Origin of the sequence: Klebsiella sp. Shm-1, assembly GCF_040804525.1 — a bacterium.
GTDB classification, from domain to species: domain Bacteria; phylum Pseudomonadota; class Gammaproteobacteria; order Enterobacterales; family Enterobacteriaceae; genus Klebsiella; species Klebsiella pneumoniae.
The window spans coordinates 3,295,049-3,410,391 of the sequence record NZ_CP161823.1 but is presented as its reverse complement, the minus strand read 5'-3'; the positions used below and the strand labels follow the sequence as shown (position 1 = coordinate 3,410,391).

The 115,343-nt window shown below is 57.4% G+C and carries 95 protein-coding genes and 1 pseudogene (2 of these 96 running past the window's edge); 64 read left to right on the top strand and 32 right to left on the bottom strand.

Annotated elements, in window-relative coordinates; genetic code table 11:
- The 9 genes and pseudogenes from AB1E37_RS16785 to AB1E37_RS16745 all read left to right on the top strand — a co-directional run.
- Positions 1 to 867, top strand: the 3' portion of a protein-coding gene (locus AB1E37_RS16785; protein ID WP_004223947.1) for a phage tail sheath protein. The gene continues 306 nt to the left of window position 1, outside the view; 867 of the gene's 1,173 nt are visible here — the last part of the coding sequence; the start codon falls outside the window, past its left edge; its stop codon occupies positions 865 to 867.
- A 9-nt stretch (positions 868 to 876) separates the two neighbouring features.
- Positions 877 to 1,392, top strand: a complete 516-nt coding sequence (locus AB1E37_RS16780) for a phage major tail tube protein (RefSeq protein ID WP_004150986.1) — start codon at positions 877 to 879, stop codon at positions 1,390 to 1,392.
- Between the two features lie 52 nt (positions 1,393 to 1,444).
- On the top strand, positions 1,445 to 1,744 hold the full coding sequence (locus AB1E37_RS16775) for a phage tail assembly protein (RefSeq protein ID WP_004223950.1): 300 nt from the start codon (positions 1,445 to 1,447) through the stop codon (positions 1,742 to 1,744).
- A gap of 14 nt (positions 1,745 to 1,758) precedes the next feature.
- On the top strand, positions 1,759 to 1,878 hold the full coding sequence (locus AB1E37_RS16770) for a GpE family phage tail protein (RefSeq protein WP_002896220.1): 120 nt from the start codon (positions 1,759 to 1,761) through the stop codon (positions 1,876 to 1,878).
- Positions 1,871 to 1,956: pseudogene (locus AB1E37_RS16765) on the top strand (hypothetical protein); the annotation flags it as partial. The gene AB1E37_RS16770 and the pseudogene AB1E37_RS16765, both read left to right, overlap by 8 nt.
- Positions 1,957 to 2,104: 148 nt before the next feature.
- On the top strand, positions 2,105 to 4,501 hold the full coding sequence (locus AB1E37_RS16760) for a phage tail tape measure protein (protein WP_162784317.1): 2,397 nt from the start codon (positions 2,105 to 2,107) through the stop codon (positions 4,499 to 4,501).
- Positions 4,498 to 4,983, top strand: coding sequence for a phage tail protein (locus AB1E37_RS16755; RefSeq protein ID WP_004223957.1), 486 nt, complete (start codon positions 4,498 to 4,500; stop codon positions 4,981 to 4,983). The genes AB1E37_RS16760 and AB1E37_RS16755 overlap by 4 nt, the downstream gene beginning before the upstream one ends.
- The gene (locus AB1E37_RS16750; protein WP_085855784.1) at positions 4,980 to 6,077 is read left to right on the top strand and encodes a phage late control D family protein; all 1,098 of its coding nucleotides are present in this window, start codon (positions 4,980 to 4,982) and stop codon (positions 6,075 to 6,077) included. Before AB1E37_RS16755 ends, AB1E37_RS16750 begins: the two co-directional genes overlap by 4 nt.
- Before the next feature lie 86 nt (positions 6,078 to 6,163).
- Positions 6,164 to 6,382 carry an ogr/Delta-like zinc finger family protein gene (locus AB1E37_RS16745; protein ID WP_004223962.1) on the top strand — a complete coding sequence of 73 codons (219 nt, stop codon included), beginning with the start codon at positions 6,164 to 6,166 and terminating at the stop codon, positions 6,380 to 6,382.
- Positions 6,383 to 6,603: 221 nt separating this feature from the next.
- Here AB1E37_RS16745 and AB1E37_RS16740 read toward each other — a convergent pair whose 3' ends face one another.
- Positions 6,604 to 8,289, bottom strand: coding sequence for an aspartate:alanine antiporter (locus tag AB1E37_RS16740; protein ID WP_004179131.1), 1,686 nt, complete (start codon positions 8,287 to 8,289; stop codon positions 6,604 to 6,606).
- 266 nt (positions 8,290 to 8,555) lie between these two features.
- On the opposite strand from AB1E37_RS16740, the gene ybjM reads away from it, so the two are divergent.
- Complete coding sequence (gene ybjM, locus AB1E37_RS16735) at positions 8,556 to 8,939, top strand: inner membrane protein YbjM (RefSeq protein ID WP_002896351.1); 384 nt, start codon at positions 8,556 to 8,558, stop codon at positions 8,937 to 8,939.
- A gap of 6 nt (positions 8,940 to 8,945) precedes the next feature.
- Here ybjM and AB1E37_RS16730 read toward each other — a convergent pair whose 3' ends face one another.
- Positions 8,946 to 9,209, bottom strand: coding sequence for a GrxA family glutaredoxin (locus tag AB1E37_RS16730; protein WP_002896352.1), 264 nt, complete (start codon positions 9,207 to 9,209; stop codon positions 8,946 to 8,948).
- Between the two features lie 202 nt (positions 9,210 to 9,411).
- Here AB1E37_RS16730 and AB1E37_RS16725 point away from each other — a divergent pair, with 202 nt between their 5' ends.
- The 12 genes from AB1E37_RS16725 (at position 9,412) to AB1E37_RS16670 (ending at position 20,533) form a co-directional block, all read left to right on the top strand.
- Positions 9,412 to 9,699, top strand: coding sequence for a YbjC family protein (locus tag AB1E37_RS16725; RefSeq protein ID WP_008805812.1), 288 nt, complete (start codon positions 9,412 to 9,414; stop codon positions 9,697 to 9,699).
- Positions 9,683 to 10,405 (top strand): nitroreductase NfsA, encoded by a 723-nt coding sequence (gene nfsA / locus AB1E37_RS16720; RefSeq protein ID WP_004141950.1) that lies wholly within the window; start codon positions 9,683 to 9,685, stop codon positions 10,403 to 10,405. The genes AB1E37_RS16725 and nfsA overlap by 17 nt, the downstream gene beginning before the upstream one ends.
- A 114-nt stretch (positions 10,406 to 10,519) precedes the next feature.
- Positions 10,520 to 11,422: a 30S ribosomal protein S6--L-glutamate ligase gene (gene rimK, locus AB1E37_RS16715; protein ID WP_009484278.1), complete on the top strand. Its 903-nt coding sequence runs from the start codon at positions 10,520 to 10,522 to the stop codon at positions 11,420 to 11,422.
- A gap of 88 nt (positions 11,423 to 11,510) precedes the next feature.
- Entirely contained in the window at positions 11,511 to 11,990 is a 480-nt protein-coding gene (locus AB1E37_RS16710) for a YbjN domain-containing protein (RefSeq protein ID WP_002896365.1), read from the top strand.
- 348 nt (positions 11,991 to 12,338) lie between these two features.
- The gene (gene potF / locus AB1E37_RS16705; protein WP_002896368.1) at positions 12,339 to 13,451 is read left to right on the top strand and encodes a spermidine/putrescine ABC transporter substrate-binding protein PotF; all 1,113 of its coding nucleotides are present in this window, start codon (positions 12,339 to 12,341) and stop codon (positions 13,449 to 13,451) included.
- Between the two features lie 163 nt (positions 13,452 to 13,614).
- Positions 13,615 to 14,748 carry a putrescine ABC transporter ATP-binding subunit PotG gene (gene potG / locus AB1E37_RS16700; protein WP_002896370.1) on the top strand — a complete coding sequence of 378 codons (1,134 nt, stop codon included), beginning with the start codon at positions 13,615 to 13,617 and terminating at the stop codon, positions 14,746 to 14,748.
- 10 nt (positions 14,749 to 14,758) lie between these two features.
- A complete protein-coding gene (potH, locus tag AB1E37_RS16695; protein WP_002896371.1) occupies positions 14,759 to 15,712 on the top strand; it encodes a putrescine ABC transporter permease PotH in 954 nt (317 codons plus the stop codon).
- Positions 15,709 to 16,554, top strand: a complete 846-nt coding sequence (potI, locus tag AB1E37_RS16690) for a putrescine ABC transporter permease PotI (RefSeq protein WP_002896372.1) — start codon at positions 15,709 to 15,711, stop codon at positions 16,552 to 16,554. Before potH ends, potI begins: the two co-directional genes overlap by 4 nt.
- Before the next feature lie 57 nt (positions 16,555 to 16,611).
- On the top strand, positions 16,612 to 17,100 hold the full coding sequence (locus tag AB1E37_RS16685) for a YbjO family protein (protein ID WP_002896376.1): 489 nt from the start codon (positions 16,612 to 16,614) through the stop codon (positions 17,098 to 17,100).
- Between the two features lie 41 nt (positions 17,101 to 17,141).
- The gene (rlmC, locus tag AB1E37_RS16680; protein ID WP_002896378.1) at positions 17,142 to 18,269 is read left to right on the top strand and encodes a 23S rRNA (uracil(747)-C(5))-methyltransferase RlmC; all 1,128 of its coding nucleotides are present in this window, start codon (positions 17,142 to 17,144) and stop codon (positions 18,267 to 18,269) included.
- Between the two features lie 78 nt (positions 18,270 to 18,347).
- Entirely contained in the window at positions 18,348 to 19,064 is a 717-nt protein-coding gene (locus tag AB1E37_RS16675; RefSeq protein ID WP_032447452.1) for a response regulator transcription factor, read from the top strand.
- Positions 19,061 to 20,533 carry an ATP-binding protein gene (locus tag AB1E37_RS16670; protein ID WP_002896382.1) on the top strand — a complete coding sequence of 491 codons (1,473 nt, stop codon included), beginning with the start codon at positions 19,061 to 19,063 and terminating at the stop codon, positions 20,531 to 20,533. Before AB1E37_RS16675 ends, AB1E37_RS16670 begins: the two co-directional genes overlap by 4 nt.
- 86 nt (positions 20,534 to 20,619) lie before the next feature.
- On the opposite strand, the gene artJ is transcribed toward AB1E37_RS16670, so the two are convergent.
- From artJ to AB1E37_RS16640, 6 genes are all read right to left on the bottom strand, one after another.
- The gene (artJ, locus tag AB1E37_RS16665) at positions 20,620 to 21,351 is read right to left on the bottom strand and encodes an arginine ABC transporter substrate-binding protein ArtJ (protein WP_002896384.1); all 732 of its coding nucleotides are present in this window, start codon (positions 21,349 to 21,351) and stop codon (positions 20,620 to 20,622) included.
- A gap of 183 nt (positions 21,352 to 21,534) precedes the next feature.
- Positions 21,535 to 22,203 (bottom strand): arginine ABC transporter permease ArtM, encoded by a 669-nt coding sequence (gene artM, locus AB1E37_RS16660; RefSeq protein ID WP_004141917.1) that lies wholly within the window; start codon positions 22,201 to 22,203, stop codon positions 21,535 to 21,537.
- On the bottom strand, positions 22,203 to 22,919 hold the full coding sequence (gene artQ / locus AB1E37_RS16655) for an arginine ABC transporter permease ArtQ (RefSeq protein WP_002896386.1): 717 nt from the start codon (positions 22,917 to 22,919) through the stop codon (positions 22,203 to 22,205). The genes artM and artQ overlap by 1 nt, the downstream gene beginning before the upstream one ends.
- Positions 22,920 to 22,925: 6 nt before the next feature.
- Positions 22,926 to 23,657: an arginine ABC transporter substrate-binding protein ArtI gene (gene artI, locus AB1E37_RS16650; protein WP_002896390.1), complete on the bottom strand. Its 732-nt coding sequence runs from the start codon at positions 23,655 to 23,657 to the stop codon at positions 22,926 to 22,928.
- Between the two features lie 20 nt (positions 23,658 to 23,677).
- Complete coding sequence (artP, locus tag AB1E37_RS16645) at positions 23,678 to 24,406, bottom strand: arginine ABC transporter ATP-binding protein ArtP (RefSeq protein ID WP_002896392.1); 729 nt, start codon at positions 24,404 to 24,406, stop codon at positions 23,678 to 23,680.
- 226 nt (positions 24,407 to 24,632) lie between these two features.
- The gene (locus tag AB1E37_RS16640; protein ID WP_002896394.1) at positions 24,633 to 25,148 is read right to left on the bottom strand and encodes a lipoprotein; all 516 of its coding nucleotides are present in this window, start codon (positions 25,146 to 25,148) and stop codon (positions 24,633 to 24,635) included.
- Positions 25,149 to 26,025: 877 nt separating this feature from the next.
- Here AB1E37_RS16640 and AB1E37_RS16635 point away from each other — a divergent pair.
- Together AB1E37_RS16635 and AB1E37_RS16630 are read left to right on the top strand one after the other, a co-directional pair.
- A complete protein-coding gene (locus AB1E37_RS16635) occupies positions 26,026 to 27,165 on the top strand; it encodes a GGDEF domain-containing protein (RefSeq protein WP_004176708.1) in 1,140 nt (379 codons plus the stop codon).
- 31 nt (positions 27,166 to 27,196) lie between these two features.
- Positions 27,197 to 28,027, top strand: a complete 831-nt coding sequence (locus AB1E37_RS16630) for an N-acetylmuramoyl-L-alanine amidase (RefSeq protein ID WP_032447453.1) — start codon at positions 27,197 to 27,199, stop codon at positions 28,025 to 28,027.
- On the opposite strand, the gene AB1E37_RS16625 is transcribed toward AB1E37_RS16630, so the two are convergent.
- The 4 genes from AB1E37_RS16625 to poxB all read right to left on the bottom strand — a co-directional run bounded on the left by AB1E37_RS16625 (position 28,024) and on the right by poxB (position 33,336).
- Entirely contained in the window at positions 28,024 to 29,037 is a 1,014-nt protein-coding gene (locus AB1E37_RS16625; protein WP_002896399.1) for an NAD(P)-dependent oxidoreductase, read from the bottom strand. The two genes, AB1E37_RS16630 and AB1E37_RS16625, sit on opposite strands and share 4 nt — an antisense overlap.
- An 87-nt stretch (positions 29,038 to 29,124) precedes the next feature.
- Entirely contained in the window at positions 29,125 to 30,567 is a 1,443-nt protein-coding gene (locus AB1E37_RS16620; protein ID WP_021313342.1) for an SDR family oxidoreductase, read from the bottom strand.
- 10 nt (positions 30,568 to 30,577) lie between these two features.
- Positions 30,578 to 31,579 (bottom strand): low-specificity L-threonine aldolase, encoded by a 1,002-nt coding sequence (gene ltaE / locus AB1E37_RS16615; protein ID WP_004209683.1) that lies wholly within the window; start codon positions 31,577 to 31,579, stop codon positions 30,578 to 30,580.
- A gap of 38 nt (positions 31,580 to 31,617) precedes the next feature.
- Entirely contained in the window at positions 31,618 to 33,336 is a 1,719-nt protein-coding gene (gene poxB, locus AB1E37_RS16610) for a ubiquinone-dependent pyruvate dehydrogenase (protein WP_004176700.1), read from the bottom strand.
- A gap of 151 nt (positions 33,337 to 33,487) precedes the next feature.
- Between poxB and AB1E37_RS16605 the strand changes: the two genes are divergently transcribed.
- Complete coding sequence (locus tag AB1E37_RS16605) at positions 33,488 to 33,922, top strand: DoxX family protein (protein WP_002896408.1); 435 nt, start codon at positions 33,488 to 33,490, stop codon at positions 33,920 to 33,922.
- A gap of 211 nt (positions 33,923 to 34,133) precedes the next feature.
- On the opposite strand, the gene hcr is transcribed toward AB1E37_RS16605, so the two are convergent.
- The 4 genes from hcr to aqpZ all read right to left on the bottom strand — a co-directional run bounded on the left by hcr (position 34,134) and on the right by aqpZ (position 38,619).
- Entirely contained in the window at positions 34,134 to 35,102 is a 969-nt protein-coding gene (gene hcr / locus AB1E37_RS16600) for an NADH oxidoreductase (RefSeq protein WP_032447455.1), read from the bottom strand.
- A 10-nt stretch (positions 35,103 to 35,112) separates the two neighbouring features.
- Positions 35,113 to 36,765, bottom strand: coding sequence for a hydroxylamine reductase (gene hcp / locus AB1E37_RS16595; protein ID WP_004183528.1), 1,653 nt, complete (start codon positions 36,763 to 36,765; stop codon positions 35,113 to 35,115).
- A gap of 143 nt (positions 36,766 to 36,908) precedes the next feature.
- Positions 36,909 to 37,808, bottom strand: coding sequence for a lysine exporter LysO family protein (locus AB1E37_RS16590; protein WP_004183530.1), 900 nt, complete (start codon positions 37,806 to 37,808; stop codon positions 36,909 to 36,911).
- A gap of 115 nt (positions 37,809 to 37,923) precedes the next feature.
- A complete protein-coding gene (gene aqpZ / locus AB1E37_RS16585; RefSeq protein WP_002896434.1) occupies positions 37,924 to 38,619 on the bottom strand; it encodes an aquaporin Z in 696 nt (231 codons plus the stop codon).
- A 419-nt stretch (positions 38,620 to 39,038) separates the two neighbouring features.
- Between aqpZ and AB1E37_RS16580 the strand changes: the two genes are divergently transcribed.
- The 3 genes from AB1E37_RS16580 to macB all read left to right on the top strand — a co-directional run bounded on the left by AB1E37_RS16580 (position 39,039) and on the right by macB (position 43,896).
- Positions 39,039 to 40,697, top strand: coding sequence for an ATP-dependent endonuclease (locus AB1E37_RS16580; RefSeq protein ID WP_004176693.1), 1,659 nt, complete (start codon positions 39,039 to 39,041; stop codon positions 40,695 to 40,697).
- Between the two features lie 146 nt (positions 40,698 to 40,843).
- Entirely contained in the window at positions 40,844 to 41,959 is a 1,116-nt protein-coding gene (gene macA, locus AB1E37_RS16575; RefSeq protein WP_004191152.1) for a macrolide transporter subunit MacA, read from the top strand.
- Entirely contained in the window at positions 41,956 to 43,896 is a 1,941-nt protein-coding gene (gene macB / locus AB1E37_RS16570; protein ID WP_004150848.1) for a macrolide ABC transporter ATP-binding protein/permease MacB, read from the top strand. The genes macA and macB overlap by 4 nt, the downstream gene beginning before the upstream one ends.
- Before the next feature lie 76 nt (positions 43,897 to 43,972).
- Here the strand turns inward: macB and cspD are convergent, their stop codons facing one another.
- Positions 43,973 to 44,194 (bottom strand): cold shock-like protein CspD, encoded by a 222-nt coding sequence (cspD, locus tag AB1E37_RS16565; protein ID WP_002896516.1) that lies wholly within the window; start codon positions 44,192 to 44,194, stop codon positions 43,973 to 43,975.
- Positions 44,195 to 44,519: 325 nt separating this feature from the next.
- Between cspD and clpS the strand changes: the two genes are divergently transcribed.
- Both clpS and clpA read left to right on the top strand, forming a co-directional pair.
- Positions 44,520 to 44,837: an ATP-dependent Clp protease adapter ClpS gene (gene clpS, locus AB1E37_RS16560; RefSeq protein WP_002896520.1), complete on the top strand. Its 318-nt coding sequence runs from the start codon at positions 44,520 to 44,522 to the stop codon at positions 44,835 to 44,837.
- A 30-nt stretch (positions 44,838 to 44,867) separates the two neighbouring features.
- Complete coding sequence (gene clpA / locus AB1E37_RS16555; RefSeq protein ID WP_002896522.1) at positions 44,868 to 47,147, top strand: ATP-dependent Clp protease ATP-binding subunit ClpA; 2,280 nt, start codon at positions 44,868 to 44,870, stop codon at positions 47,145 to 47,147.
- A gap of 118 nt (positions 47,148 to 47,265) precedes the next feature.
- On the opposite strand, the gene infA is transcribed toward clpA, so the two are convergent.
- The 5 genes from infA to trxB all read right to left on the bottom strand — a co-directional run bounded on the left by infA (position 47,266) and on the right by trxB (position 53,155).
- Positions 47,266 to 47,484, bottom strand: a complete 219-nt coding sequence (gene infA, locus AB1E37_RS16550; protein WP_001040187.1) for a translation initiation factor IF-1 — start codon at positions 47,482 to 47,484, stop codon at positions 47,266 to 47,268.
- A gap of 353 nt (positions 47,485 to 47,837) precedes the next feature.
- Positions 47,838 to 48,539 (bottom strand): leucyl/phenylalanyl-tRNA--protein transferase, encoded by a 702-nt coding sequence (gene aat / locus AB1E37_RS16545; protein WP_002898014.1) that lies wholly within the window; start codon positions 48,537 to 48,539, stop codon positions 47,838 to 47,840.
- A 44-nt stretch (positions 48,540 to 48,583) separates the two neighbouring features.
- Positions 48,584 to 50,305, bottom strand: a complete 1,722-nt coding sequence (gene cydC / locus AB1E37_RS16540) for a cysteine/glutathione ABC transporter ATP-binding protein/permease CydC (RefSeq protein ID WP_032447456.1) — start codon at positions 50,303 to 50,305, stop codon at positions 48,584 to 48,586.
- Positions 50,306 to 52,072, bottom strand: coding sequence for a cysteine/glutathione ABC transporter permease/ATP-binding protein CydD (gene cydD, locus AB1E37_RS16535; RefSeq protein WP_002898017.1), 1,767 nt, complete (start codon positions 52,070 to 52,072; stop codon positions 50,306 to 50,308).
- 114 nt (positions 52,073 to 52,186) lie between these two features.
- Complete coding sequence (gene trxB / locus AB1E37_RS16530; RefSeq protein WP_002898019.1) at positions 52,187 to 53,155, bottom strand: thioredoxin-disulfide reductase; 969 nt, start codon at positions 53,153 to 53,155, stop codon at positions 52,187 to 52,189.
- A 532-nt stretch (positions 53,156 to 53,687) separates the two neighbouring features.
- On the opposite strand from trxB, the gene lrp reads away from it, so the two are divergent.
- The 9 genes from lrp (at position 53,688) to AB1E37_RS16485 (ending at position 67,595) form a co-directional block, all read left to right on the top strand.
- Positions 53,688 to 54,182: a leucine-responsive transcriptional regulator Lrp gene (gene lrp, locus AB1E37_RS16525; RefSeq protein ID WP_000228469.1), complete on the top strand. Its 495-nt coding sequence runs from the start codon at positions 53,688 to 53,690 to the stop codon at positions 54,180 to 54,182.
- 135 nt (positions 54,183 to 54,317) lie between these two features.
- Positions 54,318 to 58,571, top strand: a complete 4,254-nt coding sequence (gene ftsK / locus AB1E37_RS16520) for a DNA translocase FtsK (protein WP_058343169.1) — start codon at positions 54,318 to 54,320, stop codon at positions 58,569 to 58,571.
- 122 nt (positions 58,572 to 58,693) lie between these two features.
- The gene (gene lolA, locus AB1E37_RS16515; protein ID WP_002898132.1) at positions 58,694 to 59,305 is read left to right on the top strand and encodes an outer membrane lipoprotein chaperone LolA; all 612 of its coding nucleotides are present in this window, start codon (positions 58,694 to 58,696) and stop codon (positions 59,303 to 59,305) included.
- A gap of 8 nt (positions 59,306 to 59,313) precedes the next feature.
- Positions 59,314 to 60,657 (top strand): replication-associated recombination protein RarA, encoded by a 1,344-nt coding sequence (gene rarA / locus AB1E37_RS16510; RefSeq protein WP_004224013.1) that lies wholly within the window; start codon positions 59,314 to 59,316, stop codon positions 60,655 to 60,657.
- A 90-nt stretch (positions 60,658 to 60,747) separates the two neighbouring features.
- On the top strand, positions 60,748 to 62,040 hold the full coding sequence (serS, locus tag AB1E37_RS16505; protein WP_002898139.1) for a serine--tRNA ligase: 1,293 nt from the start codon (positions 60,748 to 60,750) through the stop codon (positions 62,038 to 62,040).
- Positions 62,041 to 62,240: 200 nt separating this feature from the next.
- Positions 62,241 to 64,679: a dimethylsulfoxide reductase subunit A gene (dmsA, locus tag AB1E37_RS16500; RefSeq protein ID WP_004147794.1), complete on the top strand. Its 2,439-nt coding sequence runs from the start codon at positions 62,241 to 62,243 to the stop codon at positions 64,677 to 64,679.
- Positions 64,680 to 64,689: 10 nt separating this feature from the next.
- Entirely contained in the window at positions 64,690 to 65,307 is a 618-nt protein-coding gene (locus tag AB1E37_RS16495) for a DMSO/selenate family reductase complex B subunit (protein WP_004150845.1), read from the top strand.
- Between the two features lies 1 nt (position 65,308).
- Positions 65,309 to 66,172, top strand: coding sequence for a dimethyl sulfoxide reductase anchor subunit family protein (locus AB1E37_RS16490; protein ID WP_004150844.1), 864 nt, complete (start codon positions 65,309 to 65,311; stop codon positions 66,170 to 66,172).
- A 274-nt stretch (positions 66,173 to 66,446) separates the two neighbouring features.
- Positions 66,447 to 67,595, top strand: coding sequence for an MFS transporter (locus AB1E37_RS16485; protein WP_004150843.1), 1,149 nt, complete (start codon positions 66,447 to 66,449; stop codon positions 67,593 to 67,595).
- A 162-nt stretch (positions 67,596 to 67,757) separates the two neighbouring features.
- Here the strand turns inward: AB1E37_RS16485 and pflA are convergent, their stop codons facing one another.
- From pflA to ycaO, 4 genes are all read right to left on the bottom strand, one after another.
- Positions 67,758 to 68,498 carry a pyruvate formate lyase 1-activating protein gene (gene pflA / locus AB1E37_RS16480; RefSeq protein ID WP_002898145.1) on the bottom strand — a complete coding sequence of 247 codons (741 nt, stop codon included), beginning with the start codon at positions 68,496 to 68,498 and terminating at the stop codon, positions 67,758 to 67,760.
- Between the two features lie 191 nt (positions 68,499 to 68,689).
- Positions 68,690 to 70,972 carry a formate C-acetyltransferase gene (gene pflB, locus AB1E37_RS16475; RefSeq protein ID WP_002898148.1) on the bottom strand — a complete coding sequence of 761 codons (2,283 nt, stop codon included), beginning with the start codon at positions 70,970 to 70,972 and terminating at the stop codon, positions 68,690 to 68,692.
- A 51-nt stretch (positions 70,973 to 71,023) separates the two neighbouring features.
- The gene (focA, locus tag AB1E37_RS16470) at positions 71,024 to 71,881 is read right to left on the bottom strand and encodes a formate transporter FocA (RefSeq protein WP_002898150.1); all 858 of its coding nucleotides are present in this window, start codon (positions 71,879 to 71,881) and stop codon (positions 71,024 to 71,026) included.
- 385 nt (positions 71,882 to 72,266) lie between these two features.
- A complete protein-coding gene (ycaO, locus tag AB1E37_RS16465) occupies positions 72,267 to 74,027 on the bottom strand; it encodes a 30S ribosomal protein S12 methylthiotransferase accessory factor YcaO (RefSeq protein WP_032447968.1) in 1,761 nt (586 codons plus the stop codon).
- A gap of 115 nt (positions 74,028 to 74,142) precedes the next feature.
- On the opposite strand from ycaO, the gene AB1E37_RS16460 reads away from it, so the two are divergent.
- The 13 genes from AB1E37_RS16460 to AB1E37_RS16400 all read left to right on the top strand — a co-directional run bounded on the left by AB1E37_RS16460 (position 74,143) and on the right by AB1E37_RS16400 (position 89,109).
- Positions 74,143 to 74,835 (top strand): DUF421 domain-containing protein, encoded by a 693-nt coding sequence (locus AB1E37_RS16460; RefSeq protein WP_002898152.1) that lies wholly within the window; start codon positions 74,143 to 74,145, stop codon positions 74,833 to 74,835.
- 188 nt (positions 74,836 to 75,023) lie between these two features.
- Entirely contained in the window at positions 75,024 to 76,112 is a 1,089-nt protein-coding gene (gene serC, locus AB1E37_RS16455; protein ID WP_002898155.1) for a 3-phosphoserine/phosphohydroxythreonine transaminase, read from the top strand.
- A 73-nt stretch (positions 76,113 to 76,185) separates the two neighbouring features.
- On the top strand, positions 76,186 to 77,469 hold the full coding sequence (gene aroA, locus AB1E37_RS16450; RefSeq protein ID WP_002898157.1) for a 3-phosphoshikimate 1-carboxyvinyltransferase: 1,284 nt from the start codon (positions 76,186 to 76,188) through the stop codon (positions 77,467 to 77,469).
- Between the two features lie 174 nt (positions 77,470 to 77,643).
- On the top strand, positions 77,644 to 78,327 hold the full coding sequence (cmk, locus tag AB1E37_RS16445; protein WP_002898160.1) for a (d)CMP kinase: 684 nt from the start codon (positions 77,644 to 77,646) through the stop codon (positions 78,325 to 78,327).
- Positions 78,328 to 78,460: 133 nt separating this feature from the next.
- Entirely contained in the window at positions 78,461 to 80,134 is a 1,674-nt protein-coding gene (gene rpsA / locus AB1E37_RS16440; protein ID WP_002898162.1) for a 30S ribosomal protein S1, read from the top strand.
- A 151-nt stretch (positions 80,135 to 80,285) separates the two neighbouring features.
- Positions 80,286 to 80,573, top strand: a complete 288-nt coding sequence (gene ihfB, locus AB1E37_RS16435; protein WP_002898165.1) for an integration host factor subunit beta — start codon at positions 80,286 to 80,288, stop codon at positions 80,571 to 80,573.
- A 205-nt stretch (positions 80,574 to 80,778) separates the two neighbouring features.
- The gene (locus tag AB1E37_RS16430; RefSeq protein WP_023328690.1) at positions 80,779 to 83,043 is read left to right on the top strand and encodes a ComEC family protein; all 2,265 of its coding nucleotides are present in this window, start codon (positions 80,779 to 80,781) and stop codon (positions 83,041 to 83,043) included.
- Between the two features lie 36 nt (positions 83,044 to 83,079).
- On the top strand, positions 83,080 to 84,828 hold the full coding sequence (msbA, locus tag AB1E37_RS16425; protein ID WP_002898170.1) for a lipid A ABC transporter ATP-binding protein/permease MsbA: 1,749 nt from the start codon (positions 83,080 to 83,082) through the stop codon (positions 84,826 to 84,828).
- The gene (gene lpxK / locus AB1E37_RS16420) at positions 84,825 to 85,805 is read left to right on the top strand and encodes a tetraacyldisaccharide 4'-kinase (protein ID WP_002898174.1); all 981 of its coding nucleotides are present in this window, start codon (positions 84,825 to 84,827) and stop codon (positions 85,803 to 85,805) included. The genes msbA and lpxK overlap by 4 nt, the downstream gene beginning before the upstream one ends.
- A 54-nt stretch (positions 85,806 to 85,859) precedes the next feature.
- Complete coding sequence (locus AB1E37_RS16415; RefSeq protein ID WP_002898176.1) at positions 85,860 to 87,089, top strand: winged helix-turn-helix domain-containing protein; 1,230 nt, start codon at positions 85,860 to 85,862, stop codon at positions 87,087 to 87,089.
- A gap of 63 nt (positions 87,090 to 87,152) precedes the next feature.
- Positions 87,153 to 87,335, top strand: coding sequence for a protein YcaR (gene ycaR / locus AB1E37_RS16410; RefSeq protein WP_002898177.1), 183 nt, complete (start codon positions 87,153 to 87,155; stop codon positions 87,333 to 87,335).
- On the top strand, positions 87,332 to 88,078 hold the full coding sequence (gene kdsB / locus AB1E37_RS16405; RefSeq protein ID WP_004191127.1) for a 3-deoxy-manno-octulosonate cytidylyltransferase: 747 nt from the start codon (positions 87,332 to 87,334) through the stop codon (positions 88,076 to 88,078). Before ycaR ends, kdsB begins: the two co-directional genes overlap by 4 nt.
- Before the next feature lie 137 nt (positions 88,079 to 88,215).
- Entirely contained in the window at positions 88,216 to 89,109 is an 894-nt protein-coding gene (locus AB1E37_RS16400; RefSeq protein WP_004176684.1) for a YcbJ family phosphotransferase, read from the top strand.
- Here AB1E37_RS16400 and elyC read toward each other — a convergent pair.
- Entirely contained in the window at positions 89,086 to 89,865 is a 780-nt protein-coding gene (elyC, locus tag AB1E37_RS16395) for an envelope biogenesis factor ElyC (protein WP_004141786.1), read from the bottom strand. The two genes, AB1E37_RS16400 and elyC, sit on opposite strands and share 24 nt — an antisense overlap.
- A 121-nt stretch (positions 89,866 to 89,986) precedes the next feature.
- On the opposite strand from elyC, the gene cmoM reads away from it, so the two are divergent.
- The 7 genes from cmoM (at position 89,987) to AB1E37_RS16360 (ending at position 100,745) form a co-directional block, all read left to right on the top strand.
- Entirely contained in the window at positions 89,987 to 90,787 is an 801-nt protein-coding gene (gene cmoM / locus AB1E37_RS16390) for a tRNA uridine 5-oxyacetic acid(34) methyltransferase CmoM (RefSeq protein ID WP_002898187.1), read from the top strand.
- The gene (gene mukF, locus AB1E37_RS16385; RefSeq protein WP_002898189.1) at positions 90,784 to 92,106 is read left to right on the top strand and encodes a chromosome partition protein MukF; all 1,323 of its coding nucleotides are present in this window, start codon (positions 90,784 to 90,786) and stop codon (positions 92,104 to 92,106) included. The genes cmoM and mukF overlap by 4 nt, the downstream gene beginning before the upstream one ends.
- Complete coding sequence (gene mukE, locus AB1E37_RS16380; RefSeq protein WP_004150840.1) at positions 92,087 to 92,791, top strand: chromosome partition protein MukE; 705 nt, start codon at positions 92,087 to 92,089, stop codon at positions 92,789 to 92,791. The genes mukF and mukE overlap by 20 nt, the downstream gene beginning before the upstream one ends.
- Complete coding sequence (gene mukB / locus AB1E37_RS16375; protein ID WP_004176682.1) at positions 92,791 to 97,239, top strand: chromosome partition protein MukB; 4,449 nt, start codon at positions 92,791 to 92,793, stop codon at positions 97,237 to 97,239. Before mukE ends, mukB begins: the two co-directional genes overlap by 1 nt.
- Before the next feature lie 200 nt (positions 97,240 to 97,439).
- A complete protein-coding gene (gene ldtD / locus AB1E37_RS16370; protein ID WP_002898195.1) occupies positions 97,440 to 99,230 on the top strand; it encodes a L,D-transpeptidase in 1,791 nt (596 codons plus the stop codon).
- A 302-nt stretch (positions 99,231 to 99,532) separates the two neighbouring features.
- Positions 99,533 to 100,084 (top strand): YcbK family protein, encoded by a 552-nt coding sequence (locus AB1E37_RS16365; protein ID WP_002898198.1) that lies wholly within the window; start codon positions 99,533 to 99,535, stop codon positions 100,082 to 100,084.
- A gap of 13 nt (positions 100,085 to 100,097) precedes the next feature.
- Positions 100,098 to 100,745, top strand: coding sequence for an MBL fold metallo-hydrolase (locus AB1E37_RS16360; protein ID WP_002898200.1), 648 nt, complete (start codon positions 100,098 to 100,100; stop codon positions 100,743 to 100,745).
- Between the two features lie 68 nt (positions 100,746 to 100,813).
- Here the strand turns inward: AB1E37_RS16360 and AB1E37_RS16355 are convergent, their stop codons facing one another.
- From AB1E37_RS16355 to AB1E37_RS16340, 4 genes are all read right to left on the bottom strand, one after another.
- Positions 100,814 to 102,004, bottom strand: coding sequence for an amino acid aminotransferase (locus tag AB1E37_RS16355; protein WP_002898202.1), 1,191 nt, complete (start codon positions 102,002 to 102,004; stop codon positions 100,814 to 100,816).
- A 187-nt stretch (positions 102,005 to 102,191) separates the two neighbouring features.
- Positions 102,192 to 103,271, bottom strand: a complete 1,080-nt coding sequence (ompK35, locus tag AB1E37_RS16350) for a porin OmpK35 (protein ID WP_004141771.1) — start codon at positions 103,269 to 103,271, stop codon at positions 102,192 to 102,194.
- Positions 103,272 to 103,862: 591 nt separating this feature from the next.
- Entirely contained in the window at positions 103,863 to 105,263 is a 1,401-nt protein-coding gene (asnS, locus tag AB1E37_RS16345) for an asparagine--tRNA ligase (RefSeq protein ID WP_002898206.1), read from the bottom strand.
- Between the two features lie 175 nt (positions 105,264 to 105,438).
- Entirely contained in the window at positions 105,439 to 105,900 is a 462-nt protein-coding gene (locus AB1E37_RS16340; RefSeq protein WP_002898209.1) for an Lrp/AsnC family transcriptional regulator, read from the bottom strand.
- 371 nt (positions 105,901 to 106,271) lie between these two features.
- Here AB1E37_RS16340 and dpaL point away from each other — a divergent pair, with 371 nt between their 5' ends.
- The 4 genes from dpaL (at position 106,272) to AB1E37_RS16320 (ending at position 111,283) form a co-directional block, all read left to right on the top strand.
- Positions 106,272 to 107,423, top strand: coding sequence for a diaminopropionate ammonia-lyase (dpaL, locus tag AB1E37_RS16335; RefSeq protein ID WP_002898211.1), 1,152 nt, complete (start codon positions 106,272 to 106,274; stop codon positions 107,421 to 107,423).
- A gap of 122 nt (positions 107,424 to 107,545) precedes the next feature.
- Positions 107,546 to 108,835: an aromatic amino acid transport family protein gene (locus tag AB1E37_RS16330; protein WP_004176676.1), complete on the top strand. Its 1,290-nt coding sequence runs from the start codon at positions 107,546 to 107,548 to the stop codon at positions 108,833 to 108,835.
- Positions 108,836 to 108,859: 24 nt separating this feature from the next.
- Positions 108,860 to 110,098, top strand: a complete 1,239-nt coding sequence (locus tag AB1E37_RS16325; protein ID WP_020317004.1) for a Zn-dependent hydrolase — start codon at positions 108,860 to 108,862, stop codon at positions 110,096 to 110,098.
- Between the two features lie 18 nt (positions 110,099 to 110,116).
- Positions 110,117 to 111,283 (top strand): M20 aminoacylase family protein, encoded by a 1,167-nt coding sequence (locus tag AB1E37_RS16320; protein ID WP_004179190.1) that lies wholly within the window; start codon positions 110,117 to 110,119, stop codon positions 111,281 to 111,283.
- Positions 111,284 to 111,325: 42 nt separating this feature from the next.
- Here the strand turns inward: AB1E37_RS16320 and pncB are convergent, their stop codons facing one another.
- A complete protein-coding gene (gene pncB / locus AB1E37_RS16315; RefSeq protein ID WP_002898217.1) occupies positions 111,326 to 112,528 on the bottom strand; it encodes a nicotinate phosphoribosyltransferase in 1,203 nt (400 codons plus the stop codon).
- A 326-nt stretch (positions 112,529 to 112,854) separates the two neighbouring features.
- On the opposite strand from pncB, the gene pepN reads away from it, so the two are divergent.
- Positions 112,855 to 115,343, top strand: partial view of an aminopeptidase N gene (gene pepN, locus AB1E37_RS16310; RefSeq protein WP_002898220.1) — the 5' portion only. Its footprint extends 127 nt past the window's final position; only the first 2,489 of its 2,616 coding nucleotides appear in the window; it begins with the start codon at positions 112,855 to 112,857; its stop codon lies beyond the right edge, outside the window.

Below are 115,343 nucleotides of genomic sequence, written 5' to 3'. Positions count from 1 at the left end.
GGCGTGACCGCTGAGGGTAAGAAAACCGGCATGAAGGCGTTACTTTCGGCGCAGTCGCAGCTGGGTGTGAAACCGCGCATTCTCGGCGTACCGGGGCATGATACGCAGGCCGTATCCACTGAGCTGCTGAGCGTGGCGCAGAGCCTGCGGGCCTTTGCGTATATGTCAGCTTACGGCTGTAAGACGGTGGAGGATGCGATCGCCTACCGCGACAACTTCAGCCAGCGTGAAGGGATGCTTATCTGGCCTGACTTCATCAACTTTGACACGGTGCTGCAGGCGGATGCGACCGCCTACGCCACCGCCCGCGCCCTGGGATTGCGCGCCAAAATCGACGAGCAGACCGGCTGGCACAAAACCCTGTCTAACGTGGGCGTCAACGGCGTAACAGGCTTCTCTGCGGATGTGTTCTGGGACCTGCAGAACCCGGCAACCGATGCCGGGCTGCTGAACCAAAACGACGTCACCACGTTGATCCGCAAGGATGGTTTCCGCTTCTGGGGTTCCCGCTGCCTCAGTGATGATCCGCTGTTCCAGTTTGAAAACTACACCCGCACCGCGCAGGTGCTGGCTGACACCATGGCGGAGGGCCATATGTGGGCGGTGGACATGCCGCTTAACCCGTCGCTGGCCCGCGACATTATCGAAGGCATCCGCGCCAAAATGCGCAGCCTGGTGAATCAGGGCTACCTCATCGGCGGTGATTGCTGGATTGATGACAGCGTTAACGACAAAGACACCCTGAAGGCCGGGAAGCTCTGGATCGATTACGACTACACGCCAGTGCCGCCACTGGAAAACCTGATGCTGCGCCAGCGCATCACTGACCGTTACCTGGTGGATTTCACCACCCGCGTAAGCGCATAAGGGGGACCCATGGCCTTACCACGCAAACTAAAACACCTGAACATCTTCAACGCCGGTAACAGCTGGATGGGCATTGCTGAATCCGTCACCCTGCCGAAATTTTCCCGCAAGCTGGAGAACTATCGCGGCGGCGGCATGCCCGGTTCAGTCGGTATCGATCTGGGGCTGGATGATGGCGCACTGGATACGGAAATGACCATCGGCGGCACTGAAGCGCTGCTGTTCAAACAGATGGGCAAGGCCACGGTGGATGGGGTGCAGATGCGCTTCACCGGCTCTATCCAGCGCGATGATACCGGCGAGGTGCAGGCCGTTGAGCTGGTTGTGCGCGGACGCCACAAAGAGGTGGATTCCGGCGAGTGGAAAACCGGCGAGAGCAATACCACCAAAGTCAGCAGCGTTAACAGTTACGCGAAGCTGACCATTAACGGCGAAGTGCTCTATGAGGTTGATGTGATCAACATGATTGAAATTGTTGACGGCGTTGACCTGATGGAAGAGCACCGAAACGCCATCGGCCTTTAATGCAGCACTGGCGCGGGATGCCGCGCCAGCCACCCAATAACAGGAAAAGAACATGAGTGAGAAAAAAGAAGCAACGGTGAAGCTGGATAGCCCGATCACGCGCGGTGATACCACGATTACGGAAATTGTGCTGCGTAAGCCGCAATCCGGCGCGCTGCGCGGTACGCGACTGCAGGCGGTGATGGAGATGGACGTGGCCTCTATGATGACCGTGATCCCCCGCATCTCCACACCAACGCTGACCCCGCAGGAAATGGCGGACCTTGACCCTGCTGACCTTGCCGCAATGTCGATCGAGGTGGTCCTTTTTTTGTTGCCGAAGTCGGCGTTTGCCGATTTGCCGACAGCCTGACGGTAGATGACCTGGTGGCGGATATCGCCACGATCTTTCACTGGCCGCCGTCCGTCACTGACGTTATGCCGCTTACAGAAGTGCTGGAGTGGCGGCACAGAGCGATAATGCGAAGCGGGGCCAGCGATGAGTGATAAAAACCTGCGTCTGCAGGTGGTTCTGAATGCGGTTGATAAACTCACCCGCCCTTTAAAAGTTGCGCAGGCTGGCTCTAAGGAGCTGGCCTCCGCCGTTCGGCAGACCCGCGAACAGCTTAAACGGCTGAACGATGCGGGGGGCCAGTTAAAATCCTTCGATCAGCTGTCACAGAGCCTGAGCCGGACCAGTAACGAACTGGACCAGGCGCGGCTGCGTGCGCAGATGATGACCCGCGAAATGTCAGCCCTTGAATCCCCCACGAAAAAGCAGACGGCGGCGCTTGAAACGCAATGGCGGGCCGTGTCACGTCTGGAGCAAAAGCAGCAGCAGGAAACGCGACAGATGGCGGCAGCCAGGGCGGAGCTGTACCGCCTTGGCATCTCTGCGGGCGGCGGTGCCCGTGAAACGGCACGCATTACCCGCGAAACGGATCGCTATAACAAACAGCTGGCAGAGCAGGAAAGGCGCTTGCGGGATGTGGGCGAGCGCCAGCGCAAGCTGAATGCGGTCAGGGCCAAAGCTGACAAGATGCGTGACGTGCGTAACAGCCTGGCGGGGAACGGTGCCGGGATGATGGCGGCCGGGGTGACAACGGGCGCGACTCTGCTGGCGCCTATTCGCGCCTACTCGGAATCAGAGAACGCGGCTAACCAGCTGGCTGGCTCCATGATGGGGCCGGGTGGAAAGGTTGCGGCGGAGTTCCTGCAGTTGAATAAGCTGGCGATCGCCCTGGGTGACCGGCTTCCCGGCACCACGGCAGACTTTCAGAACATGATGACCATGTTACGCCGTCAGGGTATGTCTGCGCAGGTCATCCTGGGCGGGCTGGGTGAGTCGGCGGCGTATCTCGGCGTACAGCTGCAGATGGCCCCGACGGATGCCGCCGAGTTCGCTGCGAAACTGCAGGACGCCACGCAGACCACCGAAAAAGACATGATGAGCCTGATGGACGTGATCCAGCGGGGTTATTACGCGGGCGTTGACCCTGGCAATATGCTGCAGGGATTTTCAAAAATCAGCGCCGCGATGGACATTATCAAGCTCCAAGGCCTGGACGCTGCAAAAACCTTCGCGCCGCTGCTGGTCATGGCTGATCAGGCGTCGATGGCAGGGGAGTCTGCTGGTAATGCCTACCGAAAGATTTTTCAGGCCACACTGAACAATAAAAAGATTGATAAAGCAAATGATGTACTTGCAGGGACAGGTATAAAGCTGAGTTTTCAGAACAGTAAAGGCCAGTTTGCAGGGCTGGAAAACCTTTATAAGCAACTGGATAAGCTGAATAAAATTACCGACGATGGGAAAAAGCAGGCTGTCAAAGCAACCCTTTTTGGTGATGACGCGGAAACCCTGCAGGCACTAAACATCATGATCACAAAAGGGATAGCGGGCTATCGTGAAACCGCCGCCAAACTGGAGAACCAGGCGACCCTGCGTGAGCGTGTAGAGGCGTCACTTAATACCCTGGGGAATAAATGGGAAGCCGCTGGCGGCTCGTTTACTAACGCCATGGCGAGTATCGGTGAAACCGTCGCGCCGGTACTGAAAAATATTGCTGACTGGTTAGGCGATCTGGCGTCAGCTCTCGACGGGTTTGTTAAGCGTCATCCGCAATTGACAGCCGCACTTTTCAAGATTGCGGCCGTATTTGCCATCGTTGCTACTGCTGCGGGTGTGTTGTCGCTGGCGCTGGCGTCCATCCTGGGACCTATGGCAATTGTACGTGTAAGCGCCGGGGTTTTGGGCCTTAAATTTACCTCTGTGTTTGTCCTTATCACGAAAGTGATTAGCGGTACGGGCCAGGCGATCCTGTGGCTGGGCAGGTTGATGATGGCTAACCCCATACTGGCAATAATTGGCCTCATTGCGATGGGGGCCATTTACATCTGGCAGAACTGGGAAACGCTGGGGCCGAAGTTTAAAGCTCTGTGGGATGCCATCTCATCCGGCGTATCAGGGGCATGGGCTGTGATTAAGCAGACTATCAGCAATAAATGGGATGAAATTCTGAATGATGTTGCCGCGCTGCCCGCGAAGTTTAAAGCAGTGGGCGGGGCAATCATTGACGGCATCCTGAGCGGTATCAATGAGAAATGGGAGACGCTCAAGAGCAAGCTGGCATCGGTAAAAAGCTACCTGCCGGACTGGATGACCGGCGGCGACAAATCACCTGGTGCCACCCAGCAAAAAGGCGCCGGAGGATTCTTTGCGGGGATGTATGACAGTGGCGGTTATATTCCGCGCGGGCAAGTGGGCATCGCGGGAGAAAATGGCCCGGAACTGATTAACGGTCCGGCCTATGTGACCAGCCGCCGGAGGACCGCAGCGCTGGCCTCCATTGTCGCCGGAATGATGGGGGGAGCAATGCCTGCAGAGGCTGCACCGCTTCATCCAATGAGCCTGCCGGCAGCATCATACCGCCCTGCAGCAGAGAAACCGGCAGGTACGCAGCCGGTATTCCAGTTTGAAACCCAGGCACAAATTATTATCCAGGCGCAACCAGGGCAGAGTCCGCAGGATATTGCGCGGGAGGTCGCGCGACAACTCGATGAGCGCGAGCGCCGCATGAGGGCTAAGGCCCGCAGCAGTTTCAGCGATCAAGGGGGGTACGATTCATGATGATGGTTCTGGGCTTGTTTGTGTTTCAGCTGCGCACGGTGCCCTATCAGCAACTGCAGTATCAGCGGAACTGGCGGCATGTGACCAACAACCGCGTTAATCGCCGTCCGACCACGCAGTTTCTGGGGCCAGATAACGATCAACTGACGCTCTCCGGCGTCCTCATGCCGGAAGTTACTGGCGGCCGGTTGTCGCTGCTGGCGCTGGAGCTGATGGCGGAGCAGGGCAAGGCCTGGCCTCTGATCGAGGGCGGCGGGACCATCTACGGTATGTACGTGATTGAAAGTCTGAGCCAGACGAAAACGGAATTTTTCGCCAGCGGTGAAGCGAGAAAAATAGAGTTTTCGCTGGGACTTAAACGGGTGGATGAGTCGCTGTCTGAAATGTTCGGCAGCCTGAACGACCAGCTTAGCAGTCTGCAGGACTCCGCTGCGGCAGCGGTAGGAAATATCAGAAACACGGTGGGAGGATTACTGCAGTGAGTGAGATGACTGATTTACTCAATCAGGGCAGTAAGACACCGGCCTTTCGCATCGTGATCGAAGGCAAAGACGCAACGCAGACCCTGGATAAACGTCTGCTGGGTATGACGCTGACCGACAACCGCGGATTTGAGGCTGACCAGCTCGATCTGGAGCTGGAGGACGCCGACGGCCTGGTGATGATGCCGCGTCGTGGCGCGGTGATTTCTCTGGCGCTGGGGTGGAAAGGCGAGCCGCTGTTTTCGAAAGGAAAGTTTACTGTTGACGAGATAGAGCATAGCGGCAGCCCGGACAGGCTGACAATCCGTGCCCGTAGCGCGGATTTCAGGGAGACGCTAAATGTCAGGCGTGAAAAGTCATGGCACAAAACGACGGTGGGCGAGGTGGTGAAGGAAATTGCCACGCGGCACAGCCTGAAGGTTGCCATCGGCAAAGATGTTGCTGCGCAGGCACTGGACCACCTTGATCAGACCAACGAAAGCGATGCGAGTTTTTTGATGAAGCTGGCGCGGCAGTACGGTGCGATTGCCTCGGTGAAGGACAGTAATCTGCTGTTTATCCGGCAGGGGCAGGGAAAAACGGCAAGTGGTAAATCGCTGCCGGTCATCACTATTACCCGTAAGGACGGTGACAGCCACCGGTTCAGCCTGGCTGACAGGGGAGCGTATACCGGGGTGATTGCTCACTGGTTGCATACACGGGAACCGGCAAAGAAAGAAACGGCTAAGGTGAAGCGCCGCCGGAAGACGACAAAACCAAAAGAGCCAGAAGCAAAGCAGGGGGATTACCTGATCGGGACGGATGAGAACGTGCTGGTACTGAACAGGACCTATGCGAACCGCAGTAATGCGGAACGCGCAGCAAAAATGAACTGGGAGCGGCTGCAGCGTGGTGTGGCGTCATTTTCCCTGCAGCTGGCAGAAGGCCGCGCGGATCTCTATACGGAAATGCCCGTGAAGGTCACCGGCTTTAAACAACCCATTGATGACGCCAGTTGGACCATCACCACGTTAACGCACACGGTCAACCCGGATAGCGGATTTACGACCAGCATCGAGATGGAAGTGAAAATTGATGATTTAGTAATGGACTGAGGTTTTCAAAAGAGAACTTAAAGTTCACAAAGTGAAGTAATGTTGTATCATTATTGCGATTTAAGCAAAAATGGTAGGGACGTAAAATGATGATTTGCCCATTATGTGGAAGTGCAGCCCATACTCGCAGCAGTTTCCAGGTCTCTTCAATGACCAAAGAACGTTACAACCAGTGCCAGAATATCAACTGCAGCCATACGTTCGTAACGCATGAGACTTTTGTTCGCTCAATTTCTACACCTAAAGAGGCCCATCCTGTGCAGCCTCACCCCACAAATTCAGGCCAGGCTGCGCTGGCTCTTTGAGGCTGTCGCCACTTTGTCGCCATGTCTTAAAAATAGGGGTTGTAACTCAATGATTTTAAAGGCTGTAAAATTCAGGCAACAAAAAACCCATCAACCTTGAACCGAAGTGGCGGGGTTGATGGGCTCCACAAAATGGGGACATCAAAGAAAAGCAGTGGCATTACTTATGACTGATGCCCTGAGAAAAAGTTCTGCCTGTGACGGTTTTTTTCGCAAAAAATTTATTGTAGCCCTGGCCAGATGATCACGATGAGCGTCCCGGCGAGGGTGAGCAGCACGTTGGCGATGGCGTAGGTGCCCGCGTAGCCGAGCGCGGGAATGTTGCTGCGCGCGGTATCGCTGATGATCTCCATCGCCGGGGCGCAGGTGCGGGCTCCCATCATGGCGCCGAACAGCATCGCCCGGTTCATGCGCAGCACGTAGGCGCCAAACAGGAAGCAGATCACCACCGGCACCAGGCTGACGATAAGCCCTGCCGCCAGCATCTGGCCGCCGACGGCGCCCAGACCGTTATTGATCCCGGCGCCGGCGCTGAGTCCGACCCCGGCCATAAATACCATCAGACCAAACTCTTTCACCATGTTCAGCGCCCCCTGCGGGATATAGCCGAAGGTTGGGTGGTTGGCGCGCAGGAAGCCAAGCATGATGCCGGCGAACAGCAGTCCGGCGGCGTTGCCGATGCCGAAGCTGAAGGAGCTGAACTGGAAGGTGATCATGCCGATCATCAGGCCGACGATAAAGAAGGCGCAGAAGGCCAACAGATCGGTCACCTGGCTGTGAATGGAGATAAAGCCGATGCGGTCGGCCACGGTTTTTACGCGGCGGGCGTCGCCGCTGACCTGCAGCACGTCGCCTTTGTTCAGTACGACGTTATCGTCGATAGGCATCTCGATCTGGCTGCGAATAACCCGGTTTAAGAAGCAGCCGTGGTCGGTAAGCTTGAGCTGCGCCAGGCGGCGGCCGACGGCGTTGTGGTTTTTGACCACAATCTCTTCAGTGACGATGCGCATGTCGAGCAGATCGCGGTCGAACACCTCTTTACCGTTGCGGAAGCTCGGGTCGAGGCGGGCGTGGGCGTCCGGGTAGCCCACCAGCGCAATATCGTCACCCATCTGCAGCACCGCGTCGCCGTCCGGGTTGGCCAGAATGCCGTTGCGACGAATGCGTTCAATATAGCAGCCGGTCTGGCGGTAAATACCCAGTTCGCGCAGATTTTTGCCATCCGCCCAGGCCACCAGCTCCGGGCCGACGCGGTAGGCGCGGATCACCGGCAGGTAGACTTTACGTTTGGAATCGGTATCGAGGCCGCGCTCGCGGGCGATTTGCTGGGCGCTGGTCTGCAGATCCTGATGCTGCAGCTTGGGCATATAGCGGGCGCCGACGATCAGGCTCACCAGACCAACCAGATAGGTCAGGGCATAGCCGAGGCTCAGATGGTCAAGCGACTGCGCCAGCTGATCGCTGGGCAGGCCGAAATGGCGCAGGGTGTCGCCCGCACCCACCAGCACCGGGGTGGAGGTCATGGCGCCTGCCAGCATACCGGCGGTGAGCCCGATATCCCAGCCGAACACTTTACCCAGCACCATGGCGATCAGCATCGCGCTGCCGACCATCACCAGCGCCAGCATCAGGTAGTTTTTCCCGTCGCGGAAAAAAATAGAAAAAAAGTTGGGCCCGGCTTCTACGCCAACGCAAAAAATAAACAGCATAAAGCCGAGATTAAGGGCATCGGTGTTAATCGCGAAATGCTGCTGGCCTAATAATAGAGAAACGACTAAAACGCCAATGGAATTACCAAGTTGTACTGAGCCGAGACGCAGTTTTCCCAGGCATAGTCCTAATGCAAGTACAACGAATAATAACAGGATGTAATTCCCGTTTAACAAATCTGCGACGTTTATATTCACGAAAGCCAACTTCTCATTTACTAGTAAGTTGTTGAAGGAAATGGTTATTTGGTCTAAGGTTGCTCAGGCGTTCGCGTTGTCGCGAACCTATTCTGGCACCCTGTTATAACCAGCAAAAATATACCGCTAGTTTAATCCTTCCTGGATGCGGCGGCTAGTGACAATCGTTTTTAGGCTGGTAGGGGAGTTATTGGCATGGATTGCCGAAATGCTTTATCTGACTGGGCGACGTGGACGTGAGTTAGAGGCAACATCAGGAGGATACGGTGAAATCTGAGCGTAGTTGGGCCGGCATTATCTGTGGCTTCGTTCTGTTCATTGTGGTGTGCTTATCGTTGTTGTTACATATGAAAGGGGCATTTCGCGCCAGCGGCAACCCGGAGCTGGGCCTGCTCTTCTTTTTGCTGCCAGGGGCGGCGGCGAGCTGTCTCTCTCCCGGACGGCGGGTGCTGCGTCCTTTGCTCGGCGCGATACTGGCGGCGCCGGTCTGCATGGTGACGATGCGGCTGTTCTTCGTGACCCACCGGACGTTCTGGCAGGAGATGGCGTGGGTGTTGAGCGCCGTGTTCTGGTGCGCGCTTGGGGCATTGTGCTTTTTGTTTATCTGCGCCTGGCTTGATACCTGGCGCAGTCATTCATCGAGCAAATAAATTGACTCAGGCAAACAGGCCGAGATTCTCTTTTGCCCAGGCTTCAAAATCGGTGCAGCCGCCGATGTGTTTCTGGTCGACGAAAATCTGCGGCACGGTTTCAACCGGTTTGCCAACGGTTTTTTCCAGGTCAGCTTTGCTGATGCCTTCGGCATGAATATCCACGTAGCGGTAGTTGAAATCATCACGCTCGTTGGTCAGTTTTTCTGCCAGTTCTTTAGCGCGAACGCAGTAAGGGCAGCCTGGACGACCAAAAATAACGGTAAACATTGCTTCTCTCCTTAAACCTCAGCCGGATGGCGAATGGCGCTTATGATGCCTGCAACGGGCGGGGAGGGAAAGAAGGTTCTGCCTTTTACTTCGATGGTTTACGGCTATGTTTGATAAATGTCGGACTGTCAAAACCCGTATACTGGCCCGACGGCGCGGTGGAATTGGCTGGCGCGCCGCGTTTATCAACCGGAGAGGCGTGATGCGAAAATTTGCCCCATTGCCGAAAAGCATTCTGCTGGTTGAGATCCTCGGGATGGGGCTGTTAACCCTCGCCTGGCTCTCCCTTAACCAGTATGTCCAGCTGCCTGCGCCCATTGCCAGCCCGACCGCGGCGCTGGTGATGCTCTTTGCCGGGATCGTGCTGATGATCCCCGCCGCCATCGTCGTGATGTGGCGGATGGCGCAGATCGTGGCCCCGCAGTTAACGCACTCTCCAAAGCCTGAATCCTTGTCTGACAGAGAAAAACGTAATGACGCCGACCATTGAGCTGCTGCGCAGCCACCGTTCCATCCGCCACTTCACCGATGCCCCCGTGAGCGACGAACAGCGCGCAGAGATTATCGCCAGCGCGCAAGCGGCATCTACCTCGAGTTTTTTACAGTGCACCTCCATCATCCGTATTACTGACCCGGCGCTGCGTGAACGTCTGGTCCCGCTGACCGGCGGCCAGCAGCACGTCGCCCAGGCGGCGGAGTTTTGGGTCTTCTGCGCCGACTTTAATCGCCACCTGCAGATCTGCCCACAGGCGCAGCTGGGGCTGGCGGAACAGCTGCTGATCGGCGTTGTCGATACGGCGCTGCTGGCGCAAAACGCGCTGATCGCCGCCGAGTCCCTCGGACTAGGGGGCGTCTATATCGGCGGGTTGCGCAACAGCATTGAGGCCGTCACAGAGCTGCTGGAGCTGCCGCAGCACGTCCTGCCGCTGTTCGGTCTTTGCCTTGGCTGGCCGGCGGATAACCCGGATATCAAGCCGCGGATGCCGGCGGCCATGCTGGTGCATGAGAACCGCTATCAGCCGCTGGATAACGCGCTGCTGGCGGAGTATGACGAACAGCTGGCGCACTATTATCTGTCGCGCGGCAGCAACGCCCGCCGCGATACCTGGAGCGACCATATCCGGCGCACTATCGTGAAAGAGAGTCGTCCGTTTATTCTTGACTATCTGCATAAGCAGGGGTGGGCAACGCGCTGATTACGTGTACACTGCTGCTCCGGCCAGGTGATATCCGCCGCCGGCCGCAGGAAAGGTGAAAGTGTGTTCGATAGCTGAGGCCCGCCAGAGCGGGTCTTTTCGCAGAGGTGCAGGATGAAAATTGCCATATTATCCCGGGATGGAACGCTTTATTCATGTCGGCGCCTGCGCGAAGCAGCGCAACAGCGCGGTCATCAGATCGAGATCCTCGATCCGCTTTCCTGTTATATGAACGTCAGCCCGGTGGCCTCGTCGATCCACTACAAAGGGCGTCAGCTGCCGCACTTTGATGCGGTGATCCCGCGCATTGGCTCGGCGATCACCTACTATGGCACCGCGGCCCTGCGCCAGTTTGAGCTCCTGGGAAGCTATCCGCTGAATGAGTCGGTCGCCATCACCCGCGCTCGCGATAAGCTGCGTTCGCTGCAGCTGCTGGCGCGCCAGGGCATCGATCTGCCATTGACCGGCATCGCTCACTCCCCGGATGACACCAGCGATCTGATCGCCATGGTGGGCGGCGCGCCGCTGGTGGTGAAGCTGGTGGAAGGCACCCAGGGGATCGGCGTGGTGCTGGCGGAGACCCGCCAGGCGGCGGAGAGCGTGATCGACGCCTTTCGCGGACTGAACGCTCATATTCTGGTGCAGGAATACATTGCCGAAGCGAAAGGGTGCGATATCCGCTGCCTGGTGGTCGGCAATGAGGTGGTGGCGGCGATCGAGCGGCGGGCGAAAGAGGGGGATTTCCGCTCTAACCTGCACCGCGGCGGCATGGCCACGGTGGCGCAGATTAGCGAGGAGGAGCGGGCCATTGCCATCAAGGCAACGCAAACTCTCGGGCTGGACGCCGCCGGTGTCGATATTTTACGCGCCGCCCGCGGGCCGCTGGTGATGGAGGTGAATGCCTCGCCGGGGCTGGAAGGGGTGGAAACCACCACCGGCGTGGATGTCGCCGGCAAGATGATCGCCTGGATCGAGCGCCAGGCGACGCCGGAATTCTGTTTGAAAATAGGCGGCTAACCGCCGGATGCAAGACGGCCATGGTATGCGGCGCTTTTTTTGCGTAAGCTATGGCGTCGTTTTTCCACTGTAAGAGGTCACAGGCACTATGGATTCACTGGTCGTTCCAGGTCTGGATACGCTACGTCGCTGGCTGGACGAGATCGGCATCAGCTTTTTTGAGTGCGATTCCTGTCAGGCATTGCACCTGCCGCATATGCAGAATTTCGACGGTATTTTTGATGCCAAAATTGACCTGGTGGACAACGTGGTGCTCTTTTCCGCCCTGGCGGAGGTGAAGCCGTCTGCCCTGCTGGCGCTGTCGGCGGATCTCTCGGCCATCAACGCCAGCTCGTTAACCGTGAAGGCGTTTATCGACATTCAGGACGATAATTTGCCCAAGCTGGTGGTTTGCCAGTCGCTGTCTATCGGCCCAGGGGTGACCATGGAGCAGTTCGCCTGGTTCTTCCGCCAAAGCGAAGAGCAGATCTCGATGGTAATCCTCGAAGCCGGCGCAAATCAGCTGCTGTACAAAGGCGAAGAAGAAGAGCCTGCGGCGGAAAACGTGCAATACCATTTTCTTCACTAAACCTGCCTAAAATTAGCGCAGCCACTACCGCAGCGGCTGCGTATTACCCGCTTTTATTCTGCATTTAACCTTTCTTTAAAGCATTATTCACCGCCATTCAGGCCGTTTTGGCTTATCACGTAGACCGTTATTGCATAAAAATTTGATAAAAGGCGTTTTTTTACCTGGGCTATAGCCTCTTATTCTGGCTACAGTTATTCTGGCGATGCTTCCAGTTGCGAGCAACCACTCCGGGAGAGATCCGCTCTCCTTTTCTCAGGCAATGAAAAAATATGCATGATTTTTGCATGCGTAGAAATGCGTATATTTGAGCCCGTAAGTTAACGGGCGTTGAGAAGGAAAAGAGATATGACCGCCTTTGGTAAAAAATGGTTAACAGGTCTGGTTACGGGTGCGCTGATGGCCGTCTCTGCCGGTTCGCTCGCCGCCGAACAAAAAACCCTGCATGTTTATAACTGGTCTGATTATATCGCGCCGGACACGGTAGCGAATTTCGAAAAAGAGACCGGGATTAAAGTGGTGTATGACGTTTTTGATTCCAACGAAGTGCTGGAAGGCAAATTAATGGCGGGTAGCACCGGTTTCGACCTGGTGGTGCCGTCGGCAAGCTTCCTCGAACGCCAGCTGGCGGCGGGCGTGTTCCAGCCGCTGGATAAAAGTAAGCTGCCCAACTGGAAGAACCTTGACCCCGAAGTGCTGAAGCTGGTCGCCAAGCATGACCCGGAGAATAAATACGCCATGCCTTACCTGTGGGCGACGACGGGCATTGGCTACAACGTGGATAAGGTGAAAGCCGTTCTCGGCAAAGATGCGCCGGTGGACAGCTGGGATCTGGTGCTGAAGCCGGAGAACCTCGAAAAACTGAAAAGCTGCGGCGTCTCCTTCCTCGACGCGCCGGAAGAGATTTTCGCCACCGTGCTGAACTACCTCGGCAAAGATCCGAACAGCAGCAAAGCGGATGATTACACCGGCCCGGCGACCGATCTGCTGCTGAAGCTGCGGCCGAACATTCGCTACTTCCACTCTTCGCAATATATTAACGACCTTGCCAATGGCGACATCTGCGTGGCGATCGGCTGGGCAGGGGACGTCTGGCAGGCGGCCAACCGCGCGAAAGAGGCGAAGAACGGCGTCAATGTCTCCTACTTTATTCCGAAGGAAGGCGCGCTGGCGTTCTTTGACGTCTTTGCCATGCCGGCCGACGCGAAGAATAAAGATGAAGCCTATCAGTTCCTTAACTATCTGATGCGTCCGGACGTCATCGCCAAAATCAGCGACCAGGTGTTCTACGCCAACGGCAACAAGGCTTCCACGCCGCTGGTCAGCGAGACTATCCGTAACAACCCGGCGATTTATCCGCCAGCGGATGTGTTCGCCAAACTGTTCACGCTGAAGGTGCAGGATCCGAAGATTGACCGCGTGCGCACCCGCGCGTGGACCAAAGTGAAGAGCGGCAAATAATTCCTGACGGCCCGTCGAATACGGACCAAATCAGATCTGCACTCGCCGGGAAATAGCAGCGCGCCCGGCGAGCAGAAGCACCAGGATGGTGCAAATGCACTGTTAAGCACGAAGTATGGCACCGGACCATATGGTGATCGTTTTTTTGCCGGAGAGCACCCGATTGAACGACGTAATGCCCCGCCCACAGGCGAAAGCCCCCAAAGCGCTGACCCCGCTACTGGAAATCCGTAACTTAACCAAGTCGTTTGATGGCCAGCATGCGGTCGACGACGTCAGTCTCACTATCTACAAAGGCGAAATTTTTGCTCTGCTGGGCGCGTCAGGCTGCGGGAAATCGACGCTGCTACGCATGCTGGCGGGCTTTGAACAACCGACCGCCGGGCAGATTATGCTCGACGGCGTGGATCTGGCGCGCGTGCCGCCCTATCAGCGGCCTATTAATATGATGTTCCAGTCCTATGCCCTGTTTCCCCATATGACCGTTGAGCAGAATATTGCCTTCGGCCTGAAGCAGGACCGCCTGCCTAAGGCGGAAATCACCGCCCGGGTGCAGGAGATGCTGGCCCTGGTACATATGCAGGAGTTTGCCAAACGTAAGCCGCACCAACTCTCAGGCGGCCAGCGGCAGCGCGTCGCGTTGGCGCGCAGCCTGGCGAAACGGCCCAAGCTGCTGCTGCTTGATGAACCGATGGGGGCGCTGGATAAAAAGCTGCGCGATCGCATGCAGCTCGAGGTGGTGGATATTCTTGAGCGCGTTGGCGTGACCTGCGTGATGGTAACCCACGATCAGGAAGAGGCGATGACCATGGCGGGCCGTATCGCCATCATGAATCGCGGCAAGTTTGTGCAGATTGGCGAACCGGAAGAGATTTACGAGCACCCGACCACCCGCTACAGCGCCGAGTTTATCGGCTCGGTGAACGTCTTTGAAGGGCTGGTGAAGGAGCGTCTGGAAGACGGTCTGGTGCTAAGCTCGCCGGGGCTGATGCATCCGCTGAAGGTCGACCCCGACGCCTCGGTGGTGGACAACGTGCCGGTCTGGGTGGCGCTGCGTCCGGAGAAGATCATGCTGTGCGATGAACCGCCGGCGGACGGCTACAATTTTGCCGTCGGCGAGGTGATTCATATCGCCTATCTGGGGGATCTCTCTATCTATCATGTGCGCCTGCAAAGCGGGCAGATGATCAGCGCCCAGCTGCAGAATGAACACCGCCATCGGAAAGGGACGCCCACCTGGGGCGATGAGGTGCGTTTATGCTGGGATGCTGACAGCTGCGTTGTGCTGACGGTGTGAGGAGAGGGCGATGAATACCGTTGAATCCCCGTCAGGGGCGAAAAAACCGGGCGGCTTCGCGCTGTGGGCGGCGCGCCTGCAGATGGCGCATGGCCGCAAGCTGGTGATTGCGCTGCCCTATCTGTGGCTGATCCTGTTGTTTATGCTACCGTTCCTGATCGTGTTCAAGATAAGTCTTGCCGAGATGGCGCGGGCGATCCCTCCCTACACCGAGCTGATGGAGTGGGCGGACGGCCAGCTGACGCTGACGCTTAACTTTGCCAACTTCCTACAGTTGACTGACGATCCGCTCTATTTTGAAGCTTATCTCCAGTCGCTGCAGGTGGCGGGTATCTCGACGATCTGCTGCCTGCTGCTGGGCTATCCGCTGGCCTGGGCGGTGGCGCACAGCAAGCCGTCGACGCGTAATATTCTGCTGCTGTTGGTGATCCTCCCGTCGTGGACCTCGTTTTTGATCCGCGTCTATGCCTGGATGGGGCTGCTGAAGAGCAACGGGGTGTTGAATAACTTCCTGCTGTGGTTAGGGGTTATCGATCAGCCGCTGGAGATCCTGCACACCAACCTGGCGGTGTACATCGGTATCGTGTATGCCTATCTGCCGTTTATGGTGCTGCCTATCTACACCGCGCTGACCCGCATCGACTATTCGCTGGTGGAGGCCTCGCTGGATCTCGGCGCCCGGCCGCTGAAGACCTTCTTCCAGGTGATCGTCCCGCTCACCAAAGGCGGCATTATCGCCGGCTCCATGCTGGTGTTTATCCCGGCGGTCGGCGAGTTCGTGATCCCGGAACTGCTGGGCGGGCCGGACAGCATCATGATTGGCCGCGTGCTGTGGCAGGAGTTCTTTAACAACCGCGACTGGCCGGTCGCCTCGGCGGTGGCGATTGTCATGCTGCTGTTGCTGATCGTGCCGATCATGTGGTTCCACAAGCACCAGCAAAAACAGATGGGAGAGCAGGGATGAACGACTTGCCGGTAGTACGCTCGCCGTGGCGCATTCTGATCCTCGTGCTCGGGTTCACCTTCCTCTACGCCCCGATGCTGATGCTGGTGATCTACTCGTTCAACAGCTCGAAGCTGGTAACGGTCTGGGCCGGATGGTCGACGCGCTGGTATAGCGAACTGTTCCACGATGATGCGATGATGAGCGCGGTAGGATTGAGCCTGACCATCGCCGCCTGCGCGGCGACGGCGGCGGCGATCCTCGGTACCATCGCCGCGGTGGTGATGGTGCGCTTTGGGCGTTTTCGCGGCTCCAACGGCTTCGCGTTTATGATCACCGCGCCGCTGGTCATGCCGGACGTGATCACCGGTCTCTCGCTGCTGCTGCTGTTCGTGGCGCTGGGACATGCCATCGGCTGGCCGTCGGACCGCGGCATGTTGACCATCTGGCTGGCGCATGTCACCTTCTGTACCGCCTACGTGGCGGTGGTGATCTCCTCGCGCCTGCGCGAGCTGGACCACTCTATTGAAGAGGCGGCGATGGATCTTGGCGCCGCGCCGCTGAAGGTCTTCTTCGTCATCACGCTGCCGATGATTATGCCAGCGGTGATCTCCGGCTGGCTGCTGGCCTTCACGCTGTCGCTGGATGACCTGGTGATCGCCAGCTTTGTCTCCGGTCCCGGGGCCACGACCTTGCCGATGCTGGTCTTCTCCAGCGTGCGCATGGGGGTCAACCCGGAGATCAACGCCCTGGCGACGCTCATCCTCGGCGTGGTCGGTATTGTTGGTTTTATCGCCTGGTATTTGATGGCCCGCGCAGAAAAGCAGCGAGTGCGCGATATCCAGCGTGCAAGACAAGGCTGAACCACCTAAAATCGGTACAGCAGCCTCCGGTCGGCGCCACCCTGTGGCGCCGTTTTCATGGAAGACATTACGTTGGGATTGTTTACGAAAACTCGCTCATCGCATGCCCGCCTTAACGTCCCTGCGCTGGTGCAGGTGGCGGCCTTTGCTATTATTTTGATTCGTGGCCTGGATCTGCTGATGATCCTTAATCTGTTGGGCCTGCAGGGGCTGAACGAATTCATACACCGCAGCGTTCAGACATGGAACCTGACGCTGGTCTTTCTCGGCAGCCTGGCGCTGGTGTTTATCGAAATCTGGTGCGCCTTCTCGCTGGTGAAAGGGCGCAACTGGGCGCGCTGGATCTATCTGCTGACGCAGATTATCGCTGCCGGCTACCTGTGGGCGGCATCGCTGGGCTACGGGTATCCGGAGCTGTTCAGCATTCCCGGGGAATCAAAACGAGAAATTTTCCACTCGCTGGTGATGCAAAAACTGCCGGATCTGCTGGTTCTGACGCTGCTGTTCGTGCCGGCGAACTGCCGTCGCTTTTTCCGCCTGCAATAACGGTGATACAATCCCCGCCCCTGGATTTTTGAAGGTCAATTATGCATTGCGCACTCTACGACGCCGGCCGCTGCCGCTCCTGTCAATGGCTGGAGCGGCCGGTCCCGCAACAGCTCGCCGATAAAATGGCCGATCTGCGCACGCTGCTGGCGGCGATCCCGGTCGCAGCCTGGGGCGAGCCGGTCAGCGGGCCGGAGGCGGCTTTCCGTAACAAGGCTAAAATGGTGGTCAGCGGCAGCGTTGAGCGTCCGCTGCTGGGGATGCTGCACCGCGATGGCACTCCGGTGGACCTCACCGACTGCCCGCTCTATCCCGCCGAGTTTGCCCCGGTTTTTGCTGCCCTGAAGCCCTTTATCGCCCGCGCCGGGTTAACACCTTACAACGTCGCGCGCAAACGCGGGGAGCTGAAATACCTGCTGCTGACCGCCAGCCAGCAGGGGGAGATGATGCTGCGCTTCGTGCTGCGCTCAGAGGCCAAGGTGGCTCAGCTGCGCGCCGCGCTGCCGTGGCTACAGGCACAGCTGCCGCAGCTCAGCGTGATCACGGCGAATATCCAGCCGGTGCATATGGCAATCATGGAAGGTGAGCAGGAGATCTTCTTCACCGAACAGCAGGCGCTGGGGGAGGTCTTTAATGGGGTGCCGCTGTGGATCCGCCCGCAAAGCTTCTTTCAGACCAATCCGGCGGTAGCCAGCCGGCTGTACGCCACGGCCCGCGACTGGGTGCGCGCGCTGCCGGTCCAGCATATGTGGGATCTGTTTTGCGGCGTTGGGGGATTTGGCCTGCATTGCGCGACGCCGACGATGCGCCTGACCGGTATCGAGATCGCCCCGGAAGCCATCGCCTGCGCCAGACAGTCAGCCGCGCAGCTGGGGCTCAGCAATCTGCATTTTCAGGCGCTGGACTCGACGCAGTTCGCCACTCACGAAGCGGATGCCCCGCAGCTGGTGCTGGTTAACCCGCCGCGCCGCGGTATTGGCGCTGAACTATGCGACTATTTAAGCCGCATGGCGCCGCCCTATATTATCTATTCCAGCTGTAACGCCCGCACCATGGCGACCGATATCGCTCGTCTTAGCGGCTATCGCGTTGAGCGGGTCCAGCTGTTTGATATGTTCCCCCACACCGCCCACTACGAAGTGCTGACCCTGCTGGTCCGCGAAGTTTAAACAAAATGTGAAGGCTTTGCGCCGATGAAATCGGGTAAGCTTGACGCAGCATGTTTTGTTATTGGTGGGGGGAATCTAATGGCCAAAACCATTCTGCTGGTGGAAGATGACGAGGATATAGCCACGCTGCTGCGGCTCAATCTTCAGGATGAGGGCTATCAGATCGTCCATGAAGCCGACGGCGGCCAAGCCCTCGCCCGGCTGGAGACGCAGGTCTGGGATGCGGTGATCCTCGATTTGATGCTGCCCGGCGTCGATGGTCTGGAGATCTGCCGGCGTATCCGCCAGATGACCCGCTACCTACCGGTGATTATCATCAGCGCTCGCACCAGTGAAATGCACCGCGTGCTGGGCCTGGAGATGGGCGCCGACGACTATCTGGCGAAGCCCTTTTCACTGTTGGAGCTTATCGCCCGCGTCAAAGCGCTGTTTCGTCGCCAGGAGGCGATGGGGCAGAATCTGCTGATGGACGCCGGGCACCTGTCCTGCCATGGCCTGAGCATCGACCCGCTGTCGCGCGAAGTGAAGCTGCGCGGCGAGACGGTGGACCTCACGCCGCGTGAATTCGACCTGCTGTATTACTTCGCCCGCCACCCAGGGGAAGTGTTTTCCCGCCTGGCGCTGCTGGAGCAGGTCTGGGGATATCAGCACGAGGGCTATGAGCATACCGTCAATACCCATATCAACCGCCTGCGCAGTAAAATCGAACGTGACCCGGCCGAGCCGGACATCATTCTTACCGTCTGGGGAAAAGGCTATAAGTTCGCCCCGGTGACGCAAGAGGCCGTCCCGTGATCCGCCGCCTGAGCCTCAGCCAGCGGCTGGCGCTGGTGGTGGTTTCCCTGCTGATGCTATGCGCGGTGGCGGTATGCGCCGTCCAGTTACACAGCAGCGCGCAGTATGGCAACGCCATGGTGCAGCGTCTGTCGTCCGGGCTGGCTCAACAGATTGTCGCCCGCGAGCCGTTGCTGGACGCCCACGGCGAGGTCAACCGGCAAACCCTGAAGTCGCTGTTTGACCGACTGATGACCTTTAATCCCAGCGTGGAGCTCTATCTGCTGTCGCCGGATGGCGACCTGCTGGCCGATGCGGCGCCGCCGGGCCATATCCAGCGCCAGCGTATCGACATGGCGCCGGTGCAGGCTTTTCTCACCGGCAGTGCGTCGCCGGTGTATGGCGACGATCCGCGCAGTCCCGACGGACGAAAAGTCTTCAGCGCCGCCCCGCTGCGCGTCGACGGCCAACTGCGCGGCTACCTGTATATCATTTTGCAGGGGGAGACGTTTAATCAGCTGGCGGCCGACGCCTGGCAAAAAACGCTGTGGAGCATTGTTCTGTGGACGCTGCTGCTGGTGGCCCTGTTTGGCCTGCTGGCAGGGGGGCTGGCATGGTTCTGGGTCACCCGGCCGGTCCGCCTGCTCACCGCCCAGGTGGCGGCGAGCGGCCAGGACAGCATCAGCGCCATCAAAACCCTGGCGGCCCGCAGGCCGGAGCCCCGGCCTGGTAACGAGGTGGCGGTGCTCGAGAACCGCTTTATTGACCTTGCCCGGCAGATTGCCGATCAGTGGGATCGGCTGGCCGACAGCGATCGCCAGCGCCGTGAATTTGTGGCCAATATCTCTCACGATTTGCGCACGCCGCTGACTTCGCTGCTGGGGTATCTGGAAACGCTGACCCTGAAGGATGAATGGCTGACCGCCGAGGAGCGCAGGCAGTATCTCACCATCGCCCTGCGCCAGGGCAACAAAGTGCGCCATCTTTCGCAGCAGCTGTTTGAGCTGGCGCGACTGGAGCATGGAGGCATTAAGCCGCAGCGCGAGCGTTTCGCGATGGGGGAGCTGATTTCCGACGTGGCGCAGAAGTTTGAATTAACTGCCCGCACGCGCGAGGTGAACCTGCATATTGATGTACCGGGACCGCTGCCGCTGATTAACGCCGATGTGTCGATGATTGAGAGGGTGGTGACCAATCTGCTCGATAACGCGATGCGGCATACTCCCGTCGGCGGGGAGATCCGTCTGGCGGTCTGGCAGGAGAATCAACAGCTTCAGGTCGAAGTGGCAGACAACGGAGCGGGCGTCGATGCCGCGCTGCGCGACGATCTGTTCCAGCGGCCGTCGGCGTTGTCTACCCAGGCATCGCGGGAGGATCGCGGTGGGTTAGGGTTGCTGATTGTAAAACGAATGCTGGAGCTGCACGGGGGCGATATCAGACTGGTGGAGTCGGTAAGCGGGGCGCGGTTCAGGTTCTTCGTGCCACTTTGAGAAATCGCCGGGTGGCGGCTACGCCTTACCCGGCCAACGGGGAAGAGCGGTGGCCGGGTAAGCGCAGCGCCACCCGGCGAAAAAAGTTACTCCGGGAACCACTGGTTGCTAATTTTCTGGTAGGTACCGTCGGCCTTAATCGCTTTCAGCGCGGCGTTCAGTTTCTCCAGCAGCGCCTTGTTATCCGGGCGCACGGCAATGCCGAGTCCGGTGCCGAAGTATTGCGGGTCGGTCACTTTCGGCGTGGCTGCCCCCAGCTGCGGGTTAGTTTTCAGCCATTCGTTGACCACTGCGGTGTCGCCGAACACGCCGTCGATACGGCCATTTTTCAAATCGATAATCGCATTCTGGTAGCTGTCATAGGCGACGGTCTTCACCTCAGGATGCTTATCCTGCAGATATTTCTGGTGGGTGGTGCCGTTTTCCATGCCGATCCGTTTGCCTTTCAGGTCATCGAAAGAATGGAACGCATCTTTTTTGGCGATCACCAGCGCCGAGTTGGCGTAGTACGGGTCGGTGAAGGCCACCTGCTTGCTCCGCTCCGGCGTAATATCCATTCCGGAAATCACCGCATCATATTTCTTGAACTTCAGCGCCGGGATCAGGCTGTCAAACGCGTGGTTGGTAAAGGTACATTCTGCCTGCATTTGTTTGCACAGCGCGTGGGCCAGATCGATATCAAAGCCGACAATCTGGTTATTAGCGTCCATCGATTCAAACGGCGGATAGGTTGCGGAGACGCCAAAGCTGATTTTTTCCGCGGCAGCGGCGCCGAACGCGAAAGAGGTGAGCAGTGCAGCCAGAACTAACTTTTTCATCGTGGAACTCCCGTCTGTCTATCTTATGATTATTCACCGTGTCTGCGGCATAGAGTGACAATGCCATTAAATGAATTTATATGCAATAAAAATGATTAAGTATTTCTATCGTCATAAAAAAAGACGGACAGGTGTTTGACTTGTCCGCCTTGCTGTTTGCTTTTTATGCAATATGCTCAGGTGCTAGCTACGTCGCTCGAAGGCCAGCGCTTTGCGTTCCACCAGGCGCATCAGCAGCGTCAGCAGTCCATTAACGATGAGATAGATAATCCCGGCGGCGCCGAACACCATCACGTCGTAGGTGCGTCCATACAGCAGCTGGCCGTGGCCCATCACTTCCATCAGCGTGATGGTGTAGGCCAGAGAGGTACTCTTGAAAACCAGCACCACTTCGTTGGAATAGGACGATAGCGCACGCTTAAAGGCGTACGGCAGCAGGATCGCCAGTGTATCCTTTTTACTCATCCCCAGCGCGCTGCAGGACTGCCATTGCCCGTCGGGGATCGCCCGGATGGCGCCATAAAACAGCTGAGTGGTGTAGGCGGCGCTGTTGAGCGACAGAGCGATCAGGGCGCACAGCCACGGCTCGGAGATAAGATGCCACAGCCACGGATACTCCTGCAGCGAAGGGAACTGTCCCGGGCCGTAGTAGATCAGGAAGATCTGCACCAGCAGCGGCGTACCGGTAAACAAGGTGATATAGCCGCGCACTATCCATACCAGCCCCGGCGTCTTCAGGGTCAGGATAATGGTGAAGATCAGCGACAGGATCAGCGCCACGATAATCGACGCCACGGTCAGTGTCAGGCTGGTATGCAGTCCTTTCAGCAGTTCGGGTAAATAGTCGAGCATCAGCCTGGTCTCCGTTCGAAGCGCGTCGCACGCTGGTCAATCCGCTTAAGGATGTATTGACTCAACAGGGTGATGACGAGATAGATTGCCGCCGCAATGATATACCAGTTAAAGGGTTCCTGAGTGCGGGTGGCGATGCTTTTGGTCTGCAGCATTAGATCGTTGACGCTGATCAGGCTCACCAGCGCGGTGTCCTTCAGCAGCACCAGCCACTGGTTACCGAGGCCGGGCAGGGCATGGCGCCACATCTGCGGCATCACCAGACGGAAGAATATGGCCGCTTTCGACAGCCCCAGCGCCTGGCCGGACTCCCACTGGCCCTGCGGAACCGCTTTCAGCGCGCCGCGCAGCGTTTGCGAGGCGTAAGCGGCATACAGCAGCGACAGGGCGATCGCCCCGCAGAGGAATGGGCTGACGTCAAAGTTCTCAATTTGCATCTGCACCGGGATCTGCGTGAACCCGAGCGGGATGGTGAAACCGTCAGAGAGCGTCAGCAGCAGCTGGGAAGAGCCGAAATAGATAAACAGCACCACCAGAATTTCCGGTAGCCCGCGCAGGATGGTCACTATGCCGGTTGCAAGCCAGGCTACCGGGCGCCATTTCACTGACTCCAGTACCGCAAAGAGCATCGCCAGGACCAGGCCGATGACGAGCGCGCAAACGGCAAGGCCGACGGTCATCCCGGCGGCGCTTGCTAATGGAAAAATTTCGTTCATTCAGTCTTACTTCTGGAACCATTTGTTATAGATGGTCTGGTAAGTGCCGTCTTTCTTCACTTTTTCCAGCGCAGCGTTAAATTTCTGCTGCAGGTCGGTGTTGCCCTGACGTACGGCAATGCCCAGCCCGGTGCCGAAATAGGCTTTGTCGGTCACTTTATCGCCCACGGCCGCCAGCTTCGGATTGCTCTTCAGCCATTCGGTCACCACGGCGGTGTCGCCAAAGACCGCGTCGATACGACCGTTCTGCAGGTCCAGCTTCGCATTCTGGTAGCTGTCGTAAGGCACGGTAGTGATTTCCGGATGTTTATCGGTGATGAATTTCTGGTGGGTGGTGCCGTTCTGCACGCCCACTTTTTTGCCCTTCAGCTGGTCAATGCTGGTGAACTTACCCTGCTGGCCGACGAACAGCGCCGAGTTGTCATAATACGGGGTAGAGAACAGCACCTGCTTTTCACGCTCCGGCGTGATGTCCATCCCGGCCATGACCGCGTCGAAACGGCGGAATTTCAGTCCCGGGATCAGGCTGTCAAAGGCCTGATTGGTGAAGGTACAGGTGGCGTCGATCTCTTTACACAACGCGTTCGCCAGATCGACATCGAAACCGACGATCTGGTTGTTGGCGTCCACCAGCTCAAACGGAGGATAAGAGGCCTCGGTGGCGAAACGAATGGTCTGCGCGGCGGAAGCGGAGAGGCTCATGCCTGCGAGCAGGGCGGCAATCAGTACTTTTTTCATCGTCATTTCCCCGAAAAACATCAATGTGAAAGATAGTTTTTAAACGCGTCAGTTTGCGGATGCGTGAAGCAGGAGGCATCCCCTTGCTCGACGATATGGCCATTTTCCATATACACCACCCGGCTGGCCGTCTTGCGCGCCACTTCAACTTCGTGGGTGACGATAACCTGGGTAATGCCGGTTTCAGCCAGCTCGCGGATGATGCTGACGATCTGGGCAGTGATTTCCGGGTCGAGCGCCGCGGTAGGCTCATCGAACAGCAGAACCTGCGGCTCCATCATCAGCGCGCGGGCGATGGCCACCCGCTGTTGTTGGCCGCCGGATAAATGCAGCGGGTAACGATCGCTGTACGGCTTCAGACGCAGGCGCTCCAGCAGCTTCTCTGCGCGAGCCAGCGCCTGATCCTTGCTTAACCCCAGTACGCGACAGGGGGCCTCGATCAGGTTCTGCTGTACCGTCAGGTGCGGCCACAGGTTGTATTGCTGGAAGACCATGCCGACGTTCTGACGCAGTTCGCGAATTGCTTTATCGGACGGCGCTCTGGTGAAGTCGAATTGGTTGCCGGCGATGGATAACGAACCGGACCGCGGCATCTCCAGCAGGTTGAGTACGCGCAGCAGCGAGCTCTTCCCGGCACCGCTGGGGCCGAGCAGCACCAGCGTTTCCCCCTGCGGGCAATCCAGCGTGATGTCGAACAGCGCCTGGTGTGCGCCGTAGAAGCAATTAATGCCGTTTAGTTTAATACTCATCTGGGCAGTCTGATACGAATAGCTATTGAGGCCGCAAATACTACCTTTGGCAGAATAGTTATGCAATATTTATGCGTTAAAAGTTAAATCTAAACCACGTTTAGCTTTAAAGTTAGCACAAAATATGGCCTGGTGGGTGAGGGGGGCGCAAATGTCGGCATTCCTGGGGCGAATACCGACATTTTACCGGGGTTATCGTTTCAGCGGCGTCGCTTCAACTCCGGAATCAGCGTTTCTCCAGACTCTGTCGCAGCGTCCCGGCTGGCGCATGGCTGTTGTTGCCGAGATAGCGAACGTCATCGACGGCCCAGCACTGGCCTTCCTGGATCATCAGCACTTCATCTTTCCAGCTCTGGGTGCCCTGTTTCAGATCGACGCGCAGCGGAATATTGCGCGCATCGCGGTTCGGGATGGTGGAGGCACTGGCGACCACGGCGCTGTCTGCCGGGGTGCTGCTGCTGGAGAACGGATTAGCCTGCAGTAATTTGCTGTTGGCGGGATCCTGGCGGGCGTCATTGAGTAACTGCGCCAGGCCGTCGCTCAGATAGGGGCGCAGCGCCGCCGGATCCTGAGTACGATTCTGGATCTGGGTGTCGTAGAATTTTTGCGCTACGTCGTCAGGGCCGCCTTCGACGCAGGGGCCGCTGCGGGTGCCATTATCTTTATAGGCCGGGGTGACGGTCGTACAGGCGCTGAGCGCCAGCGCGCAAGGGAGAAGTACAGCAAAAAGTTTGTAGCGCATGATGATTTCCTTATAAGCGAACTACGTTTTCAGTTTCCGTTAAAGCATAGCGTATAGCGTGCGGATTGTACTTGACGCAAAGAGCTAAGACCTTGATGTGGCTACAGCCTTAGGGCGGGAAATCGGCACGGGGATGACAGAATTCCGTCAGGCGCTAAAAGGCAGGGCAGTATAAAAATAAACTTAATTTTCCCGTGAACAAGAAATATTACCCCGTAAAATAGGGAAATGGCTCTTGAAAGATAAGGGTAATTATTTCTTCTTATAGATGCGAGTGGCGACGTGCATTTTTTTATCCGTATTACCGGAGGACGGGACAATGACGCCCCCCTTGTTCATTTGTTTTTTTAATCAGCTCTTCACGGGCATCGTTGGATGCGGTTTGACCAGTAGAGGAAATGGCGCCGATTTTGGTATATTGCGTATGGACTTTATCAAAAGCTGTTTTGTTAAAATTTCTGCGGAGACGGCATTGGCCGCTTAAAACAATGCTGTACCTGCCACTAAAGCTGCATATTTAATATTCTTAGCCCCTATTGTTTATCTCGCTATCATCATGCTCTTGTTTGCATTCACCAATGAATGATTCAGATTGAACTCACACTGCTTTTTGTAAGCAAAATGCTGCAATTTAATGACGGTTAGTTAACGCTTTTTAGCGAAAAGATGACGTATTTCGCAGTGCTGATGCTTGTTTTTTGAGCCGGTCACCCATCGGGAGCGGACCAGGCTATTTTCTTCGGTCGTTAGCTGAAAATCACCCTGAGAGGCCGGAGCTGAGGGGATAGGGCGCTGACAGACATTCCCGGTAACATGGTTTATCATATAGAAAGGCAGGGGCTGCGCCCATGGTCATGCAGGTCACCAGGGAGTTAAGATGTTAACAAATAAGCGAGAGCGCGCCCGGCAGCAGCGAGCCGCGTTGTGGGCCACCAGAGATAATGTCCAGCGCCATGCGCTGTCCATGAGTATGCCCTGGCTGGCCTTTGTCAATATCGCTTTTGCGTTAATGATTTTCTTCCGCAATTTTATCTTTACCTATTTTGATAAGAGGCTACTGACGCACCGGGCGGTTATTCCTTATATCGAAGCGGCGTTGATTGCGGTTATTATCATTTCGGCCATTTTAGTGATTATTGCCCTCACGCCGCGACTGGCGCAGGGACGATATACGTTGAATATCATCACCGGGCTGCTGCTGGCGCTCAGTCTGTGCTGGTCCCTGAGTAATTATTGTTTTATTTTTTTCTGGACCTTGCCCTTTGCCTGGCCGCTGCTGGTGATATTAATGACTACCGGCCTCACCGCGCTGTATCACCATTGGCCCGGCATAACCGCTTTTATGCTGCCGCTATGGGTGACCGCCTTGCTGGCGGGAATACAGCTCCACTATCACACCGAGATCCGCTTTTTGATCCTCTGGGCCATTTTTACCGCGATTTTGCTGTATGGCCGACGTATTTTGCAGCGCTGGTATGACGAAGCCTGGGATACCCACCAGGAGAATATGCAGCTTATTCAGCGGCTGGAAAGTATCGCCAACCAGGATGCCTTAACCGGAACCGCTAACCGTCGGGCGCTCAATGCTTACCTGGCGGCGATCTGGCAGCAAAAAACGCCGCTGGCGCTGATGATGATCGATGTCGATTATTTTAAGCGCTATAACGATCGCTATGGCCATCAGGCTGGTGATGAGTGCTTATCTTCTGTCGCGCAGGTGCTTAAAATGGCGGTCCGGGCGGAGGGCGATCTGGTGGCTCGCTACGGCGGCGAAGAGTTTGTCGTCGTGTTGCCCGGGGTGTCCTTAGCGCATGCCACCGCTATTGCCGAGCGCATTCAGCAGAAGATCCGCGAGGCAGGCCTACCGCACGCCGCTTCGGCGGTGGCGTCGGAGGTCACCGTGAGTATCGGGATCGTCGCCTCCGATGGCACGGTCCCGATAGAGACGCTGATCGCCCGGGCGGACAGTGCGCTGTATCAGGCGAAAAATAAAGGACGTAATCAATGGTCTTATTAACCCGGAGACGCTGCCGGGCAAGGGAGAAGGGATGAAACGGATGATGCGGATCGTGCTGCTGGCGCTGCTGCTAACCGGCTGCGCTGGGGAAAAGGGCATTATCGATCGCGACGGATACCAGCTGGACACCCGTCATCCGGCGCAGGCTGCCTATCCGCGAATAAAGGTGTTAGTGATCCACTATACGGCTGACAATTTTGATGTCTCGCTGGCCACGTTGACCGATAAAGAGGTCAGCTCCCACTATTTAATTCCTGAACAGCCCCCGCGTTATCAGCATAAACCGCGGATCTGGCAGCTGGTGCCGGAAGAGGATTTAGCCTGGCACGCCGGGGTAAGCTACTGGCGCGGCAGTACGCGCATTAACGATACCTCCATTGGCATTGAGCTGGAGAACCGCGGCTGGCAGAAGACGGCGGGCGTCAAAAGTTTTACCCCCTTTCATCCGGAACAGATTGCGGCTCTGATCCCGCTGGCGCGCGATATCATCGCCCGCTACCACATCGCGCCGCAGAATGTGGTCGCCCATGCGGATATCGCCCCGCAGCGCAAAGACGATCCGGGGCCGTTATTCCCCTGGCAACAGCTGGCGCAGCAGGGGATCGGCGCCTGGCCTGACGAGCAGCGGGTGGCCTTTTATCTCAACGGGCGGCCGGCCAGCGAGCCAGTGGACCCCGAAATCGTACAGGATTTGCTCTCGCGCTATGGCTATCAGGTGACGCCGGAGATGACCCCCGCGCAGAAGAAGCGGGTGATTATCGCCTTCCAGATGCACTTCCGTCCGCAGCGCTGGGATGGGGTAGCGGATGCGCAAACCGAAGCGATAGCCGAGGCGCTGTTAGAAAAATATGGCCAGGGTTAGCGGTGTAGTTTACCGTGGTCGCGAAGCCAGGCGGCGGTGCGCACGATGCCGTCGTCAAGCGTCACCACCGGCTGATAGCCCAGCTCGTCCTGCGCGCGGGTGATATCGAGCGTAAAATCAAAGTTAAGCTTGGAGACGCCGTAGTGGGTAAACGCGGGTTCTTTGGCGGTTTTATCGCCAAAGCGCTCCATGCTGCGGGCGATAATATCCAGCATCGGATAGGGAACTGAGCGGATCCGGCATTTGATGCCGAGCTCGTCGATCAATTTCTGCACGATGCTCCGCAAGGTGCGCGGTTCGCCGTTGCTGATATTCCACGCGCGGGCGGAGGGAAGATGATCGCAGGCCGGCTGGCTCGCCAGCCACATCGCATGTACGGCGTTTTCATAATAGGTCATGTCGACCAGCGCGCTGCCGCCGCGCGGGAGCAGGACGCTGCCATAATGCTGCATCATTTGCGCCAGCCGGGGGATAAAGACTTTGTCGTGCGGCCCAAACAGGCTCTGCGGCCGCAGAATGGTAAAACGGGTATGCGGGTTGGCCTGCGCCAGCAGGTTGATCACCTCCTCGCTGGCCGCCTTGCTGCGGGCAAACTCGTTGGCGAAGCGGTGTGGACGGAAATCTTCCTGGATATCACGATGATGGTGATAATCAAAATAGAGCGATGGCGAAGAGATATGGACGAAATTGCGCACTCCCCATGCCACTGACCATTCGCCCAGACGACGGGTGGCGCGGACGTTAGCGAGATCGAAAGCCTGCTGAGTGCCCCATGGCGAGGTAAAGCTGGAGCAGTGCCATAGGGTATCGATACCGGCGAGCATCACTTTAGCCTGCGAAGAGACCAGCTCGGTTAAATCTGCCGGGATGAATTCCGCCCCCATTTTGCTCAGAAGCTTGCCCATCGCTTCGTTGCGCCCGGTCGCTCGCACGCTGATGCCCTTGTTGCGCAGATATTCCACTGCGTTGCGGCCTAATCCGCTGGTCGCACCGGTAACCAGTACCTTCATATCACTCTACTGTCCCAGAAAAGAATTTCGTGCGCATTTTTCCGTGATTCTCCCGACTATGCAATGAGAATCATGAAAGAATAACGCTTATCCTTCGACTCTGCCTGAGATTTGTTCGGCCAGCCGGGCGATGCGTTGCGCCATACCGCGGAAAATAAACAGGTGCGCCGGGATCATCAGCAGCCAGTAGATCAGGCCTGGCATACCGTGCGGGTGCCACCAGGCGCGCACGTCCAGTTCACGACGATCGCCTTTATCGTTAATGGTAAAGCTTAATCGGCCCAGCCCGGGCGCTTTCATACCGAATAGCAGGGTGAGCTGTTTTTCTTCCTCCACGATAATTACCTTCCAGCTGTCGACCGTATCGCCGGTTTGCAGATAAGCGCGCTGCGGCCGCCCTTTGGCCAGCCGGTGGCCGACCAGCAGATCCATCGCGCCGCGGGTTTTCCACAGCAGATTGCCGAAAAAATACCCCTCTTCACCGCCGATTTGGTTAACGACCTGCCACAGGGCCTGGCGGCTTGCCTGAGTGGCGACGGTGCAACCTGCCTGCTTCGGATAGTAGCCGTACTCTGGTCGCCAGCGGGCGAAAGCCTGAGCGTCGTAGCCCCAGTCGCTGGAGTTTACTAACTGCTCTTCTTCTTTCAGCGTGCGGCGAACCGCCTGATCGAAGGGGATCAGCGTTTGCGGGATCAGCGCCCGCAGCGCCCGATCGTCAGCGATTAGATCGTGCTTCAGCCCCTGAATCAGCGCCTTGGCGATGGTCGGCGGCACCGAGGTGATGACATTGAGGAACCACACCGAGATCCAGCGCGTCGGCAGGGGAATGGGAATGAGCGGGCGATGTTTACCGCTGACGGCCATAAAGCGAATGAACTGCTGCTGATAGCTTAACACCTCCGGACCGGCGGCTTCGAAGACGCGGTGCGCATCGGAGGGATGATTCAGCAGCTCAACCAGGTCAACGAGCAGGTTTTCCAGCGCGACAGGGGTAGTACGCGAACGTACCCAGCGCGGAGGGGTTAGCACCGGCAGGTTATAAACCATGTCGCGCATCACCTCGAAGGCGGCGGAGCCGGCGCCGACGATAATCCCGGCCCGCAGCTCGGTCACCGGCACGCCCGACTCACGCAGGAGATCGCCGGTAATCTGACGAGCGCGCAGATGGTCGGACTGCTCCTGCGCCGGGGCCTGCAGCGAACTGAGAAATATCACCTGGCGCACTGATGACTGACGCAGGGCATCGCGCACATACGTCGCCACCCGCCGCTCATGGGCGATAAAATCACCGCCTTCGCCCATGCCGTGGACCAGATAATAAAGGGTATCGATACCGGTGAGTAGCGCAGGCAGGTCCTGCGGCTGATTGAGATCGACTGACCGGCAGGTAACGCCGGGCAAAGCGAGTTTTTGCAATCGGTCGATATGGCGTGCCGCCGCCAGCACCGGATAGCCCCGCGCGCTTAATGTGCGCACCAAATGCTGGCCAATATAGCCGCTGGCGCCGAGCACCAGAACTGATTGCGACACGCCTGACTCCTTAGCGTTGTAAAAAAGCCTGCCAGTGGGCGACCACCTCGCTCAGCTGCTGACGGTTGACATCCAGGTGAGTGACCAGACGGACAACAGGCGAGGCGTTAATCAATACCCCCTGCGCCTGCATAAACTTGCCGAGCGCCGGGGCCTGCTCTTCGCCGACGCGAACGAACAGCATATTGGTATCGTGACGGGTGACGTCGGCGCCGATAGCGCGCAGCTGCTCCGCCATCCACGCGGCGTTGTCATGATCCTCCTGCAGGCGCTGCACGTTATTTTTCAGCGCGTACAGCCCGGCGGCGGCCAGGATGCCCGCCTGGCGCATCCCGCCGCCGACCATTTTCCGCCAGCGGACGGCGCGGCGAATGTACGCCTCGCTGCCGAGCAGCAGCGAGCCTACCGGAGCGCCAAGCCCCTTTGACAGGCAGATGGTGAAGGAGTCGCAGTATTGGGCGATATCGCGTAACTCGCAGCCGTAGGCCACCACGGCGTTAAAGATGCGCGCGCCGTCGACGTGCAGCGCCAGATTGCGCTGGCGGGTAAACGCCCAGGCTTCCTGCAGATAGTCGCGCGGCAGCACCTTACCGTTATGGGTGTTTTCCAGGCTCAGCAGGCGGGTGGGGGCAAAATGGATATCGTCGGGTTTGATTTTCGCCACCACTTTATCCAGCGGCAGCGAACCATCCGCCGCGGCGTCGATCGGCTGCGGCTGAATACTGCCGAGGACCGCCGCGCCGCCGGCTTCGTACAGATAGTTATGCGCCCCCTGGCCGACGATATACTCTTCGCCGCGCTGGCAATGGCTGAGCAGGCCAACGAGGTTGGCCTGGGTGCCGGTGGGTAGAAATAGCGCCGCTTCTTTGCCGGCCAGGTCGGCGGCATAGCGCTGCAGTTCATTGACGGTAGGGTCGTCGCCATACACATCGTCCCCGACCGGGGCGGCCATCATGGCCTCCAGCATGGCGCGCCCGGGACGGGTAACGGTATCACTGCGTAAATCGATCACGGCTTTTCCTTGGTCTGGTTCAACGTATTGCTTCTGTTTTACCTGAGCCAGTTGGTTTTCGCCAGTTCGATGACCTCATCGCCGCGCCCGCTGATGATCGCCCGCAGCATATACAGGCTAAAGCCTTTGGCCTGCTCCAGCTTGATCTGCGGCGGGATCGCCAGTTCCTCTTTGGCGACGACGACGTCGACCAGCACCGGACCGTCGGTGCGGAAGGCGGTCTGCAGCGCTTCATCCACCTCGGAGGCTTTTTCAACGCGTATACCTTTGATACCGCAGGCCTCGGCGATGCGGGCGAAGTTGGTATCGTGGAGCTCCGTACCGTCGGTGAGATAGCCCCCGGCCTTCATTTCCATCGCCACGAAGCCCAGCACGCTGTTGTTAAAGATGACAATCTTCACCGGCAGCTTCATCTGCGCCAGCGACAGAAAATCGCCCATCAGCATGCTGAACCCGCCGTCGCCGCACATGGCCACTACCTGCCGCTCCGGCGCAGTGGCCTTGGCGCCGATGGCCTGCGGCATGGCGTTGGCCATTGAGCCGTGGTTGAACGAGCCCAGCAGGCGGCGTTTACCATTCATTTTGAGATAGCGTGCCGCCCAGACGGTCGGGGTGCCGACATCACAGGTGAAAATGGCATCTTCATCGGCAAAATGACTGATCTGCTGCGCCAGATATTGCGGGTGAATGGCTTTATCGCTGGGTTTAGCCAGATCGTCGAGCCCTTTTCGCGCGTCGCGATAGTGCTCCAGCGCCTTATCGAGGAAGTGGCGATCGGTTTTCTCTTCCAGCAGCGGCAGCAGCGCCTTCAGCGTCGATTTAATATCGCCCACCAGCGCCATGTCGACCTTACTGTGTGCGCCGATGCTGCCGGGGTTGATGTCGATCTGGATAATTTTCGCGTCGGTTGGGTAGAAGGCGCGATAGGGGAACTGGGTGCCCAGCAGGATCAGGGTATCGGCGTTCATCATGGTGTGGAAGCCAGAAGAGAAGCCAATCAGCCCGGTCATGCCCACATCGTACGGGTTGTCGTACTCCACGTGCTCTTTGCCGCGCAGGGCGTGGACGATGGGGGCTTTAATTTTGGCTGCGAACTCCACCAGTTCCTGGTGGGCGCCGGCGCAACCGCTGCCGCACATGAGCGCGATATTGCTGGAGTAGCGAATAAGCTGCGCCAGCTTGCGCAGCTCTTCTTCCGCCGGGGTGACCGTCGGCAGCGGCGCATGATACCAGTGGCTGCTGGCGCTTTCCGGGGCGGCCTTCAGCGCCACATCGCCGGGTAGCACCACCACCGAGACGCCGCGGTTAATCACTGCCTTACGCATCGCCACTGCCAGCACCTGCGGGATCTGCTCCGGCGTGGAGACCAGTTCGCAGTAATGGCTGCACTCGCGGAACAGCTCCTGAGGATGGGTTTCCTGAAAATAGCCGCTGCCGATTTCGCTGGATGGGATGTGGGCGGCGATGGCCAGCACCGGGACATGGTTGCGATGACAATCAAACAAACCGTTAATCAGGTGCAGGTTGCCCGGTCCGCAGGAGCCGGCGCAGACCGCCAGCTCGCCGGTCAGCTGCGCTTCCGCGCCAGCGGCGAAAGCGGCGACCTCTTCGTGCCGGGTGGGCATCCAGTCGATGGTGCCCATGCGGTTAAGGCTATCGCTCAATCCATTGAGGGAATCTCCGGTGACGCCCCAGATACGTTTCACGCCGGCCTGTTCCAGCGTTTTGGCAATGTATGCCGCCACGGTCTGTTTCATGATCTCCATCTCCTTTTTTTGATAACGCCTTCAAGCTTAGATGAAACTGACCGCAATGTAACCGATTACCCCTGATTTTTTGCTGGTTTTATTCCTCTCCGGCTGCGCATACTCTGGAAGTACACAGGATGCAAAACAGGATGCACATCAAATGGTTAAAGGATTGTTAAACACAGTAAATCGCAGGCTGTCGCATGATGACGCCGGTAAACTCTTGTTACGACTTGCCGTCGGCGGCTTAATGCTTTTCCATGGAATCCATAAGCTGATAGATGGTGTGGATGGCATTAGCGGGATGCTGGCGGCGCAGGGATTGCCCGGGTTTATCGCCTACGGTGTGCTGGTGGGGGAAGTGGTCGCTCCCTGCTTGTTAATTCTCGGCGTCCTGACCCGCCCGGCGGCGTTGGTGCTGGCGTTCACCATGGTGGTGGCGTGGCTGATGGTCGGCTTAGATAAGACGTTTGCGCTTGATGCGGTGGGAGCGTGGGCCATTGAGAATCTGGTCTATTTCTTTGTTGGCGCACTGGCGATTGCGCTACTCGGCGCGGGGCGTTATTCGCTGGCCGGTCAGTCGGCCTGGCGGTAAAAATGCCTCATTCGTCCTGGGGCGTAAAGTCGATACTGTTGGCGATTTGCAATTTTTTCAGTCCGGGAAAGCGTTTATCTCATGTCGCCTGAGCGTTTGTTTATTGTCGCCAGGGATTTTCCCGGAGGCGGCGCATTGCGCCTTCTCCGGGCTACCAAATCGCACAGCGCTGTAGCCCCGGTAAGCGGTAGCGCCACCGGGGATTTTGACCTCAGGCGAGAACCAGATCGCTCTGCGGATGACAGGAGCAGGCCAGCACATAGCCGTCGGCGATTTCGGCGTCGGTCAGCGTCATGGTGCTGGTGACGCTGTACTTCCCGGAAACCACTTTGGTTTTGCAGCAGCCGCAGACGCCGGCGCGGCAGGCGACGGTCACCGGCACTTTATTGCTCTCCAGCGCGTCGAGCAGCGTGGTGCCCACCGGCGCGTAAAACTCGCGCGCCGGCTGCAGTTTAGTAAATTTCAGCCCGCTGGTGGCGGCCTCAGCCACCGGGGTGAAGAATTTTTCCTTAAAGAAGCGGGTGACGTCCAGGGCGGCAACATCCTGCTCGACCTTCTCCATATAAGGCGCCGGGCCGCAGGTCATCACGGTGCGGCTGGCTAAATCCGGCACGCTCTGCAGCAGCTCCCGGGTCAGACGGCCGGCGACAAAACCGTGCGTCGCGTTGTGCTCCGCTACCAGGGTGACCGGGTAGTTGCGCCACTCTTCGGCAAAGATTACATCTTCCGGCGAACGCACGTTATAAATCACCTGTACGTCGGCCTGCGGTCGATACTTAGCCAGCCAGCGGCGCATCGCCATGATCGGTGTCACGCCGCAACCGGCGGCCAGCAGCAGGAATTTATCTTCCGCTTTATCGTCGCAGGTAAACTCGCCCATCGCATCGGACAGCCAAAGGTAATCGCCGCGTTTGACCTCGCGGGTCAACCACTGCGAACCCGTACCCTCGTCAATACGGCGAACGGTCAGCGTAATGTATTCGCTGACCCCCGGCGTCGAGGAGAGGGTATAGGCGCGCAGCGTTTCCGCCGAGTTACGCACGCTAACCAGAGCGTACTGGCCAGCGCGGTACGGATAGTAATCGTGGCACAGCAGCGAAAGGGTCCACACGTCCGGGGTTTCCTGGTGAATGTGGTGAACCTGCATCCGCCACGGGCACTGGGAGGTTGGCATAGTCATCAGGGACTCCTTAAGCGCTCAGCAGCTGCTGCATATCTTGTTCCACGGTGGTCACGGAACGCAGACCAAACTTCTCATTGAGGACCGCCAGCAGATCCGGGGTGAAGAAACCAGGCGCCGTCGGACCGGTGACGATGTTTTTCACACCCAGCGACAGCAGCGTCAGCAGGATGACGATCGCTTTCTGTTCGAACCAGGAGAGCACCAGCGACAGCGGCAGATCGTTGACGCCACAGCCCAGTTTCTCCGCCAGCGTGACCGCCAGAATAATCGCCGAGTAAGCGTCATTACACTGCCCGGCGTCGACCAGGCGCGGCAGCCCTTCGATATCGCCAAAGTCCAGTTTGTTGAAGCGGTATTTACCACAGGCCAGGGTCAGGATCAGGCAGTCATCCGGCACGCTGGTGGCGAAATCGGTGAAGTAGTTACGCTCCCCGCGGGCGCCGTCGCAGCCGCCGACGAGGAAAATATGGCGCAGTTTTTCACGACTGACCAGATCGATCAGCGTATCCGCCGCGCCAAGCAGGGTCTGACGGCCAAAGCCGACGGTGATCAGATGCGGGATTTCGCTGTACGGGAAGCCCGCCATCTGCTGCGCCTGGGCAATGACCGGGGAGAAGTCTTCGCCTTCCAGATGGTTCACACCCGGCCAGCCGACGATGCTGCGAGTCCAGATGCGATCGTCGTAGGCGCCGACGGTCGGGTCGATGATGCAGTTAGAGGTCATCACGATGGGGCCCGGGAAGCGGGCGAACTCCACCTGCTGGTTTTGCCAGCCGCTGCCGTAGTTGCCAATCAGATGTTTGAATTTACGCAGCTCCGGATAGCCGTGAGCCGGCAGCATTTCGCCATGAGTATAGACGTTGACGCCGGTGCCTTCCGTCTGCTCCAGCAGGTTATACAGATCCTTCAGATCGTGGCCGGAGATCAGGATGCACTTCCCTTCGGTGGCTTTAACGTTGACCTGAGTCGGCGTCGGATGGCCGTATTTGGTCGTTTCACCGGCGTCGAGGATGCTCATCACTTTGAAGTTCATCTGGCCGATTTCCATCGAACATTCGAGCAGCGCATTCATATCCGCAGGCCAGGTGCCCAGCCATGCCATGATTTTATGGTACTGGGCATAGATAGCGTTGTCGTACTGGCCGAGCACGTGGGCGTGCTCCATATAGGCCGCCGCACCCTTCAGACCGTACAGGCACAGCAGGCGCAGACCGAGAATATTTTCGCCGATGGCGGCTTTATCTTTATTCGGGGTATAGTCCGCCGCCTGACGCTGCAGCTCGCCCAGATCGTCGCTGACCAGCTGCAGGTCGGCGACCGGGCTGTCGACCGCGGCGCTGGCATCGATCGCCAGGCATTGCGCTTTCAGCGCCTCACGCAAGGCAATTGCCTGGCGGGCGTAGCCGACGATGCGCGGGGAATCGAAGTTAACGTTAGTCAGGGTGGAGAAGAAGGCGCGAGGGGCAAAGCTGTCGACCTGATGATCGATAATGCCATATTCGCGCGCTTTAAGCGCCCAGGCGGACAGGCCTTGCAGTGACGCAATCAGCAGATCCTGCAGGTCCGAGGTTTCCGCTGTTTTACCGCACATCCCCTGCGCGTAAGAGCAGCCGTTGCCGGCTGGGGTACGAATGGTTTGTTCACATTGCACACAAAACATGGTCACACCTTTAAAGTTATATTTGATATACATGTTTAAGGTTATGCCGCGCGGCAACGGGTGAAAAGGTATTTCTAAGACAACTTAAAGGGAGATTGATTTAGCGCAAATTTGGCGGCAGGAGGGCTGCCGCCAGCGGGTGCTCAGGCGGTAAAAAAGGCGATCAGGATCGGGACCAGCAAACTAAGCAGAAAACCGTGCACGATGGCGGCAGGGACGATTTCGACGCCGCCGGAACGCTGCAGTACCGGTAAGGTGAAGTCCATCGAGGTGGCGCCGCATAGCCCCAGCGCCGTGGAGCGGCTGCGGCGAATAAGGCCCGGAATTAACATGATGGCCAGCAGCTCGCGACAGAGATCGTTAAAGAACGCCGCGCTACCGATGACCGGGCCAAAGGATTCGGTGAGTAAAATACCGGAGAGCGAATACCAGCCGAAACCGCTGGCCATTGCCAGACCGGTCTTTAACGGCAGACCGAGAATAAAGGCGTTAAGTATCCCGCCGAGTAATGAACTGGCCGTAACCACCACGGCGACGATCATTCCCCGGCGGTTAAGGACTATTTGTCGCAGACTCATTCCATTATTGCGTAATTGGATACCAACGAGGAACAGGAGAAAAATCAACGTATATTCGCTGGCTTCTGTCGCGTGCTGTAAAAAAGGCAGTCTGGTCAGACCGAGCAGAAAACCGAGCACGACCACACCGCACAGCTGCAGCGATTCCAGGGCCATGGCCAGGCGCGAGGGTAATTTCTCCTGACGATGCTGACTGTGCCATGGCATTTTACTTTCCAGCCACAGCAGTGCGGCGATATTACACAGTAAAATGATAACCACGCTCACCGCGGCGTAATGCAATATTGCCAGCAGGTTGCTGGCCAGATTGTCGAGGAACGCCAGGCTGATACCCATAAAAAAAAGGATTACATAGACAATCCAGCTGAGCATGCGGTTTATCAGCTTTAGCGCGGAGGAGTGACGAAGAGGCAGTAAATAGCCGACGACCAGCGGCAACAGAATAATAAAGAGTCCCGAAAACATGAACGATGCAGCCCTTGCATGATGAGAATAGCGCCCATGACACTACCCAAATCACCGGGCCGAGTAAAGCTGTCGCCAGAAAGAAAAAGCCCGGAGACCCGGGCTTTGAAAAGCGTTAATCGCGTTTTTCCAGCAGGGTGCGATACAGCACGCCGCCGAGGATCCCACCGACGATTGGCATGACCCAGAACAGCCACAGCTGCTGCAGCGCCCAGCCGCCCTGGAAAATTGCCACCGCGGTGCTGCGCGCCGGGTTGACCGAGGTATTGGTGACTGGAATGCTGATCAAATGGATGAGGGTCAGCGCCAGGCCGATGGCGATGGGGGCAAAGCCCGCCGGCGCATGTTTATCGGTCGCGCCATGAATAACCAGCAGGAAGCCGCAGGTCAGGACAATTTCAATGACGATAGCCGACAGCATGGAGAAGCCGCCCGGGGAGTGTTCGCCATAGCCGTTGGAGGCAAAGCCGCTGGCGGCGGCATCAAAGCCGGCTTTACCGCTGGCAACCACGTACAGCACCGCCGCGGCAATAATTCCGCCGACCACCTGAGCGATAATATAGCCAATGACCTCTTTTGCCGGAAAACGGCCGCCGGCCCACAGGCCTAAGGTGACCGCCGGGTTGAAATGCCCCCCGGAAATATGGCCGACCGCAAACGCCATGGTTAATACCGTTAAGCCAAATGCCAGCGCGACGCCGGCAAAACCAATACCCAGCTCGGGGAAAGCCGCGGCGAGCACGGCGCTACCGCAGCCGCCAAATACAAGCCAGAAGGTGCCGAAGCATTCGGCTGCTAATTTTCTGAACATAACCACCTCAATTAAATTGTTTACGCGCACGAGCGGACCGTGCCGGTCTTTATTTATCGTGATAAGGGATGACGATAAAAATAAAGCGGCGTTATTCTAGAGATAATCGCCATCCCGGAGCCAGTTAAATATATTGATATTATTTGATTTAGGGCAAGGTGAGTGGATTCCTTTTGCCAGTTTAGCCTTTCCTTTATCCATGGAAGATTATCAATAGTGTAGATCATAACGCCTGAAATAAAACTATTTTGTTTGATGAATAATCAACGGCCGGTAATAGGCGATAAGTGAGTAATTTTATGAATATATTTAATCCGCTGAATATGAGCCACGGATGCGATTAAGCAGAGTGTCATCTTGCCTCCGCCCTCGCTATACTGTTGATTACTGAAGGAGAGTGGTGGTGTAGCGGAGGGGATATGCTTCTTGAGCGCGTAGAAATCGTCGGTTTTCGCGGTATCAATCGTTTGTCGTTGATGCTGGAGCAAAATAACGTCCTGATCGGGGAGAACGCGTGGGGGAAGTCCAGTCTGCTTGATGCGCTGACCCTGCTTTTGTCGCCGGAGTTCGATCTTTATCACTTTGTTCGCGATGATTTCTGGTTTCCCCCGGGCGACATCCAGGGGCGCGAACACCATTTGCATATTATCCTGACCTTCCGCGAAACGGAGCCAGGCCGCCATCGGGTCCGGCGTTTCCGTCCGCTTCAGCGCTGCTGGGTGCCATGCGATGACGGGTATCACCGGGTGTTCTATCGCCTGGAGGGCGAGCTCGCCGAAGATGACAGCGTGATGACCCTGCGGAGCTTTATCGATGGTGAAGGCGAAGCGTTGGTGCTGGAGGAGATTGATGAGCTGGCCCGACACCTGGTGCGTTTGATGCCGGTGCTGCGCCTGCGCGATGCGCGCTTTATGCGCCGCATCCATAACGGGACGGTACCGCACTCGCCGCAGATAGAGATCACCGCCCGTCAGCTGGATTTTCTCTCCCGCGAACTGGTCAGCCATCCGCAAAATTTATCGGACGGTCAGATCCGTCAGGGGCTATCGGCCATGGTGCAACTGCTTGAGCATTACTTTGCCGAGCAAAGCAGCGCTCAGACGCGGCATCGCCTGATGCGGCGGCGCTCCCATGATGAACAGCGCAGTTGGCGTTATCTGGATATTATCAACCGGATGATCGACAAGCCCGGCGGGCGCAGCCATCGGGTGATCCTGCTGGGGCTGTTTGCCACCCTCCTGCAGGCGAAAGGGACGGTGCGCCTCGATCGCGACGCGCGACCGCTGCTGTTGATTGAAGATCCCGAGACCCGTCTGCATCCGATCATGCTTTCCGTCGCCTGGCACCTGCTGAATTTGTTGCCGCTGCAGCGTGTGACCACCACCAACTCCGGAGAGCTGCTGTCCCTGACGCCGGTAGAGCAGGTCTGCCGGCTGGTGCGTGAGTCGACGCGGGTATCGGCGTGGCGGTTGGGGCCGGGTGGAATGAATGCCGAAGAGAGCCGGCGCATTGCTTTTCACATCCGCTTCAATCGCGCCTCATCGCTCTTCGCCCGCTGCTGGTTGCTGGTGGAGGGAGAGACGGAAACCTGGGTTATCAACGAACTGGCCCGGCAGTGCGGTCATCATTTTGATGCTGAAGGGGTTAAGGTGATCGAGTTCGCCCAGTCCGGCCTGAAGCCATTGATCAAGTTTGCCCGCCGGATGGGGATCCAGTGGCACGTGCTGGTGGACGGCGATGAGGCGGGGAAAAAATATGCCGCGACGGTACGAGGTCTGCTTAATAACGATCGCGAGCTGGAGCGCGACCATCTGACCAGTCTGCCGGCGCTGGATATGGAACACTTTATGTATCGTCAGGGATTTGATGACGTTTATCATCGGGTGGCGCAGATTCCCGATAATGTCCCGATGAATATGCGGCGGGTGATCACCAAAGCCATCCATCGCTCATCCAAGCCGGACCTGGCGATTGAGGTGGCGATGGAGGCCGGCCGCCGTGGCGTGGACGCTGTGCCGACGCTGCTGAAGAAAATGTTCTCACGGGTGCTGTGGCTAGCCCGCGGTCGTGCCGATTAATCTCACCGCCGTCGTCATTTACGGCGGCACAAAGCTCTCCGGCAGCTAAACAAAACCTCATTGACGCGAAAAATGGGTGTCCTGTTGCCAACGGGTTTCGATAGAATCACCGCCTGGAGCGGCAGGGAAACAGCAGGAATCGGAATATGAAAGTGAAGGGAAAACGCAGGACCGTCTGGTGGCTGTTGGCGATCGTTGTGCTGGGGCTGGCTATCTGGGGATGGCGGATCCTCAATGCGCCGCTGCCGAGCTACCAGACGCTGGTAGTTCGCAAAGGGGATCTCCAGCAGAGCGTGCTGGCCACCGGCAAACTGGATGCCCTGCGAAAAGTTGACGTCGGCGCCCAGGTCAGCGGACAGCTGAAAACGCTGCACGTCAATATTGGCGATAAGGTTAAAAAGGATCAGTTGCTGGGGGTTATCGATCCGGAGCAGGCGCAAAACCAGATTAAAGAGGTGGAAGCGACGCTCATGGAGCTGCGCGCCCAGCTCAATCAGGCGCGCGCGGAGAGCAAACTGGCGCAAGTGACTCTGGCCCGTCAGCAGCAGCTGGCGCAGCGCCAGCTGGTCTCGCGGCAGGACCTTGATACCGCGGCCACCGATTTGGCGGTGAAACAGGCGCAGATCGGCACTATTGAAGCGCAAATAAAGCGTAACCAGGCGACGCTCGATACGGCGAAGACCAACCTCGATTACACGCGGATCCTGGCGCCGATGGCCGGCGAAGTGACGCAAATTACCACCCTGCAGGGACAGACAGTGATCGCCGCCCAGCAGGCGCCTAACATTCTGACGCTGGCGGATCTCAGCACCATGCTGGTTAAAGCGCAGGTCTCTGAGGCGGATGTCATCCACCTCAGACCTGGGCAAAAAGCGTGGTTTACCGTGCTGGGCGACCCGCTTACCCGTTATGAAGGTAAACTGAAAGACATTCTGCCGACGCCGGAAAAAGTGAATGACGCCATCTTCTATTATGCCCGCTTCGAGGTACCGAACCCGCAGGGGATCCTGCGCCTCGACATGACCGCGCAAGTGCACATTCAGCTGGCTGAGGTGAAGAACGTGATTACTATCCCGCTGAGCGCCCTGGGCGACGCGGTAGGCGATAACCGCTACCACGTTCGACTGTTGCGCACCGGTGAGGTCAAAGAGCGTGAGGTTATCATTGGCGCCCGCAATGATACCGACGTCGCAGTGGTGCAAGGTCTGGAAGAGGGCGACGAAGTGATCGTCGGCGAGAGCGCGAGCGGGGCGGCAAAATGACGGCGCTGCTTGAGCTGCGAGATATACGTCGCAGCTATCCTTCCGGCGACGGCAGCGTTGAGGTCCTGAAGGGGATCACTCTCAGCATCCATGCGGGTGAGATGGTGGCGATCGTCGGGGCCTCCGGCTCGGGAAAATCGACGCTGATGAATATCCTTGGCTGCCTCGACAAACCCACCAGCGGCACCTATCGGGTGGCGGGAACCGATATCGCGCAGCTGGATGGAGATGCGCTGGCCCGTCTGCGGCGGGAACACTTTGGCTTTATCTTTCAACGCTACCATTTGCTGTCCCATCTGACCGCCGCGCAGAATGTCGAAGTGCCGGCGGTGTATGCCGGCAGTGAACGGCGCGCGCGCCTGGCGCGCGCTCATGAGCTGCTGGTGCGGCTGGGGCTGGGCGAGCGCGCCGACTATCAACCGTCACAGTTGTCCGGCGGTCAGCAGCAGCGGGTCAGTATCGCCCGCGCCCTGATGAATGGCGGGGAGGTGATCCTCGCTGATGAACCGACCGGCGCGCTGGACAGCCATTCCGGCGAAGAGGTAATGGCGATCCTGCACCAGCTAAAAGCGCAGGGGCACACGGTCATCATTGTGACCCACGATCCGCAGGTCGCCGCTCAGGCGGAGCGGATCGTCGAGATCCGCGATGGCGAGATCGTCCGCAACCCGCCCGCCAGCCGCCAGGGCGGCGGACTGCGCGCCCGTCCGCAGGCGGAGCCTTCGGCGTGGCGTCAGTTTACCAGCGGCTTTCGCGAAGCGCTGGTGATGGCCTGGCGAGCGATGGCGGCGAATAAAATGCGTACCCTGCTGACCATGCTCGGCATTATTATCGGTATTGCCTCGGTGGTGTCGATCGTGGTGGTGGGGGATGCCGCCAAGCAGATGGTGCTGGCGGATATTCGCGCCATCGGCACCAATACCATTGATGTGTATCCTGGTAAGGATTTTGGCGACGACGACCCGCGCTATCAGCAGGCGCTGAAGTATGACGATTTGCTGGCGATCCAGAAGCAGCCGTGGGTGCGCTCCGCCACGCCGGCGGTTTCAAAAAGCCTGCGCCTGCGCGCCAACAATATTGACGTTGCCGCCAGCGCGGAGGGGGTCGGTCCACAGTATTTTAATGTCTACGGCATGACCTTTAGCGAAGGCAATACCTTCAATGAACTGCAGCTCAACAGTCGGGCACAGGTGGTAGTGCTCGACAGCAATACCCGTCGGCAGCTGTTTCCCAATAAAGCGAAAGTGGTGGGAGAGGTGATTCTGGTGGGCAATATGCCGGCCACGGTGATTGGCGTTGCGGATGAAAAACAGTCGATGTTCGGCAGCAGCAAAATTCTCCGCGTCTGGTTGCCCTACACCACCATGGCGGGAAGAGTAATGGGCCAGTCGTGGCTGAACTCCATCACTGTGCGCGTTCATGAAGGCTACGACAGTGAAACCGCAGAGAAACAGCTGCTGCGTCTGCTGGAGCTGCGGCATGGTAAAAAAGATGTATTCACCTGGAATATGGACAGCGTCTTGAAAACCGCCGAAAGGACCACACATACCTTACAGCTGTTCCTGACATTGGTGGCGGTGATTGCCCTGGTGGTCGGCGGGATTGGCGTAATGAATATTATGCTGGTGTCGGTGACCGAACGAACCCGGGAGATCGGCATCCGCATGGCGGTTGGCGCCCGGGCCAGCGATGTGCTGCAGCAGTTTCTCATTGAAGCGGTGCTGGTTTGCCTGGTCGGTGGCGCGCTGGGCGTAGCATTGTCGCTGATGATCGCCTTTATTTTACAGCTGTTTCTCCCCGGCTGGGAGATTGGTTTTTCTCCGCTGGCGCTGCTGACGGCGTTTCTCTGTTCGACGCTGACCGGGGTGCTGTTTGGTTGGCTGCCTGCGCGCAACGCGGCGCGGCTCGATCCGGTGGATGCCCTGGCGCGAGAATAGGCGGGGCGAGAAATAAAAATGCCAGTCAGAAGGACTGGCATTTTATTAGCAGGATGTACACAATGAAGCAAAAGAGTTATGCAGCCGTTTCCGCTTCCACAGGGACGATCACGCTGGCGTGATTGCCTTTTGGCCCCTGGTGAACATCAAACCGAACGGCTTGTCCGGCTTTTAGCGTTCTGTAACCATCCATCTGGATGGTGGAGTAATGGGCGAAAATGTCTTCGCCGCCGCCCTCAGGGCAGATAAAACCGAACCCTTTGGCATTGTTGAACCACTTAACAGTACCCATTTCCATACTTCGACATCCTTCGTAAATCTTTATTAGTAAGATGGAATGAACCGGTGGTGGAGTGACGAGTTGTTCAATTGCTCGCCAACTCTCGCCACTACAATTTAGAGAAATACGAAAACGCGTCAAGCGATTGAGGAGGGGGAACGGCGAAAAATGCGTCAAAATTTGAAGCAGTTAACGCTATTGCCGGGGAATGTGACAGCCGTCGCGGATAGAAGCGATAGATGATAGTTATCTATGATCTATTGTAGATTTGTGATGAGCATAACCTCTGGTCATCGACAGGCCTCCGCCTGTTGGCAACAGCAACCGATGATGAACACTGACGATGAGTAAGAGAGATTGGCTGGACTTCGAGCACCTGGTTGACGACGAAGTTCGTGATGCGATTAAACCGCCATCTATGTATAAAGTGATATTGGTCAATGATGACTACACTCCGATGGAGTTTGTTATTGACGTGTTACAAAAATTCTTTTCTTATGATGTTGAACGTGCAACGCAACTGATGCTCACGGTTCACTATGAAGGTAAGGCGATTTGTGGCGTGTTTACCGCGGAAGTGGCGGAGACCAAAGTCGCTATGGTGAATCAGTACGCGAGGGAGAACGAGCATCCATTGCTGTGTACGCTGGAAAAAGCCTGAATACAGGCATGAAAATTGGGGGAGGTGCCTATGCTCAATCAAGAACTGGAACTCAGTTTAAATATGGCTTTCGCCAGAGCGCGCGAGCACCGTCATGAGTTTATGACCGTCGAGCACTTGCTGCTGGCTCTGCTAAGCAACCCCTCGGCCCGTGAGGCCCTGGAAGCGTGTTCAGTGGACCTGGTGGCATTGCGTCAGGAACTTGAAGCCTTCATCGAACAAACCACACCCGTTCTGCCAGCCACGGAAGAAGAGCGCGACACCCAGCCGACGCTAAGCTTCCAGCGTGTGCTGCAGCGCGCCGTCTTCCACGTACAATCGTCTGGCCGCAGCGAAGTGACCGGCGCCAACGTGCTGGTGGCGATTTTCAGCGAGCAGGAGTCGCAGGCCGCCTACCTGCTGCGTAAACATGAAGTGAGCCGTCTTGATGTGGTGAACTTCATTTCTCATGGTACACGCAAAGACGAGCCGAGCCAGTCTTCCGATAACAGCGGAAGCCAGCCTGGCAATGAAGAGCAAGCCGGCGGGGAGGAACGTATGGAAAACTTCACCACCAACCTCAATCAGCTTGCTCGCGTCGGCGGCATTGATCCCCTGATCGGCCGTGAAAAAGAGCTGGAGCGCGCGATTCAGGTCCTGTGCCGTCGGCGGAAAAATAACCCGCTGCTGGTGGGGGAATCCGGCGTCGGTAAAACCGCGATCGCCGAAGGCCTTGCCTGGCGTATTGTGCAGGGCGATGTGCCGGAAGTGATGGCCGACTGCACTATCTACTCGCTCGACATTGGCTCTTTGCTGGCAGGGACCAAATATCGTGGCGATTTTGAAAAACGCTTCAAAGCGTTGCTCAAACAGCTGGAGCAGGATACCAACAGCATCCTGTTTATTGATGAAATCCACACCATTATCGGTGCGGGGGCGGCGTCTGGCGGCCAGGTCGATGCGGCTAACCTGATCAAACCGCTGCTTTCCAGCGGCAAGATCCGGGTGATCGGCTCCACCACTTACCAGGAGTTCAGCAACATCTTTGAAAAAGATCGTGCGCTGGCCCGCCGTTTCCAGAAGATCGATATTACCGAACCGTCGGTGGAAGAGACGGTCCAGATTATCAACGGCCTGAAGCCGAAGTACGAAGCGCACCATGATGTGCGTTATACCGCCAAAGCGGTGCGTGCGGCGGTAGAACTGGCGGTGAAATACATTAACGATCGTCATCTGCCGGATAAGGCGATTGACGTCATTGACGAAGCGGGCGCGCGGGCGCGCTTAATGCCGGTCAGCAAGCGTAAGAAAACGGTTAACGTGGCGGATATCGAATCAGTGGTGGCGCGCATTGCGCGGATCCCTGAGAAGAGCGTCTCCCGCAGCGATCGCGACACGCTGAAAAACCTGGGCGACCGTCTGAAAATGCTGGTCTTTGGACAGGATAAAGCCATCGAGGCGCTGACCGAGGCTATTAAAATGGCGCGCGCCGGGCTGGGCCATGAGCACAAGCCGGTGGGATCATTCCTGTTCGCCGGGCCGACCGGGGTCGGGAAAACCGAAGTGACCGTCCAGCTGGCGAAGGCGTTAGGGATTGAGCTGCTGCGCTTTGACATGTCCGAATATATGGAACGTCATACCGTCAGCCGTTTGATCGGGGCGCCTCCGGGCTACGTCGGCTTCGATCAGGGCGGGCTGCTGACCGATGCGGTGATTAAACATCCGCACGCGGTATTACTGCTTGATGAGATCGAAAAAGCGCATCCGGACGTGTTCAACCTGCTGCTGCAGGTGATGGATAACGGGACGCTGACCGATAATAACGGCCGTAAAGCGGACTTCCGCAACGTGGTGCTGGTGATGACCACCAACGCCGGGGTGCGGGAAACCGAGCGTAAATCGATTGGCCTTATTCAGCAGGACAACAGTCCGGATGCGATGGATGAGATCAAAAAGATCTTTACGCCGGAGTTCCGTAACCGCCTCGACAACATCATCTGGTTCGATCATTTGTCTACCACGGTGATCCATCAGGTTGTCGACAAGTTTATCGTCGAGCTGCAGGTCCAGCTGGACCAGAAAGGCGTCTCCCTGGAAGTGAGTCAGGAAGCGCGCGACTGGCTGGCGACGAAAGGCTACGATCGGGCGATGGGGGCACGTCCAATGGGACGCGTCATTCAGGACAACCTGAAAAAACCGCTGGCGAACGAGCTGCTGTTTGGCTCGCTGGTCGACGGTGGTCAGGTCACTGTCTCTCTGGACAGCGACAAAAATACGCTGACTTACGACTTCCAGAGCGCGCCGAAGCACAAACCGGAAGCGGCCCACTAAGGCGATATCTTCAATGTAAAAAACCGGCCAGGGGCCGGTTTTTTTTGCTGACGGCAGAAATGAAAAGACCGGGAATTATCCCGGCCTTCAGCGTCTGACGCCTTAAGGGCGAAAACAATCAGCGACTACGGAAGACAATGCGGCCTTTGCTCAGGTCGTACGGGGTCAGCTCAACAGTCACTTTGTCGCCCGTCAGAATGCGGATGTAGTTTTTACGCATTTTACCGGAGATATGCGCGGTTACCACGTGACCGTTTTCCAGTTCTACGCGGAACATAGTGTTAGGCAACGTTTCAAGTACGGTGCCCTGCATTTCAATATTGTCTTCTTTGGCCATCTAGTCCTCTGGGGTATCACTACCGTAGTTTTGAACCGGCAAGATAATGCCGAAGTTCATCATGTAAGTAAAGTTTTACGTATCTACCCTGAATCATTCACCTTGCCGCAAGGCGCATAGTCAGCGCAGCGGCTACGGAAATATGACGGGTATGAATCGCCGAAGTAGTTTTGGCGCATTGCCCGGGACACACACGGCCATGCCGCGTGACAGGCGCAAACGTAAAGGGGAGTGACAGAACGATGGGCGTTATCTGACTCTTATTATTCCCAAACGGCGGCGGGGCAACAGGCAGAAGCTACTCTACCGCGCAATTATACCATCCTGACGCAAAATGTGCTGAAAACATTTTATTATCCGCCAGGAAATAGCACCCGCGGCACCCAAAATCGCTCGGGCAGTCGGTAGCCGCGTAATACCGACAGATAGTCCAGATAATCGCGGCGGGGAATATCCACTGCGCCTAATGACGCGGTATGGTTGTTCAGTACCTGACAGTCAATTAATTTACCGCCGCTGTGCGCAAAGTCCTGGCAAAATACCAGCAGCGCGGTTTTGGAGGCATTTTCCGCCCGGCTAAACATCGATTCGCCGCAAAACAGCGCTCCCTGCGCTACGCCGTACATTCCTCCCACCAGGGTATTCTCCTGCCAGACTTCAATGGAGTGGGCATGACCCAGCTCATGCAGCTGGTGATAGGCGCGAACGATACTGCTGGTTATCCAGGTGCCTTCGTCACGATCGCTGGCGCAGCCCTCAATCACTTCGCCAAAGGCGTGGTTGAGCGTGACCCGGTAGGGCGAACGCTGATGGAAGCGCTTCATGCTGCGGCTGAGATGGAATTGCTCTGGCCAAAGTACCGCCCGGGGGTCGGGCGACCACCAGAGGATCGGGTCGCCAGGGGAAAACCAGGGAAAAATACCACGCTGATAGGCCATCAGCAGCCGCGCGGGGCTCAGATCGCCGCCGAGCGCCAGCAGGCCATTAGGTTCTCGCAAGGCGCCTTCCGGAGAGGGGAAGGCGATAGAGTGCCGGGAGAGCTGAACCAGACGCATTTTAACCTCAATACGCATCAGCAAAAATTAGATAATAGAATAGCCTACAGACGCTGTTTAAACTGGAAGTACCGGCCCTGTTTAGCGAGCAGCTCCGCGTGACTACCTTGCTCAATTATCTGGCCGTTGTCCATGACTATTATCTGATTAAAACCCGCCAGGCCCCGCAGGCGATGGGTCACCATCAGCACGGTTTTGTCGCGCATGACATCTGCCAGTAGATGCAGGATCTGGCTTTCGGTGGCCGCATCCAGACCTTCTGTCGGTTCATCGAGCAGCATCAGCGGCGCATCGTGGAGCAGCGCGCGGGCAATGGCCAGTCGGCGCAGTTCGCCGCCGGAGAGCTGACGCCCGCCTTCGCCCAGCCAGCCGTTAAGACCACCATCTTGCAGCAGTTTTTCGAGGCCCACCTTCTCAAGGGTAGCGCTGAGATGAGCGTCATCCGCTTCAGGCGCCGCCAGCAGCAGGTTGTCGCGCAGGGTGGCGCTGAACAGGTGCACGCGCTGCGGCACTACGCTCATTACCTGCCGAAGAGTGGCTTCGCTGAGGCCGGAGAGCGGCTGATTGTTGAGCAGAATCTCTCCCTGTGACGGGTCCCAGGCGCGGGTAAGCAACTGCAACAGCGTCGATTTTCCGCAGCCGGTCCGGCCAAGAATGGCGATGTGCTCTCCGGCGGCAATCTGCAGGGAAATATTCTCCAGGGCAGGGGAGGGCTGCTGAGGATAGCGGAAGGTGACCTCCTGAAGCGTTAGGGCCACCTGCGCTGGCGGACTGGCTTCATCTTCGACAAAGGTGACCTCCGGCTGCTGGTCGGTAATCTGCGAGATCCGCCGCGCGGAGGCGATCACTTGGCCTAAATGCTGGAAAGCGCCAGTGACTGGCGCCAGGGCTTCAAAAGCCGCCAGCGCGCAGAATACGAATAGCGCGATCAGCGCCCCGGGCTGACTATTGCCGCCGACGCCGTCTGAGGCCAGCCAGAGCATGGCCACCACGGCGATGCCACCGATTAACAGCATTACCGCCTGCGAAAGCGCGGTCAGCTCGGCCTGGCGCCGCTGTGCATCCTGCCAGCTCAGCTCGGTCTTTTCCATTTGTGCGCGGTAGCGGTCGCTGGCGTTAAATACCATCAGCTCCGCCTGACCCTGCAGCCAGGCGGTGAGCTGTTGGCGATACTGGCCGCGCAGCTGCGTCATACTTTCGCCGGCTGGCTTACCTGCGCGATAGAACAGCGGCGGCATAACCAGCAGGGTCGCCAGCATGATACCGCCGAGCGTCAGCGCGAGGGTGACGTCGAGCAGACTTAATCCGCAGGTGACGACCACAATCACCACCAGCGCGCCGACCAGCGGCGAAATGACCCGCAGGTAGAGATGATCCAGGGTGTCAACGTCGGCTACCACCCGGTTGAGCAGCTCACCCTGGCGAAAGCGCGCCAGCCCCGCCGGAGAGAGGGGGAGCAGTTTGCTGAAGGTGAAAACGCGCAGGTGCTGCAGCACGCGAAAGGTAGCGTCGTGGCTGACCAGGCGCTCAAAGTAGCGCCCGGCGGTACGGATAATTGCCGCGCCGCGAACGCCCGCGGCAGGCAGCATATAGTTAAAACTGTAGGTCCCGGCGACGCCCACCACCGCTGAGGCGGAGAGGAACCAGCCGGAGAGCGTCAGCAGGCCGATGCTGGCCAGCAGGGTCACAATGGCCAGCACGACGCCAAGCAGCAGCATCCATTTATGGCGTTTATAGAGCGCCAGATAGGGTAAAAGTGCGCGCATTTAAATCTCCTCCTGACGATGGGCCAGCAGCGCCGAGAAGACCCCACCAGCACGGGCCAGCGTGGCGTAGTCGCCTTGTTCGATAATCTGTCCGTCCTGCATCACCCAGACGTCGTCCCAGTCGGCCAGCCCCTCGAGCTGGTGGGTGACCAGCAGCGTGGTTTGCTCACTGGAAGCGTGGGTCAGGGCCTGCATGACTCGCTGTTCGCTATGGGCGTCAAGGCTGGCGGCAGGTTCATCCAGCAGCAGCAGGCGGCACGGCACCAACAGCGCGCGGGCGACCGCGATACGCTGCGCCTGGCCTACCGACAGACGACCCGCCTGATCGCCTACGGCGGTATGGATCCCCTGCGGCAGCAGGGCGATAAACTCGCTGACCCAGGCCTTGTCCAGCGCCAGCCTAAGCTGTGCTTCGCTAGCTTCGGGCCACGCCAGCAGCACGTTTTCCCGCAGCGTGGCGGCAGGCAACTGCGGATTCTGTCCTACCCAGCTCAGCAGGCGGCGCCAGCGCTCAGCGTCCAGCTCGCGCAGCTCTACGCCGTTGACCATCAGCGACCCCTCATAGGGCAGAAAGCCGAGCAGTGTATTCAGCAAAGAGCTTTTCCCGGATCCGCTCTGGCCGACCAGCACCACGCGAGCGCCGGCGGGCAGCGCAAAATTAAGCGGCCCCGCCAGAACTTTACCTTCCGGAGATTTGATCACCAGGTCGCGCGCTTCCACGCTAATCAGATCGTTGTCATTTAACGTTTTCTCGCCACGCTCTACCTGGGTCAGCGGCGTTTCCATAAACGTTTTCAGGCTGTCTGCGGCGCCCACGGCCTGAGCTTTGGCATGGTAGAAGGTACCCAGGTCACGTAACGGCTGGAAAAATTCCGGGGCGAGGATCAGCGTCAGGAATCCCGCCATCAGCGTGACGCCCGCGCCATAGTGGCCGAAGTTCAGCTCGCCAAGGTAAGAAAAGCCAAAATACACCGCTACCAGCGCAATGGAGAGGGAGGTGAAAAACTCCAGAACCCCGGAGGAGAGGAAGGCCAGACGCAGGACTTCCATGGTGCGTTGGCGAAAATCCTGCGAGGCGTCGCGAATATTATCGGTTTCTGCCTGACCGCGATGAAAAATACGCAGGGTTTCCATGCCGCGCAGGCGGTCGAGGAAGTGGCCGCTGAGGCGGGCCAGCGCCTGGAAGTTACGCCGGTTGGCGTCGGCGGCGCCCATCCCGACCAGCGCCATGAAAAGCGGGATCAGCGGGGCGGTGCCGAGAAGGATTAGCGCGGCGGCCCAGTTAATCGGAAAAATAGTAATAACGATCAGCAGCGGTACGCAGGCCGCCAGCGTCATCTGGGGCAGGTAGCGGGCATAATAGTCGTGCATGTCGTCGATTTGCTCAAGAATAAGCGTTGCCCAGCTGCCGGCCGGTTTGCCCTGGATCCACGCCGGGCCTGCCTGCTGGAGGCGGTCAAGAACCTGGCGGCGAATTTCATAGCGAATATGCTGCCCGGCCTGAAAGCCGACCCGCTCACGCAGCCAGACCACCCAGGCGCGTAGTACAAAGATCAGCACCAGCAGCGTGAGCGGCAGCAGCAGGGCGGTCGCTGGAATATTCTCCATTACCATCCGATGCAGGATCCGCGCCAGGAACCAGGCCTGCGCCACGATCAGCAGACCGCTCGCCACGCCAAGCAGGCGGGAAATCATCAACCAGCGACGGGAGATAATGCTTTGCTGTTTTAACCAGCGGGTTAACTCTTGTTGACGGGTTTTATTCATTGCGCGCTTTGCAGGTGTCGTTATCGGAGTATTGGGCACGGCAATGTTACATCGCAGCAAAAATAAAGGCGACTTTTCGTCGCCTTCTTTACCTTTGTTACTGACTTGTAAAGATTATTTGCAAGCGTCAGCCAAACCGTCGAGGTAACGCTCCGCATCCAGCGCCGCCATGCAGCCGGTGCCCGCAGAAGTGATGGCCTGACGATAGATATGGTCCATGACATCGCCGGCGGCGAACACGCCCGGGATGCTGGTCTGGGTCGCATTGCCGTGGATACCGGACTGCACTTTGATGTAGCCGTTCTCCAGCTCCAGCTGGCCCTCAAAGATGGCGGTGTTCGGGCTGTGGCCGATGGCGACAAATAAACCAGCCACTTCCAGGGACTCGACATTGTCGCTGTTTTTGGTATCGCGCAGGCGCAGGCCGCTGACGCCCATCTGGTCGCCGGTCACCTCTTCGAGGGTACGATCGGTATGCAGCACGATGTTGCCGCTTGCCACTTTATCCATCAGGCGTTTGATGAGGATTTTTTCCGCACGGAAGGAATCGCGACGGTGGATCAGGTGTACCTCAGAGGCGATATTCGACAGATACAGAGCCTCTTCCACTGCGGTGTTGCCGCCGCCGATCACCGCCACTTTCTGGTTGCGATAGAAGAATCCGTCGCAGGTAGCGCACGCGGAAACGCCGCGGCCTTTGAAGGCTTCTTCGGAAGGCAGGCCCAGATAACGGGCGGAAGCGCCGGTGGCGATGATCAGCGCGTCACAGGTGTACTCGCCGCTGTCGCCTGTCAGACGGAAAGGGCGGTTTTGCAAATCGACGCGGCTGATATGGTCGAAAATGATCTCGGTTTCAAATTTTGCGGCATGCTCGTGCATGCGCTCCATCAGCAGCGGACCGGTGAGATCGTTCGGATCGCCTGGCCAGTTTTCCACTTCCGTCGTGGTGGTCAGCTGACCGCCTTTTTCCATCCCGGTGATCAGCACCGGCTGCAGGTTGGCGCGTGCGGCATAGACCGCCGCGGTGTATCCCGCAGGTCCAGAACCAAGGATAAGCAGTTTACTGTGTTTGGCTGTGCCCATGAGATCCCCATAATAATTGGCATACATTGGGCTGGGATTGTAGGGAATTTGTTGTCGTAAAAAAAGAGCACAGCGATTTTGTTAACGATGTGTGCAATAGAAGCTGCCAATGAATTGGTGATTTTCCCGGCAAGGAATATAACTATTTCTACTGTCGGCGGGACAATTATAAGACGAAAAAATGAGAATCAACCAGGGCGGATGATGAATATCTGGCATCTTGTACTAAAAATCGATGTTTTGCTTTGACAATCACCTGTGCTTTTGCGAAAACATTCAAGGAAGAAGAAAAGCAGTATTTAGCGTGCGGCGAATTTTCATGCACGCAAATGCCATTTTTATCCGGGTTAACGAAATCTACGCATGGTGTGGACAGACGCCATGCGTGATGTCGGTGACTGCCGTCAGGCAACGGGCTTCTCACGTACCCCTGGGTTACCCAATGTCGTACGGGTGATAACAGGATGGGCTCTGGCAGTGAAGGCTCAGAGCCGGAACAGGAGTAGGGAAGGAATACAGAGAGACAATAATAATGGTAGATAGCAAGAAGCGCCCTGGCAAAGATCTCGACCGCATTGATCGTAACATCCTGAATGAATTGCAAAAAGATGGGCGAATTTCTAACGTCGAGCTTTCTAAACGGGTGGGACTTTCTCCGACGCCTTGCCTTGAGCGTGTGCGTCGTCTTGAAAGACAGGGTTTTATTCAGGGCTATACGGCGCTGCTCAACCCGCATTATCTGGATGCATCACTTCTGGTATTTGTTGAGATTACTCTGAATCGTGGCGCACCGGATGTGTTTGAGCAATTTAACGCCGCAGTGCAAAAACTTGAAGAAATTCAAGAGTGTCATCTGGTTTCCGGTGATTTCGACTATCTGTTGAAAACCCGTGTACCGGATATGTCAGCGTATCGTAAATTACTGGGCGAGACCTTGCTGCGCCTGCCGGGCGTTAACGACACCCGTACCTATGTGGTAATGGAAGAAGTCAAGCAAAGTAATCGTCTGGTTATTAAGACGCGCTAACACGGAACAGGTGCAAACTCGACGTAGTTTGATTACACTCCTGTTAATCCATACAGCAACAGTGCCGGGGAGACCCGGCGCTGTTGTCCGTTTTAGCAGCAGGCAGGAAACAGCCTGATACCTGGAGAGCCTTTCTTGAGCCAGGAATACACCGAAGACAAAGAAGTCAAACTAACCAAACTCAGCAGCGGGCGCCGACTCCTTGAGGCGATGCTCATCCTTTGCTCCCTCTTCGCCATCTGGCTGATGGCGGCACTACTGAGCTTTAACCCCTCGGACCCCAGCTGGTCGCAAACGGCATGGCATGAGCCTATTCATAATTTAGGCGGCGCCCCCGGCGCGTGGCTTGCCGATACCCTCTTTTTCATTTTTGGCGTCATGGCCTACACCATCCCGGTGATCATCATCGGCGGATGCTGGTTTGCCTGGCGGCATCAGGAAAACGACGAATACATTGATTATTTTGCCGTTTCCCTTCGCCTCATCGGTGCGTTAGCCCTGATCCTGACCTCCTGTGGTCTGGCGGCGATTAACGCCGATGATATCTGGTACTTCGCTTCCGGCGGGGTGATCGGCAGCCTGCTGAGCACCACGCTGCAACCCCTGCTGCACAGCAGCGGCGGCACCATCGCCCTGTTGTGTATCTGGGCGGCCGGGCTGACGCTGTTCACCGGCTGGTCGTGGGTCAGCATTGCGGAAAAGCTGGGCGGCGGCATCCTGTCCGTTCTCACCTTTGCCAGCAACCGTACCCGTCGGGATGATACCTGGGTCGATGAAGGCGAATACGAAGACGACGAGGAAGAGTACGACGACGAAGAGGCGGCCAGGCCGCAGGAATCGCGTCGCGCCCGTATCTTACGCAGCGCGCTGGCGCGGCGTAAGCGTCTGGCCGAGAAGTTTACCAACCCTATGGGGCGTAAAACCGACGCTGCGCTTTTCTCCGGCAAACGGATGGATGACGGCGAAGAGGTGGTGCAATACAGCGCCAGCGGGGCCCCTGTTGCCGCCGACGATGTACTGTTTTCCGGCGCCAGCGCCGCGCGTCCCGCAGAGGATGATGTGCTGTTCTCCGGCGCCAGCGCCGTGCGCCCGGGCGATTTCGACCCTTACGATCCGTTGTTGAATGGCCACAGTATCGCTGAGCCGGTAAGCGCAGCGGCGGCGGCTACTGCCGCGCCGCAGGCGTGGGCAGAATCACCGGTGGGCCATCACGGCGCTGCGCCAGCTTATCAGCCGGAAGCCAGCTATCCGCCGCAGCAGGCCTATCAGCCTGAACCCGCTCCGTTCCAGCAGGCTGCTTATCAGCCGCCAGCGGGGCAAACCGCACCGCAGGCGTATCAGCCTGAGCCAGCGCCGTATCAACAGCCGGTTTACGATCCGCGTGCCGGTCAACCTGCGCCGCAGGCCTATCAGCCTGAGCCAGCGCCGTATCAGCAGCCGGCTTACGATCCGCGTGCCGGTCAACCTGCGCCGCAGGTCTATCAGCCGGAGCCAGCGCCGTATCAGCAGCCGGCTTACGATCCGCATGCCGGTCAACCTGCACCGCAGGCCTATCAGCCGGAGCCAGCGCCGTATCAGCAGCCGGCTTACGATCCGTATGCCGGTCAACCTGCGCCGCAGGCCTATCAGCCTGAGCCAGCGCCGTATCAGCAGCCAACTTACGATCCCTATGCCGGTCAGCCTGCGCCTCAGACCTATCAGCAGCCGGCTTACGATCCGAATGCCGGTCAGCCTGCGCCTCAGACCTATCAGCAGCCAGCTTACGATCCGCATGCCGGCCAGCCCGCGCCGCAGCCGTATCAGCCGGAGCCAGCGGCGTATCAGCCGCAAAGCGCGCCAGTTCCCCCACCGGAGCCAGAGCCCGAGGTCGTGCAGGAGGAAGTGAAACGTCCGCCGCTCTATTATTTCGAGGAAGTGGAAGAGAAGCGGGCGCGCGAACGCGAGCTGTTGGCCTCCTGGTATCAGCCAATTCCTGAGCCGGAAAGTCCGATTGCCACTAAACCGCTGACGCCGCCGACCACTGCGTCCAAACCGCCAGTGGAGACAACCGTAGTCTCTGCGGTAGCGGCTGGGGTGCATCAGGCTACCGCCGCCAGCGGCGGCGCGGCGGCAACAACCTCGTCCACTGCCGCATCCGCTGCGGCTACGCCATTGTTCAGCCCGGCGTCCAGCGGCCCACGGGTTCAGGTGAAAGAGGGCATCGGTCCAAAACTACCGCGGCCCAATCGCGTGCGTGTTCCTACGCGTCGGGAACTGGCCTCCTACGGCATCAAGCTACCGTCGCAGCGGGAGGCGGAACAGCGCGCGCGGCAGGCGGAGCGCGATCCGCATTATGATGATGAGCTGCTCTCGGATGAGGAAGCGGATGCTATGGAGCAGGATGAACTGGCTCGCCAGTTCGCCGCCACCCAGCAGCAGCGCTACGGTCATCGCTGGGAAGACGATAACGTGACTGATGACGATGAGGCCGACGCCGCGGCGGAAGCGGAGCTGGCGCGTCAGTTTGCCGCTACCCAGCAGCAGCGGTACGCTACCGAGCAGCCGCCGGGCGCCAACCCGTTCTCGCCGGCAGATTATGAATTCTCGCCGATGAAAACGTTGGTCAATGACGGCCCGAGCGAACCGCTGTTTACGCCGACGCCGGAAGTCCAGCCGCAGCAGCCGGCCCAGCGCTATCAACAACCGGCGGCCGCTCCGCAGCAGGGTTATCAACCTGCGCAGCATCAGCCGATACACCATCAGCCTGTGCCGCCGCAGCCGCAATCCTATCCGACTGCGTCGCAGCCCGTGCAGCCGCAACAACCGGTTGCCCCTCAGGGGCATCAGCCTGCCGCCCCTGCGCCGCAGGAGAGCCTGATCCACCCGCTGCTGATGCGCAATGGCGATAGTCGACCGCTGCAAAAGCCGACCACGCCACTGCCGTCGCTGGATCTGCTTACCCCGCCGCCGAGTGAAGTCGAGCCGGTGGATACCTTTGCTCTCGAGCAGATGGCACGCCTGGTGGAAGCGCGACTCGCCGATTTCCGCATTAAAGCGGATGTGGTGAACTACTCACCGGGGCCGGTGATCACCCGCTTCGAACTGAATCTGGCGCCTGGCGTTAAGGCCGCACGGATCTCTAACCTGTCACGGGACCTGGCGCGATCGCTGTCAACGGTCGCCGTGCGCGTGGTGGAGGTGATCCCGGGCAAACCGTATGTCGGGCTTGAGCTGCCGAATAAAAAACGCCAGACCGTCTACCTGCGTGAAGTGCTCGACAACGCCAAGTTCCGTGATAACCCATCTCCGCTCACCGTGGTGCTGGGTAAAGACATCGCTGGCGATCCGGTAGTAGCCGATCTGGCGAAAATGCCGCATCTGCTGGTGGCCGGTACCACCGGTTCCGGTAAGTCTGTTGGCGTCAACGCCATGATCCTCAGCATGCTCTACAAGGCGCAGCCGGAAGATGTGCGTTTCATTATGATCGACCCGAAAATGCTCGAGCTGTCGGTCTACGAAGGAATTCCGCACCTGCTGACGGAAGTGGTCACCGACATGAAAGACGCCGCCAATGCGCTGCGCTGGAGCGTCAATGAGATGGAGCGCCGCTACAAGCTGATGTCGGCGCTGGGCGTGCGTAACCTGGCGGGCTACAACGAGAAGATCGCCGAAGCCGCGCGCATGGGACGTCCGATCCCGGATCCGTACTGGAAGCCTGGCGACAGCATGGACGCCGTACATCCGGTGCTGGAAAAACTGCCGTACATCGTGGTGCTGGTGGATGAATTCGCCGATCTGATGATGACCGTCGGCAAAAAGGTGGAAGAGCTGATCGCTCGCCTGGCGCAGAAAGCGCGCGCGGCGGGGATCCACCTGGTGCTGGCGACACAGCGTCCGTCGGTAGATGTTATTACCGGCCTGATTAAGGCCAACATCCCGACGCGCATCGCCTTTACCGTGTCGAGTAAAATTGACTCACGTACCATTCTCGATCAGGGCGGCGCGGAATCGCTGCTGGGTATGGGGGATATGCTTTACTCCGGGCCGAACTCTACCACGCCGGTGCGTGTCCACGGGGCGTTTGTGCGCGACCAGGAAGTCCACGCCGTGGTTCAGGACTGGAAAGCCCGCGGTCGCCCGCAATATGTGGATGGCATTACCTCCGACAGCGAAAGCGAAGGCGGCGGTGGCGGCTTCGACGGCGGGGAAGAGCTGGATCCGTTGTTCGATCAGGCAGTCAACTTTGTGACCGAGAAGCGCAAAGCGTCGATTTCCGGGGTTCAGCGTCAGTTCCGCATCGGCTATAACCGTGCCGCGCGTATTATCGAACAGATGGAAGCGCAGGGTATCGTCAGCGAGCAGGGCCATAACGGTAACCGCGAAGTGCTGGCGCCGCCGCCCTTTGAATGAGTGCAAAGTTGGGTAAATAAGCGCAAAATCAGCCAATTCTTCTGTCCCACCGCCGCCGGCGGTCCTACAGTAGGGGCAGAAGAGGCTCCCGCGTCGGGAGTGACGCACATTAAGGAAGAACAATGAAAAAACTCGCAATCACCTGTGCATTACTGTCTGGTATGGTCGTCAGCCAGGTCTGGGCAGATGCGGCCAGCGACTTAAAAAGCCGTCTTGATAAAGTGAGCAGCTTCCATGCCAGCTTCACGCAAAAAGTTACCGACGGCAGCGGTAACGCCGTGCAGGACGGGCAGGGAGACCTGTGGGTGAAACGCCCGAACCTGTTTAACTGGCATATGACCCAGCCGGATGAGAGCGTCCTCGTTTCGGATGGTAAAACGCTGTGGTTCTATAACCCGTTCGTCGAGCAGGCCACGGCGACCTGGCTGAAAGACGCTACCAGCAACACGCCGTTTATGCTGATTGCCCGCAACCAGTCCAGCGACTGGCAGCAATATAATATCAAGCAAAATGGCGATGATTTTGTGCTGACGCCAAAAAGCGGCAGCGGCAACCTCAAGCAGTTCACGATCAACGTCGGTCGGGACGGCACTATCCATCAGTTCAGCGCCGTCGAGCAGGATGATCAGCGCAGCAGCTATCAGCTGAAATCGCAGCAGAACGGCGCCGTCGACGCAGCTAAGTTCACCTTTACGCCGCCGAAAGGGGTGACGGTGGACGATCAACGTAAGTAGAGGCGAAAGTGAGCAATCTGTCGCTCGATTTTTCCGACAACGCGTTTCAACCTCTGGCCGCTCGCATGCGGCCAGAAAATTTAGCGCAGTATATTGGCCAGCAGCACCTGCTGGCGCCGGGTAAACCCCTGCCGCGGGCCATTGAGGCCGGGCACCTGCATTCGATGATCCTCTGGGGGCCGCCGGGTACCGGCAAGACCACTCTGGCGGAAGTGATTGCCCGCTACGCCAGCGCCGATGTCGAACGGATCTCAGCGGTAACCTCCGGGGTGAAAGAGATTCGCGAGGCTATTGAGCGCGCGCGGCAAAATCGCAACGCCGGCCGGCGGACCATCCTGTTTGTTGACGAAGTGCATCGCTTTAATAAAAGCCAGCAGGATGCCTTTCTGCCGCATATTGAAGACGGCACCATTACTTTTATTGGCGCGACCACCGAAAACCCCTCCTTTGAGCTTAACTCGGCGCTGCTCTCCCGCGCCCGCGTCTACTTACTGAAATCGCTGACCACCGACGATATCGAGCAGGTGCTTGACCAGGCGATGAACGATAAAACCCGCGGCTACGGCGGCCAGGATATCGTTTTGCCGGATGAGACCCGCAGGGCCATTGCCGAGCTAGTGAACGGCGACGCGCGGCGAGCGCTGAATACCCTGGAAATGATGGCCGATATGGCCGAAAGCGATGACTCGGGCAAGCGGGTGCTGAAGGCGGAACTGCTGACCGAGATCGCCGGCGAGCGCAGCGCGCGCTTTGATAATAAAGGCGACCGGTTCTACGATTTGATTTCCGCCCTGCATAAGTCGGTGCGCGGTAGCGCGCCGGATGCGGCACTTTACTGGTACGCGCGGATCATCACCGCCGGCGGCGATCCGCTGTACGTTGCCCGCCGCTGTCTGGCGATTGCCTCGGAAGATGTCGGCAACGCCGACCCGCGGGCGATGCAGGTCGCCATTTCGGCGTGGGACTGCTTTACCCGCGTCGGGCCGGCGGAAGGCGAACGGGCGATTGCCCAGGCCATTGTCTATCTGGCCTGCGCGCCGAAAAGCAACGCGGTGTACACCGCCTTCAAAGCGGCGCTGGCCGACGCGCGGGATCGTCCTGACTACGACGTTCCGGTGCATCTGCGCAATGCGCCGACGAAGCTGATGAAAGAGATGGGCTACGGCCAGGAGTATCGTTACGCTCATGACGAACCCAACGCCTACGCCGCCGGCGAGCAGTACTTCCCGCAGGAAATGGCGCAAACGCGCTATTATCACCCGACAAACCGGGGGCTTGAGGGCAAAATTGGCGAAAAGCTCGCCTGGCTCGCTGAACAGGATCAAAATAGCCCGATAAAACGCTACCGCTAATTGAGGCGTTGCGGTAAGGTTATTACACTATTTCCGTGGTCGTAGTCTGCGGCCACTTTTCTTTTTTAATTCGATAAGCACAGGATAAGCATGCTCGATCCCAATCTGCTGCGTACCGAGCCAGACGCAGTCGCAGAAAAACTGGCACGCCGGGGCTTTAAGCTGGATGTAGATAAACTTCGCGCGCTTGAAGAGCGTCGTAAAGTTCTGCAGGTGCAAACGGAAAACCTGCAGGCGGAGCGTAACTCCCGATCGAAATCCATTGGCCAGGCGAAAGCGCGCGGGGAAGACATCGAGCCATTACGCCTGGAAGTTAACAAGCTTGGCGAACAACTGGATGCTGCAAAATCCGAGCTGGAAACGCTGCTGGCGGAAATTCGCGATATCGCGCTGGCGATCCCGAATATTCCTCATGATGATGTGCCGGTTGGTCGCGACGAAAACGACAACGTTGAAGTTAGCCGCTGGGGTACGCCGCGTCAGTTCGATTTTGAGGTGCGCGATCATGTTACGCTGGGTGAAATGCACGGGGGGCTGGATTTTGCCGCCGCCGTTAAGCTCACCGGCTCGCGCTTCGTGGTGATGAAAGGGCAGCTGGCCCGTCTGCACCGCGCCCTGGCGCAGTTCATGCTGGATCTGCACACCGAACAGCATGGCTACAGCGAAAACTATGTCCCGTACCTGGTAAACCAGGATACCCTGTATGGCACTGGCCAGCTGCCGAAATTCGCCGGCGACCTGTTCCATACCCGTCCGCTGGAAGAGGAGGCTGACAGCAGCAACTACGCGCTGATCCCGACGGCGGAAGTGCCGCTGACCAACCTGGTGCGCGATGAAATCATCGACGAAGACGATCTGCCGATCAAAATGACCGCCCATACGCCGTGCTTCCGCTCTGAAGCCGGTTCCTATGGCCGCGACACCCGCGGTCTGATCCGTATGCACCAGTTCGATAAAGTTGAAATGGTGCAGATCGTCCGCCCGGAAGACTCTATGGCCGCGCTGGAAGAGATGACCGGTCACGCCGAGAAAGTGCTGCAGCTGCTGGGCCTGCCGTACCGTAAGGTCGCGCTGTGCACCGGCGATATGGGCTTCAGCGCCTGCAAAACCTATGACCTCGAAGTATGGGTTCCGGCGCAAAACACTTATCGTGAGATCTCCTCCTGCTCCAACGTCTGGGATTTCCAGGCGCGTCGTATGCAGGCTCGCTGCCGCAGCAAGTCCGATAAGAAGACCCGTCTCGTTCATACCCTGAATGGTTCTGGCCTGGCAGTAGGTCGTACCCTGGTGGCGCTGATGGAAAACTATCAGCAGGCTGATGGCCGTATCGAGATCCCGGAAGTGCTGCGCCCGTATATGCGTGGCCTCGAATATATCGGCTAAACTTCTCACTCCTTCTTTTAAAAGCGCCTGCGGGCGCTTTTTTTACGCCCTTATTGATACCGGGCAATAATCCTTGCCGCGAATGCAGTGATACTCCCTTTGGATTAAACCAGCATAAAAAACCAATAATATCGCAAAGCATTATATATATGTCTATATAACGCTTGTCAGTTTATTGTGAGCAACCAAAGCGAGTATCCATGAAAATTAAAGCCCCTGATGCTTTACTGGCTGCTGAGGTAAGCCGCCGTGGTCTGATGAAAACCACGGCAATAGGCGGCCTGGCGCTGGCCAGCAACGCACTAACGTTACCCTTTACCCGACTGTCGCATGCTGCCGATACGCCGGCGCCCGCCAGTGAGAAGGTGGTCTGGAGCGCCTGCACCGTCAACTGCGGTAGCCGTTGCCCGCTGCGCATGCACGTGGTGGATGGCGCGATTAAATACGTCGAAACCGATAATACCGGTGACGATAACTATGACGGTTTGCACCAGGTCCGCGCCTGCCTGCGTGGGCGTTCAATGCGCCGCCGAGTCTATAATCCGGACCGTCTGAAGTACCCGATGAAGCGCGTTGGTAAACGCGGTGAGGGCAAGTTCGAGCAAATCAGCTGGGAAGAGGCGTTGGATACCATCGCCAGCAATATGCAGCGGCTGATTAAAGAGTACGGCAATGAATCCATCTATCTGAACTACGGCACCGGCACGCTCGGCGGGACGCTGACCCGCTCCTGGCCGCCGGGGAAAACGCTGATTGCCCGTCTGATGAACTGCTGCGGTGGCTATCTCAATCATTATGGCGACTATTCATCAGCGCAGATTGCTGCCGGTCTGAATTACACCTACGGCGGCTGGGCGGACGGCAACAGCCCATCGGATATTGAAAACAGTCAGCTGGTGGTGCTGTTCGGCAATAACCCCGGCGAAACGCGGATGAGCGGCGGCGGGGTAACGTACTACCTTGAACAGGCGCGGCAGAAATCCAATGCCCGGATGATAATCATCGATCCGCGCTATACCGACACCGGCGCCGGGCGTGAAGATGAATGGATCCCGATTCGTCCGGGGACCGATGCGGCACTGGTTTCGGGCCTCGCGTGGGTGATGATCACCGAGAATCTGGTCGATCAGCCGTTCCTCGATAAATACTGCGTGGGATACGACGAGAAAACGCTGCCCGCCGGTGCGCCAGCCAATGGTCATTACAAAGCTTACATTCTTGGCCAGGGCACTGACGGTATCGCCAAAACGCCGGAGTGGGCCTCGACAATTACCGGTATTCCGCGCGAACGCATTGTTAAACTGGCGCGCGAAATTGCCACCGCCAAACCGGCCTATATTAGCCAGGGCTGGGGTCCGCAGCGTCACGCCAACGGAGAGATCGCCACCCGCGCCATCTCAATGCTCGCCATTCTGACGGGTAACGTCGGGATCAACGGCGGCAATAGCGGGGCGCGCGAGGGCTCGTATAGTCTGCCTTTTGAGCGTATGCCGACGCTGGAGAATCCTGTTGAGACCAGTATCTCGATGTTTATGTGGACCGATGCGATTGAGCGCGGCCCGGAAATGACCGCTCTGCGCGACGGCGTACGCGGTAAAGATAAGCTCGACGTGCCGATCAAAATGATCTGGAACTATGCGGGCAACTGTCTGATTAACCAGCATTCTGAGATCAACCGGACCCACGAAATCCTGCAGGACGACAAGAAATGCGAGATGATTGTGGTCATTGACTGCCATATGACCTCCTCGGCGAAATACGCCGATATTCTGCTGCCGGACTGTACCGCCTCCGAGCAGATGGATTTCGCGCTGGATGCCTCCTGCGGCAACATGTCCTACGTTATCTTTGCCGATCAGGCCATCAAGCCGCGCTTTGAATGCAAAACCATCTATGAGATGACCAGCGAACTGGCAAAGCGTCTGGGCGTCGAAGAGCAGTTTACCGAGGGCCGTACCCAGGAAGGCTGGATGCGCTATCTGTATGAGCAGTCGCGCAAAGCGATTCCCGACCTGCCGGATTTCGACACCTTCCGTCAGCAGGGCATCTATAAGCAGCGCGATCCGCAAGGTCATCATGTGGCCTACAAAGCCTTCCGTGAGGATCCGCAGGCTAATCCGCTGACCACGCCTTCGGGCAAGATCGAAATTTACTCGCAGGATCTGGCGAAAATCGCGGCTACCTGGGAGCTGCCGGAAGGGGATGTTATCGATCCGCTGCCGATCTACACCCCGGGTTTCGAAAACTACAACGATCCGCTGACAGCGAAATACCCGCTACAGCTCACCGGCTTCCACTATAAATCTCGCGTCCACTCGACCTACGGCAACGTCGATGTGCTGAAGGCCGCCTGTCGGCAGGAGATGTGGATTAACCCGATCGACGCCCGCAAGCGCGGCATTGCCAACGGCGATCGTATTCGCATCTTCAACGATCGGGGTGAAGTGCATATCGAAGCGAAGGTGACGCCGCGCATGATGCCGGGCGTCGTCGCGCTGGGGGAAGGGGCCTGGTACAACCCGGACGCCTCGCGTGTGGATCAGGCGGGCAGCATCAACGTGCTGACCACCCAGCGTCCGTCGCCGCTGGCGAAGGGAAACCCGTCGCATACCAACCTCGTTCAGGTTGAGAAGCTGTAAGGAGTAACCGATGACAACTCAGTATGGATTTTTTATTGATTCCGCCCGTTGCACCGGTTGCAAAACCTGCGAACTGGCCTGTAAGGACTACAAGAACCTGACCCCGGAGGTCAGCTTCCGCCGCATCTATGAATATGCCGGCGGCGACTGGCAGGAGGACAACGGCGTCTGGCAGCAGAACGTGTTTGCCTATTACCTCTCCATCGCCTGTAACCACTGTGAAGATCCGGCCTGCACCAAGGTCTGTCCGAGCGGCGCAATGCATAAGCGCGAAGACGGTTTTGTGGTGGTCAACGAAGAGGTATGCATTGGCTGCCGCTACTGCCATATGGCCTGCCCGTACGGCGCCCCGCAGTACAATGCCGACAAAGGCCATATGACTAAGTGCGATGGCTGTCACGAGCGCGTCGCCGAGGGGAAAAAGCCGATCTGCGTCGAGTCCTGCCCGCTGCGGGCGTTGGATTTCGGGCCGATTGCCGAACTGCGCGCTAAGCACGGCCAGCTGGCCGCGGTAGCGCCGCTGCCGTCGGCGCACTTTACCCGGCCGAGTATCGTTATCAAACCTAACGCCAATGCCCGGCCGTGTGGCGATACCACCGGTTACCTGGCGAACCCGAAGGAGGTGTGAGATGGGAAACGGATGGCATGAATGGCCGCTGATGGTCTTTACGGTATTCGGCCAGTGCGTCGTAGGCGGCTTTATTGTTCTGGCGCTGGCGCTGATGACAGGCAAGCTTTCCCGTGAGCAGGAGCAGCGCGTGGTGGGCAGCATGTTCGGCCTGTGGGTATTGATGGGGATCGGGTTTATTGCCTCGACGATGCACCTTGGCTCGCCGCTGCGGGCCTTTAATTCGCTGAATCGCGTGGGAGCCTCGTCGCTGAGTAATGAAATAGCCAGCGGGGCGATCTTCTTCGCCGTCGGCGGAATTGGCTGGCTGCTGGCCGTGTGCAAAAAGCTGCCTGCCGGCCTGCGGAGCCTGTGGCTGGTGGTGACCATGGTGCTGGGCGTGATTTTCGTGTGGATGATGGTGCGGGTATACAACACCATCGACACGGTGCCGACCTGGTACACCGTTTGGACGCCGCTGAGCTTCTTCCTGACGCTGTTTATCGGCGGTCCACTGCTGGGCTACCTGCTGCTGCGCGTCGCAGGCGTCGATGGTTGGGCGCTGCGCCTGCTGCCGGTGGTTAGTTTGCTGGCGCTGCTGGTCAGTATTATGGTGGTCGTGATGCAGGGAAGTGAACTTGCCACCATCCGCAGCTCAGTTCAGCAGGCCTCCGCCCTGGTGCCGGATTACGGGTTGCTTATGGCCTGGCGCGTGGTGCTGCTGGCGCTGGCCCTGGCCTGCTGGTGCGTGCCGCAGATTCGCGGCCGCAAACCGGCGGTCTCGCTGCTCGGCCTGGCCTTTGTTCTGATACTGGCGGGAGAGATGATCGGCCGCGGCGTATTCTATGGCCTGCATATGACCGTTGGGATGGCTGTCGCCAGTTAACCACCTCCATCATGCCGGTGCCTAACCACCGGCATGATGAAAACGTGCTGTCGATAGATGAAATTTTTCAACTGAAATTAACTTCGGCATTTATTAATAAACCAGCAAAAACAATAGCGTATTATCTGTTGTCTCACCTTTTTCCATCCTCTGGATAAAAAACTTCTATCGTAGCCGACAAAACCGCGTCACGCCTGATTTCAGGTGGATTGACAATGTTTTTAGCAGTGGCATGATGCGCTCGCGATCTGAACATTCCTCACGGTTTTTACCCATGACCATCTACACCCGGCCAGTGCAAATGCTGCTCTGTGGCCTGCTTTTATTGACCCTGGCGATAGCGGTGCTGAATACGCTCGTCCCGCTCTGGCTCGCCCATGAAAACATGCCAACCTGGCAGGTCGGCATGGTGGGGTCATCCTATTTTACCGGCAACCTGGCCGGTACGTTGCTGGCCGGCTGGGTGATCAAGCGCCTGGGGTTTAACCGTAGCTATTATCTCGCATCGTTAATTTTCGCCGTCGGCTGCGTAGGGCTGGGGATCACCGTTGGCTTCTGGACATGGCTGAGCTGGCGTTTTATCGCCGGCGTAGGTTGCGCGATGATCTGGGTGGTGGTGGAAAGCGCGCTGGTTTGCAGCGGCACTTCCCGCAGTCGTGGTCGTCTGCTGGCGGCGTACATGATGGTCTATTACGTCGGTACCGTACTGGGCCAGCTGATGGTCAGTAAATTACCCACCGATTTAATGAGCGTCCTGCCGTGGGTGACCGGCCTGGCGCTGGCGGCGATCCTGCCGTTGCTGTTTACCCGCATTATGGGGCAGGCAGAAGAACCGCATGAAACGGTACGTATCTGGCCGATGCTGAAGCTGCGCCAGGCGCGCCACGGGGTCAATGGCTGTATTATTTCGGGGATTGTCCTCGGCTCGCTGTATGGCCTGATGCCGCTGTGGCTGAACCATCAGGGCGTCAGCGACTCCGGCATCGGCTTCTGGATGGCGGTGATGGTGAGTGCGGGGATCCTCGGCCAGTGGCCGGTAGGGCGCCTGGCAGACCGCTACGGTCGCCTGCTGGTGCTGCGGGTACAGGTCTTTGTGGTCATTCTGGGATGTCTGGCGATGCTTAGTCAGGCGGCAATGGCTCCGGCGCTGTTTGTGCTTGGGGCATCTGGTTTCACGCTGTATCCGGTGGCGATGGCCTGGGCCTGTGAAAAAGTGGAGCACCATCAGCTGGTGGCGATGAATCAGGCGCTGCTGATGAGCTATACCATCGGCAGCCTGCTGGGCCCGACCCTGACGGCGATGCTGATGCAGAACTTCTCAGACAACCTGCTGTTTATCATGATCGCCAGCGTGTCGTTTATCTATCTGCTGACCCTGCTGCGCAAAGCCGGGCATCATCCGACGCCAGTGGCGCACGCCTGACCCTGCAGCGCGCAGCGCATGCTGCGCGTCATCTGCTGCAATCGCATAGGCTTTCTGCCGCAGAGAGGACAAGTCGTTTTTCATGAGAATGAAACGGCGGGGCGGACACAGCTTCCCACGCCGTTGCAGGCCGGCATAAGCGCATCACCGGCCCGGGCGGGATTAGTACATTACTTTGTGACCATACTGCTCAAGGATGCCTTTTACCCGCTCCATGGTCTCTTTCTTCGGCGGATGGACGCCGTCCAGCTTGTACTCTTCGCCCATCGCTACCCATTTGTGTTTACCCAGCTCATGGTAGGGCAGCAGCTCGATTTTTTCGACATTGCCCATATCGCGGGTAAATTCGCCCAGGCGGTGCGCGGAATCATCATCGTCTGACCAGCCGGGAACCACCACGTAGCGGATCCAGACATTGATATTCTTCTTCGCCAGATACTGGGCGAATTCCAGCGTACGATGGTTAGAGACGCCGACCAGGTTCTGGTGAATCTCATCGTTCATCTGCTTGAGATCCAGCATCACCAGGTCTGTTACCTCCAGCAGCTCGTCGATAACCGGATCGTAGCGACGTACGAAGCCGTTGGTATCCAGGCAGGTGTGGATGCCTTCTTTCTTACACGCGCGGAACCAGTCGCGAACAAACTCCGCCTGCAGGATCGCCTCACCGCCCGAGGCGGTGACGCCGCCGCCGGAAGCATTCATAAAGTGACGATAGGTCACCACCTCTTTCATTAATTCTTCAACGGTGATTTCTTTGCCGCCGTGGGTATCCCAGGTGTCACGGTTATGGCAGTACAGGCAGCGCATCAGGCAGCCCTGGAAAAAGGTAATAAAGCGGATGCCCGGGCCATCAACGGTGCCACAGGATTCAAAGGAGTGAATGCGACCAATAACTGACATTGCGGTGTTTTCTCCAGATGTGGCCCATCCGGGGCCGTGTTGGTGCGCAGCTCAGCGGCTGCGTCGAGTCTGTTTTGACAGGTACCCAAAGTATAGATAACTGGCAAAGCAGGCTGGGGCGGGGAATGCTTGTTAAAAAGGCCCCACTGATGTGGGGCCTTTATTGTACGCCTTTTCAGTCAGACAGGGAATTACATGGTCTGAGTGAAGGTACGGGTAATAACATCCTGCTGCTGTTCTTTGGTCAGGGAGTTAAAACGTACGGCGTAGCCAGATACACGGATGGTCAGCTGCGGATATTTTTCCGGGTTTTCCATCGCGTCGAGCAGCATTTCGCGGTTCATGACGTTCACGTTCAGGTGCTGACCACCTTCGATGGACGCTTCGTGATGGAAGTAACCATCCATCAGGCCTGCCAGGTTGGTCTTACGAACTTCGTCGTCTTTACCCAGCGCGTTCGGCACGATAGAGAAGGTATAAGAGATACCATCTTTTGCGTAAGCAAACGGCAGTTTAGCGACGGAGGTCAGAGAGGCTACTGCGCCTTTCTGGTCACGGCCGTGCATCGGGTTAGCACCTGGACCGAACGGCGCGCCAGCGCGACGACCGTCTGGGGTATTACCGGTTTTCTTACCGTACACCACGTTAGAGGTGATGGTCAGAACAGACTGAGTCGGGATAGCGTTGCGGTAGGTGTGCAGTTTCTGAATTTTCTTCATGAAACGTTCAACCAGGTCAACGGCCATGTCATCGACGCGAGGGTCGTTGTTACCAAACTGCGGGTATTCGCCTTCGATTTCGAAGTCGATAGCCAGACCGTCTTCGTCACGAATCGGTTTAACTTTCGCATATTTGATAGCAGACAGGGAGTCAGCAGCAACGGACAGACCAGCGATACCACACGCCATGGTGCGGATAACGTCACGGTCGTGCAGCGCCATCAGAGAGGCTTCGTAGCTGTACTTGTCGTGCATGTAGTGGATGATGTTCAGCGCGGTGACGTACTGTTTAGCCAGCCAGTCCATGAAGTGATCCATGCGATCCATTACTTCGTCGAAGTTCAGGACGTCGCCTTTGATCGGTTCAGATTTCGGACCAACCTGCATTTTCAGTTTTTCATCCACGCCGCCGTTGATAGCGTACAGCATGGTTTTCGCGAGGTTAGCGCGAGCGCCGAAGAACTGCATTTGCTTACCAACAACCATCGGGCTTACGCAGCATGCGATAGCGTAGTCGTCGTTGTTGAAGTCCGGACGCATCAGGTCATCGTTCTCATACTGCAGAGAAGAGGTATCGATGGACACTTTAGCGGCGAATTTCTTGAAGCTCAGCGGCAGTTTTTCAGACCACAGGATAGTAATGTTCGGCTCCGGAGACGGCCCCATGGTGTACAGGGTGTTCAGGAAGCGGAAGCTGTTTTTGGTCACCAGAGTACGGCCGTCAACGCCCATACCGCCGATGGATTCCGTTGCCCAAATCGGGTCGCCGGAGAACAGTTCATCATATTCCGGGGTACGCAGGAAGCGAACCATACGCAGTTTCATGACCAGGTGGTCAACCATTTCCTGCGCGTCTTGCTCGGTGATTTTACCCGCCTGCAGGTCACGCTCGATGTAGATATCCAGGAAGCTGGAGGTACGACCGAAGGACATTGCCGCGCCGTTCTGAGATTTCACGGCAGCCAGGTAACCGAAGTAGGTCCACTGAATCGCTTCCTGAGCGGTGGTCGCCGGACCGGAGATGTCATAGCCATATTTAGCGGCCATCTCTTTGATCTGGCCCAGTGCGCGGTGTTGTTCAGCGATTTCTTCACGCAGACGGATGGTCGCTTCCAGGTCTTCGCCGCTTTCCAGTTTCGCTTGCAGAGAGTTGAACTGGGCGAATTTGTCTTTCATCAGGAAGTCGATACCGTACAGCGCAACGCGACGGTAGTCACCGATGATACGACCACGACCGTAAGCATCCGGCAGACCCGTCAGCACGCCGGATTTACGGCAGCGCAGGATGTCCGGGGTATAGACGTCGAAAACGCCCTGGTTGTGAGTTTTACGGTACTCTGTGAAGATTTTTTTCAGCATCGGGTCCAGCTCGCGATTATACGCTTTGCAGGAACCTTCAACCATTTTGATACCACCGAACGGGATGATCGCACGTTTCAGCGGCGCTTCGGTCTGCAGACCAACGATTTTTTCCAGACCTTTCTCGATATAGCCCGCGTCGTGAGAGGTGATGGTGGAAGCCAGGGCAGTGTCAAAATCAACAGGCGCGTGAGTGCGGTTTTCCTGTTTTACACCTTCCATTACGGTGTCCCACAGCTTGGTGGTCGCTTCAGTCGCGCCAGCCAGGAAGGATTCGTCGCCTTCATATGGGGTGTAGTTTTTCTGAATAAAGTCACGGACGTTGACTTCATTCTGCCAGTCACCTTTCGCAAAACCTTCCCAGGCTGTGGCTAACTTTTCATTAAGCTCGGACATGTAACACCTACCTTCTTAAGTGGATTTTTTATTTACTGCCTGAAACAACCCTTAGTGATGGTCGTTGCCACGCAGGTAAATGACCCAGTATGTCAACCCGACCAGCAGACCCCCGCCGATAATGTTCCCGATAGTTACCGGAATCAGGTTATCAGTGATGAAGTTCATAACGGTCAAGTGAGAGAAACTTTCCGGAGTCGAACCGATGGCGGTCCAGAATTCCGGGCTTGCAAAGTTGCGGATTACGATACCCATCGGGATCATAAACATGTTGGCGATGCTGTGCTCAAAGCCGCTGGCAACGAACATCGCTACCGGCAGGACCATGATCATCGCTTTATCCATCAGGCTACGACCGGAATAGCTCATCCATACGGCGAGACAAACCATCAGGTTAGCGAGGATACCCAGGCTCACGGCCTCCACAAAAGTATGGTGCATTTTGTGGTCGGCGGTCTGCAGAACGTTTAGCCCCCAGCCGCCGTTGGCAGTCATATATTCGCCTGATAACCACATCAGCAGCACAAACAGCAGCGCGCCCACCAGGTTACCAAAATAGACGTTGAGCCAGTTTTTTGCCAGTTGCCCCCAGGTAATTCGACCGCTGGCTTTGGCCACCACGATCAGTACCGTAGAGGTAAAGAGGTCAGCGCCGCAGATAACGCACAGAATCAGACCCAGAGAAAAACAGATCCCACCGATAAGTTTGGCAATCCCATAAGGCATTGCGGCAGTGCCGGTGGTCGCGGTGATATAGAATACGAAAGCGATGGAGATGAAAACGCCAGCGGTGATCGCCAGATAAAACGTCTTCATCGGATGCTTCGTTGCTTTATAGACACCTGCTTCTTCGGCGACTTTCGCCATCGCGGCAGGGAGCAAAAGATCAAAAGGGTTGTCAGCTTTCACACTAACTCTCTCTTTATATAAGTTGGCGGTGAGATACTAACAAAGCATTATAGAATGGAAATTGATATAGATCATATCTCACCGGAACTATATGCCTTTTTAGTGTGTGGTTTTTATTGAAATTACCTCTAACTGCATGAAATATATATAGAAAATAATTTTTAAATTTTATAGATAATGTTGAATTATTTCTTTTTTACCCCCATTTTTGAGTTAATTAAAATGGAGTATTTTTATTAAATTTAACAATTGATAAATGATGAAATGGCGTTATTTAACATTAATTAACTTTACAACTACAAATTATAGGAGGCGCTTTCTCAGGGTTAAATAACGGAGCCGCTGAGGGCTCCGTTGTAAGCATGAACGATGGCGCAAGCTGGGCTTATTTTGCCCAAAACGCCGCTTTCGCCCGCTGCAGTTTTTCATAGGCTTTCAGCAGCGACTGATGGGCCGGGAAGGCCTGCAGATCGCTATCGACCGCCTGGAGACCATAGAACGGCGCTTCCCCGCTCAGCGCCGCGCTGGCGGCTTCGACCGCGTCGGCGCCGTACATACGGATGAAGGCGTTCAGGTACTGCAGCGGCTGACGCTCTTCTTCCTGGCTCAGCAGCAGCAGGGTTTGCAGACAGCGATAGTAGTTCGCGCGCTCCGCGCTGAAGACCGAAGCATTAAATTCCATGGTCCACTCGGTCCAGATCAGCGCCTGTTCCAGATCGCCGCCGGCCAGGGCCAGCATCGCTTTCAGCTCGCCGACGCGCAGGGTATACCAGCCGTTGTCTTTTCCGGTGGCGAGCCCCAGCAGTTCGCGAACGCGGGTGAAATCATCAAGACCCTCATCGTCCATCTGCTCGATCAGCGCCAGGTAATCTTCTTTATCCCACTCGCTGCCCGGCAGGGACAGAATGGTGTCCCGCAGATGAGCGCCCATGCTGTTGTTCGCCAGCCACAGATCTTCCGCCGGGTATATGTCCGACATCCCTGGGACGATGATACGGCAGGCGTAAACGCCCAGGTGCTCGTAGTCGGCGATGTACACTTCTTTATCTTCGGCCTTGAAGATGGCCATCAGGGTGGCGAACTCTTCTTCGGTAGTACCAGAGAAGCTCCAGTCAACGAATGGATAGTCGGCGTCCTGCTTGAACATATCCCAGGAGATCAGGCCGCTGGAGTCGATAAAGTGGGTTTCGAGGTTCGCGTGCTCGGCGACCTCTTCGTCATCGAAGGTTGGCGGCGTGAAGACGTCGAGGTCTTTCAGGCTACGGCCCTGCAGCAGTTCGGTGACGGTTCGCTCCAGCGCCACGCCAAAGTCCGGGTGGGCGCCGAAGGAGGCGAAGCAGGTGCCGTTAGCCGTGTTAAACAGCACGACGCAGATAACCGGATATTTGCCGCCCAGCGAGCCATCATAGGCAAAGATCGGGAAACCTTCAGCTTCCAGTTTGGCGATCGACTCCACGACGCCCGGATAGCGCGCCATGACTTCCGCCGGGATCTCCGGCAGGCTGATGCTTTCAGCGATGATGCGGTTTTTAATGTGACGTTCAAAGACCTCTGACAGACCCTGTACCCGCGCTTCGTTGCGGGTGTTACCGGCGGACATGCCGTTGGAGACGTACAGGTTGCCGACAATATTCATCGGAATATAGACGGTTTCGCCGTCGGACTGGCGGGTAAAAGGCAGACCGCACACGCCGCGCTCATCGTTACCCGACTGCAGATCCACCAGCATACTGGCCGTTAACTGATCGTCAGGATCGTAGAACGCGCGCAGGCGGGCATCCAGCAGACCTTCCGGGACTTCATCATCCTCAGTCAGCGGGAACCACTTTTCGTTCGGGTAGTGAACAAACGGGCCGTTAGCGATAGTGTCGCCTAACCAGAAGTCGGCGAAGAAATAGTTAGTGGACAGACGTTCGAAATATTCGCCCAGCGCGGAGGCCAGGGCTGCCTTTTTGGTGGCGCCTTTACCATTGGTAAAGCACAGCGCGCACGCTTTATCGCGAATGTGAACGGACCACACGTGCGGCACCGGGTTCAGCCACGAGGCCTCTTCGATATCAAATCCGAGGTCGAGCAATTTCTGCTGGAAGCGAGCGATGGAATCTTCCAGGGCGGCATCTTTGCCGGGAATAAACGTTTGGGTCATGGCGATCACTTTTGTCGTACGGAAAGCGCGCAATGATACGGCTTTTATCTGACAGGTGCTATCTCCATCATCTGGCTATGCTTAGAGGCATCTTTAATACACAGGGAGATGGAAAATGAAAGCCTTTGACTGGCAGCGGATGGCGCTCGATAAAGTACCGGTGGAATTCCTGGCGGAGGTGGCGTTGCGCAGCCTCTATACCTTCGTTCTGGTCTTTATTTTCCTCAAGATTACCGGACGGCGCGGCGTGCGGCAGATGTCGCTGTTCGAGGTGCTGATTATTTTGACCCTCGGCTCGGCGGCGGGTGACGTGGCGTTTTATGACGATGTGCCGCTGCTGCCGGTGCTGGTGGTCTTCGTTACGCTGGCGCTACTGTATCGCGGCATTATGTGGCTGATGGGGCATAGCGAAAAGCTGGAGGATCTACTGGAGGGGAAACCTATCGTAGTGGTGGAAGAGGGGCAGTTGGCCTGGGAGAAGCTGCATGCGGAAAACATGACCGAATTCGAATTTTTTATGGAGCTGCGGGTCAACAGCGTCGAGCAGCTTGGCCAGGTCCGGCTGGCAATCCTCGAAACCAACGGGCAAATCAGCGTGTTTTATTATCCCGATGAAGAGGTGAGGGCCGGATTATCGATCCTTCCAGCGCATTGTACCACACGCTATACCACCATTCCGCAAGAGGGGATCTATGCCTGCGTGCGCTGCAGCATCGTAATGGCGATGCAGGCGGGAGAAAAACGAATATGTCCGCGCTGCGCAAATGCAGAATGGTCGAAGGCCAGCCGGGCGAAACGGCTTACCTGACAGCAAATATGTCGGTTTTATTACGTCAAGCCGATAGATTCTGTTGTGTGACGGCGGCCGCGTTTTACCGTCGGCGAGTTTTAGCCATTGCGGACCGTGTCACTGAATGATAAAACCGATAGCCACAGGAATAACTTATGCCCGCGGCGGTTCGCGGGCAAAACAACATAGCAACGTGGTGAGGGGAAATGGCTCAGGTCTATAACTTCAGTTCGGGCCCGGCAATGCTGCCGGCGGAAGTACTCAAACTGGCGCAGCAGGAACTGTGCGACTGGCACGGTCTGGGGACGTCGGTCATGGAGATCAGTCACCGTGGTAAGGAGTTTATCCAGGTGGCAGAAGAGGCAGAACAGGACTTCCGCGCTCTGCTGAACATCCCTTCCAACTATAAAGTTTTATTCTGCCACGGCGGCGGCCGCGGCCAGTTCGCCGGGATCCCGCTGAACATCCTCGGCGATAAAAAGGTCGCTGACTATGTGGACGCCGGCTACTGGGCGGCCAGCGCGGTCAAAGAGGCGAAGAAATACTGCACGCCGAACGTTATCGACGCGAAAATCACCGTCGACGGCAAGCGCGCTGTGAAGCCGATGAGCGAGTGGCAGCTGACCCCGGGAGCGGCCTATCTGCACTACTGCCCGAACGAAACCATTGACGGTATCGCGATTGATGAGACGCCGAACTTCGGCGACGACGTCATCGTGACCGCCGATTTCTCCTCCACCATTCTTTCCCGCGAAATTGACGTCAACCGCTTCGGCGTAATCTACGCCGGCGCGCAGAAGAATATCGGTCCGGCTGGGCTGACGCTGGTCATCGTGCGTGAAGATCTGCTGGGCAAAGCCAGCGTGGCCTGCCCATCAATTCTTGACTACACCGTGTTAAGCGAGAATGACTCGATGTTTAACACACCGCCGACGTTCGCATGGTATCTGGCTGGACTGGTGTTTAAGTGGCTGAAACAGCAGGGCGGGGTTGCCGCGATGGATAAAATCAACCAGCAGAAAGCCGAACTGCTCTACGGCGTGATCGATAACAGCGGCTTCTATCGTAACGATGTGGCGCAGGCCAACCGTTCGCGTATGAACGTACCGTTCCAGCTGGCGGACAGCGCCCTGGACAAACTATTCCTCGAAGAGTCGTTTGCTGCCGGGCTGCACGCGCTGAAGGGCCACCGGGTGGTGGGCGGCATGCGTGCTTCCATCTACAACGCCATGCCGCTGGACGGCGTGAAGGCGTTAACCGACTTTATGCTGGACTTCGAACGCCGCCACGGTTAATCGCCTGTTTCTTTCTTCCTCCCCGCGGCCTGTCTGCGGGGTTTTTATTCTGTTTGTTTGAGAGTGAAGTTTGATGGAATCCCTGACGTTACAACCCATCGCACGCGTAGAGGGCACCGTGAACCTGCCAGGTTCGAAAAGCGTCTCCAACCGCGCGCTGCTGCTGGCTGCCCTGGCCCGCGGCACGACGGTGCTGACCAACCTGCTGGACAGCGACGATGTGCGCCATATGCTGAATGCCCTGAGTGCGCTGGGGGTTCAATATACCCTGTCTGCCGACCGCACCCGCTGCGAAGTGACCGGCAACGGCGGCCCGTTGCGCTCTGCCGCGGCGCTGGAGCTGTTCCTTGGCAACGCCGGTACCGCGATGCGTCCGCTGGCGGCGGCTCTGTGCCTTGGCAGCAACGATATCGTGCTGACCGGCGAACCGCGGATGAAAGAGCGTCCGATCGGCCATCTGGTGGATGCCCTGCGTCAGGGCGGCGCTCAGATCGACTATCTGGAGCAGGAAAATTATCCACCGCTGCGCCTGCGCGGCGGTTTTCAGGGCGGCAACGTCGAGGTTGACGGCAGCGTCTCCAGCCAGTTCCTGACCGCGCTGCTGATGACCGCGCCGCTGGCGCCGCAGGATACCGTCATCGTCATTAAGGGCGATCTGGTGTCGAAACCCTATATCGACATTACGCTGCACCTGATGAAAACCTTCGGCGTTGAGGTGGACAATCAGTCTTATCAGCGATTTGTGGTGCGCGGCAAGCAGCAGTATCAGTCGCCGGGAGATTACCTGGTGGAAGGCGATGCTTCCTCGGCCTCGTATTTCCTCGCCGCTGGCGCCATTAAGGGCGGCACGGTAAAAGTCACCGGTATCGGCCGCAACAGCGTACAGGGCGACATTCGTTTCGCCGACGTACTGGAGAAAATGGGCGCCACCGTCACCTGGGGCGACGATTTCATCGCCTGCACCCACGGCGAGCTCAAGGCGGTCGATATGGATATGAACCATATCCCGGACGCCGCGATGACCATCGCCACCGCCGCGCTGTTCGCGCAAGGGACCACTACCCTGCGCAATATCTACAACTGGCGGGTCAAGGAGACGGACCGTCTGTTCGCCATGGCGACCGAGCTGCGTAAAGTGGGCGCCGAGGTGGAAGAGGGGGAAGATTATATCCGCATCACCCCGCCGGCAAAGTTGAAGTACGCAGAAATCGGCACCTATAACGACCACCGGATGGCGATGTGCTTCTCGCTGGTAGCGCTGTCTGATACGCCGGTGACCATCCTTGATCCCAAATGTACGGCCAAAACGTTCCCTGACTACTTTGAGCAGCTGGCGCGGATCAGTACCCTCGCCTGAGTAAAACTTTGTCATCCCGCGGGCTGATATCCTGTCAGCCCGCTATAATTGCGCAAAACTTCTGCTTTTCATTTCCTGTAGTCCGTAATTTACAAGCAATGCTCACTTTCCGGCGTATTGATGCGTATAATGCGCGGCGTTTATATTCCATGCGCCTTGCTGAAGGAGAAAAAGATGACGGCGAATATTCCGGTAATCACCATTGATGGGCCTGGCGGTGCGGGTAAAGGTACGTTGTGCAAGGCAATGGCGGAAGCGCTGGGCTGGCATCTGTTAGATTCAGGCGCGATCTACCGCGTTCTGGCGCTGGCGGCGCTGCATCATCATGTCGACGTGGAGTCCGAAGAGGCGCTGGTGCCCCTGGCTGCCCATCTTGACGTGCGTTTTATTTCTACTGACGGCAACCTGGAAGTGGTGCTGGAAGGGGAAGATGTCAGTAGCGAAATTCGCACTCAGGAGGTTGCGAACGCGGCCTCGAAAGTGGCGGCTTTTCCGCGCGTTCGCGAAGCGCTGCTGCGCCGCCAGCGCGCCTTCCGCGAACTGCCGGGGCTTATCGCCGACGGTCGCGATATGGGAACGGTAGTTTTCCCGGACGCGCCGGTGAAAATTTTCCTCGATGCCTCGGCCGACGAGCGGGCGCATCGCCGCATGCGGCAGTTGCAGGAAAAGGGCTTTGATGTTAACTTTGAACGTCTTTTGTCCGAGATAAAAGAGCGTGACGATCGCGACCGAAATCGCGCCGTGGCGCCGCTTGTCCCGGCTGCCGATGCATTAGTTCTCGATTCAACCGAACTAAACATTGAGCAAGTGATTGAAAAAGCGCTACAATATGCGCGCGAAAAATTGGCCGTTGCGTAGGCCTTAACCGGTAACGCGCCGAAGCCTCCGAATTATAGCAGTACCCCGCGGCAATGGATGGTCAGCGGGTATGTGAAACAACCCCATCCGGCACGGAGCCAGGTGGACGTTAATATTAACCTGAAGATTAAACATGACTGAATCTTTTGCTCAACTGTTTGAAGAATCCTTAAAAGAAATCGAAACCCGCCCGGGTTCCATCGTTCGTGGTGTTGTTGTTGCTATCGACAAAGACGTAGTACTGGTTGACGCCGGTCTGAAATCTGAGTCCGCCATCCCGGCTGAGCAGTTCAAAAACGCCCAGGGCGAGCTGGAAATCCAGGTTGGTGACGAAGTTGACGTTGCTCTGGATGCAGTAGAAGACGGCTTCGGTGAAACTCTGCTGTCCCGTGAGAAAGCTAAACGTCACGAAGCTTGGATCACGCTGGAAAAAGCTTACGAAGACGCTGAAACTGTTACCGGTGTTATCAACGGCAAAGTTAAAGGTGGCTTCACTGTTGAGCTGAACGGTATTCGTGCGTTCCTGCCGGGTTCCCTGGTAGACGTTCGTCCGGTGCGCGACACGCTGCACCTGGAAGGCAAAGAGCTTGAGTTCAAAGTCATCAAGCTGGACCAGAAGCGTAACAACGTTGTTGTTTCTCGTCGTGCCGTTATCGAATCCGAAAACAGCGCAGAGCGCGATCAGCTGCTGGAAAACCTGCAGGAAGGCATGGAAGTCAAAGGTATCGTTAAGAACCTCACTGACTACGGTGCATTCGTTGATCTGGGCGGCGTTGACGGCCTGCTGCACATCACCGATATGGCCTGGAAACGCGTTAAGCATCCGAGCGAAATCGTAAACGTTGGCGACGAAATCACTGTTAAAGTGCTGAAGTTCGACCGCGAGCGTACCCGTGTATCCCTGGGCCTGAAACAGCTGGGCGAAGATCCGTGGGTAGCTATCGCTAAACGTTATCCGGAAGGTACCAAACTGACCGGTCGCGTGACCAACCTGACCGACTACGGCTGCTTCGTTGAAATCGAAGAGGGCGTTGAAGGCCTGGTTCACGTTTCCGAAATGGATTGGACCAACAAAAACATCCACCCGTCCAAAGTTGTTAACGTTGGCGACGTTGTGGAAGTAATGGTTCTGGATATCGACGAAGAGCGTCGTCGTATCTCCCTGGGTCTGAAGCAGTGCAAATCTAACCCATGGCAGCAGTTCGCGGAAACCCACAACAAGGGCGACCGTGTTGAAGGTAAAATCAAGTCTATCACTGACTTCGGTATCTTCATCGGCCTGGACGGCGGCATCGACGGCCTGGTTCACCTGTCTGACATCTCCTGGAACGTTGCAGGCGAAGAAGCAGTTCGTGAATACAAAAAAGGCGACGAAATCGCAGCAGTTGTTCTGCAGGTTGACGCAGAGCGTGAGCGTATCTCCCTGGGCGTTAAACAGCTCGCGGAAGATCCGTTCAACAACTACGTTGCTCTGAACAAGAAAGGCGCTATCGTTGTTGGTAAAGTGACTGCAGTTGACGCTAAAGGCGCAACCGTAGAACTGGCTGACGGCGTAGAAGGTTACCTGCGTGCTTCTGAAGCATCCCGTGACCGCGTTGAAGACGCAACTCTGGTTCTGAGCGTTGGCGACGAAGTTGAAGCGAAATTCACCGGCGTGGATCGTAAGAACCGCGTAGTGAGCCTGTCTGTACGTGCGAAAGACGAAGCGGAAGAAAAAGACGCTATCGCTACCGTGAACAAGCAGGAAGACGCGAACTTCTCCAACAACGCTATGGCTGAAGCGTTCAAAGCAGCGAAAGGCGAGTAATCTTTGTCATTCAGGTAATAACAACCTGAATAGCGACGAGTTTACTTGACAGATTGCAGGATTCGTCCTGTAATCAAGCACAAAGGGCGGCTACGGCCGCCCTTGTTTAAGCTGTTAGCTAATTTTTGCCTTGAAGGAAACCGGAGGAATAATGACCAAGTCAGAATTGATTGAAAGACTTGCCAGCCAGCAATCTCACATTCCGGCGAAAGCGGTGGAAGATGCTGTTAAAGAAATGCTGGAACATATGGCCTCAACGCTTGCTCAAGGTGAGCGCATTGAAATCCGCGGTTTCGGCAGCTTTTCTCTGCACTATCGAGCACCTCGCACCGGACGTAACCCGAAAACTGGTGATAAAGTCGAACTGGAAGGTAAGTACGTTCCGCACTTTAAGCCCGGGAAAGAATTACGTGACCGCGCCAATATTTATGAAGGGTGAGTTGCACGACGTGCAGCCTGCCTGACGATAAAGAAAGCACCTTCGGGTGCTTTTTTTGTGCCCGCCATTTACGGCCATCCTCACAAAAAAAGCGTGCCCGGCTGCAAGCGAGGCGATTGTCTGGAATGCGCCGCGCAAGCCTGAATTTGCCGCCAGGACGCCAGCACCGCTTTGCGTAACACTGTCCACTCACAGGGAGGTGTTTATGCGTCTACCATGGCTTGCCGGATGCGCCATCATTGCAATGCTGCCGCTTCTCTGGCTACCCGTCTTGCCGGGCCCGTACAGTCTGGCGGGCGCGAGCGCACTGGCGCTGGCGCTGATTCGTCTGCATGGAAGGGCCGTCGCCGGAGTGGCGATGACGCTTCTGCTGGTGGTCTGGGGAGTATTGAGCGCGCATCAGGCGCTGTGGCCGACCCGGCACCTTACCGGCGCCATCCGGCAAGCGGAAGTGATCCTTAGCGAGACGGATGGCCAGACCTTGCACCGTGGACAGATGGTGCGCCTGCGGGGCCGCTATCTGTTTCCCCCGGTAGGCGTAACGCTGTACGGGGAACTTGCACCTGCGCCAGCCTGTGCGGGTCAACACTGGCTGATGACACTGCGCCTGCGCCCGGTGCACGGGCAGCTCAATGACGGGGGCTTCGACAGCCAGCGCTATGCGCTGGCGCAGCACCGACCGCTGAGCGGAGGGATCGTCGCCGCTTCCGCGCTGGATGCCCGCTGCAGTCTGCGCGCCCGCTATCTGACGTCGCTGACCCGGCGACTGCAGACTTATCCCTGGCGCGCGGTGATGTTGGGATTAGGAATGGGGGAGCGGCTGTCTTTGCCGACGGAGATAAAGGTCCTGATGCAGAACACGGGCACTTCCCATCTGATGGCTATCTCGGGTCTGCATATCGCTCTCGCGGCTTCTCTCATCATGCTGTTGCTGCGCGGCGTGCAGTATATTCTCCCGGGCCGCTGGATCGGCTGGCGGTTGCCGCTGCTGGCCGGGCTGGCCGGCGCCGTCGGCTATGCCTGGCTGACGGGTATGCAGCCGCCGGCCCTGCGCACTTGCTTAGGGCTTGCGGTCTGTTGTGCTTTACGTTTGTCGGGTCAACGCTGGACGGCGTGGCAGGTGTGGCTCTGCTGTCTGGGAGCGATACTGGTTGCCGACCCGCTGGCGGTCCTGTCGCAAAGCCTGTGGCTATCTGCCTTCGCCGTGGCGGGGCTTATCTTCTGGTTCCAGTGGCTCCCGTTGCCTGCCGGCCGCTGGCGCTGGCCGTGGAAGACCATAATTGCTCTTGTTCATTTGCAGGCTGGCGTGACGCTGCTGCTGCTGCCGCTGCAGTTGTTGCTATTCCATGGAGTCAGCCTGACGTCGATGGCGGCTAATTTGCTGGCGGTACCGTTAGTCACCCTGTTGGCGGTGCCGCTTATTCTGACCGCGATGCTGGTGCATCTCTCGGGGCCGGATATAGTGGAGTCGCTACTCTGGCTGGCGGCCGATCGCGTGCTGGCGCTACTGTTTTGGGGATTACGACGTTTACCGGACGGCTGGTTGACGCTGGATGCTCGCTGGCTGTGGATCAGTATCCTGCCGTGGCTGTTGGTGATGGGCTGGCGTTTTCAGAGCTGGCGGCATTCACCGGCGCTGTGTCTCAGCGTGCTGTTTTTACTGACGCGGCCATTCAGCCGACAACCGCCTGCGGACGAATGGCGGGTGACGATGCTGGATGTCGGACAGGGGCTGGCGATGGTGATCGAGCGTCACGGTAAGGCATTGCTTTACGATACCGGGCCGGCTTGGCCGCAGGGTGATAGCGGTCAACAGGTGATTATCCCGTGGCTGCGCTGGCACCATCTGCAGCTGCAAGGGATTATGCTGAGCCATGAACATCTGGATCATCGCGGCGGCCTTGATTCAGTGCTGCAGGCATGGCCGCAGGCGTGGGTGCGCAGCCCGTTAGGCTGGGCGCATCATCTGCCGTGTCATCGCGGTGAGCGCTGGCAATGGCAGGGACTCAACTTCCAGGCCCTGTGGCCGCTACCGGGCAGCACGGCAAAGGGTAACAATCATTCCTGTGTGGTGCGGATCGATGATGGTCGCTCCAGCATCCTGCTCACCGGCGATATAGAACGTCAGGCGGAGCAGGCGATGATCAGCCGTTACTGGCGGCATCTGACGTCTACACTTATTCAGGTTCCCCACCACGGCAGCAATACCTCCTCCAGCGCGCTGCTGATCCGCCGGGTGGATGGCGCGGCCGCGCTGGCCTCCGCTTCGCGCTACAATGCGTGGCGGATGCCCTCGTACAAGGTGGTTCAGCGCTACCGCCAGCGGGGTTATCGCTGGTTCGCCACGCCGCAGCAGGGGCAGATAACGGTGGTTTTTTCCGCAGAAGGTTGGCAAATCCATAGCTTACGGGATCAAGTTTTACCGCGTTGGTATCATCAGTGGTTTGGCGCGCCCGCCGATAACGGGTAGAATATGCGGCTATTTCAACACAAGCTGGTTTATTGAATGCAGAACGATAAAGATCTCTCCACGTGGCAGACCTTCCGCCGACTTTGGCCGATTATCGCGCCGTTTAAAGCCGGGCTAATCGTAGCGGCGGTGGCGTTGGTGCTTAACGCGGGCAGTGACACCTTCATGTTATCGCTTCTTAAACCGTTATTGGATGATGGTTTTGGTAAAACGGATCGCTCAGTGCTGCTATGGATGCCGCTGGTGGTTATCGGCCTGATGGTGCTGCGTGGGATCACCAGCTACATCTCGAGCTATTGTATTTCCTGGGTTTCCGGCAAAGTGGTGATGACCATGCGTCGTCGCCTGTTCGGCCACATGATGGGTATGCCGGTGGCCTTCTTTGACAAGCAGTCTACCGGAACGCTGCTGTCACGCATCACCTATGATTCTGAGCAGGTCGCCTCCTCCTCTTCCAGCGCGCTGATCACCGTGGTCCGCGAAGGGGCATCGATTATCGGTCTGTTCGTGATGATGTTCTATTACAGCTGGCAGCTGTCGCTGATCCTGATCGTACTGGCGCCGATTGTGTCGGTGGCGATCCGCGTGGTCTCCAAGCGTTTTCGCAATATCAGTAAGAATATGCAGAACACGATGGGGCAGGTCACCACCAGCGCCGAGCAGATGCTGAAAGGGCACAAAGAGGTGCTGATGTTTGGCGGCCAGGAAGTGGAAACCAAACGTTTTGATAAAGTCAGCAATAAAATGCGTCTGCAGGGGATGAAGATGGTTTCCGCCTCGTCTATCTCCGACCCGATCATTCAGCTTATCGCCTCCCTGGCGCTGGCCTTTGTCCTGTATGCCGCCAGCTTCCCGAGCGTGATGGACACCCTGACCGCCGGGACCATTACCGTGGTCTTCTCCTCGATGATTGCGCTGATGCGTCCGCTGAAGTCGCTGACCAACGTCAATGCCCAGTTCCAGCGCGGGATGGCGGCGTGCCAGACGCTGTTTGCGATCCTCGATTCCGAGCAGGAAAAAGACGAAGGTACGCGGGTCATTGAGCGGGCGAAAGGCAATCTCAAGTTCGAGAACGTCACCTTTACCTACCCGGGTCGCGAAGTGGCCGCGCTGCGCAATATCAATCTCGATATCCCGGAAGGGAAAACCGTGGCGCTGGTGGGGCGCTCAGGGTCGGGTAAATCGACCATTGCCAGCCTGATCACCCGCTTCTACGATGTCGACGAGGGGCAGATCCTGCTGGATGGCCACGACCTGCGCGAGTACAAGCTGAGCTCGCTGCGCGATCAGGTGGCGCTGGTTTCACAAAACGTGCATCTGTTCAACGATACCGTCGCCAACAATATCGCCTATGCCCGTACCGAAGAGTACAGCCGCGAGCAGATTGAAGAGGCCGCGCGCATGGCCTACGCCATGGATTTCATTAACAAGATGGATAATGGTCTGGATACCATCATCGGCGAGAATGGCGTGATGCTGTCCGGCGGCCAGCGCCAGCGTATTGCTATTGCCCGCGCGCTGCTGCGTAACAGCCCGATCCTGATCCTTGATGAAGCCACCTCGGCGCTGGATACCGAGTCCGAGCGTGCTATTCAGGCGGCGCTGGATGAGCTGCAGAAAAACCGTACCTCGCTGGTTATCGCTCACCGTCTGTCGACCATTGAGCAGGCTGATGAAATCGTGGTGGTTGAAGACGGGCGGATCGTGGAGCGCGGAACGCACCATGACCTGCTGGAGCATAAGGGCGTGTACGCCCAGCTGCATAAGATGCAATTCGGCGAATGATCGCGCGCATCTGGTCCGGGGAATCGCCGCTGTGGCGCCTGCTGCTGCCGCTCTCCTGGCTGTATGGCCTGGTGAGCGGGGTGATTCGCCTCAGCTATCAGCTGGGGTGGCAAAAAGCCTGGCGCGCGCCGGTGCCGGTGGTGGTGGTTGGTAACCTGACCGCTGGCGGCAATGGCAAAACGCCGGTGGTGATCTGGCTGGTGGAGCAGCTGCAGCAGCGCGGTATTCGCGTTGGCGTCGTGTCTCGCGGCTACGGCGGTAAAGCCGACCGCTATCCGCTGGTGTTGGACGACAGGACCAGTACGGCGCAGGCGGGTGATGAACCGGTGTTGATCCATCAGCGTACCGGTGCCCCGGTCGCTGTCGCCCCGCTGCGCAGCGACGCGGTAAAAGCGTTGCTCAGCGCGCACGATCTGCAGATGATTGTGACCGACGATGGTTTACAGCACTATAAGCTCGCGCGGGACAGAGAAATTGTCGTTATTGACGGCGTGCGCCGCTTTGGCAACGGCTGGTGGCTGCCTGCCGGGCCGATGCGCGAGCGGGCGTCGCGCTTGCAAAGCGTTGATGCGGTTATCGTTAACGGCGGCGTGGCGCGTCCGGGTGAGATCCCGATGCGGCTGCGCCCAGGGATGGCGGTTAACCTGCTTACCGGCGAACGTCGCGATGTCTCCACCTTCACGAACGTGGTGGCGATGGCCGGCATCGGCCATCCGCCGCGCTTCTTCGCCACCCTCGAAAGCTGCGGCGTCCAGCCGGTCAAAACCGTGGCGCTGGCGGACCATCAGGCGCTGAGCCAGGCTGATGTCGCCGCCCTGGTGACCGCCGATCAGACGCTGCTGATGACCGAGAAAGATGCCGTGAAATGTCGCGATTTCGCCGCTGCAAACTGGTGGTATTTACCGGTCGACGCCATAATGGCCGATGAACGCGCACAGCGGTTGCTTGCGGACTTAGCGACGTTGGCGCAACGTTAACTGACGCGCCGGCTTTGCTCGCCGCTGTGCTGGAATTCCTGACGGAGAACCTGCATGTCGGTATTGCAACTATCGCTTAACGAGGCGCGCCACCTCCATCTCGCGGCGCAGGGGTTGTTAAAGAAGCCCCGACGTCGCGCTCGCCCGAAAGACATTCTTTCCACCATCCAGCAGATGTCGCTGCTGCAAATCGATACCATCAACGTGGTGGCCCGCAGCCCCTACCTGGTGCTGTTCAGCCGTCTTGGCAGCTATCCGCAGCACTGGCTGGATGAGTCGCTGCGCAACGGCGAGCTAATGGAATACTGGGCGCATGAAGCCTGCTTTCTGCCGCGCAGCGATTTCGCCCTGGTGCGCCATCGCATGTTGAATCCCGACAATATGGGCTGGAAATACCATCGCGCGTGGATGGAGGAGCATGCCGGGAGTATTGCCGAGCTGGTGGCGCATATCGGGCAAAACGGCCCGGTTCGCTCGGCGGATTTTACCCACCCGCGCAAAGGCGCCAGCGGCTGGTGGGAGTGGAAACCGCATAAGCGCCACCTGGAAGGGCTGTTTACCGCCGGCGAAGTGATGGTGGTGGAGCGGCGCAATTTTCACCGCGTGTATGATCTAACCCGGCGGGTGATGCCGGACTGGGACGACGAGCGCGACGCGCTCTCCCGCGAAGACGCAGAGGCCATTATGTTGCGCAATAGCGCCCGTAGCCTCGGCATCTTCCGCGCCCAGTGGCTGGCCGATTACTATCGCTTGCGCCAGCCGGCGCTACCGGGTCTGCTGGCGGCCTGGCAGGAAGAGGGGCTGGTGGTGCCGGTTAACGTGGAAGCACTCGGCGAGATGTGGCTGCATCACGAGGCGCTGGCGCAGCTGGAGACCGCGCCCGGCGGTAAGCTGACCGCCAGCCATAGCGCCGTGCTCTCGCCCTTCGACCCGGTGGTCTGGGATCGGAAACGCGCTGAGCAGCTGTTCAACTTCAGCTATCGCCTGGAGTGTTATACCCCGGCGCCGAAGCGTCAGTATGGCTACTTCGTACTGCCTCTGCTGCACCAGGGAAAACTGGTCGGGCGGATGGACAGTAAAATACATCGCAAAAGCCGGGAGCTGGAGATCTTCGCCCTGTGGCTGGAGGAGGGGGTGAAGATCACCCGTGGTCTGGAGCAGGGGCTGCGCCGGGCGATTAACGACTTCGCACACTGGCAATCGGCAGAGCGGATCCTTTGCCGACGCCTGCCGGAAGGGCTGTTTGTCGGCCAGGAGCAGGGGTGGGAAATCGACGCCGATTGATCCCGGCGCCTGCCTTCCTGTGATATGCTGCTGAGAAATCTATCCGGTCCATCAGGAGGAAACATGGATCACCGTTTACTTGAAATCATCGCCTGCCCGGTCTGTAACGGCAAGCTGTATTACAGTCAGGATAAGCAAGAACTTATTTGCAAACTTGATAGCCTGGCGTTTCCGCTGCGCGACGGTATCCCGGTGCTGCTGGAGACAGAGGCGCGTCCGCTGGCGCTAGAAGAGAGTCACTCATGAGTTTCGTGGTCATTATTCCTGCGCGTTTCGCCTCCACGCGCCTGCCGGGAAAACCACTGCAGGACATTAATGGTAAGCCGATGATTGTCCATGTGCTGGAGCGCGCTCGCGAATCCGGCGCGGATCGCATTATTGTCGCCACCGATCACGAAGATGTCGCCCGGGCGGTTGAAGCCGCCGGCGGCGAGGTCTGTATGACCCGCGCCGACCATCAGTCCGGCACCGAACGGCTGGCGGAAGTGGTGGAAAAGTGCGCGTTCAGCGATGACACCATTATCGTCAATATTCAGGGCGATGAGCCGATGATCCCCCCGGCGATTGTCCGCCAGGTGGCGGAGAATCTGGCTGCCAGCAGCAGCGGAATGGCGACCCTGGCGGTACCGATCCATGATGCGGAAGAGGCGTTTAACCCGAATGCGGTCAAAGTGGTGATGGATGCCAAGGGTTACGCGCTCTATTTCTCCCGCGCGACTATTCCCTGGGATCGCGATCGCTTTGCCCAAACCCGCGAGACCATCGGTGACTCCCTGCTGCGGCACATCGGCATCTATGGCTATCGCGCCGGCTTTATCCGCCGCTATGTCAGCTGGGCGCCGAGCCCGCTGGAGCAGATTGAAATGCTCGAGCAGCTGCGAGTGCTGTGGTATGGCGAGAAAATCCATGTTGCCGTGGCGGCCGAAGTGCCCGGCACCGGCGTGGATACCCCGGAAGATCTGGAGCGCGTCCGCGCTGAGCTGCGTTAGTCCTCTGTCCCCTCCTTGCTGGAGGGGATATCCCCGTCGGTTTTTCGCTTTTTTTACCCCTTTTTGATCTTATCCGATGACAAGCCAGGTGCGGGCGCTCATTATGAAACCAGTAGTGTTCATAGGGGTAATCGACAATGGAACAGTTGCGAACCGAACTCAGTCATCTTCTTGGCGAAAAGCTAAGCCGGGTGGAGTGTGTCAGTGAACAAGCCGCTACGGCGCTGTGGTTCCTGTACGATGCGCAGGGAAACCCGATGCCGCTGCTGGCGCGAAGTTTCACCACGCCCGGCGTGGCGCGGCAGCTGGCATGGAAGATCTCGACCCTGGCGCGTAATGGTACGGTGCGTATGCCGGTGGTTTATGGCGTCATGACGCACGAAGAACATCCCGGACCAGATGTGCTGCTGCTTGAGCGCCTGCGCGGCGTACCGGTGGAGGCGCCGACGCGCACCCCGGCGCGCTGGGAGCAACTGCAGGAGCAAATCGTCGAGGGGCTGCTGGCGTGGCATCGGCAGGACAGTGGCGGCTGCGTGGGAATGGTCGACAATACCCAGGAAAACCTGTGGCCGAACTGGTACCGCCAGCGGGTAGAGATATTGTGGAGCACCCTGAACCTGTATCAGGACACCGGTCTCACCATGCAGGATAAGCGCCTTTTGTTCCGCTCCCGCGAGTGCCTTCCGGAGCTGTTCCGCGATTTCAATGATAATGCTGTGCTGGTGCATGGCAACTTCACTCTGCGCAGCATGCTAAAAGATCCGCGCAGCGATCAGCTGCTGGCGATGGTGGGGCCGGGGATGATGCTGTGGGCGCCACGCGAGTATGAACTGTTCCGCCTTGCTGAAGGCGGCCAGGCGGAACAGCTGCTGTGGCGCTACCTGCAGCAGGCGCCAGTTTCCGAGGCCTTTGTCTGGCGGCGCTGGCTTTATCTGCTGTGGGATGAGGTGGATAGTCTGGTCAACACCGGGCGCTTTGATCGCGCCCGTTTTGACCTCGCTGCAAAATCACTCCTGCCCTGGCTCGCCTGAGCTGCCTTTCAGCCATTGCCAGACGCGACCAAGGGTTTCATAGCCGACCCGGTCGCTGTGCATCAGCCACACTGGAGAAGGAATGGCCCGCTCCCACGGATTGAGCGGCGAGGTCACCGCCAGCTGATTGGCCGGCGCGGGAAGCGGATCCAGGCCGGCATGGCGAAAGAATATCATCGCCCGCGGAAGGTGTGACGCCGAGGTGACCAGCAGGAAGGGCGCGTCGCCGATGGCGCGCTTCACCGCCAGCGCTTCCTCTTCTGTATCTTTCGGCCGATCGAGCACAATGATATCGCTGCGAGGTACGCCAAGGCTCTCCGCCACTCTCGCCCCGGCTTCCGCCGTGCTGACGGGGTTCGTTTTCGCCGCCGCGCCGGTAAAGATCATTTTCGAACCGGGATTCGCTTGCCACAGGCGGATGCCCTCCGTCAGGCGCGGCAGGCTGTTATTGATAAGATTAGAGCTTGGCGCCCACTCCGGATTCCAGGTATAGCCGCCGCCCAGCACCACCACGTAGTTCACCGGCTGCTCGCCGCGCCAGGTGGGGTAGGTATCTTCAATCGGTTTTAGCAGGCTGTCGGCCACGGGCTGCAGGCTCAGCAGCGTCAGCAGCAGCCAGCCGAGGCTCACGCATAGCTTTCCGGTACGCTGAAAGCGGCTGAACCATAACAGCGCGATCCCGATACCGATCAGCAACAGTAAGGCGGGTAGCGGCAACAGCAGGCCGCCGACGATCTTTTTTAGCGTGAAAAGCATGCCAGATGGTTCCTTTTTTAACCATATAACCAAAGTTATGTTCGGATCTTATAACAGATCGCTTCATTCTCGGCGCGGGTATGACAAAATAGCGGTTTTGTGTTGGCTTGTGGAGTCACTCGTGCAGGATCGCAATTTCGATGACATTGCTGAAAAGTTTTCGCGCAATATTTACGGCACCACAAAAGGCCAGTTGCGTCAGGCGATCCTCTGGCAGGATCTGGAACCGCTGTTGGCGCAGCTGGGGCCGGGACCGCTGAGGGTGCTGGATGCCGGCGGCGGCGAAGGGCAAACGGCCATCAAAGTCGCGCAACTGGGCCATCACGTGACGCTCTGCGATCTCTCCGCTGAGATGGTGGCTCGCGCCCGCCAGGCGGCCGCCGATAAAGGTGTGATCGACAACATGCATTTTGTACAATGCGCGGCTCAGGATATTGCGCAGCATTTGGAAAGCCCGGTCGATCTGGTACTGTTTCATGCGGTGCTGGAGTGGGTGGCGGAGCCCCAGGAAATACTGCATACCCTGTGGTCGACGCTGCGTGCTGGCGGTGGACTGTCATTGATGTTCTACAATGCTAACGGCCTGTTGATGCACAATATGGTTGCCGGTAATTTTGATTACGTTCAACTGGGCATGCCAAAAAAGAAAAAACGCACGCTGTCGCCGGATTATCCGCGTGAACCACAGCAGGTTTATCACTGGCTGGAAGAGATTGGCTGGCAGATCGTCAGCAAAACCGGCGTGCGGGTGTTTCATGATTATCTGCGTGAAAAACGCCAACAGCATGACAGCTATGCGGCGCTGCTGGCGCTGGAGACGCGCTACTGTCGTCAGGAGCCGTATCTCAGCCTGGGCCGTTATATTCATGTCACCGCGCTTAAGAGCCAGGCTCATAGCCGCAGATGCAAGGATAAAGTATGAGTGAATTTTCCCAGACAGTCCCCGAACTGGTTGCCTGGGCCAGAAAAAATGATTTTTCAATCTCGCTACCGGTCGACAGACTCTCTTTCCTGCTGGCGATCGCCACTCTGAATGGTGAACGACTGGAAGGGGAAATGAGCGAGGGTGAACTGGTGGATGCGTTCCGCCACGTCAGTGATGCGTTTGAGCAGACCAGCGAAACCATCAGCCAGCGCGCCAATAACGCGATCAACGATTTGGTGCGCCAGCGTCTGCTGAACCGCTTTACCAGCGAAATTACCGAAGGCAATGCGATCTATCGCCTGACGCCGTTGGGGATTGGGATCACCGATTATTATATCCGTCAGCGCGAATTCTCGACGCTGCGTCTCTCGATGCAGCTGTCGATCGTTGCCGGCGAGCTGAAGCGCGCGGCGGACGCCGCGGAAGAGGGCGGTGATGAATTCCACTGGCATCGCAACGTTTTTGCGCCGCTGAAGTATTCCGTAGCGGAAATTTTCGACAGCATCGACCTGACGCAGCGCATTATGGATGAGCAGCAGCAGCTGGTGAAAGACGATATCGCGCAGTTGTTGAATAAAGATTGGCGCGCGGCGATTTCCAGCTGTGAACTGCTGCTGTCGGAAACCTCCGGCACCCTGCGCGAACTGCAGGATACGCTGGATGCGGCAGGGGATAAGCTGCAGGCGAACCTGCTGCGCATTCAGGACTCGACCATGGCGCGCGACGATCTCCATTTTGTCGATCGGCTGGTGTTCGATCTGCAAAGCAAGCTCGACCGCATCGTCAGCTGGGGTCAGCAGGCGATTGACCTGTGGATCGGCTACGACCGCCATGTGCACAAGTTTATCCGTACCGCTATCGATATGGATAAGAACCGCGTCTTCGCCCAGCGTCTGCGCCAGTCGGTACAGACCTATTTTGATGAACCGTGGGCGCTAACTTACGCCAACGCCGACCGCCTGCTGGATATGCGCGATGAAGAGATGGCCCTGCGCGATGAAGAGGTCACCGGCGAGCTGCCGGCGGACCTCGAATTTGAAGAGTTTAACGAAATTCGCGAGCAGCTGGCGGCGCTGATCGAAGCGCAGCTGGCGGTCTATAAAGAGAAAGGAATACCGCTGGATCTCGGCCTGGTGGCGCGGGAGTTCCTGGCGCAGTATCCGCGCGGGCGTCACTTCGACGTGGCGCGGATCGTCGTGGATCAGGCGGTACAGCTGGGCGTCGCCCAGGCAGATTTCACCGGACTGCCGGCAAAATGGCAGCCGATTAATGATTACGGAGCCAAGGTACAGGCGCATGTCATTGACAAATATTGAACAAGTGATGCCGGTTAAGCTGGCGCAGGCGTTGGCCAATCCGTTATTTCCGGCGCTGGACAGCGCCCTGCGCGCGGGCCGTCATATCGGTCTCGACGAGCTGGATAATCACGCATTTTTGATGGATTTTCAGGATTACCTGGAAGAGTTTTACGCTCGCTATAACGTCGAGCTGATCCGCGCGCCGGAGGGATTCTTCTACCTGCGCCCGCGGTCCACCACGCTGATTTCGCGCTCGGTACTGTCCGAGCTGGATATGATGGTGGGCAAAATTCTTTGCTATCTCTATCTCAGCCCGGAGCGCCTGGCTAACGAAGGGATTTTTACCCAGCAGGAGCTCTATGACGAGCTGCTGACCCTGGCCGATGAATCCAGGCTGCTGAAGCTGGTGAACAACCGTTCCACCGGTTCGGATCTGGACCGCCAGAAGCTGCAGGAAAAAATGCGGGCCTCGCTTAACCGCTTACGCCGTCTGGGGATGGTGTGGTTTATGGGCCACGATAGCAGCAAGTTTCGCATTACCGAATCGGTATTCCGCTTTGGCGCCGATGTGCGCGCCGGCGACGACCCGCGCGAAGCGCAGCGCCGTCTGATCCGCGACGGGGAAGCGATGGCCCTGGAAAATCACCTGCAGCTCAATGATGAGAATGAAGAAAACCAGCCGGATAGCGGGGAGGAAGAGTAATGATTGAACGCGGTAAGTTTCGCTCGCTAACGCTGGTTAACTGGAACGGCTTCTTTGCCCGGACCTTTGATCTTGATGAACTGGTGACCACCCTCTCCGGGGGGAACGGCGCGGGTAAGTCCACGACCATGGCGGCCTTCGTCACGGCGCTGATCCCGGATTTAACCCTGCTGCACTTCCGTAACACCACCGAAGCGGGGGCCACCAGCGGCTCACGCGATAAAGGCCTGCACGGTAAGCTGCGCGCCGGGGTGTGTTACTCGGTACTCGATGTGATCAACTCCCGCCACCAGCGCGTGGTGGTCGGCGTGCGCCTGCAGCAGGTCGCCGGGCGCGATCGTAAAGTCGATATTAAACCTTTCGCCATTCAGGGACTGCCGACCTCTATCCTGCCGACCCAGCTGTTGACCGAAACGCTGAACGATCGCCAGGCGCGCGTCGTGAGCCTCAACGAGCTGAAAGATAAACTCGAGGCGATGGAAGGGGTCCAGTTTAAACAGTTCAACTCGATCACCGAATATCACTCGCTAATGTTCGATCTGGGCGTGGTGGCGCGTCGCCTGCGTTCCGCCTCCGATCGTAGCAAGTACTACCGCCTGATTGAGGCCTCGCTGTACGGCGGGATCTCCAGCACCATTACCCGCTCGCTGCGCGACTACCTGCTGCCGGAAAACAGCGGCGTGCGTAAAGCGTTCCAGGATATGGAAGCGGCGCTGCGGGAAAACCGCATGACGCTGGAAGCCATTCGCGTTACCCAGTCCGACCGCGATCTGTTTAAACACCTGATCAGCGAAGCCACCAACTACGTGGCGGCGGACTATATGCGTCACGCCAACGAGAGGCGCATTCACCTGGATAAGGCGCTGGAGTATCGCCGCGATCTCTTCACCTCGCGTTCGCAGCTGGCGGCTGAGCAGTATAAGCACGTCGACATGGCGCGCGAACTGCAGGAGCATAACGGCGCGGAGGGCGATCTGGAAGCCGATTACCAGGCCGCCAGCGATCACCTGAACCTGGTGCAGACTGCGCTGCGTCAGCAGGAAAAAATCGAGCGCTACGAAGCGGATCTCGACGAGCTGCAGATCCGTCTGGAAGAGCAGAATGAAGTGGTGGCGGAAGCCGTCGATCGTCAGGAAGAGAACGAAGCCCGCGCTGAGGCCGCCGAGCTGGAAGTGGATGAGCTGAAAAGCCAACTCGCCGACTATCAGCAGGCGCTCGATGTGCAGCAGACCCGCGCCATTCAGTATAACCAGGCGCTGCAGGCGCTGGAGCGCGCGAAGGCGCTGTGCCATCTGCCGGATCTGACCCCGGAGAGCGCCGACGAGTGGCTGGAAACCTTCCAGGCGAAAGAGCAGGAAGCGACGGAGAAAATGCTGTCGCTGGAACAGAAAATGAGCGTGGCGCAAACCGCGCACAGCCAGTTTGAACAGGCTTACCAGTTGGTGGCGGCGATTAACGGCCCGCTGGCGCGCAATGAAGCCTGGGACGTAGCGCGCGAATTGCTGCGCGACGGCGTGAACCAGCGCCACCAGGCCGAGCAGGCGCAGGGGCTGCGCAGCCGCCTCAACGAGCTTGAACAGCGCCTGCGCGAGCAGCAGGACGCTGAGCGTCAGCTGGCCGAGTTCTGCAAACGCCAGGGTAAACGCTACGATATCGACGATCTGGAAACGCTGCATCAGGAGCTGGAAGCGCGCATCGCGTCGCTGGCCGACAGCGTCTCCAATGCTCAGGAGCAGCGCATGGCGCTGCGTCAGGAGCTGGAGCAACTGCAGTCGCGTACCCAGACGCTGATGCGTCGGGCGCCGGTCTGGCTGGCGGCGCAGAACAGCCTTAACCAGCTGTGCGAGCAAAGCGGCGAGCAGTTTGCGTCCGGCCAGGAGGTCACCGAATACCTGCAGCAGCTGCTGGAGCGTGAACGAGAGGCTATCGTTGAACGTGACGAGGTCGGCGCCCGCAAGCGCGCCATCGACGAAGAAATCGAGCGTCTTAGCCAGCCGGGCGGTTCGGAAGATCCGCGCCTCAACGCCCTGGCGGAACGGTTCGGCGGCGTTCTGCTGTCCGAGATCTACGATGATGTTAGCCTGGACGATGCGCCGTACTTCTCCGCGCTGTACGGTCCGTCGCGCCATGCGATCGTGGTACCGGATCTGTCGCGGGTAGCCGAGCAGCTTGAGGGACTGGAAGATTGCCCGGAAGATCTCTATCTGATCGAAGGCGATCCGCAGTCCTTCGATGACAGCGTATTCAGCGTCGACGAGCTGGAAAAAGCGGTGGTGGTGAAGATTGCCGATCGCCAGTGGCGTTATTCGCGCTTCCCGTCGCTGCCGCTGTTTGGCCGCGCGGCACGTGAAAACCGCATTGAAACCCTGCATGCCGAGCGTGAATCGCTGTCAGAGCGTTTTGCGACCCTGTCGTTCGATGTGCAGAAAACCCAGCGCCTGCACCAGGCCTTCAGCCGCTTTATCGGCAGCCATCTGGCGGTGGCTTTCGAGGACGATCCGGAAGAAGAGATCCGCAAACTCAACAGCCGCCGCGGCGAGCTGGAGCGTGCGCTGAGCGCCCATGAAAGCGATAACCAACAGAACCGTGTGCAGTACGAGCAGGCGAAAGAGGGCGTGTCGGCGCTCAACCGCCTGCTGCCGCGCCTGAACCTGCTGGCGGATGATACGCTGGCCGACCGCGTGGACGAGATCCAGGAACGTCTGGACGAAGCGCAGGAGGCCGCGCGCTTTATTCAGCAGCACGGTAACCAGCTGGCGAAGCTGGAGCCTATTGTTTCGGTGCTGCAGAGCGATCCGGAGCAGTTTGAGCAGCTGAAAGAAGATTACGCCTATGCGCAGCAAACCCAGCGCGATGCGCGTCAGCAGGCTTTTGCCCTGGCGGAAGTTGTGCAGCGCAGGGCCCACTTCAGCTACTCCGATTCGGCGGAAATGCTCAGCGGCAACAGCGATCTCAACGAGAAGCTGCGCCAGCGTCTGGAGCAGGCGGAGTCCGAACGCAGCCGCGCGCGCGACGCGATGCGTGCCCATGCGGCGCAGCTTAGTCAGTACAATCAGGTGCTGGCCTCGCTGAAGAGCTCGTATGACACCAAGAAAGAGCTGCTCAACGATCTGTATAAAGAGTTGCAGGACATTGGCGTGCGCGCCGACGCCGGCGCGGAAGAGCGTGCTCGCGCGCGTCGCGATGAGCTGCACATGCAGCTGAGCAATAACCGCTCCCGACGCAATCAGCTGGAGAAAGCGTTGACCTTCTGCGAAGCGGAAATGGACAACCTGACCCGTAAACTGCGCAAGCTGGAGCGCGATTACTGCGAAATGCGCGAGCAGGTGGTGACCGCCAAGGCGGGCTGGTGCGCGGTGATGCGTCTGGTGAAAGACAACGGCGTCGAACGTCGTCTGCATCGACGCGAGCTGGCCTATCTCTCCGCCGATGAGCTGCGCTCAATGTCGGATAAGGCGCTGGGGGCGCTGCGTCTGGCGGTCGCCGATAACGAACATCTGCGTGACGTGCTGCGTATCTCGGAAGATCCGAAGCGTCCGGAGCGCAAAATTCAGTTCTTCGTTGCCGTATACCAGCATCTGCGCGAGCGTATTCGTCAGGATATTATTCGCACCGATGATCCGGTGGAAGCGATCGAGCAGATGGAGATTGAGCTCAGCCGCCTGACCGAAGAGCTGACCAACCGTGAACAGAAGCTGGCGATCAGTTCCCGCAGCGTGGCCAACATTATTCGCAAAACCATTCAGCGCGAGCAGAACCGTATCCGGATGCTCAACCAGGGTCTGCAGAGCGTCTCCTTCGGCCAGGTCAACAGCGTGCGTCTGAACGTCAATGTGCGTGAGACCCACTCGATGCTGCTCGACGTGCTCTCCGAGCAGCATGAGCAGCACCAGGATCTGTTTAACAGCAATCGTCTGACCTTCTCTGAGGCGCTGGCCAAGCTCTATCAGCGTCTCAACCCACAGATCGACATGGGGCAGCGCACGCCGCAAACCATCGGTGAAGAGCTGCTCGACTACCGCAACTATCTGGAGATGGAAGTGGAAGTTAACCGCGGCTCCGACGGCTGGCTGCGCGCGGAGTCCGGCGCGCTGTCTACCGGGGAAGCTATCGGTACCGGGATGTCGATTCTGGTGATGGTGGTGCAGAGTTGGGAAGATGAATCCCGTCGCCTGCGCGGCAAGGATATCTCGCCTTGCCGTCTGCTGTTCCTCGATGAAGCGGCGCGTCTCGACGCCCGCTCCATCGCCACCCTGTTCGAGCTGTGCGAACGTCTGGAGATGCAGCTGATTATCGCAGCGCCGGAGAACATCAGTCCGGAAAAAGGCACTACCTATAAACTGGTGCGTAAGGTGTTCAATAATCACGAACATGTGCACGTCGTGGGGCTGCGCGGGTTTGCTGCGCCGCTGCCGGAAGCGCTGCCGGGAACGGCCGACGCCTCGTGACGATGCAGCTCACTACTGGCGGGTAAGCGCTGAAAAGGGCAACGTTAAGTTGCCCTTTTTGCTATCCAGCTTGCTATGCCAGGGTGGTATAATCTTTAAGCTTCTTTACATTAGGTAAGGCAAAAGCCTTTTCGTCTTTATATACTGTGTTAAAGCCCACGAATTTGTGGGCGGCAATGTGTGACAACAGGGGGCAAGGGATGTTGCTTAAGAAACGGTATGGTCGTCCATTGTCAGCGCTCAGTCTGAGCCTGGCAATGGCATTTGCTCCGCTGTTCAATGTCCAGGCCGCAGAGCCTGAAGTCGTACCAGGTGATAGCTCCGCTACGCCTGGAGAGCTTTCCGTCGCGCTGTCGCAAAGCGACGGGCAATCGCCGGCGGTCGCGAAGCTGGCCGGTGAGCAGCCGCTGTCGATGGAAGCCGCGGCGAACAGTCGCGCCCAGATCGAAGCGCTATTGCCGGCTGGCTACAAACCCGTCTTTATGAATCCGCTGGTCTCGCTATACGCCGCCAGGGATATGAAACCGATGTGGGAAAACCGCGAGGCGGTGCAGGCGTTCCAGCAGCAGCTGGCGGAGATCGCCATCGCCGGTTTTCAGCCGCAGTTTACCACCTGGGTCAGTCTGCTGACCGATCCTGCCGTCACCGGTATGGCGCGCGATGTGGTGTTGTCTGATGCCATGATGGGCTATCTGCACTTTATCAGCGGCATCCCCACCCAGGGGACCCGCTGGTTATATAGCTCGACACCGTACAAGATGGCGACCCCGCCGCTGTCGGTGATTAACCAGTGGCAGCTGGCGCTGGATAATGGCTCCCTGCCGGCGTTTATCGCCGGCCTGGCGCCGCGTCATCCGCAGTATGAGGCCATGCATCAGTCGCTGCTGGCGCTGGTGGCTGATTCACGTCCATGGCCGCAGATGACCGGCAGCGGCTCGCTGCGTCCGGGAGAATGGAGCAATGATATCGGCGCGCTGCGCGAGATCCTCCAGCGTACCGGGATGCTGGAAAATTCCGCCAATATCGTTCTGCCCGGCGACGTGGTGAGTCCTTCGGCGAAGAAAAAGAGCAAGCCCGCGGCGCGCGGTGTGTACGATCGCCAGCTGGTGGAGGGCGTTAAGCGCTTTCAGGCCATGCAGGGGCTGGGGGCGGATGGGGTCATCGGCCAATCCACCCGTGACTGGCTCAATGTCTCATCGGCGCAGCGCGCTGGCGTGCTGGCGCTGAACATTCAGCGTCTACGTCTGCTGCCAGGCAAACTATCGACCGGTATCATGGTGAATATTCCCGCGTTTTCGCTGGTCTATTACCAGGACGGCAGTCAGGTGCTGGCCTCGCGGGTGATCGTCGGACGTCCAGACCGCAAGACGCCGATGATGAGCAGCGCGCTGAACAACGTAGTGGTCAATCCGCCGTGGAACGTACCGCCCACCCTGGCGCGCAAAGATATTCTGCCGAAGGTGCGTAATAATCCTGGCTATCTGGAGCAGCATGGCTACACCGTGATGCGCGGCTGGAACAGTAAAGAGACCATCGATCCTTACCGGGTTGACTGGTCAACCATCACCGAGAACAATTTACCGTTCCGTTTTCAGCAGGCGCCTGGGGCACGTAATTCACTGGGGCGTTACAAGTTTAATATGCCGAGTTCGGATGCTATCTATCTGCACGATACGCCGAACCATAATCTGTTTCAGAAGGATGTCCGTGCGCTCAGTTCCGGCTGCGTCAGGGTCAATAAAGCCTCGGAGCTGGCCAATATGCTGCTGCAGGACGCGGGCTGGAATGACACGCGCATTTCCGACGCCCTGAAGCAGGGGGATACGCGCTATGTCAATATTCGGCAAAATATACCGGTGAATTTATATTACTTAACGGCGTTTGTGGACGCTGATGGACGTACACAATATCGAACAGATATTTACAATTACGATATCACCGCGCGATCCAGCGCACAAATTCTGACGAAAGCGGAACAATTAATCAGGTAAATGAAGTAGTTCAATGGATTTTGTTGTCCTAGCACTGGGTAAAAAAGGGCGCTGCACCTCTGCAGCGCCCGATTTTCCTGGGGTGAGGCTGCCTTGACGTTGGCAATAATGCCCGGTAAGGTGCCTTTCGTGCGCCAGAAGTGCATATACATATCATTCCGCTCAATGCGTAGCGCGGTTAGCGCGAACGTTCTCCTTTGCCGGGCAACATCTCGGTCGTGGCGAGCGATAGCGAGCTGATCCTGGCATCGCGCAAAGCGGAAAAAGTATATAACGATTCATTGACTGTAGACCTGATTATCATGGACAAATTTGACGCTAATCGCCGCAGATTGCTGGCGTTGGGTGGCGCTGCGCTGGGTGCTGCCGCCATTCTCCCTGCGCCGGCATTTGCCACCCTCTCGACCCCCCGTCCGCGTATTTTGACGCTGAATAACCTGCATACCGGTGAATCGCTCAGGGCGGAGTTTTTCGATGGCAGAGGCTATATTCAGGATGAATTAGCAAGACTTAACCATTTTTTCCGTGACTATCGCGCGAATAAAATTAAGTCCATCGATCCAAATCTGTTCGATCATCTTTATCGGTTGCAGGGACTACTTGGCACCAACAAACCTGTCCAGCTTATCTCTGGCTATCGTTCCCTCGATACCAACGATGAGCTTCGCGCACGCAGCCGTGGTGTAGCGAAACACAGCTATCACACCAAGGGGCAGGCGATGGATTTCCATATTGAAGGTATTTCGTTAAGCAATATTCGCAAAGCGGCGTTATCTATGCGCGCAGGTGGTGTAGGATATTACCCACGTAGTAACTTTGTGCATATTGATACCGGTCCCGTAAGGCACTGGTAACGAAAGGAGCGTCATGAACTATCGTATTATTCCGGTTACCGCGTTCGCGCAGAACTGTTCTCTTATCTGGTGCGGGCAAACCCGGCTGGCGGCGCTGGTCGATCCTGGCGGCGATGCTGAACGTATCAAAGCGGTGGTGGCGGAGGCTGGCGTCACGCTGATGCAGATCCTGCTGACGCATGGCCACCTCGATCACGTTGGCGCCGCGGCTGAACTGGCGCAGCATTATGGCGTACCGGTTATTGGTCCGGAAAAAGAGGATGAGTTCTGGCTGGAAGGATTACCGGCGCAAAGCCGGATGTTCGGCCTGGAGGATTGCCAACCGCTGCGTCCGGATCGCTGGCTCAATGAAGGCGATGTGGTCAATGTGGGGAATGTGGCGCTGCAGGTGCTGCACTGCCCGGGCCATACGCCGGGCCATGTGGTCTTTTTTGATGACGCCTCCCGACTGCTGATCTCCGGAGACGTGATTTTCAAAGGCGGGGTGGGACGCAGCGATTTTCCGCGCGGCGACCATGGGCAGCTGATTGCGGCTATCAAGGAAAAGCTGTTGCCGCTGGGCGATGATGTGACCTTTATTCCCGGCCATGGTCCGCTGTCGACGCTGGGTGAGGAACGCCGTAATAACCCGTTTCTGCAGGATGAGATGCCGGTCTGGTAACAGACATGACGCGAACACATAAAAAAGGCCGCATTCGCGGCCTTTTTCTTTATACCGAATACTATCGCTTACAGTACGGCGACGATGGCTTCGCACAGCGGCGCCATATTGTCAGGCGTCATCCCGGCCACGTTGATACGTCCGGAAGCGACCGCATAGATGGCGAACTCTTCACGCAGGCGCAGCACCTGCTCTTTAGTCAGGCCGCTGAATGAGAACATGCCGTTCTGCTGGCTGATAAAGCTGAAGTCGCGGCTCGCGCCTTTCTCCTGCAGAGTATTGACGAACAGCAGACGCATACGCTGGATGCGCTGGCGCATATCGGTCAGTTCCTGCTCCCAGATTGCCCGTAGCGCATCGTTGCTCAGAATGGTGGCGACCACGGAGGCGCCATGCGCAGGCGGGTTGGAGTAGTTGGCGCGGATCACCGACTTCATCTGACTGAAGGCGCGGTCTACAGTCTCCTGATCCGCGGCGACCAGAGTGCAGGCGCCGACGCGCTCGTTGTACAGGCCAAAGTTTTTCGAGTAGGAGCTGGCGACCAGCAGCTCTTTATGTAGAGCAGCAAAAGCGCGTAGCCCTTCAGCATCTTCTTCCAGACCGCGGGCGAAGCCCTGGTAGGCGAAATCGAACAGCGGTAGCCAGCCTTTTTCCACCGACAGCTGCGCCAGCTGCTGCCACTGATCGAGCGTCGGATCGATACCGGTCGGGTTGTGGCAGCAGCCGTGGAACAGTACCACGTCGCCCGCCTGGGCTTCGTTCAGGCTGGCCAGCAGACCATCAAAGTCCAGCGCGTGGTTAGCCGCGTCGTAGTATGCGTATTCGCGCACTTCCAGCCCGGCAGAGGTGAATACGCTTTTATGGTTCGGCCAGCTCGGATTACTTACCCACACACGTTTCACGTCGGTGTTTTTGGCGAGGAAGTCTGCGGCGACACGCAGCGCACCGGTACCGCCGGGTGTCTGCGCGGTGCGGGCGCGTTTATCAGCGATAATCGCATTGCCTTTACCGAACAGCAGCTCCTGGGTGCAGCGACCAAATTCAGGAATACCATCGATGCCCAGATAGTTTTTAGTCGTTTCATTTTCCAGCAGATACTGCTCTGCTTTTTTGACGCTGGTCAGAACGGGCGTTTTACCGGTTTCATCCTTGTAAACACCAATTCCGAGGTTAATTTTTTCAGGGCGGTCATCGGCACGAAACAGATCGGCCAGACCTAAAATCGGGTCGGCTGGGGCGGCGGTAATGTTCTCAAACATGACGAGGTTCCATTGTGATTACTGAAGGGAAATCCGCTATCAGGTTAACGGGAGAATAACGAATTGCCAACCGTTTGCGACAAAAAGCGCGAAGGTTTTCGAAAGAGACGATCTTTGTCTCACGAATACAGAAAAGCAGGACTGAAGTCCTGCTTTGAAGGCATATCACGAAGGGGTGTACTGCAGATTAGAACTGGTAAACGATACCCACGGCCGCCTGGTCGTCAGTGGCGACACCAGCCGCTTTGGTGTAATCGTTGTCGTCCAGCTGGTTGAATTTATACGCAGCGTAGACGTTCATGTTCTTGTTAAAGTAGTACCAGGTACCCACTTCGATGTATTTAACCAGATCCGCATCGCCGCCGGAGAAGCCAGCACGCGACTGCAGGTCCTTGCCTTTGGTCTGTACGTAGCCGATGGACGGACGCAGGCCGAAGTCAAACTGATACTGTACAACTGCTTCAAAGTTCTGAGTTTTACCGGCGAAGTGGTTATCTTCTTCCGGAGTCATGTTGTAAGTCTGGGAGTACATGACGGCCGCATAGATGTTGTTAGCGTCATATTTTGCAGAGGTCGCCCAGGCTTCGGCTTTGTCGCCATTGCCGTCAGCTTTCTGATCGACGCTACGGTTAGAGCTGGAGTAGCCTGCAGACAGTGCGATACCGTTGTCGAACGCGTAGGTGGCTGCGGTGCTGAAGCCGTCGCCATTCTGCTTGCGAATCGCACGGTCATGGTCGTTTTTACCCTGGTACTGCAGCGCGAAGCTCAGACCGTCAACCAGACCGAAGAAGTCGGAGTTACGGTAGGTTGCGACGCCGTTGGTACGACCGGTCATGTAGTTGTCGGTATAGTTCCAGCCGTCACCGCCCCATTCAACCAGCATATCGGTTGCCGCTTCGACGTCGTAGATCGCGCCGTAGTTACGGCCATAGTCGAATGAACCGTATTCGCCCGCTTTCAGGCCCGCGAACGCCAGACGGGTTTTTGTGGTCTGGGAACCTTCAACATTGGACGCGTCCATGTTGTATTCCCACTGGCCGTAGCCGATCAGCTGATCGTTGATCTGAGTTTCGCCTTTCAGGCCGATACGGGCATAGGTGGTATCGTCGCTGCTGGTGTCGCCATTGGTGGTCCAGACGTGCTCGCCGACCATTTTTCCATAGAAGTCCAGTTTGTTGCCGTTTTTGTTATAGATTTCTGCAGCGTTGGCTGCACCGGCTACCAGCAGGGCAGGGATCACCACTGCCAGAATATTGCGCTTCATCATTATTTATTACCCTCATTAATATTTTTTATATGAACACGTGCCACTGCCGTCAATAAGTTCTGTCAATAAAAACTTACAGAACCATTGATGAGAGTTTGGTGTCTGAAGGCATCTTTCCATCCGCGACAACGTTTCGCTAGCCGGAAAATGCTACGAATATCTCATATGAGTAACAAAACGAAAAATCATGTAACTAAATGTGTATTTAACGGAACTTTGTGAACTTAATCAAAATTCCGTTCCACCGGATAAGGGCAAACGCCATTACTTATCTATCTATATGAATTATTTATGATTAATTTGGCTAAGCGGCAATTCGTACATTTTGTGTATTGAATTCGTATTCTTTTTGTTCAGTCTCTGTCTTTGCAAGATGTGCGGGTAAAGGTCAAAAAATGAGCAAATTTATCAGCGGTTTTGCTCAGTTATGAACATAAAGTGCGATCTACATCACCAGGATGCACCGAAACAGTGCGTAACATAATTGTGATTTCCGGGTCTTGATGTTTAAGGTTGTTGAATTTTACTAACAGTAATTGACATAAAAAAAGGCCAGCTTGCGCTGGCCTTTCAGATTGATGTCAGAAAAATTTAGAATGTCGCGTTGCGCGGCGTCCGCGGGAACGGAATAACATCGCGGACGTTCTGCACGCCGGTGACGTAAGCGATGAGGCGTTCGAAGCCCAGACCGAAGCCGGAATGCGGCACGGTGCCGTAGCGACGCAGGTCGCGATACCACCAGTAGTCTTCTTTGTTAAGCCCCATCTCTGCCATACGCGCGTCAAGCACGTCGAGACGCTCTTCACGCTGGGAACCGCCGATAATCTCGCCGATGCCCGGCGCCAGAACGTCCATTGCCGCGACGGTTTTACCGTCTTCGTTAAGGCGCATATAGAACGCTTTAATGTCTTTCGGGTAGTTTTTCACCACCACCGGCGCTTTGAAGTGCTCTTCGGCCAGGTAACGTTCGTGCTCAGAGGAGAGATCCACGCCCCAGTACACCGGGTTCTCGAACTGTTTGCCGCAGTTTTCCAGAATGGTGACGGCGTCGGTGTAATCCACCTGGGCAAAATCAGCGGTGATAAAGCGCTGCAGACGGTCGATAGCGTCTTTATCCACGCGCTCGGCGAAGAACTGCATGTCGTCCGCACGCTCTTCCAGTACCGCTTTGAAGACGTACTTGAGCATCGCTTCCGCCAGGCCGGCAACGTCGTTCAGGTTGGCGAAGGCCACTTCCGGCTCCAGCATCCAGAATTCCGCCAGGTGGCGGCTGGTGTTGGAGTTCTCAGCGCGGAAGGTCGGGCCGAAGGTATAAATCTTCGACAGCGCACAGGCGTAGGTTTCGCCGTTCAGCTGGCCGGAAACGGTCAGGAACGACTCTTTACCGAAGAAGTCTTTGTCGAAATCGACTTTGCCCTGATCGTTACGCGGCAGGTTTTCCAGATCCAGCGTTGACACGCGGAACATTTCGCCGGCGCCTTCGGTATCGGAGGCGGTGATCAGCGGGGTGGAAACCCAGAAGAAGCCCTGTTCGTTGAAGAAGCGGTGCAGCGCCTGCGCCAGGGTGTGACGCACGCGGGCTACCGCGCCAATCAGGTTGGTGCGCGGACGCAGGTGCGCTACTTCACGCAGATACTCGATGCTGTGGCGCTTGGCCGCCATCGGGTAGGTGTCCGGGTCTTCCACCCAGCCGGTCACTTCCACGCTGGTCGCCTGGATCTCAAAGCTTTGACCCTGACCCTGAGAAGCCACGACTTTACCGGTGACAATCACCGAGCAGCCGGTGGTCAGACGCAGCACTTCCTGATTGTAATTGGGCAGAGAATTATTAATAACGGCCTGTACAGGATCAAAGCAGGAACCGTCATAGACGGCGAGGAAAGAAAAGCCAGCTTTAGAATCTCGGCGGGTACGCACCCATCCGCGGACCGTGACTTCGCTGTCAACGGCAACGCGGCCCTGGAGTACGTCGGCTACAGGCACAACGCTCATAATAATCTCTCTATGTAGTCCAATAAAAAAGTCTCTTCCCCCAACAGCGGGGGGATATCTATGTTACCTGTCATCTTCCATCAGACAAGTAGATTTCGCACAGGGAAGGGTGGATTTCGGAAATAAATACACCTCCGGGGCGTTCTTTGGCTCCCCATTTCGACTTTTACACGACTTACTCGATAATGACCGTCATTTCCTGCTTCGCATTTTGCATCGACACGATGGTCCGGAAAGACTTGATATTTCCCGAGGCAAAAAAGAGTTCACGGGTTAGCGCTTCGTATTCCGCCATATCACGGACGTTGATCACGAGCAGGAAATCGAAGTCGCCAGTGACATAGTAGACCTGCTGCACTTGCGGGCAGGTTACGAAACGCTGTTTATCCTCCTCAAGCAGATCGAGACGTTCATTCTCAATGGTCACCTGCACCATAATGGTGATTGGTCTTCCCACTTTACTGGCGTCCACTAAGCTAACACTGCCTTTAATCACTCCTGCATCCTCCAGTGCAGCGATACGCCGATTGACTGCCGAAGGAGACAGGCTGATCCGATCGGCGATCTCCCGTTGCGACAAGCGATTATTACGCTGCAAGAGCGTAAGAATTTTTTTATCCCATGCGTCAAGTTTCATCATATATCTCGTCCTGCAAGCCTGTGATCAACCTCACTAATGCAACGTTGTTGCGTGAGAATGATAAAACAGAGTGAAAATTGCGGCGCGATGGGCAACTTTGCGCCAATTAACCGCCGGGCGCAGTGTACCATCACAGGCAGTGGGAAAGCGGTATATCGCGACAAAAAGCCTCTCACATTCTGACTTAACCAATTTAAAGCGACCGTCCTGTCTCAGGCCGCACGGATCCGTGCACCCGTTGTTTAGGCGGAATGGTCGCAAATAACGTTATCGTCGCAGGACGATATGAAAATAGAGGTGCCTGAATAGTGGACACAATTAAATATCAACTTAACGCCCGGCGGCAGCCCTATGGCCAGGGAGCAGACTTGAGTCTGCTGAATGAAAGCGTGGGGAACGAAGTGCTGGCATTCCATCAAAAATTTCCTGATTACCGGGTCACGCCGCTGCGTAAGCTGGAATTTTTAAGCCAGCGGCTGGGGCTGGGATCGATCCATATAAAAGATGAAGCGCAGCGATTCGGTTTGAATGCGTTTAAAGGATTAGGCGGATCTTATGCGATGGGGAAATATCTCGCCGCTCTGCTTGAGCGAGATATTAATACGTTGAGCTTTGCCGAGCTTAATTCACCAGTGATTAAGGCGCGTATCAAGGACATCGTATTTGTGACTGCTACCGACGGTAACCACGGACGTGGCGTGGCGTGGGCGGCTGAGCAGCTTGGGCTGCGTGCGGTGGTGTATATGCCAAAGGGCTCGTCGCCGGTACGCGCGCAGAATATTCGCCGGCATGGCGCCGAATGCACGATTACTGAACTGAACTACGACGACACAGTTCGGCTGGCGGCCAAAACCGCGCGCGAGCAGGGATGGGTTCTACTCCAGGATACCGCCTGGCAGGGCTACGAGCAGATCCCCACATGGATCATGCAAGGCTATATGACCCTCGCTGTTGAAATCTGGCAGCAGCTGGCAGAAAGCGGAGCGCCGATGCCGACGCATCTGTTTTTACAAGCCGGGGTCGGGTCGTTTGCCGGTAGCATCATGGGATATTTCATCGAAAAGATGCAGCAGCAGGCTCCCACCATCATCATCGTTGAGCCGCACAAGGCGAACTGCCTGTATCGCTCGGCAACCATTAATGACGGACTGCCGCACAGCGTCGGCGGGGATATGTCAACTCTGATGGCCGGGCTTGCCTGTGGTGAACCTAACATCACCAGCTGGCCAATGCTCCGCGACCATGCCACCTGTTTTATTTCCGCCGACGATTGTCTGGCGGCCAATGGCATGCGCCTGTTGGCCGCTCCGCGTCCAGGTACTGACGAACCTTTTGTCTCCGGGGAATCCGGCGCTATTGGCACAGGAGTGCTTTATGCGCTGATGACTCAACCGGCGTATCGCGAGCTTGCCGAATCGCTGCGCCTGAATGCCGATGCACAGGTTCTGTTAATCAGCACGGAAGGAGATACATCACCCGATGTCTATGAAGACATCGTCTGGTTTGGCCGTAATGGTTGAGCGCTATCGACAATAACAAGGGGGCCATCTTACCTACCCTACAAGCCCTCGGTATGACAAGCGTTCTGACTCATAACGAAAACATACGCGCTTTCGCGTCATGCATAGAGAGAACCTGACCGATGAATACTGAAAATATAATTATCAATAAAGGATATTCCGATCCCGCAAAGTGGCATAGCGAAGATACCGTTTGGGTCCTTGGCCTGTTCGGTACCGCCATTGGCGCCGGGGTGCTGTTTCTGCCGATTAATGCCGGAATTGGCGGCTTCTGGCCGCTGCTGATTGTTTTTGTCCTCGCTTTTCCTATTACTTATCTGGCTCACCGCGGTCTGGCGAGATTCATTTACTCTTCCAATACGCCGGAAAGCAGTATTACCGATGTTATTGGCGAGCATTTTGGCGCGCTGGCGGGAAAAGTATTTACCGTCATCTATTTCTTCGCCGTCTATACCATTCTGATTATGTATGCGGTGGCTATCACCAACACCGCGCAGAGCTTTATCACCCACCAGTTGGCGATGGCCGAGCCTCCCCGGTCGCTGGTGGCCATCGTTCTGATCCTCGGGCTGATGTTTATCGTCCGTTTCGGACAGCGTTTGATAATGCGGGTGATGAGCACCCTGGTTTATCCCTTCATCATCTCGCTTATTTTTATGGCACTTTTTCTGATTCCGCACTGGAACGGCGCAATTTTGCAAACCGTAAGCTTCAGCGCCACGGGCGATGGGCAGGGGATCATGTTATCCCTGTGGATGACCTTCCCGGTACTGGTGATGTCGTTTAACCACTATCCCATCATTTCGCCGATGGTGGTGCGCCAGAAGCAGCGTTACGGTCTGGCGCTCGCTGAGGGTAAATGTGCGCAGATCCAGCGCTACGGTATCCTGCTCATGACGGTGGTGGTGCTGTTTTTTGTTCTCAGCTGCGTGTTAAGCCTGTCGCCGCAGCAACTGGCGGAAGCCAAAGCCCAGAATCTGTCGATTTTGTCCTATCTGGCCAATCAGTACGATACACCGATTATTGCCTGGCTATCGCCGATTATCGCCTTTGTCGCTATTACTAAATCATTTCTTGGCCACTACATCGGCGCCTATGAATCGCTGCGCGACCTGATTCTGGAGGCCGCCGCCGCACGCGGGAAAAAACCTGGTATTCGCCTCGTCGACGCGGTCATCCTGGTGTTTATGGTGCTTACCTGCTGGTTCGCCGCGTACAAGAACCCCAGTATCCTCGGTATTATCGAATGCATCAGCGGTCCCACCGGGGCGGCAATTCTGCTGCTGTTGCCTATGTACGCCATTCATAAATTACCGGTGCTTGCCCCCTGGCGCGGTAAAGCGAGCAACGTATTCGTCACCCTGATCGGTCTTATCACCGTATCTGCCATTTTTTACGGCATGTTCCAATAACCACCATTATTAGCGAGATGTTATATGAGTCATTATCTGCAGATTAACGGCCAACGGCTTATCGATTCCCTGTATGCACTTGGCGAACATGGTGCGCTGCCAGGCGGCGGTGTATGCCGCCTGGCAGCGACTGCCGAAGATAAAGCCGGCAGGGACTTTGTTGTAGCCCGCATGAAGGCGCTGGGCCTGAGCGTGTCAATTGATGCTATCGGTAATGTCACCGGCGTTTATCACGGCGAGGAGACGTTGCCGATGGTGATGATGGGGTCACATATCGATACCGTCGCCACAGGTGGGTTATACGATGGCAACTACGGCGTTATGGCCGGCCTTGAGGTGATTGCCACCCTCCAGGATGCCGGGATCCGCACCCGACGACCGTTGGCGGTAACCTTCTTTACTAACGAGGAGGGGGTGCGATTTCAGCCCGATATGATGGGCAGCGTGGTGTTTGCCGGCGAGTATCCGTTGGCGCAGGCGCTCGCGGCAAAAGATATCGACGGTATCACGCTCGATGAAGCGCTGCGTAACATTGGTTATAAAGGCGAACGTCAGCCGGGAGATATGGCGGTAGATAGCTACGTTGAGCTGCATATCGAACAGGGACCAATTCTTGATAAAGAGCAGATTGATATTGGCGTGGTTACCGGCGTACAGGGTATTTCGTGGCAGGAATTAACCCTGAGAGGCGTATCGAATCATGCGGGTACTACCCCAATGTCCATGAGACGTGATGCCGGGCTGGCGGCTGCGAAAATCGCTGTTTTTGCCCGTGAGCTGGCGCTAAGCCTTGGTGGTAATCAGGTAGCTACCGTTGGACATTTCAGCGTGAAGCCTAATCTGATCAACGTCATTCCCAACCATGTCGTCATGTCAGTGGATCTCCGCAATACCGATAATGCGATCTTATGTCTGGCGGAGCAGCAATTGGCCGAATTTGTCGCGAAAACGTCGCAGGAAGAGGGCGTGGAGATAACCAGCCGCTCACTGGTGCGCTTTAATCCGGTCATTTTTGCCGATGAGATCGTCAATGCGGTGGAAGCCGAGGCGGAGCGTCAGGCGCTCAGTTACCGACGTTTGCCAAGCGGCGCCGGACACGATGCACAATTTATGGCGTCGGTATGTCCCGCCGGGATGATTTTTGTCCCCTGCGTCGATGGCATTAGCCATAACGTCAAAGAACATAGCGCAGCCAAAGATCTGATTGCTGGCGCCAATGTGCTGCTGCAGGTGGTTTTACAGCGCGCCCAGCGTATGGACTAATGTTTACAGGAGCAGAGAATGAATCAGCAACAGCTAAAGCAGCAGCTTATCGCCTGGCGTCACTATTTGCATGCCCATCCGGAAAGCGCCTTCGAGGAGCAGAATACTTCACGGTTTATTGCCGAAAAGCTCGAAGCTATGGGCATTGAGGTGCACCGCGATATTGGCAAAACCGGGGTGGTGGGGAGATTGAAATGCGGCGACGGGAAGGGCGTTATCGCTATTCGTGCCGATATCGATGCCATTCAATTGACCGAACAGGGAGACTGGTCTTACCGCTCCATGACCGCCGAGCGGATGCACGGCTGCGGACATGATGGTCATACCTGCATTGCGCTGGGCGCGGCGCAGTTGCTATTGCAGCGGCAGAATTTTAACGGCACGGTCTGCTTTGTTTTTCAGCCTGCTGAGGAACCTGGCTATGGCGCCAGAGCGATGATGGACGATGGCGTTATTGAACGCTTTGGCATAGAGGAAATCTACGGTCTGCATAATATGCCGGGTATGAAAGCCGGGACTATCGCCACGCGAGTCGGTGGCATTATGGCCAGTGAAGATAACTTTATTATTCGTATTAAAGGGCAGGGAGCGCATGCGGCGCGGCCGCATATGGCGAAAGATCCGCTGGTCATTGCGGCGGAAATCATCCTGGCTTTGCAGACAATTGTTTCGCGAAATGTTGATCCGAACGTGCCAGCGGTCATTTCCTGTACTGAACTGCACACCGATGGCATCCGCAATGCGATTCCGACGCACGTCGAAATCAAAGGGGATACGCGCAGCTTTGCACCGGAAGTGCAGATGCTGCTCGAAGAACGAATGCGTACCATTAGCGAAGCGATTTGCGCGATGCACGGTGCGACGTGCCAGTTCAGCTATACCCATGAATTTGCGCCAACGGTGAACTGGCAGCAATGCGTTGATGTGGCGGTCACCGCTGCGATTAACGTGGTAGGGGCTGAGAAGGTGGACGGCAACGTCGCACAGATGATGATTTCGGAGGATTTTGGCGCTTTTCTGCAAAAAATCCCCGGCTGTTTCATCTTTTTAGGCAACGGCGATAGTTCAGATGCTCAGGGCAATACACCGTTGCATAATGCCTGCTACGACTTTAATGATGAGATATTGCTAACTGGCGCGGAGTATTTTGCCGAGGTCGTCAGAACCCGTCTGCCGCAGGAGTGATATTGATTGGCCCGATAGCAGAATGCCGTCGGGCCATGTTTTTTAGCTTGCCTTTTTAATCGGCGGCAGGTCGAAAGCCTCGCGCAGGGCGCGGACGAAGGCCTTATCGTGGCAGATGGTTTTCCCCGGGCTGTCGGAGAGTTTCGCCACCGGCTTGCCGTTACATTCCACCAGCTTAATCACGATATTGAGCGGTTTAACCTGCGGCAGATCACAGGTTAAACGGGTGCCGATCCCAAAGCTGAGCTTCACCCGCGAGGCGAAGTGGCGATACAGATCGACGGCTTTGGCCAGGTCGAGATTATCGGAGAAGACCAGCACTTTGCTCAGCGGATCGATACCCAGCTTCTGATAATGGGCGATAGCTTTTTCTCCCCATTCCACCGGGTCGCCGGAATCGTGGCGCAACCCCTGATAGCGGGTGGCGAATTCCGGACCGAAATCGCGCAGGAACGCATCCATAGTGATGCAGTCGGTCAGCGCGATCCCCAGCTGGTCGGGATACTCTTCCAGCCAGGCGGCAAGGGCCGCCCGCTGGCTGCTGGCAAGGCTGGGGCTGATCTGCTGGTGGGCCTGGAACCACTCATGGGCCTGGGTACCCATCGGGGTTAAATTCAGACGGCGCGCCAGATCGTAATTGCTGGTGCCGACAAACCATGGTTCCTGCTGCAGACGCCGCACAATACCTTCCTGCACCTCGCGTGAGAAACGACGGCGGGTGCCGAAGTCCATCAGACGGAAGGCGCTCATATCGAGGTCAGCGGTCATGGTGGCGAAGTCGCCTAGCTTATGTTCCAGCGTGTTGAGCGCCTGATCGACGCCCATCTCAGGTGAACGATAGCGATGGACCAACTCGCTTATCACCGCCAGCAGCGGGACTTCCCACATGATGGCTTCCCGCCATGGGCCGGTAAGGCGAATGTTCAGCTTACCATTGTCATTGCTGACCGTGACCTGGCTCGGGTCATAGCGAAAATCGCGCAGCCAGTTGAGGTAATCCTGGCGAAAAAAGGGAAGGGTGGACAGCCAGCGATATTCATCATCCCGCAGCCTCAGGTCGCGCATGGACTCCACCTGCTCGCGGATCGCGTCGGCATAGATGCCGAGCAGGTCGTCTCCGCGGCAGCGAAACTCCGCCGCCACATGCACATCGCCGTAGCGGTGGAAGACAGCCTGCTGCATGTGCAGCTTATAGGCATCCGTATCAAGCAGCGAGTGCAGTACAGGAGAAGTGAATTGTGTCATGGTGCGCAGTAGCATCCTCTCACTGGAGCGTTCCATCGAAACCAACGCGGAAAATGGAGGCGGAGTATACCTTTATTACCCGACTCTGTCCCGCGATGGCGAGCAATGGTGACGCTGACGGTCATTTGCGAGGCCTAGTTTAATATATTGAACATGGATCACACCACAAGCTTTGCGTCGGGTCGAGGGCATTTCGTGCCGCGAGTGTTAACAAAATGTAGCGATTTCCGTGTTTCACGTTGAAAAGATGAAGATTCTGCATAGCGCGATTGACACAACAGGAATAGACTGGGACGACACTTTACCGAAGATGCTAAAGGTTTTTTATGACACAACAGCCCCAAGCCAAATACCGCCACGACTATCGTGCGCCGGAGTATCTGATTAGCGATATCGATTTGACCTTTGACCTGGATGCCGCAAAAACCGTTGTTACGGCCGAGAGCAAGGTCTCCCGCCACGCGGCTGCGTCTGATGTGCCATTGCGCCTGGACGGCGAAGATCTGACCCTGATCGCTCTGCAGGTGAACGGCCAGCCGTGGAGTGACTATAAAGAAGAAAACAATCAGCTGGTGATCGGCGGCCTGCCGGAGCATTTCACCCTGACCATCGTCAATGAGATCAGCCCGGCGGCGAACACCGCGCTGGAAGGCCTGTATCAGTCAGGCGAAGCGCTGTGCACCCAGTGCGAAGCGGAAGGTTTCCGCCATATCACCTGGTATCTGGACCGTCCGGATGTGCTGGCGCGCTTTACCACCAAAATTATCGCCGATAAAGCGAAATACCCGTTCCTGCTTTCCAACGGCAACCGTATGGCGGAAGGGGAGCTGGAGAACGGTCGTCACTGGGTACAGTGGCAGGATCCGTTCCCGAAGCCGTGCTATCTGTTTGCGCTGGTGGCCGGTGATTTTGACGTCCTGCGCGATTCATTCCGCACCCGCTCTGGCCGCGAAGTGGCGCTGGAGCTGTACGTCGATCGCGGCAACCTCGATCGCGCGCCCTGGGCGATGACCTCGCTGAAAAACTCTATGAAGTGGGATGAGGAGCGCTTTGGCCTCGAGTACGACCTCGATATCTATATGATTGTCGCCGTCGACTTCTTTAATATGGGTGCCATGGAGAACAAAGGACTCAACGTCTTTAACTCCAAATATGTTCTGGCCCGTACCGATACCGCCACCGATAAAGACTACCTCGATATTGAGCGCGTGATTGGTCATGAATATTTCCATAACTGGACCGGCAACCGCGTCACCTGTCGTGACTGGTTCCAGCTCAGCCTGAAAGAGGGGCTGACCGTGTTCCGCGATCAGGAGTTCAGTTCCGACCTCGGCTCACGGGCGGTGAACCGCATCAACAACGTGCGCACCATGCGCGGGCTGCAGTTTGCCGAAGACGCCAGCCCGATGGCCCACCCGATCCGTCCGGATATGGTTATCGAGATGAACAACTTCTACACCCTGACGGTCTATGAAAAGGGTGCCGAAGTGATCCGCATGTTGCACACCCTGCTGGGTGAAGAAAACTTCCAGAAAGGGATGCAGCTGTACTTTGAACGCCATGACGGCAGCGCCGCCACCTGCGACGATTTCGTGCAGGCGATGGAAGATGCCTCTAACGTCGACCTGTCGCACTTCCGCCTCTGGTACAGCCAGTCCGGTACGCCAATCGTCACCGTGCATGACGACTATAATCCGGAGACCGAGCAGTATACGTTGACCATCAGCCAGCGTACGCCGCCGACCGCCGAGCAGGCCGAGAAGCAGCCGCTGCATATCCCGTTTGCCATTGAGCTGTACGATAACGAGGGCAAGGTGATCCCCCTGCAGAAGGGCGGTCACCCGGTACACCCGGTGCTTAATGTGACCCAGGCCGAGCAGACTTTCGTCTTCGATAACGTTTATTTCCAGCCGGTGCCGGCGCTGCTGTGCGAATTTTCAGCGCCTGTGAAACTGGAATACAAGTGGAGCGATCAGCAACTGACCTTCCTGATGCGTCACGCGCGGAATGATTTCTCGCGCTGGGATGCGGCGCAGAGCCTGCTGGCGACTTACATCAAGCTGAACGTCAACCGCCATCAGCAGGGGCAGCCGCTGTCGCTACCGGTGCACGTAGCGGATGCCTTCCGCGCCATCCTGCTGGATGAGAAGATTGATCCGGCGCTGGCCGCTGAGATCTTAACCCTGCCGTCAGCCAACGAAATCGCCGAGATGTTCGCGATTATCGATCCGATCGCCATCGCCGCCGTGCGCGAAGCGCTCACCCGCACCCTGGCGAACGAACTGGCGGACGAATTCCTCGCGGTTTATAACGCCAATAAGCTCGACAGCTATCGGGTGGAGCACGCCGATATTGGTAAACGTGCTCTGCGCAATACCTGCCTGCGCTATCTGGCGTTTGCGGAACCGACGCTGGGCGATAAGCTGGTGGCGACGCAGTATCACCAGGCAGATAACATGACTGACGCGCTGGCCGCCCTGTCGGCGGCGGTTGCCGCTGAGTTGCCGTGCCGCGATGCGCTGATGCAGGAGTACGATGACAAATGGCATCAGGACGGTCTGGTGATGGATAAGTGGTTTATCCTACAGTCCACCAGCCCGGCAGCCAACGTGGTGGAAACCGTGCGCGGTCTGCTGAACCACCGTTCGTTCAGCATGAGCAACCCGAACCGTGTGCGCTCGTTAATCGGCGCTTTCGCCAGCAGCAACCCGGCGGCGTTCCATGCTGAAGATGGCAGCGGCTATCAGTTCCTGGTGGAGATGCTGACCGAGCTTAACCAGCGTAACCCGCAGGTGGCGTCGCGCCTGATTGAGCC

What these genes read in the sequence shown, in the direction of transcription:
- AB1E37_RS16780 (WP_004150986.1), top strand. Translation starts at nt 877, where the DNA reads ATGGCCTTACCACGCAAACTAAAACACCTGAACATCTTCAACGCCGGT.
- AB1E37_RS16775 (WP_004223950.1), top strand. Translation starts at nt 1,445, where the DNA reads ATGAGTGAGAAAAAAGAAGCAACGGTGAAGCTGGATAGCCCGATCACG.
- AB1E37_RS16760 (WP_162784317.1), top strand. Translation starts at nt 2,105, where the DNA reads ATGATGACCCGCGAAATGTCAGCCCTTGAATCCCCCACGAAAAAGCAG.
- AB1E37_RS16755 (WP_004223957.1), top strand. Translation starts at nt 4,498, where the DNA reads ATGATGATGGTTCTGGGCTTGTTTGTGTTTCAGCTGCGCACGGTGCCC.
- AB1E37_RS16745 (WP_004223962.1), top strand. Translation starts at nt 6,164, where the DNA reads ATGATGATTTGCCCATTATGTGGAAGTGCAGCCCATACTCGCAGCAGT.
- AB1E37_RS16730 (WP_002896352.1), bottom strand. Translation starts at nt 9,209, where the DNA reads ATGTTTACCGTTATTTTTGGTCGTCCAGGCTGCCCTTACTGCGTTCGC.
- AB1E37_RS16725 (WP_008805812.1), top strand. Translation starts at nt 9,412, where the DNA reads ATGCGAAAATTTGCCCCATTGCCGAAAAGCATTCTGCTGGTTGAGATC.
- nfsA (WP_004141950.1), top strand. Translation starts at nt 9,683, where the DNA reads ATGACGCCGACCATTGAGCTGCTGCGCAGCCACCGTTCCATCCGCCAC.
- rimK (WP_009484278.1), top strand. Translation starts at nt 10,520, where the DNA reads ATGAAAATTGCCATATTATCCCGGGATGGAACGCTTTATTCATGTCGG.
- AB1E37_RS16710 (WP_002896365.1), top strand. Translation starts at nt 11,511, where the DNA reads ATGGATTCACTGGTCGTTCCAGGTCTGGATACGCTACGTCGCTGGCTG.
- potF (WP_002896368.1), top strand. Translation starts at nt 12,339, where the DNA reads ATGACCGCCTTTGGTAAAAAATGGTTAACAGGTCTGGTTACGGGTGCG.
- potH (WP_002896371.1), top strand. Translation starts at nt 14,759, where the DNA reads ATGAATACCGTTGAATCCCCGTCAGGGGCGAAAAAACCGGGCGGCTTC.
- potI (WP_002896372.1), top strand. Translation starts at nt 15,709, where the DNA reads ATGAACGACTTGCCGGTAGTACGCTCGCCGTGGCGCATTCTGATCCTC.
- AB1E37_RS16685 (WP_002896376.1), top strand. Translation starts at nt 16,612, where the DNA reads ATGGAAGACATTACGTTGGGATTGTTTACGAAAACTCGCTCATCGCAT.
- rlmC (WP_002896378.1), top strand. Translation starts at nt 17,142, where the DNA reads ATGCATTGCGCACTCTACGACGCCGGCCGCTGCCGCTCCTGTCAATGG.
- AB1E37_RS16675 (WP_032447452.1), top strand. Translation starts at nt 18,348, where the DNA reads ATGGCCAAAACCATTCTGCTGGTGGAAGATGACGAGGATATAGCCACG.
- artJ (WP_002896384.1), bottom strand. Translation starts at nt 21,351, where the DNA reads ATGAAAAAGTTAGTTCTGGCTGCACTGCTCACCTCTTTCGCGTTCGGC.
- artM (WP_004141917.1), bottom strand. Translation starts at nt 22,203, where the DNA reads ATGCTCGACTATTTACCCGAACTGCTGAAAGGACTGCATACCAGCCTG.
- artQ (WP_002896386.1), bottom strand. Translation starts at nt 22,919, where the DNA reads ATGAACGAAATTTTTCCATTAGCAAGCGCCGCCGGGATGACCGTCGGC.
- artI (WP_002896390.1), bottom strand. Translation starts at nt 23,657, where the DNA reads ATGAAAAAAGTACTGATTGCCGCCCTGCTCGCAGGCATGAGCCTCTCC.
- artP (WP_002896392.1), bottom strand. Translation starts at nt 24,406, where the DNA reads ATGAGTATTAAACTAAACGGCATTAATTGCTTCTACGGCGCACACCAG.
- AB1E37_RS16640 (WP_002896394.1), bottom strand. Translation starts at nt 25,148, where the DNA reads ATGCGCTACAAACTTTTTGCTGTACTTCTCCCTTGCGCGCTGGCGCTC.
- AB1E37_RS16635 (WP_004176708.1), top strand. Translation starts at nt 26,026, where the DNA reads ATGTTAACAAATAAGCGAGAGCGCGCCCGGCAGCAGCGAGCCGCGTTG.
- AB1E37_RS16630 (WP_032447453.1), top strand. Translation starts at nt 27,197, where the DNA reads ATGAAACGGATGATGCGGATCGTGCTGCTGGCGCTGCTGCTAACCGGC.
- AB1E37_RS16625 (WP_002896399.1), bottom strand. Translation starts at nt 29,037, where the DNA reads ATGAAGGTACTGGTTACCGGTGCGACCAGCGGATTAGGCCGCAACGCA.
- poxB (WP_004176700.1), bottom strand. Translation starts at nt 33,336, where the DNA reads ATGAAACAGACCGTGGCGGCATACATTGCCAAAACGCTGGAACAGGCC.
- AB1E37_RS16605 (WP_002896408.1), top strand. Translation starts at nt 33,488, where the DNA reads ATGGTTAAAGGATTGTTAAACACAGTAAATCGCAGGCTGTCGCATGAT.
- hcr (WP_032447455.1), bottom strand. Translation starts at nt 35,102, where the DNA reads ATGACTATGCCAACCTCCCAGTGCCCGTGGCGGATGCAGGTTCACCAC.
- hcp (WP_004183528.1), bottom strand. Translation starts at nt 36,765, where the DNA reads ATGTTTTGTGTGCAATGTGAACAAACCATTCGTACCCCAGCCGGCAAC.
- AB1E37_RS16590 (WP_004183530.1), bottom strand. Translation starts at nt 37,808, where the DNA reads ATGTTTTCGGGACTCTTTATTATTCTGTTGCCGCTGGTCGTCGGCTAT.
- aqpZ (WP_002896434.1), bottom strand. Translation starts at nt 38,619, where the DNA reads ATGTTCAGAAAATTAGCAGCCGAATGCTTCGGCACCTTCTGGCTTGTA.
- AB1E37_RS16580 (WP_004176693.1), top strand. Translation starts at nt 39,039, where the DNA reads ATGCTTCTTGAGCGCGTAGAAATCGTCGGTTTTCGCGGTATCAATCGT.
- macA (WP_004191152.1), top strand. Translation starts at nt 40,844, where the DNA reads ATGAAAGTGAAGGGAAAACGCAGGACCGTCTGGTGGCTGTTGGCGATC.
- macB (WP_004150848.1), top strand. Translation starts at nt 41,956, where the DNA reads ATGACGGCGCTGCTTGAGCTGCGAGATATACGTCGCAGCTATCCTTCC.
- cspD (WP_002896516.1), bottom strand. Translation starts at nt 44,194, where the DNA reads ATGGAAATGGGTACTGTTAAGTGGTTCAACAATGCCAAAGGGTTCGGT.
- clpS (WP_002896520.1), top strand. Translation starts at nt 44,520, where the DNA reads ATGAGTAAGAGAGATTGGCTGGACTTCGAGCACCTGGTTGACGACGAA.
- clpA (WP_002896522.1), top strand. Translation starts at nt 44,868, where the DNA reads ATGCTCAATCAAGAACTGGAACTCAGTTTAAATATGGCTTTCGCCAGA.
- infA (WP_001040187.1), bottom strand. Translation starts at nt 47,484, where the DNA reads ATGGCCAAAGAAGACAATATTGAAATGCAGGGCACCGTACTTGAAACG.
- aat (WP_002898014.1), bottom strand. Translation starts at nt 48,539, where the DNA reads ATGCGTCTGGTTCAGCTCTCCCGGCACTCTATCGCCTTCCCCTCTCCG.
- cydC (WP_032447456.1), bottom strand. Translation starts at nt 50,305, where the DNA reads ATGCGCGCACTTTTACCCTATCTGGCGCTCTATAAACGCCATAAATGG.
- cydD (WP_002898017.1), bottom strand. Translation starts at nt 52,072, where the DNA reads ATGAATAAAACCCGTCAACAAGAGTTAACCCGCTGGTTAAAACAGCAA.
- trxB (WP_002898019.1), bottom strand. Translation starts at nt 53,155, where the DNA reads ATGGGCACAGCCAAACACAGTAAACTGCTTATCCTTGGTTCTGGACCT.
- lrp (WP_000228469.1), top strand. Translation starts at nt 53,688, where the DNA reads ATGGTAGATAGCAAGAAGCGCCCTGGCAAAGATCTCGACCGCATTGAT.
- lolA (WP_002898132.1), top strand. Translation starts at nt 58,694, where the DNA reads ATGAAAAAACTCGCAATCACCTGTGCATTACTGTCTGGTATGGTCGTC.
- serS (WP_002898139.1), top strand. Translation starts at nt 60,748, where the DNA reads ATGCTCGATCCCAATCTGCTGCGTACCGAGCCAGACGCAGTCGCAGAA.
- dmsA (WP_004147794.1), top strand. Translation starts at nt 62,241, where the DNA reads ATGAAAATTAAAGCCCCTGATGCTTTACTGGCTGCTGAGGTAAGCCGC.
- AB1E37_RS16495 (WP_004150845.1), top strand. Translation starts at nt 64,690, where the DNA reads ATGACAACTCAGTATGGATTTTTTATTGATTCCGCCCGTTGCACCGGT.
- AB1E37_RS16490 (WP_004150844.1), top strand. Translation starts at nt 65,309, where the DNA reads ATGGGAAACGGATGGCATGAATGGCCGCTGATGGTCTTTACGGTATTC.
- AB1E37_RS16485 (WP_004150843.1), top strand. Translation starts at nt 66,447, where the DNA reads ATGACCATCTACACCCGGCCAGTGCAAATGCTGCTCTGTGGCCTGCTT.
- pflA (WP_002898145.1), bottom strand. Translation starts at nt 68,498, where the DNA reads ATGTCAGTTATTGGTCGCATTCACTCCTTTGAATCCTGTGGCACCGTT.
- pflB (WP_002898148.1), bottom strand. Translation starts at nt 70,972, where the DNA reads ATGTCCGAGCTTAATGAAAAGTTAGCCACAGCCTGGGAAGGTTTTGCG.
- ycaO (WP_032447968.1), bottom strand. Translation starts at nt 74,027, where the DNA reads ATGACCCAAACGTTTATTCCCGGCAAAGATGCCGCCCTGGAAGATTCC.
- AB1E37_RS16460 (WP_002898152.1), top strand. Translation starts at nt 74,143, where the DNA reads ATGAAAGCCTTTGACTGGCAGCGGATGGCGCTCGATAAAGTACCGGTG.
- serC (WP_002898155.1), top strand. Translation starts at nt 75,024, where the DNA reads ATGGCTCAGGTCTATAACTTCAGTTCGGGCCCGGCAATGCTGCCGGCG.
- aroA (WP_002898157.1), top strand. Translation starts at nt 76,186, where the DNA reads ATGGAATCCCTGACGTTACAACCCATCGCACGCGTAGAGGGCACCGTG.
- cmk (WP_002898160.1), top strand. Translation starts at nt 77,644, where the DNA reads ATGACGGCGAATATTCCGGTAATCACCATTGATGGGCCTGGCGGTGCG.
- rpsA (WP_002898162.1), top strand. Translation starts at nt 78,461, where the DNA reads ATGACTGAATCTTTTGCTCAACTGTTTGAAGAATCCTTAAAAGAAATC.
- ihfB (WP_002898165.1), top strand. Translation starts at nt 80,286, where the DNA reads ATGACCAAGTCAGAATTGATTGAAAGACTTGCCAGCCAGCAATCTCAC.
- AB1E37_RS16430 (WP_023328690.1), top strand. Translation starts at nt 80,779, where the DNA reads ATGCGTCTACCATGGCTTGCCGGATGCGCCATCATTGCAATGCTGCCG.
- msbA (WP_002898170.1), top strand. Translation starts at nt 83,080, where the DNA reads ATGCAGAACGATAAAGATCTCTCCACGTGGCAGACCTTCCGCCGACTT.
- lpxK (WP_002898174.1), top strand. Translation starts at nt 84,825, where the DNA reads ATGATCGCGCGCATCTGGTCCGGGGAATCGCCGCTGTGGCGCCTGCTG.
- AB1E37_RS16415 (WP_002898176.1), top strand. Translation starts at nt 85,860, where the DNA reads ATGTCGGTATTGCAACTATCGCTTAACGAGGCGCGCCACCTCCATCTC.
- ycaR (WP_002898177.1), top strand. Translation starts at nt 87,153, where the DNA reads ATGGATCACCGTTTACTTGAAATCATCGCCTGCCCGGTCTGTAACGGC.
- kdsB (WP_004191127.1), top strand. Translation starts at nt 87,332, where the DNA reads ATGAGTTTCGTGGTCATTATTCCTGCGCGTTTCGCCTCCACGCGCCTG.
- AB1E37_RS16400 (WP_004176684.1), top strand. Translation starts at nt 88,216, where the DNA reads ATGGAACAGTTGCGAACCGAACTCAGTCATCTTCTTGGCGAAAAGCTA.
- elyC (WP_004141786.1), bottom strand. Translation starts at nt 89,865, where the DNA reads ATGCTTTTCACGCTAAAAAAGATCGTCGGCGGCCTGCTGTTGCCGCTA.
- mukF (WP_002898189.1), top strand. Translation starts at nt 90,784, where the DNA reads ATGAGTGAATTTTCCCAGACAGTCCCCGAACTGGTTGCCTGGGCCAGA.
- mukE (WP_004150840.1), top strand. Translation starts at nt 92,087, where the DNA reads ATGTCATTGACAAATATTGAACAAGTGATGCCGGTTAAGCTGGCGCAG.
- mukB (WP_004176682.1), top strand. Translation starts at nt 92,791, where the DNA reads ATGATTGAACGCGGTAAGTTTCGCTCGCTAACGCTGGTTAACTGGAAC.
- ldtD (WP_002898195.1), top strand. Translation starts at nt 97,440, where the DNA reads ATGTTGCTTAAGAAACGGTATGGTCGTCCATTGTCAGCGCTCAGTCTG.
- AB1E37_RS16365 (WP_002898198.1), top strand. Translation starts at nt 99,533, where the DNA reads ATGGACAAATTTGACGCTAATCGCCGCAGATTGCTGGCGTTGGGTGGC.
- AB1E37_RS16360 (WP_002898200.1), top strand. Translation starts at nt 100,098, where the DNA reads ATGAACTATCGTATTATTCCGGTTACCGCGTTCGCGCAGAACTGTTCT.
- AB1E37_RS16355 (WP_002898202.1), bottom strand. Translation starts at nt 102,004, where the DNA reads ATGTTTGAGAACATTACCGCCGCCCCAGCCGACCCGATTTTAGGTCTG.
- ompK35 (WP_004141771.1), bottom strand. Translation starts at nt 103,271, where the DNA reads ATGATGAAGCGCAATATTCTGGCAGTGGTGATCCCTGCCCTGCTGGTA.
- asnS (WP_002898206.1), bottom strand. Translation starts at nt 105,263, where the DNA reads ATGAGCGTTGTGCCTGTAGCCGACGTACTCCAGGGCCGCGTTGCCGTT.
- AB1E37_RS16340 (WP_002898209.1), bottom strand. Translation starts at nt 105,900, where the DNA reads ATGAAACTTGACGCATGGGATAAAAAAATTCTTACGCTCTTGCAGCGT.
- AB1E37_RS16330 (WP_004176676.1), top strand. Translation starts at nt 107,546, where the DNA reads ATGAATACTGAAAATATAATTATCAATAAAGGATATTCCGATCCCGCA.
- AB1E37_RS16325 (WP_020317004.1), top strand. Translation starts at nt 108,860, where the DNA reads ATGAGTCATTATCTGCAGATTAACGGCCAACGGCTTATCGATTCCCTG.
- AB1E37_RS16320 (WP_004179190.1), top strand. Translation starts at nt 110,117, where the DNA reads ATGAATCAGCAACAGCTAAAGCAGCAGCTTATCGCCTGGCGTCACTAT.
- pncB (WP_002898217.1), bottom strand. Translation starts at nt 112,528, where the DNA reads ATGACACAATTCACTTCTCCTGTACTGCACTCGCTGCTTGATACGGAT.